The following is a 115,343-nucleotide window of genomic DNA, read 5'->3' on the forward strand; positions in this document are numbered from 1 at the left end:
GCAGCAACAATCCACTGTCCTGCGGTCATTCAAACAAATCAATCTTTACAGCAGGAAATAACCCCGTGGAATGGATTTATGGATAATTTGAATAACACTAATCATTTTGAACGGATCACCTTTTATTCTGGACATCCTAAAGACCATGCAAGCCTTGCACCGGATACTGAATCTTCTAAAATTAAAAAACTAACCTGGACATTTGGTGAGCAAGAAATTTGGATTGCTTGTGAGTACACCCAGACTCAAATTCAGTTGATACAAAAACTACCTGTAGGAACAAAATCGTGTACTGTAACTTATAATGCAAATTTTTCGAAAGTAGTTGCCATCCACTGTATTTAAGCTCAGAGTTATGAAAACTAAAATGAATTTAATAAGTAGGATCTAAAGGATAAGGATAAATGCCGATTTTTATAAACAAAGATAAATTGTAATATCATAATGATTATAGGGAGAATTTAATGTTTGAACATCTTTCCAATTACCAACGTGCCAATCCTGCACTCTGGCAAGGTAGAAAAGATACAATTAATGCGGAGCGGTTCTTTCAAAAAATTATTTTTCCTGTTAAACAAACTGATTTAATCACTAAAGAGAAAAAAACGGTTTTTCTTGGTTTCGCCAGTGATGCAGGTGTCCTTCGAAATATGGGCAGACCAGGAGCAAAATTAGGCCCGGATCAAATTAAAACTCAATTAGCAAAACTCCCTTGCTCTATTGATAAACCACTTTTCGATTTAGGAACTATTTTTTGTGAACAAGATGAACTGGAAATAGCACAAACTCAATTTGCTAATTTAATCAGTTTTTGCCATCAACAAGGGCATCAAACAATTGCCTTTGGAGGAGGACACGAAATTGCCTGGGCACATTATCAGGGTTTAGCGCCCCATTATTCTAAGTTAGGTATTATCAATTTTGACGCGCATTTTGATTTAAGACCCCATCAAAAAAATCAGCCTGGTACATCGGGGACCCCTTTTTCACAAATTGCAGCCTACTGTAAAGAAAATAATCAAGCTTTTAATTATTGCTGTATGGGTATTCAAAAAATGGGAAATACGCCCTCCCTTTTCGAACAAGCAGATGAACTTAATGTTAATTATTTAACAGCAGAAGAGTTATATGGGAACAGCTTAGCTTGGCACTTGGCTTTTCTTGATGATTTTATGCTCAATTTAGATCATATTTATCTGACAATTTGTTTGGATGTTTTAGCAGAGTCCTTTGCACCCGGCGTCAGTGCGCCTCAACCCTTGGGCCTTACCCCCTGGCAAATTTTACCACTCTTGAAATACATTATTCAAAGTGGCAAAGTAGTTAGTTTTGATGTTGCTGAACTATCACCGCCTTTGGATCAAGATCAAAAAACTGCTAGACTGGCGGCTCTTATTATCGCAGAATTGCTACATACTATTTAAGGAGTCAATTTCATGAAGAACACATTACTCTGGAGTACTCTATTTGCTCTGCTGGGTACTCAAGTACATGCAGATGTTACTCAGCCAGTGACACCAACGCCTCAAAGTCCAGGCGCAGTACAACAGACCCCTCCTACACCAACACCTCCGGGTCAAAATATACCTTCAATAAATCCAGCACAAGCCCCCACAGCACCGATTAATTGTGAGTATAAAATTCCTGCAGAAACTAAAACTATCGATCAATCCTTGGTTTTAAAATGGGCAGGGAAGGCAGTTACCCAAGCGTTTGATTTTGATCCAAATAATTTGGAGGCTCAACTGCAAAAATTGCAACCTTGCTTTACCGAGCAAGGCTGGACTGGATTTAACACTGCTTTGCAAAAATCAGGGAATTTAGAAGCCATTAAATCTCAAAAGCTGACTGTAAGCAGTCAAGTAGATGGGCCAGTTATTTTAACAGAAGCAAAAGACAATCAATGGAAAATTAATTTACCGATACAAGTTGTTTATCAGAATGAGAAAGAAAAAGTAACCCAATTACTCAGTGTTGACGTGACTATTGGTCGTAAAATGACTGGAGACTTGGGAATTACCCAGATGATTGCTGCTCCAAGAGGAACAGTGACTCAAAAACTACCGCCTGATTTTAATCCTAACCCTGCTACAGTAATGAATCCAAATACGGAAAATACTTCAACGCCAACGACCTCACCGGCCCCCACAACTGCACCAAATCAAGCTACACCGTCAACTCCAACGACAACAACCCAACCCACTACTGCAAATCCGGCGGCGACTCAGACCCCAGCTACCCCTGGACAGCCTACTTTGCCTGAAAATCGCTCCACACAACCATCACTACCACCTAATACTCCTTAATTTGGACTATTGTCTTTCCAGCGTTAGAATGGCAGCCTGGGTGAAGCGTACGCGGAACCCGGGAAGAATTTACTGAGGAGCTCGCCCCTTACTACGTTAGAGGTGACTTTTATTCTAACGAACATACGTACTTATCACCAAAGCTATAGTTGGTTTTTAGGGAGATGAATAAATTCATCTCTCCCTTATGCGGATACAGCAGGTTTATTGGCACCCACTTCATTAGGATATTCCAGTACAATAACTTTTGTGCCTATTTTGAAAAAGTTTTCACTTAACCATTTTGCAGCACTTGGGAAGATACGTACACAGCCATGGCTAGATGGATGTTCTGGAACATCGTAGGCTGCGTGAACGGTATATCCTTGATAAAAGTAGGTACAATAAGGCATTTTAGCGCCGCCATTTTTATCAACAGGATATTCCCCAGACTTACAATCGACTCCGCGACGGTTATAAACTTTAAATGTTCCGGTAACAGTTCTGCATGATTGATTTGGATTTTCTTCGCATACATCAATACCTGCGGATCCACCCCCAGTCAATAATCGATTCCCATCTTCATCATAAGCAGCCCATGCGGAAACTTTTGGATCAAAAATAAAGCGTCTCTCACCCGTTGCTTGAATCTTCTGCGGATAATAATCACGACCTCGTTTATCTTTTGTATAATGAACTGTTCGATGCACATAACCTGCATCATCAGTAATTAAAGTAGATGGATCATTCTCAACACAGGATGTTAACCCCCCGATACATAGTAACAAACCTGCCCAAAACAACTTATTCATTTAAATTTTATCTCCACTTAATTAAAACTTTTCTTGAAATTCTCATTTCCCTACACCTTGTTCCCTTCGAATAGTTACAAAAAAATACTGCAGAATCTAGAAATTAATCAATCCATTCTAGACCTGCAGTTAGAAATAAGTAGTGATATTTAACTCTTATTTCCATCTGATAGCTTTATACATTTAATTAAAACTTACGATTCTAATTTTCTGTATTTAATGCGTGATGGCCTATCTGCTGCATCACCCAACCTACGTCTTCTATCTGCTTCATAATCACTATAGTTGCCTTCAATAAAGGTAATTTGTGAGTCCCCTTCAAATGCCATCAAATGGGTACAAATTCTATCTAAGAACCATCGATCATGCGAAATCACGATGACGCAACCAGGAAAGTTGAGAATAGCCCCTTCCAACGCACGTAACGTTTCCACGTCCAAATCGTTACTCGGTTCGTCAAGTAGTAATACATTCCCACCACTTTTTAATAGTTTTGCTAAATGAACACGGTTGCGCTCTCCCCCAGAAAGTTGGGCCATTTTCTTTTGTTGATCGGTGCCTTTAAAGTTAAAACGACCTACATACGCACGGGAAGGCATTTGAAAACTACCTACTTGCATTATGTCATGACCATCAGAAATCTCTTGCCACACTGTTTTATTGGGATCTAATTCATCACGTAATTGATCTACATAGGCCAATTGTACGGTTTCTCCGATACGAATAGTTCCGCTATCTGGCTCTTCTTGACCTGTAATCATTTTCAAAAATGTAGACTTACCCGCTCCGTTAGGACCAATAATCCCTAAAATACCCCCTTTAGGAAGTTTAAAATCCAAATTGTCGATTAGGATTCGGTCGCCAAATGATTTGCTGATTTTTTCACCTTCAAGAACGAGGTCACCCAAGCGCTCCCCTGGCGGAATGTATATTTCGTTTGTCTCATTGCGTTTTTGGAATTCCTTCGAATTCATTTCTTCAAATCGGGCAAGACGAGCCTTATTTTTAGCATGACGTCCTTTAGGTGAGGTGCGTACCCACTCTAATTCTGCTTTCATTGCACGCATATGGGCATCTTCTTGCTTTTGTTCCATCTCTAGGCGAGCTTCTTTTTGCTCAAGCCAAGCAGAGTAATTGCCTTTATAGGGTATCCCCTCACCACGATCGAGTTCTAATATCCACTCTGCAGCATTATCCAAGAAATAACGATCGTGCGTAATCGCAACAACAGTACCCGGAAAACTTTCCAGGAAATGTTCTAACCAGGCTACAGATTCTGCATCTAAATGGTTGGTTGGTTCGTCAAGCAACAACATATCGGGGTTAGAAAGCAGCAAGCGGCATAATGCGACTCGGCGACGCTCACCTCCGGATAATTTACCGACCACTGCATTCCAATCGGGTAATCGAAGTGCATCAGCTGCAACATCTAATTTTCTATCCAAATCCCAACCGCCACCGGCTTCAATATCGTTTTGCAATTCACCTTGTTCAGCAAGCAGCGTATTCATTTCATCATCGCTCATTGGTTCTGCAAAACGCATACTAATTGCGTCAAAGCGTGCGAGTTTTTCTTTCATTTCCTTCACGCCCTCTTCCACAACTTCCCGTACCGTTTTATCCGGATCCAATTTAGGTTCTTGTTCAAGATAACCGATTTTAATTCCTGGTTGAGGTCTTGCCTCGCCCTCGAATTGAGTATCAACCCCCGCCATAATGCGTAATAAAGTTGATTTACCCGAACCATTCAATCCTAAAACGCCGATTTTAGCGCCAGGGAAAAAACTCAAGGAAATATCTTTTAAAATAAATCTTTGGTTTTCAACAATTTTACTGACACGATTCATGGTAAAAATATATTGTGACATAACTACTCCGTCTTCTTTAAACTGTCTTTATAGCCTGGGGGAGGCAATTAAAAAATTCATCGTCTTCTACCAATCAAGAATTACTTTGCCAGATTGGCCTGATGCCATAATTTGAAATGCATGTTGAAAATCATTCACTGGGTAACGATGCGTTATAACAGGTGAAATATCCAATCCACTTTGTAACATAGCAATCATTTTATACCAAGTTTCAAACATTTCACGTCCGTAAATACCCTTAATTACTAATCCTTTAAAAATAACTTGATTCCAATCAATAGCTGTTTCTTGGGGAGGAATACCTAACATGGCGACATGCCCACCATGGTTCATCGCTTTCATCATATCATTAAGCGCCATGGGATTACCTGACATTTCCAAGCCTACATCAAAACCCTCTAGCATTCCCAGCTCTGCAGTGACATCTGACAGTTTTTCATATTTAACATTTACTGCACGAGTTACACCCATTTTGCGGGCTAAATCCAAACGGTAATCATTCACATCCGTAATAACTACATGGCGAGCCCCTATATGTCTTACTATAGCTGCAGCCATAACTCCAATGGGTCCAGCACCGGTAATCAATACATCTTCTCCAACTACATCGAAAGCCAAAGCACAGTGAGTTGCATTACCAAAAGGATCAAGAATCGAAGCCTGTTCGTCGGTAATATTATCTGGAAGAACAATCACATTAGTGGCCGGGATAGAGAGATATTCCGCAAAACATCCAGGCCGATTGACACCTACACCTAAAGTGTTACGGCACAGATGACGTTTACCTGCACGACAATTTCGGCAAAAACCACAGGTTATATGACCTTCTCCAGAAACTCGTTGTCCAACATGAAGTCCTTGTACTTCCTGCCCTACTGCAACAATTTCACCAGCAAACTCATGGCCTACAGTCATCGGTACGGGGATGGTCGCTTGCGCCCATTCATCCCAGGAATAAATATGGATATCAGTACCACAAATCGCAGTTTTTTTAATCTTTATTAATACATCGTTGACGCCGTATTCAGGCATAGCAACATCTTCCATCCAAATTCCAGGTTCCTTTTTCGCCTTGACTAATGATTTCATAAAAGTACCTCAACAAAAGCTCTTCTTTAAGTTTGAGAAGAGCACTTTACTAAATAACAGAAAATTCCTTACCTACGGTTTCAAAAGCTTCGATTGCCTTATCCAAATGATGCAACTCATGTGCTGCAGACATTTGAGTACGAATTCGAGCCAACCCTTTAGGTACTACAGGATAAGAAAAACCCACCACATAGATACCTAAATCCAACAGACGATTTGCCATGCGTCCTGCCAAGCTTGCGTCACCTAACATAACGGGGATAATTGGATGCTCTCCCGGGATTAACTTAAATCCTAATTGGGTCATTCCTTCACGAAAATAACGGCTGTTTTGTTTTAATTTCTCAGCCCAGTGATTATTGGCCATTAAATTATCTAAAACGACACAAGAGGTATGCGCAATAACAGGAGCCAAAGTATTTGAGAATAAGTAAGGTCTAGAACGTTGGCGCAACCACTCAACTATCGTCTTGTTTGCTGAAGTATAGCCGCCAGAAGCACCGCCTAAGGCTTTACCCAAAGTACCCGTTATAATATCAATACGATCACTCACGCCAAAATGCTCTGGAGTTCCTCGACCTGTTTCACCCATAAAGCCTACTGCATGTGAGTCATCAACCATAACCATGGCATTATACTTGTCAGCTAATTCACAAATGGCTGGAAGATTTGCTAAAATTCCATCCATAGAGAAAACCCCGTCGGTAGCAATCAAACGAAATCGCGCACCTTGAGCAGCAATTAATTGTTCCTCTAATGCCTTCATGTCGTTATTTGCATATCGATACCGCGCAGCTTTACACAAACGGACCCCATCAATAATACTGGCGTGGTTTAAAGCATCACTAATAATCGCATCTTCTTCACCTAATAAGGTTTCAAAAAGCCCAGTATTCGCATCAAAACATGAAGAATATAATATGGTATCTTCCTTGCTTAAAAATTGACTAATTTTCTGTTCGAGCTGTTTGTGAGGAGTTTGGGTGCCACAAATAAAACGCACAGAAGCCATACCATACCCATACTGAGCCAGTGCTTTTTGTCCTTCAGCAATAAGTTGATGATCATTGGCTAAACCTAAATAATTATTAGCGCAAAGATTGATTACTTCTTTATGATTTACGGTGACAGCAGCTTGTTGCTGGCTGGAAATAACACGCTCCCCTTTATATAAGCCTTCGCTCTTAAGTGTCGCTATTTCAGTTTGCAAATAATCAGTAAATTGCTCAAGCACTGCATTCTCCCCTACGTTAGATTGTTTTTTTCTCCAGTCATTCATCTCGTGACTGATGTATCGGTAAATATAAATCGGTTAAGAAAACCATTAAAAATTGCAGATCATAACAAACTTTAAACAGAGTCACCACGAAATTTGGGATTCAGACATTATTTCTTAGCGCATGCGCTATTTTTTTGCTAAGATGTGTAACAGTTTTGAACGTGTATTGACAATTCACTGCTGCCATCTCGTTTCACAGCATATTTTGCGGAATTCTAAAATCACTAAAAATAGATCACCGCGAATAAATCGCGAAAGAGCAATCTTGGCAAATGATAGTCAATCTTAACCTAAAACAATCAACCCGGTAGAACAAATGAGTTATCAAAGCGCACGCATTAACATGGTCAAACAACAACTTCGAACTGGCGATGTTTTAAACGAATTCATACTTAATCTATATGATATAGTACTCAGACACGAATTCGTTCCCGAGCAATTTATCGATTTTGCTTATTCAGATATGCAAATACCTCTGAATCATAATCAATGCATGCTTACGCCTTTGGAAGAAGGAAAAATCCTCCAAGCCCTGGATTTGCAAGGCCATGAAACAGTTTTGGAGGTAGGAACCGGCAGTGGATTTTTTACTGCTTTACTCAGTAAGCTATGCAAAAAGGTAATTAGCGTAGATTATTTTGCCGATTTCACGAGCCATGCAGCACGTGTATTAAAAAAACACCACTGTAATAATGTCGAATTAATTACGGGTGATGCCAGCCAAGGGTGGTTAGAAAATGCTCCTTATGATGTGGTTGTGTTCACGGGAGCCAAAGAACAAATAAATGAGACTCAAAAATTACAGATACTTCCGGGCGGAAAATTATTTGTTATTGAAGGAACATCTCCTGCAATGCAAGGCCGATTGTACGAATTGGATCATAGTGAACATTGGCATGAAACACTGATTTTTGAAACAAACATTCCTTTGTTGATCGATAAATCTATGCATAAACAATTTGTATTTTAGGATTTGGTTTAAATGAAAAAATTGTTGATTTGCTATCTTATGGCTTTTGGTCTGTTGTCGCCAACATTTGCTTCAACGGACTTAATGGATATCTATCATCAAGCTCTTGAAAATGATCCTATATTTAAAAATGCCTATGAAACCTACATGGCTAATAGGGAAGCTGTGCCTCAAGCATGGGCGGCATTGCTTCCCCAGGCCGGTCTTACAGCACGAACATCGCGAAATTTCCTTCATGTTAATGATGGCTTCTTTACTGTCCAAGACGACTATTACAAATCTAGAACCTGGCAATTTTCCGCATCTCAGGCTATTTTCAATTACCAAGCTTGGGCAAAAGTAAAACAAGCAAGAGCCTCTGTTAAAGCAGCACAGGCCACTTTTAACGATGCAGCTCAGGATTTGATTCTTAGAACAGCAAAAGCCTATTTTGATATACTGTTTGCCCAAGATACCTTAAATTTTGCCGAGGCAAAAAAGCGTGCAAACATGCGCCAATATGAACAAGCCAAACAACGTTTTGAAGTAGGACTTGATCCAATTACCTCTGTATATGAAGCAAAGGCGGCTTATGATCAGTCAATTGCTACAGTGATTGCTTCCCGTAACAATCAAATCAATCAAAACGAAAATTTGAGGAAATTAACCAATCATGTTTACGAACTCATAGCGCCTCTACGCGATGGAAAAATTCCTCTTATTAAGCCAGAACCCAACGATGTAGATGAATGGATAGATACAGGGCTTAGGCAAAACTATAAATTACTGTCTGCTAAATGCAATCTTGAAGTAGCCCGTCAAAATATGAAGGCACTCTCTGCAGGAAACTGGCCTACCGTGGCGATCCAAGGCAACTCCACAGAAACAAACAATGAAGTAAACACTTCCAGCCCGTTTTTACCCGCAAATCAAAAGCAATCCAGCGTGGGTTTGGCATTAAACTTTCCTGCATTCCAAGGAGGACTTGTACTCTCGCAAACACGGCAAGCAAAACATAATTTTCGAGCCACCAGTGAACGAGTCGAACAAACTTATCGAGATGTGGTGGTAAACAGCCGGATTGCCTTTAATACCATTACTGATGGAATTAGCAAAGTAAAAGCGGACAGGCAAACTGTTATTTCCCAACAAAATTCATTGGAAAGTACAGAGGCACAATTTGAAGTAGGTACTCGCACCATGGTAGATGTGGTAAATGCCCAACAGCGCCTCTTTGAAGCGCAGAACCAGCTTGCTAATGATCAATACAGTTTAATTAATGCTGTTTTAACTCTAAAATATCTTGCCGGAACATTGAATGTAAATGATCTTGAGTTGATAAATTCATGGTTAGAAACAACTCGTATTAATGGATCAATTTCTACTGTAAGCAAGACCAAAATCACTAAATAACACTTTAATTCAGGTTTTTAATAATGTCCAATCCCTCTCAAGTTGAAAAAAAATTACTCCATTATACAGGTAAAGCAATTGCAGATTTTAATATGATCCAGCGTGGTGATCGCGTCATGGTCTGTTTATCTGGTGGCAAAGATTCTTTTACGCTCTTAACGATTTTAGATCAATTACGCCGGCGTTCTGGTAATAAATTTGAACTTTTCTCTTTTACTCTGGATCAGGCCCAACCAGGTTGGAATGATACTGCCGTGCGACAATGGCTTGCTGATCGTTCCATTCCGTATGAAATCCTAACTCGAGATACTTACAGTATCGTAAAAGAAAAAATTCCTGAAGGTAAAACCTATTGTTCCTTATGTTCACGATTACGTCGTGGGATTATCTATCGTTATGCCGAGGAACATGGCTTCAATAAAATTGCCCTTGGTCACCATCGTGATGATTTAGTTCGTACGTTAATAATGTCCATATTCTATAATGGGGATATCCGCTCAATGCCTCCTAAATTGCTTAGCGATAATAAAAAACATATCGTCATTCGCCCATTATGTTATGTGCAAGAGAAAGATATCATCACCTTCGCCCAGGAACAATCTTACCCAATTATCCCATGTACACTTTGTGGTTCTCAAGAAAATTTAATGCGGAAAAAAGTAACCCATTTAATTAATCAGCTTGCAGAAGAAAATCCCAAAGTTCCTAGTAATATCCTGCATGCGCTGCAAAGTATTAAACCCAGCCAGCTTATGGATCAAAACATGTGGAATTTTAGAAATCTTGAGAATGAATTAATTACCAACCAAACAATTAATACCGACGAAGTCTTTGGTACTGAAGAATTCGATCCAGTTGAAGTCTAAATTACTGACCCTGGGTGAAGAGCCCAGGATTACCTGCAAAACATCTTCCTAGTTTCACGCGACACCCCCGTTATAACTTTCTATTTATTGGTCTTATCCAAACCGAATTAAACAAACATAATGCTCAAATATAGATCAATAAGCTGGTATCAAACACAAATCTTAACAAAACCGTAACATTTTAATAACATTTTTGTTACAATGATGTTTTATTAGATGGCACTTTAGTCTAAAATCAGAAAATTCTACGTAACCCTTTTACTTTATTTCGTTAATAGAGGATTTTACCCCATGTTTACAAATTCAACGGTTGACTCCCGTATATTTCGAATTTATGCAAAGCGTTATTTTAAATTTGATTTTGTAGCAGCCATAGTCGTATTTCTAGTTGCCATACCTTTATGTCTGGGTATTGCCTTAGCTTCAGGCGCACCTCTTTTCTCAGGAATTTTAAGTGGGGTTATAGGCGGAGTGGTCGTAGGTTGTATAAGTGGCTCGCACGTTAGTGTCAGCGGGCCAGCAGCCGGTATGGCCGCGGTGGTAGTTGCTGCTCTTACCCAACTTGGGGATTTCAATACATTCTTAATTGCCCTTTTTCTCGCAGGTATCCTTCAAGTGGTTATAGGAAGCTTACGCGCTGGATTTGTTGCAGACTATGTCCCCTCAAATGTGGTGCAAGGCTTATTATGTGCTATTGGTATTTTATTAATAATCAAACAGCTACCGCTAGCATTTACTCTTTCTGCAGATTTCAATGAACTCAAAATGCATTTGTTAGAAACAGCAGAAGAGATCAAGTTGAGTCCTATTCTTGGGTTGTATCAACATATCAATACAGGGGCGATGTTGATTACAGTTCTTTCGCTCAGTACTTTAATTTATTTTGATCTAACCAAAAATAAAATACTAAAAGAAATACCTGCGCCAATACTCGTCGTTATTTTGGGAGTACTACTTAATGAATTTTTTCAATGGACCAACTCAAGTATGGTTCAAAATTCTCCACAATTAGTTAACATTCCGCATACAGGAAGTTTTGGTGAGCTAGTTAATAAATTGGAATACCCCAATTGGGCAGCTTTAACTAATCCCAAAGTCTATCTTTATGCTTTTATTATTGGCATTGTTGCTTCTCTTGAAAGCTTATTGAATCTTAAGGCCGGAGAGAAACTGGATAAAAAACGTCGTCATCCCTCTTCAAACCGAGAATTAGTTGCTCAAGGGGTTGGAAACATGACCGCAGGCTTAATTGGTGGAATTCCCGTTACCTCGGTAATCGTACGGACCTCTATTAATATTCAAGCGGGCTCGAAAAGCAAAATTTCAGCTATTTTACATGGTATTTTTATTTTCTTTGCAGTGATGTTAATCCCTGGTACTCTAAATAAGATTCCCTTATCTTCTTTAGCTGCCATTTTAATTTACACCGGGTATAAGCTAAATAAGCCTTCAATTTATCGCTCCATTTATGCTCAGGGAAGTGATCGATTTATTCCATTTCTCGCTACCGTGATCAGCATCATTGTGTTTAACCTTTTGACGGGTATTTTAATCGGATTAGCAGTAAGTTTATTTTATATATTGAAATCAAACAGCCAAGCACGAATTAATATTCTTAAAGAAATTCATCCCACCGGAGAAATTAATCGTTTAATGCTTCCGCAACAAATGACTTTCCTTAATAAGGCAGCTTTGGTTGCGGAACTTGATTCCATACCGAGAGAGTCTCAATTAATTATTGATGCGCGTTATACTCAGTATATTGATAAGGAAATTACGGAGCTTTTAAAAGAGTTTAAAGAAGAGCAAGCTCCCAATAAGAAAATTTCATTGAATCTTATTGGCTTTAAAGAACATTATAAGATTCATAATTATATTGAGTTTATCAATGTAACCACCTATGACGTACAATCGCACCTATCTCCTGCACAGGTATTAAATATCTTATATGAAGGAAATCAACGCTTCCTTAATGATAGCCGGATCCACCGTTCAAACCATTTGGACATTAAACTCACTGCTAAAGGGCAACATCCCATTGCCATTGTTCTTGGTTGTATTGATTCCCGGGTTCCTGTAGAAACCATTTTTGATGTGAGCTTCGGTGATATTTTTTGTGTCCGAGTTGCTGGCAATGTCGTCAATAATGACGTTTTGGCCAGTATTGAATATGCCTGTCATGTTGTGGGTGTTAAACTGATTATCGTTCTGGGCCATACTCGTTGTGGTGCAATTCAATCTGCTTGTGATGGGGTTGAAAAAGGCCATATCACTGAATTACTGAACAAAATAAAACCCGCTATCCAGGCTGAAAACGAAACTGATACGAATCGTCACAGTAAAAATAAAACGTTTGTAGATAATGTTACTGAGTTAAACGTAGCCCATACCATGCAAGAAATTTATGATCGCAGCTCTATTTTGCACGACATGATTGAACAAAATGATATAGCTATAGTGGGTGCGATTTATAATGTTCAAACAGGTAAAGTCCACTATAAAAATTATGAGTATGAACTAAGTCAACTTGGTGAAAAAAATTACGCCCACTTTGCAACTAAATTAAATACATTATTAGAAGAAGCTAAGATTAAGGAATAGCCTCTAAGTAAATCCAGCGAAGTAGGACCTGGGAGCTCTTTATTTAACCCTGGGTTCAACTTCGTTGGGCCATTATCTCACATCAATTCATCTGTTTTTGAACAGAAACCTTCTGTATAATGCATTGGAATTCAAGAACAATACTATTTTTCAGGAGCAGAAATGCGTGCGTCTCAATGGTTTTTAGCCACTCTCAAAGAAACTCCCAACGATGCTGAGATTGTTTCTCATCAATTAATGCTGAGAACTGGAATGATTCGTAAGCTGGGTTCAGGCCTTTATACCTGGATGCCTTTGGGTTTAAAAGTATTACGTAAAATAGAACAAATAGTACGAGAGGAAATGAACCGCATCAACTCCATGGAGTTACTCATGCCCGCAGTGCAACCTGCAGAGCTATGGCAAGAAACAGGACGTTGGGACACCTTTGGTGGCCAGCTTCTTACCATGAAAGACTCTAATGGTCGAGAATATTGCTATGGCCCAACCCACGAAGAAGTAATCACGGATATTATGCGTAATGAATTGCAATCCTATAAGCAATTACCCGCAAGTTTTTATCAGATCCAGACCAAATTCCGCGACGAAATCAGACCACGTTTTGGGGTGATGCGTGCACGAGAATTTATTATGAAAGATGCCTATTCGTTCCATTTAAATTTAGAAAGTCTTCAAATGACCTATCAAGATATGTATCAGGCTTATTGCCGTATCTTTGATCGCATGGGTCTTAAATATCGTGCCGTTGAAGCAGATACAGGTGCTATCGGTGGTTCTGCATCTCATGAATTTCAAGTATTAGCTGATTCGGGTGAAGACTTAATTTTCTATAGTGATCACGGAGATTATGCCGCAAATATTGAACAAGCAACCAGTCTCAAACCTAAAAAAGCAAATCCTACCACTCAAAAAATGATTCTGGTCGATACCCCAAAACAAAAAACCATAGCTGAAGTGTCAAACTTCCTGGGTGTAGCGAGTAGTCAAACTATTAAGACCCTGATTGTAAAGGGAAAAGATCATCCTATGGTTGCTTTAGTTTTAAGAGGTGATGACGAACTCAATGAAGTCAAAGCCATAAAAAATCCTTTGGTGCATTCTCCCTTGCAATTTATAGATGAGGAATCTATTTTAACTAACCTGAAGACACCCATTGGTTCACTGGGTCCGGTAAATTTACCGATTCCTGTTATCGTAGATTACCATGCACTGGCTATGGATTCATTTATTTGTGGTGCCAATCAAGCAGACAAGCATTACCAACATGCTGCATGGGATAGAGATGTGCATGAATATCATGTTTACGACTTACGTAATGTAAAAGAAGGCGATCCCAGTCCAGATGGGAAAGGGGTACTGCGCTCTTGCCGTGGCATTGAAGTTGGCCATGTCTTTCAGCTGGGCGACAAATATGCCAAAGCCATGAACGCTGCAGTCATTAATGAACAAGGTCAATTAGAAACTATGTTAATGGGCTGTTATGGTTTAGGTATCACTCGTGTAGTTGCAGCCGCAATCGAACAACATCATGATGAAAAAGGCATTCTGTGGCCTCAGAATATTGCCCCCTTCCAAGTAGTCATTATTCCTTTGAACGGAAATCGCTCCCCGTTAGTCCAAGAACAAGCAGACGCGTTATATGAACGTTTAAAAGAGTTAGACGTCGATGTATTAATTGACGATCGCAATGAAAGAGCTGGCGTATTGTTTGCGGATCACGATTTGATTGGTATTCCACATCGTATCATCGTAAGTGAACGGAATATGGAACAAAACTGTGTGGAATATAAAAACCGAGCTAATGGAGAAACACAACTACTAAGTTTGGATAATGCAATTGAGACAATCGTTCAACTGGCTTCAAATAAGTAGATTCATCTTAGTACCCTGGGTTTTGTCGAAAAGACGTAACCCAGGCCACTTCATTTCACCCAGGCCCCAAGTTTAGAGCGTATTTCGTTCATCTCCAGGGTTGCCTTCAGTATTCAGATAAGTCAATACCTCATTGTTTTTTAGTGCGTTTATTCCGATGGCAGTAATTTGATTAAATCCTACATCTAACGTGTAAAGCGTTGTCGTTTCAGATAAGGCTAAAGCCCCCTCATCTCCAATGTAATTATGACTCAAACTCAGATTTTGAAGTGGTATCGCTTTAGCTAAGTTTTTTGCCCCCTCATCTCCAATAAGATTATTATCAGCATATAAATTATTTAGAGAACTCATTGTTGCGAGAGCTGCAATACCCTCATCTCCAATTAAATTATTGTCGATATTAAGCAAAGTAAGGTGACTCAAATTTGATAAAGCTTGAGCCCCTGCATTGCCTATGCTACAACCCGCAATAGAAAGCCACTCAAGTGAACTGGCATGAGCTAAAAAATCCGCTCCTTCATTTTGTAACGGATTATTATCCAGAGTGAGATAAAGTAAATTAGGTTTTCTTGCTATAATCTCGACGCCGTCTTTATCAATATTATTGTTTTCTAAATCAATAAAGTTCAGGGAGAAATTTTTATCAAGAAACTCGATACCTTCATTCCCTAAGCGGTTATGGCTTATATATAAACTTTTTAATGTTTGATTCGCAAACAATGCTTTCGCACCTTCTGCCCCTATTTGACTTCTTTTGAGAGAAAGATGAATTAATGATTTATTTTTTGCTAATGATTTAGCTCCCGAAGAACCTATAGGATTACCATCCAGAGAAAGAAAGATCAATGAAGTATTATTTGCCAAAGCTTGCGCTCCATAGGGACCAATATGATTGTTCCCTAAAAGAAGGTATATCAAAGAAACATTCTTTGCTAATGCTTCAGCTCCTAGCGAACCAATACGGTTGCCGGTGAGAAAAAGATATCGAACATGAGTACTAGTAGAAAGTAATTCTGCCCCTTGGTAACCAATCTGATTGTCCGATAGACTTAAACGAGTGATTTCTGGGTGCTCATTGAGATAGGATAAAATGTGTGGAATATCACGATCGCGGAGACTGCACTGATCCAGGAATAAACCTCCCTCGCTAACACGTAGTTCTATATTTTCAATACATTCATTAGATGAGGAATCATAAATTTCTATTTTATCGTTCGCAAATAGGGGTGAAATCATTATACTCAATACAAGTATAAGACTTAAAGCTGCTGTTCTCATTATGAAATCTAGTCCTTTTGTTAAATCTGCTATCCTAATAGGAACATGGAGTTGTATCACGAAGAACAATAAAAACCAACAACCCTACTTATGAGATTTCGTAATTGCTAGCTCCAGGTGCAAGGACTCCATAAGTGTTCGTTTCTTCAGGGGTAATTCGAAAATTTTCAAAATCTCGGATGAAATTGGCGATATGATACGCTAACGAAAAATTAGCATGTTCCCCAAAAATATCATGATAAACCCCTTCCGGAGTTTCAGCTAATGCAGGGCAACACTTTTTGAGTAGAAGATCAGCATATTTTTTATTGATCTCTCCCCATTTCTTCAATATGACATTGGCATGAGTGAGTCGAGCCTCATTTGGGAAAATACTTAATTTATTGAAATGATATAAATTGCCCATTAGATAAAGAACAAAAACTCGGGTTTCCATATATTGCATTGGCATAGCATTCAATACCGAAGGAATGAGAAGTTTAAGCGCAAGGAATTTACTATCTTCTAAATTCCGGATTACAAATAGTAAATTCCAACTGTTGTACAAATACATCCATTCTTTCGATAGATAAAATTGACTGACTCGTTTCTGTAATAGATTTACTATTAAGTCCGGTAATAGACTATATTTTCCATCCTCTGTAATTGAACTTTTCTCAGGCAAAACTAAATTTCTAAAGAAATAACAGTGAGGAGGTCGAAGGTATTCTAACATGCGAATAAGCGTAGCTCCTACAAACGCATTGTCAGCCGGTTTTCCATCCTTGGTGTATTGTTCTTCCCAAGTTGCTTAATATATTTAAGCTCACATTTTTAACTGAATCATCCTGCATTTGGCCTAATGGAGGAGGACAAATCTTCGCATTCCACAATGCTAATCCATGTTGCCTAATAAACTCTTCTGATTTTTTAACAAGTTCTTCCTGGCTAAGCTCCTCATCTCCTAATGCACGAATAAATGCACCTTCTGTGATTACAGGATCAACAGAAACTAATTTTAGGCTTTTAAAAAGAGAACTATTATTCTTATTTGAACAAAAAAAGAAATTGTTGATAGGATTTCCAGGATAAAAAGTATTCCTTTGTTTTTTTGTAAAATTATATATATCTTCATTAAAAGTGAAGCTGTTTACCATAGTCACTGCAAATGCTTCAAATAAACATAATAAATTCAGTTGAACTTGCAGCTGCTCTGTCATTATTTTTAACTCATGATCGCTAATTAATTTTTCTCGCTCTATAAAAGCAAGTAATTCGCATATGGGCGGATTGTTTAGCAATCCCTCCTTCACAGAATCAATAAGTTGCTCTAAATTAATGGATTTTTCGGTGAGTTTATCCAAAAAACTCTTTAACCCCTGGTCGCGAAGTTCAAGTGAATTTAATCTAAAATCATGTAGTATTTTTTGATAATGGATGGATCAGATTGTTGCTTTAAATGGTTAATCACACGAACTAAAAATTGATTGGCTAAGAATTTTGACATAAAAATCTTCTTATTTTTAAGATAGATAGTATATGTTTATTAATTTAATTGAGGCAACTTTTGCATTTCATAGTCCTTTGAATTAATCAATTAGATTTGGATATCAGTTTAATTAAACCCCAAGAAAACAATTGCTGGTTCTACCTTTAATGCTCTTCATTGTTGGGAGGAACCACAATAGCAAAGGGTTCGCTTCTGCTACCATCGATAACTTTATCTAATAGCGTAACTCGTATTAAAACCTTCCTTGTTTTACTGTCATCAGAACATTTTGTCTCATTCGGCTCTCTTTTACAGTTTGAAACCTGGTGTACTGTATCGATAGGACTGTTATCGCTATCTATTACTTTTTGATGCTCCAAATCAATAAGCACTAACTCAAGGTGGCTTAGTTTCCATTCTTTTCCTTCGGGAGTATACCCAACGCGTCGTTCATGAACTAGGGTAACTTTTTGCCCTCTTTTTAAAGTAGTTTGATACTCCCATGTGGGCTGCTCTACGGTTAACTCACGTTCCACAATGTCATTTCTTTGTTGAAATGCTTTTTCCATGTTGAGATAACCCCATCCATAAGTTCGATTCCAGGCTGAACCCATGATTTTAGTATGTCCTGTATCCATGGTACCCGCATCAGTCCACGTATCTGCACTATTAATGAGTAAGGCTTTGATGGCCATGGGATTTTGAATCCCTGCATCTTGTAATAACAAAGCTGCCGCACCTACATGAGGAGCTGCTGAGCTTGTTCCCCCCATAAGACGATACCCATCTCTATAGTTCATCGCATTGGAATAGACGAAACCATATATTTTAGGATCGGGAGCGCAGGTCATCGTATCATGGCCCGGAGCAGTTAAATCAGGTTTACGTCTACCAAAGGGTGTAGGACCTCGACTGCTGGTATTCTTTATATGATGTTTGGTTCTATCTACGGTTTTCACCATCGTTTCATTTTCGGCAACAAGAGTATTCATATTGGCAATGGTAAGCGCATTATAATTATCGCCTGGGACTGTTAATGTGGAAGCAAAGGTAAATTGATGCGCGGGTTCTATGTATCCAGCATTTCCTGCCGATTTTACCCAAAGAATTTTCTGAGTATTTACTACATAATCTATGACTTTTGCAAGCCCACTCCACTCAGGACAAGCAGGGCAATTTAAATCAAGTCGACCATTCCCCATGCTGTAATTAATAATGGTGGGTTTCAACTCAGAACGATTCAACATCCAATCCAAAGTTTCCATGGTACGCATAATACTTGCAGGATCAGCGGTTTCCTCTCCTGCTAATCCAGAAACGATGGCTGAGGCCCCATAAGCAATTCCCTTATATTTCTCATGAGTACTGGCATAAATACAGGCTACGCCGGTTGCATGAGGTTCTTTTACACCATTAATCAAATTAGAATATCCAGAGCCTACATCTTGACGCACTACTAATCGTTTACTGGCTAAAGCAGGATGTAAAGGATCTACCCCGGTATCGATAATGCCTATAATACCTTTTTGACCCGTATAACCATGAGCCCACCAATTATTTACATTAGGGTAAAAGGATGATGGCGTTAGTTTTAAAACTTGCGCTGTAACATCTAACTCTGGCATAGCTGCTGGATGAGAAGAAATTTGTGCTGCTGCATTTAAACCCGCAATACGATAGACTAAGTTACGATCTCTAGGAATTTGTATCCCTACTGCAGGCATAAAGCCTAAATCTTTTATATTTACATTAGGAATTTTTTTTATTTCTTCAATAAAAGATTCTTTTTCAGAGAAATCATGTAAAAAAATCAGAAGTGACAAAGGAGCATGTGAAGAACTTCTGGAATGTTTCAAAGTTTGGAGGACATCGGCGTCAATAATAGCTCTTGCCGAAAGAATAGGACTTACACTGATTAAGATTATCGCAAGATAAGATCTTTTGAGTATCCGCCACATACACCATCCTCATTTTTGAGTTTCGATATAATAAATAAGTTTCCTTCTCAATGAGCAAATCATTGTTATCATCTCAATGATGAATAGAACGATTTTAAAGCAAGGAGTTAAAAGAAGAAAGCACTCTGTTAAAAAATATAATTTATACAAGAACATACTGCTCCTCAGTAATCGAGGAGCTTTCTTGAGTTGATTAGGACGAGACTCTTTTGGAGTTCGACGCTCGTTTTTCCATAAAAAATCGAGTGAGCAAAAAACCAATAATAACACCTATAAAATTTATCCAGTAAAACGGCCAGACAAAAATTCCCAGCCCTACAATATTGGGACCTGGACAAATTCCACTAATTCCCCAACCCACACCAAAAGCGATTGCACCAAGAATAAGTTGCCAGTCAACTTTTTCTTTGGTGGGTAATTCATAACGGGTATTTAATAAAGGTTTAGGAAGGCATTTACGTAATTGGAATAACAGAAAAGTTACCAATAAAGCAGTAACAAAAGTGAGGTATAAATTTATTTTAAAGGTAGCTGCACCAATTTTTAAGCCAGAAATAATAATGTCGGGACTATACATTCCCGTTAAAATTAACCCTAAACCAAATATCAATCCAGCAATTAATGAGATTATAGATTTCATATTAGCTCCTTAGTGCACTAACCAAGAGGTGATTATTGCCACAGGAAAAAAGATAGCCACCGCGATGATGGAGCGTTTACGTAATAGAGACAGTCCACAAAGCCCATGTCCACTGGTACAACCACTACCTAAATAGGTACCGCCGCCAACTAATACCCCTCCGAGGAATATGAGCCAATAATTGGTTTTAAAAATTGCTAGGGGATCGGACACAGTTATTAACAAATCAAAGAATAATCCACTTAAAAATAACCCCATAATAAATAAAAGATTATCGATATTGGGTCGATAAGTAGCAAAGTTCCAGGCATTAAAAAGTATTCCGCTGCAACCTAGAATTCTTCCTCGAACCAACAACATTACTCCGGCAGCTACTCCAAGAAGAATTCCTCCAAGAATAACATTCATTTCAACGATCATTAGGGTTGCTCCTTTTATAAAGAATCTTTTTTATGATACCTAAAAAATTCTTTTATTGCTTTAAATACAATAAACTACGATCGTTTTTTTTGTTTATGCAAAAATTCTATCTTAAATTGAATTCCTTTTATTCTAATGTTAAATTTTGTCACTCAATTATTAGAGATAAATATAATGACACGGACGTTTTTTACTTCATCATTCATGCTGTTTTGTTCCATTGCCTCTGCACAAGATCAAGTGATTGAGCATTTTTTTAAAGATGTAAATCCCTCAGTATTGTCTTCCAAGACGAAAAACAATATACAGGCCACCCATTTTCGCCTTGTTGAAATTGACCTCAGCCAACTTTACGCTGAGCTGGAGAACGCGCCACATCGAGATGAATTAAAATCAGGAGCTGGATTACAAATTGCCCTTCCTCTGCCTGATGAAACCACAAAGCTGTATCAGGTTGTTGAAAATAGCACCTTGCATCCAGAGCTCAGTGCAAAATTCCCCACAATCAAAACCTACGATGCTTATGGGATTACTGATCCAAGTGAATTTGTTAAGTTGGATCTAACACCCCAGGGGTTTCATGCAATGATTTTCAGACCAGGACTAAGTCCGGTTTTTATTGATCCCTTAAGAAAAGGAAACAATCAGTATTATATGGTTTATAGTAAAAAGGATTTTATAACTTCAAAGCGCTTAAAATGCGAGGTCCATAGTCAAAATCCATTTGCAACCTCACCTGTTCGTTCAAAACATTTTGCTCGTTTTAATCCTTGTCAACTCAAAAAGTACCGCTTGGCCATGGCTGCAACAGCAGAGTACACCCAATTTCAAGGTGGAACCATAAACGATGCATTGGGAGCAGAAGCAACCACAGTGAACAGAGTGAACGGCGTTTATGAAATTGACATGGCAATTACTATGCAAATTATTGCTAATAATAATCTCATTATTTATACCGATCCTAATGATCAACCCTATACACACGGTTCCCCCCAAAAAATGATTAGAGAAAATCAGAAGAATGTGAATCAAGTTATTGGTGCACCCAATTATGATATTGGTCATGTTGTAGATTCAGCAGGAAGCGGTCTCGCACAATTATCCAGTGTTTGTATTGATGCATATAAAGCAAGTGGAGTCACGGGACAAACCAAGCCTGTAGGAGATCCTTTTGATATTGACTATGTAGCTCACGAAATAGGCCATCAATTTGGAGCAAATCACGTACAAAATAACAGCTGCCAAAGAAATGGGCCTACAGCTGTAGAACCAGGAAGTGGCAGTACCATTATGGGTTATGCGGGAATTTGCCCCCCGAATGTTCAAAAAAATTCAGATGCGTATTTTAATGGGATTAGTCTTCAAGAAATGGGAGCTTTTGTTTCTAGTCCTTCACATACCTGTCCTGTTACTACAGAGATCCCTAGTGCACCGGAGATTTCTAGTGTTAATGGAGGGGTTATTATTCCTGCTCAAACACCTTTTGCTTTGACTGCATCCGCAACTAAAAGTAAGGGCAATGGAGTATTAACCTATACCTGGGAACAAATGAACAATGAAGTTTCTCCCCAACCTCCAACTAGTACAGCAACAGGAGGACCCAGCTTTAGAAGTTTTTCACCACAACCAAAAGGTACTCGTTTTTTCCCAAGTCTCACCGCACTCAGCAATGGAGGTCCGTTTACCTGGGAAGTTTTACCTTCAGTTTCACGTGTTATGAAGTTTAGAGTTTCAGTACGCGGGAATACACCAGGGGGATCTTGCAACGCATATACTGATACCACTGTAACCACCACAAGGAGTGCAGGTCCTTTTATCGTGACCTCCCCCACCGGTAAAGGTATTAGCTGGATAGGTTTATCCCCACAAACAATTACTTGGGATGTAGCAAATACTAATTTTTCTCCGGTTAATGCCAAGAATGTAAACGTTCTTTTATCTACTGATGGCGGTAAAACATTTCCCTATACTCTTTTGTCTAACATACCAAACGATGGGCACGAACAAATCTGCGCACCTAATTTAAATACCACTAAAGCCCGGATTATGGTGCAAGCAAGTAATGGAACCTTCTTTAATATGTCAAAAAATAATTTCTCAATCACCGCAGTTCCGACAAAAGCTCCGGTATTAACGGCAGCCGAGCGTGATCCTATGAACACCAGTACAGCATTTGTTTCATATGCTAATTGTATTTCCATATCCAATGATGTCTATACAGTGAATGGTTTACCTGGCGCCACGGTAAAGTTGGATATTAAGAACCATCGCTTCGTTATTGGAAACATTCGATCGGCCAAAAGGATTCCTCATGTCACGATTACTGCGACCAGTGAAAATCACGTAAGTCAAACTTCAAACCCAATTACTATTCCCAGTATTTTATAGAAAAGGCTTTAATATGAATAAACATTCCCTATCAACAATCCTCGCTTTTATCTTATCATGTAATGGATATACAGGCGTTTATTCTGGTCTAAATTTAGGTATTAATTCAGTTACAATAGATAAAAGCTTGAGCTATCCTCTTGAAGAAGTCACACCTACTTCTTCCAGTTTTAACAACGCATATACTAATTTTCATGGACAACTTACAGCAGGATATGAATTGCTCTTTAGCGCAAGATTTTCTACTGCGTTAGAAGCAGATGCAGATCTGTTCACAGGGAAGTCACGATATAGAATCAATGAATGGTTCTTTAATAATGATGTTCATGCTGAAGAACATTTAGAATATGGATTCTCCCTCTTTTTATTGCCTGCATACCAATATAATGAGTCAGCTCGTTTTTTCGTAGGACCTGGAATTTCAGGAAGTCGTTTTGCGGTGAGCATGAACAATACTGCAGGGAATGTGGGAGTTAGCGACAATTTTAAAAAATGGCTAATCGGTGGCGGTTTAAAAGCAGGAGCCATCACAAGGCTCAATAATAATCTGGATCTACTCTTAACGTATCAATTTATCCAGTACAGCAGTACGGAACGAACTCAGATTGAACCATTATCTGATGAGACACTGCAAGGACGCTATAAGCCTTATGTAAACACTGTATTAATCGGTCTGAGAGTCAATTTACCAGCAATAGTCCATACTAAATGATAGGTATTAATGGTGCAGGTTGAATCAACTCAACCTGCACGAGTTACCATAAACTTTAAGAATTAATTATTCAACAACACCCAAGCATCCCTCCAAGCCAAACCTACGCCAGGTTCATAATAAGCTGGGGCTTGCGCACACCATCCTGAATAAGGCCAAGGTTTACACTGATACCGCTTATGATCCGAACGCCCCATAACTACGGTACCTGCTTTGTAATTGTTAATGCCATCCGGATAGATGTAATCGACTTGGCCGTTAGGCTCAATAAAATCAAGGACCACATGATAATTTTGGGTTCCACTATCACTTAGATAAATTTTATTTGCCTGATCGGCCTCTAAAACGACTTGTCCCGTCTGAGGATCTAACCGACCAATGTGTACTAAATTTGAATTAGCATTAACTATTTGTCCCAGAGCCAATGGCCATTGAGTTGCCTTATTATTACTATCAGTGACCGTTAAGCTATTATTTTCGACTTCAACTTCATTCTTGAAGACACGTAATACCACTTGGGTATTTACCGCAATATCTGCTGAACCATAAAAATCTTGCAATTCAAACCAGGAAGTAGGTAGAGAAACATTATCTATAAATACATCACTACACGAGTAAAATGCTTCAGGGCTATCTGAACGCTGCCATATTACATACACTATTTTTTTACCACTCATATTAGTAGGTAATGGGCAATCCATTTTGTAACGTCCGTTAGCGAGAGTTACATTAGTTATCGTACAAAATGGGCTAGCCTCTAAATCAGACCACTTCAACGGCTCATTAAAGTTATAACTGTCTTTCGTGATATAAAATTTAAAATACTTTGTTTGATGAGGCGCACTCGCGAGATAAGTAAAGGTAAAATGACCATTAGAATCAGGTTTAATTGTAGTTGTAGTCCAATCCGCTCGAGGAAGATTAAACCCTTTAAAAAAATCTCTTCCACCTGCGCATAGTTGCCCATCAGCAATAAGATCTTGATGGCGATCATTAGCTGCCGCCTGATTGATTTCATTCCAATTATACAGTGGTTGAGCACCACCTAATTCGACAGCCGCGCGACACGCAGCAGATTTTGGATTCTCAGGATTTTCTTTATAGCATTGATAAGATCTTGAAATAGGTATTTCCATGGATCCATGAGCATGTAATCCATAACTTGCGCTAAATAGTAGAATACTACTTAATCTAATAAGTCCTTTCATTATTATTATCACCCTCCTTTGGAGTAAAAAAAATTTATATTTATTAAGTACAACCATTCAACTTATAATTAATGAGATTTATCGTCAAGCTCATTCAGCGACATTCAAGGTTGCTGTCTGAATGATTCAGCCCTAAAGCGGTAGATTAACTACAACAGACGCGAATTACATCGAGCCTATTGTCAATTATTGAATACAGCAACTCTAATGTTTGTTCATTGAAAAAGAAGAACTCATTGTTCTTCTTTGAGTCAGTATGTTTTCTAAGCATTTAAATTTAATAGAAAGATACAATGAGGTTTCATTAGGATTTATTATAAAAAACTGGTACTAAAAATATAAGCCTTCCACTTAAAGACAATCTTCAACATATTGAACTTCTTCATGGTTGCCACTATAGATTAAAGTGATTACCTTGCCATCAGATTCAAATCGAATACCCCGATTATCGGGTTTTTCAAAAAAAGTGAGATAATGACCTTGAGGATCATAATGATGGGGTTCTATGGATAATTTACCTTTATATAGCGCTTGGACATGAGATTCAGTATCTCCAATCTTTGCGCCTTTTGATGTCAAATACTTAGGAGAATTAATGTTAATACGCACAATTTTATTACCTGAAACCATGAAGGATACGTTCTTTACCCCATTCAAAGTGACATAAAAGCACCCTTCATTTTCAGCTTGATCGAGATTGGGTTTTGTAGCGTTGAATGTTTTCCCAGTACTACGTTCAACCTGTTTCAGGGTCATATTCATTTTAATAGGACCTAAACCATCCGGTGAAAGAGTCCATTGTGTACTATCCATTGCAAATAATGGATTCAATGAAGCCATCAATAAAATAAATGGTGCGATTCGTTTCATAGATTTATTCCCCTACCCCAATATTTACTCAATCAATCCAAGTGATGCTCTGAAAATTTAAATTGACATATTGAAGGCTAATTTGGTATGTTAATCCAATAATAGATAAAATTTAGTCAAACTGCTATCCATATGAATCATCGCGATACGAACAAAGGCAATAATTATAGTGCAGTGCTTACTGCAAAAGTATCGCCATGCCATGATTTCCTTCAGATAACAACCTCTTTAGTACACATTATTATTATTTTGCCCTCTTTACCCTAGAGCGGTTAGCTTTTTCTATTCCCAACCTCTCTAGGGAGGAAGTCTTGGGATACTAGAATAACTGTCTATACTGGAGGGTATCGTGACTCGCACCAATTTTTTTAAATTAAATAATACTTGTTTGCCCTTTTTGATGTGGTTTTTCCCCCTATCATTTTTTGCGCTTCAATTTATTTTGCGTCTGTGGCCAGGATTAATGATGCACGAAATAATGAAACAATTTTCAATAGATGCATCCAGTTTTGGGCTCTTAGCTGCATTTTATTATTATGGTTATGCGGGAATGCAAATTCCTATGGCGCTATTACTCGAAAAATTTGGCACCAAAACAGTAATTTTTATTTTTACAGTACTCTGTGGCCTCAGCGCCTTACTCTTTACCTCAACTGATAATTTCTATCTAGCCTTGTTGAGTAGATTTTTAATTGGGGCGAGTTCTGCTGTTGGCTTCTTAGGAGTGTCCAAAGTTATTTCGGAATGGTTCAGTAGTACTCAATACTCTCAAATGGTTGGATTTTCATTTAGTATTGGGCTGTTAGGGGCGGTATATGGAGGCAAGCCAGCAACCCAGCTCATTGAGACTTACGGTGGTCAACAGGTTGGTTTATTACTTGCACTCACTTGTATCAGTATAGGAATTTTGGTTTATTTAATCTTACGCACTCCAAAGAATATTAAAACAACAAAATCCAATGCGATAAGCCTATCTTATTTATCGGTTTTATTTAACTCAAGAATATTATGGACGCTTGCCCTGGCAAATTTGCTCATGGTAGGCGCACTGGAGGGTTTTGCAGATGTTTGGGGGGTAGCTTATCTTACTACAGACTATGGTTTTGCTAAATCTGATGCCGCCCTCCTCGTTTCATTTATCTTCGTAGGCATGCTGTTTGGTGGCCCCGTGTTGGCATTTTTGAGTAAAAAAATAGGAAATTATAAAGTTATAGGATTTTGTGGAATTGGATTGGCCTTAACTTTTTTAACACTTCTCACAGGAAATGTGAGTAATTGGTGGATACTTAGTATTTTATTTTTCACGGTTGGGATCTTGTGCTGTTATCAAGTAATTGTATTTGCAGCAGGCTCTACACTGGTTTCCCCAAAACATTTGGGAATAACTATAGCCTTTTTAAACTGTGTGAATATGTTTGGCGGCTCAATTTTTCATACAGTAATAGGCAAAATAATGAATTATTACTGGGAGGGAGGTATCACTGAAGATGGCCTAAGACAATACAGTATCCAATCTTATTATCATGCATTAGTGCTAATACCTTTGTGTGCGTTGATGGGAGCAGGATTAATCTATTTGATTCACAAAAAGGCCAAGAATCAAATAGGGGTCATGTCTATTGAAAAGACTATAACTTCTTAAAAGGCCACTAATTAATTGATTTCAGCTGCATTATAAACTCTTCAGCAATTTTATAATGCAGGCAATTATTTTGTACTTTTTCAATATAACCTAATTCTTCTAGTCTATTTAAAGCTGGAAGAACATCTGGAGACAACTCATAGCGGAATCTGGGTACAGAAGAATTCAATATTGCGTCCTTATCGACAACAAAAAATTCTTTTATATTTTTAAAATTTGGATTGGTCACATCATTTTTAATCACACTCATGAAATGAGAGTATTCATTAAAAAGTTTATCTAAATCCAATATTTTTTTTTGCTTTATATGTTCTGTTTTATTCTTATTCTGCACGAATTTTTGTACTTGCCACCCACCTAAAGCAGTAGTAAAACAACCGCTTAAAAAGCCAAATAAAAATGAAGTATTCATGTTTTTTAAAATAAGAGATTGATGATGCGAAGCATGATCATTAAACGATTAAAAAGTTGATTAATTATATATCAAAATAGGAATAAAAGTAACGATACTTTATTTTAAGATCTTGCATACTTGAGCCAGATCCCCGCTTGCTTTTTCAATTAGGCATTACTAAACTACCCCTATTTTGTTCTGTTTAAGACTTGTCTGCATGCTATATGACCACTATGCCAGAACTATTGCTTTACCTAACTCATCAAAAGAGGATAAATATGCTTCGAAAATTCTTCATTGTTTCTATTTTGGTTCTAGCTGGCGTATTGACTGCCTGTGGTCCTATCTATAATACCCAATACAGTTATGTTCCGCCAAAATCAGATATAGCAAAAATGTGCACTGCCCAGTGTATTCAAAGTAAAAATGATTGCCAACAAAGTTGCCGAGTAGACAATGAAAATTGCCGCCTAAGAGCTCAACAAAATGCGATGTTTGAATACAAACAATACAAAGAAGACCAAAAAAGAATGGGCTTACCGATTAGTAAATCTATAACTGATTTTGATCGAAGCAATAGCTGTACCAATTCGTGTCAATGTGAGTCTACGTATCGTGATTGTTATTCCGCCTGTGGCGGGGAAGTCAGAGAACATAAAGTATGTGTCGCGTTTTGTGACAAGCATTAGGCAAAGCTTATAATTCGTCCCGACGCTCCGATAAAGATAAAATTTTTTATATTTAGGGCAAAGTCCAGACAAACCAGCAATTTATTGATTCAGAATTGCTGGTTTTTTCATTTTAAAAGCTTTGGAAACCGATCTATTTGGCGTCCTTAGCCTATAACAAATAGGCCAATTATTTTACAATTTAATAAACCTTTGCCACACTTTAGTTGACCCATTGTAACGAGTAGAAATAATAATGAAGAAAATAATCCTTTATTTTTTAGCTTTCATTGGCACTTTGGCTATATTATTTTTTATCGCTCAATGGTTTAGCATAACGGGAACGACGATGTATGAGGGCGGTCCTGTACCCATGCCAGCGGCAGTCGGAAAGCAAGAGTATGCTGGTGGCTCTGTAGCAATGCAGAGCACAAGCCCATCTTCTGGAAGCCAACCATCAGATCAGGTTATGCGAGGTATGATTATTCGTAATGCGAATATTTCCTTGCAAGTTAATAACATTAACACCGCAATAGAAAAAATTTCTCAACTAGCAGAAAATTCAGGTGGCTATGTTGTAAGCTCCAATGTAACTCAGGATAACGATGCAACCAATAATACTAATGCAAATATTAGTATTAGAGTACCTGCCCAAGGCTTACATAAAGCCTTAACTGCATTAAAGTCCCTCGCAACCCGCGTTATGCAAGAATCAGTAACTGGTGAAGACATTACCCAACAATTTGTTGATTTACAAAGCCAACTGAGCAATTTACAAAAAGCCAAAGAACAGCTCTCCAAAATTATGACCAGCGCAACAAATACATCTGACGTTTTGAGTGTCTTTAAGCAATTAAGCGATACCCAAGGACAAATTGATGTCATCCAAGGACAAATTAAATATTTTAAGGAATCAGTAGCTTATTCATTAATCAATATTAACCTAAGCATGAACCCGATCGTTCAAACAGAGCAACAAAAACAATGGAAAATTACCGAAACATTTATTAACTCATATCATGCCCTCATTGATCAATTACGCAATTTTACTTATGGCTTGATCGCTTTCTTTGTGTATGTTTTACCCTTACTACTATTATGGATTTGTATCGTTTTGATTGTTTATTGGATAGGTAAAAAAATCTGGAATAATCTTAATAAGAGCTAATCCCGCGAACTAGGAAACTGTATTTATGAACAATCAGTCTACATGGATTGAACTATCATCTTACATACTGGAAAAACTGAAGAGAGTGTTTTGTGATCAAGGCATTTAAATCAAAACAGTTCCTTGCTTTCATAGTGGCAGGAGCAATTTCAGTTATGGTAAATTTCTGCAGCAGAATTCTCTATAACTATGAGTTCAGCTTTTCAATCTCTATTATCTTGGCTTATATTACCGGGATGATCACCTCGTTCATTCTGGGTAAATTATTTGTATTTAAGAACAGTCAGCAAACCTTTTTACGTTCGATTATGTTTTTTATCCTCGTCAATTTAGTTGGTATGGTTCAAGTTTGGCTGGTTAGTTTGTTTCTCGCCGAACATATTTTTCCTGAGTTGGGTATTAAATCATTTCCTCTAGAAACAGCACACGCAATTGGACTTATTTTCCCCACTTTTACAACGTATCTGGGACATAAATTTTTTACCTTTCGAGAACATATTTAATGCATTCTGTGCGTTTTAGCAAAAAAGTTTAAAAACTCAGTCAATCTTTTAACATCTTTTAAACCAATAGCATTATAAATACTTGCCCTGGCACCACCAACACTGCGATGACCTTCCAAATACAATAAGCCTGCCTTTTTTGCTGACGAGAAAAATTCCGCCTCCACACTGGGATTGGGAAGGAGAAAAGGAACATTCATTCGTGAACGACAATCAGTCGATACCGAATTATGATAGAAATTGCTTTCATCGATACATCTATAAAGTAATTTGGCTTTAGCCAAACTTCGTTTTTCCATCTCGACTACCCCGCCTTCTTGCTCTATCCAATCACATACAAGCGAGGCTATATACCAGGCAAAGGTGGTAGGTGTAGCTAAAAGTGAATGATTTTTATCCTGCATCGCATAATTAAATACAGCGGGTGTTTCAGGTAAAGCCCGATCTAACAAATCACGACGGACAATCACCAAACTCATACCCGAGATGCCAAAATTTTTTTGCGCACAAGCATAGATACACCCCAAACGATTAAAATCCACCGGCTTTGAAAAAATATTGGAACTCATATCACTGACCAATACCTTATCGCTTACCTGTGGGAAATCGGGGAATTCAACTCCACCGATTGTTTCATTATCAGTGAAATGCAAAAATGCGGCATCGGGTCGGAGATCCCATGTTTCCTGAGCAGGAATAGTTGTAAATTGCCGATCTTTACTACTGGCAGCTAAATGTACTTGTATGTATTTTTGTGCTTCTTTTATAGCCATACCCGACCAATAACCGGTTTCAATATAATTGGCACACTTAAAGCCTCGCGTTAAATTCATCGCAATCATTGCAAATTGAATTTGGGCACCACCTGGTAAAAATAGAACCGCAAAATCATTAGGTACGTGGAGCAAACGTCGAACTGAAGCCTCCAGCCTCTCCCCTAATTCCAAAAATTGGGGAGTACGATGACCAATCGATAGAATTGAAACCCCTGTATTGTTCCAATTAAATAGCTCTTTCTGAATAATATCCAATACCTGCACAGGTAGGGTTGCAGGTCCTGCGTTAAAATTGATTGGTGTATCCATATTGGGTTCCTTTATCATACACGGCGCTCCGCTAAGCCTTTTAGTTGAATCTTTTAATTATAGAAAATAATCGATTGATTTCTTGGTTTCCTACCTTCCCTAAAGATTTGAAGTGTTCGGTGAGTATTTAGAGAGACTGCAATAAGAATGGATTACTCGAAGGACAGTTTCTATTGGATTTTATAATTAGATAATCTTGATTATTTAAGGAAGTAAGCAGATTAGTATAGGGTTGTTGATTGCTGGTGCATACATTGACATTACTCACTCCCCCCAACAAAACCCGGCCGCTCCAACTTGAAGCCATAATGCAGTTAAAGGCGGCTGAAGATCCTACATAAAAACAGGTGGCAGTCTGGGAATTGGATGAATCGACGGATATAGTTACATTCGACAGATCTACCGTATTAGGAGGTGCATTACCTCCTGTACCCAGAGCAATCGTTCCTGATAGCGTTACAGCGTGCTCACTATTAATTAATGTCACATTATTATTTGAATCATAGGTAAGCACAATATTAGTGTTAGGAACTGTAACCGTATAAGTAGAGCCAGCTGGAACCGAAGGAGGATTGGGATTTGGATTTGCATTAGGAACCCCTGAGCCTATAGGAGGTAAGCTCGTACTTGTAAAAGTGGAATTAAACAATTGGCCACTGAGCGCCGGATCATTTTGACTAATATAACTAGCAGATACCAGAGACAAGTTTTCGCCGTTAGAATTGGTCCAGGTAACAATATGATCCACTTTTTTATATTTAGAATTATTGGTAATCGTCCAGGTACGATAAAAAGTAGAATCAAACTCAGTAGTTATATCGGAGCCCGTTGTAATGGCATTATACCCTGCAATAGTGGAGTAATTACGTAACTCTTCCATTTTTTGATTAAATAATTGAGTGGACAAATAATCTTGATTGGTATTGGCCTTAGCTTTAATAAGATGCACTTCAGTCTTGCTACCCGCTACCATCCCAAAAATTAATAGTGAGGTAACAACCATGGCTTCAACCAGTCCCAAGCCTTTCTGTTTGCAAGAGGTTGAGTTGAATTGATGAGCGTTCATCGTCTCTCTCCTCACCTATAAATCCTTAAAAATCTCGCCAAGATCCTGGAACTTTGACAAAAGCCCCCACTTTGTTCAATTGATTCAGGACTGCTGTGTTATAAGTAATATTCGGTGAACCAGTTGAAGTGATTGAACCTTCGACTACGGCTCCTCCGATTATATCCAATGTTCCCCCCCCACTATTATTCCAATCTCCCATTACATAAACCATACCGTAAATTGTTGTAGTACCATTAGACTGCAGAGGCCCGTTAACTACTAAGACAACCGGATTGGTAGGGGAACCTATCGTGGCATTACCTGAGAAGCCGGCTGAACTTGTTCCAGTTTGGTTAATCCAAATGGATTGACCCACCACTCCATTTAAAAGACCACTGTAATCGGTGTTACTACTATTAGTATAGGTAATATCTGCAGATTGTTGCGCTAAAGTTTTTGTTGTTCCAAAAAAATTACTAAAAAATTGATCGGAGCTCAAACTGCTTAAACTTGAATCGTGGTGCACCACATCAGCCTGAAGACTACCACTGTTAGAGCCAGAACTTGCATTTGAGGATGTGCTTGCCGAGCCGCCCAGAACCGTATCACCTCCACTCCAAATAGTTGTCCCTGTTGTTGTATTACTAATAGTCAAAGAACCACTCAAATTTACATTATCTTTTACAAGGAGTGGGACAGGTGTAGGTGTCGGTACAAAGGGATAAATCTGCATAATTTGAACTACAGTAGTTGAGGCTAAGTTATTATCTGCCGTTCCCTTCGAAGATACCGTAATGCGGTTGAAACTATTATATACTGGATTGCTATAAGTGACGGTATAATTTGTATTATTACTAAAAGCAACATTGGTTATTTGAGAGTTGGTATAGGTATCTATAAAACCATCATTGTTCGCATCAACACGAATGGCGGTTTTATTTGCTTCAAGATACGCTAACCCATATTCTAAACCCGCTTCAGCAGCCATGAATGATTGGGAGGTCCGATAAAAGTTATTTTCTATTTTTTGATCAAAATCCACTGTTTTACTGGTTAATAGTGCCGTGATTGCAATTCCCAGCAAAATCATCACCGATGTAGCAAGCAGGACATAGCCACGTTGAAAGTTCATAGCAATATACCCTCCTCCTATAATTCAGGGCTGAAATTTATCATTACGTACTCGTATTTCTTGGACAAATGTTCGGCTTACTGAAGTATCAGAAATCAAATTCCCTGTTAGCGTAACTGTAACATTTCGTATCGTAAGTGTGCTGACTCCATTACTTAATGTGATAACCGTAGGTGTCAGGGTAAATGATAAATTAGTCACTTGGATCTGATTAGGATCTGTCAAATTGATCCAGGTGCCATTAGTACAATCAAAAAATGAGTCTGTTGCTGCTCTAGCTTGTAAGACATTATTTGAAAGTCTAAATCCAAAGCGTTTATCATAACCGGCTGAATTTAATGAAGGCATAGTGCCATTTGAATCGATATCATAGGTGAATAAGATACAGCTGCTTACAGGGACAGTAATATCATTAGCAGAGGCAATAAAAGGATTCGTAATCGTTCCAGTCCCTATATCATTAGCAGCATTTGCAGAATAACCTGCACGACGGATTTCGATAACCATCATATTCATGGCAGAACGTAATTGTTGATCCAGTCGATTAATTGCTATGACACTGTAAAAAGAACGCATTAAGGAGATATAAATTACAATACTCCCCCCTAATAAGAATAAACCTATACCAATTCCAATTAGTATTTCGAGCAGGGTATAACCCTTGTGTTGTTTAATCGGTATTAAGGACATGTTTGGTATCCTGAAACAGTATTAGAACACACAGTTACCAACCCCATACTGTTAGCATTAATTCTGGCAGATTTATCTGACAAAGAAACGGTTATAGATCCTCCAGAAGTTATTGTTCCATGGAATCCGTCAAAAATAATGTAAGGGGCAGAACTTGTTCCTGAAAATCCAGTTATAGAAAGAGCAACCGGGTTACCTGAGTAATCACTACTTCGAACAATTGTTTGAATACTTTTAACCATACAACTATTTACTACGGTGCAATCACATGGAGCAGTATCACTAAGCCCATAACACCAAGTTGTTGGACTAAAACTAAGATAATAGGTATTTTTTGTAGTAAGAGCCTCTGATTGCGCAATTTTAATAAAATTATACAATTCCTCCGTTCCGGTCCTGACACGCTTCTGGTTCATAAAATTTGTGTAGGCAGGAAAAGCAATACTCGTAATAATGACGAGAATTATTACGGTAATTAATAACTCAAGGAAACTAAAGCCCATTACTTTATAGGTGCCAATCCTTTGAACGGTCATAAAAAGAAACTCCATTTACTTTATCATCCATGCAAAATGGGTAATATATATTATTAGTTTAGTCTAAGATTAAAGAGGGTAATTCAGGAGAGCCTTTAAAATGGATAATTTAAAGAATAAAATGGGATTTTCATTGATGGAGTTAGTAATTGCCCTCGCCATCATTGCTATTATTGTTATGATTAGTATGCCCAGTTACTTTAATTATGTGATGCGTTCTAGACGCACAGAAGGGATTAATACTCTAAACAGTATCCAACTTGAGGAAGAAAAATACCGTGGTCAAAACCCAACTTATGGTACCTTAGCAGACGTTTGGAACGCCGTAACTACTACAGAAAATAACTACTATTCATTATCAGCTACTAACAATACCGCAACGGGGTATACTCTTACTGCAACTGCCCAAGGTGCCCAAGCTAATGACACCCAGAATGGCGTTTCGTGTAGTACCTTAACCTTGACAGTTAATGGACTTAATACTACCAGAACTCCACAAGCTTGCTGGTCTCAATAAAAGGAAATGAGCCCTAGCCATCATTCAGCCTTGGGAAGGAGGGTTTATATCTTTTATACATGAATGATTTTATTTGAAATGCAATGAAAAACTGACATTTATTGGGACAAATCTCTCCATTACATGCAATTCATTTTCATGTCCTATACTTATTCAATAATAACACTCAACTGTGTGAGATATAAAAATGGAAAACACATGGAAAGATCAGTTGCATCAAAAATTAAAAAAACAGTTCGGTACGAAAAAAGGTAAAGAATTTGCTGAAAAATATCTTCCTGCATTACCAATGAGTTATTGTGAACAACACACAATTGAAGAAGCAGTAGAAGATCTCTCTCAAATTGATAATCTATCCCTACAAAACCCCTTGGCGATTGTGTTTTTTGAATCAGCACGCGGGGAACACCCGTTACACATTAAACTATATCGATACGGCGGCCCTATTCCCTTATCAGATATTTTACCCATGATTGAAAACATGGGATTACGCACTTATACCGAAAGACCCTATAAAATTGCTTTAGAACCCAATCAATTTATTTGGATTGGTGATTTTAATGTTTCTTATTCCTATCCTAATTTACTCACGCTGGATCAAGTTAAAAGCAATTTTAATGAAGCCTTAATCAAAATAAATGTCGGGCTTTGTGAAAACGATGGGTTTAACAGATTGGTGTTAGGGGCGGGATTATCCTGGCGTGAAATAATGATTATTCGTGCCTATGCCAAATACATGCAACAAATTGGATTTCGTTTTAGCCAACAATATATTGAAAAAACCATTGCTAACTATGCACCCATTGCCAACAAACTTATTGAACTTTTTTGTTTAAAGTTTAGTTTGAAACAAAACACTAAAAGTAAAAATAAACGCATTGAATTGGAGAAAGAAATTCGAGCGAATATTGATGCGATTACCAGCTTAGATGAAGATTATATCATTCGTTTTTTTTGGTCTTTAATCAAAGCAACACTTCGTACCAATTATTTTCAGTTAGGCGATGATGGAAATCCCAAAGATTATTTGTCATTTAAACTCAACTCCGCCAAAGTTCCTGATTTACCACCTGGGCAACCTATGTATGAAATATTTGTGTATTCTACACGATTTGAGGGTATACATTTGCGTAGCGCCAAGGTGGCTCGTGGTGGTATTCGCTGGTCTGATCGGCCCGAAGATTTTCGTACAGAAGTTCTGGGTTTGATGAAAGCTCAAAAAGTAAAAAACTCAGTAATAGTACCTTCTGGAGCCAAAGGAGGCTTTGTTTTAAAGAAAGCAGCTCACCTGCTTGATCGAGAGCAGATAAAACATGAGGTCATTGCCTGTTACCAATCATTTATCAGAGGTTTGCTTGATCTGACAGACAATTATGAAGAGGACCGTGTTGTTTCGCCCCGGAATACTATTTGCTATGATGACGCTGATCCTTATCTTGTTGTTGCAGCCGATAAAGGAACCGCCACATTTTCCGATATTGCAAATGGTATATCTAAAGAATACAAATTTTGGCTTGGAGACGCCTTCGCTTCTGGAGGATCTGCGGGCTATGATCATAAAAAAATGGGAATTACAGCGCGTGGAGCCTGGGAATCCATTAAAAGACATTTCCGTGAACTAGACATTAATATTGAAAAACAAGATTTTACGGTGGTTGGTATCGGCGACATGAGTGGAGACGTATTTGGTAATGGCCTAACCTATACCAATCATTCTCTTTTAATTGCAGCCTTTGATCATCGTCATATATTCCTTGATCCAAATCCTGATGGTCGTAAAACTTTTGAAGAACGTCAACGCTTATTTAATTTGCCTACCTCTTCATGGGAAGATTTCAATCCTCGATTAATTTCTAAAGGTGGGGGTATTTATCCGCGTTCAAGCAAATCGATTACCCTTACACCTGAAGTAAAAAAAGCACTCGATATTCAAGCAGACTCGCTACCCCCCAATGAACTGATTCGTGAAATATTAAAAGCCCCTGTAGATTTATTATTCAACGGCGGTATTGGTACCTATGTAAAAGCATCTACTGAATCGAATGCAGATGTAGGTGACAAAACCAATGAATTCTTACGTGTCAATGGTAATGATTTGCGCTGCAAAATTGTGGGAGAAGGGGGTAATCTCGGATTTACTCAACTTGGAAGAGTTGAATTTGCGCTTACAGGGGGACTGATCAATACCGATTCAATTGATAATTCCGCTGGAGTAAATTGCTCTGACCATGAGGTGAATATTAAGATTCTCCTCAATAAAGAAATGAATCAAGGCAAGCTTACCGAAAAGAAACGCAACCAGCTGCTTACCAAAATGACGGAACAAGTCGCCCAGCTGGTTTTACAAGATAATTACAACCAAGCATTGGTTCTAAGCTTTTCTGCAATAAACGCTCTCGCTTACAGTGGTTTATATCAAGCTTATATTAAGGAATTGGAGGGATTGGTACATTTAGATAGAACCGTCGAATTTCTTCCGGATGATAAACATCTCTTGGAACGTAAAGCTGCGGGTCAAGGTCTAACGCGCCCAGAGTTATCTATTATCATGGCCTATACAAAAATTTATATCACGAGTGAATTATTAAAATCCGACTTACCTGATGATCCTTATTTTGCAACCATTCTACAGACCGGATTCCCATCCATGTTGCTGAAATCGTACGCCAAATCCATGCAAACACATCGTTTGCGACGTGAAATTATTGCCACCCAGCTTAGTAATCAAATTGTGAATAGCATGGGTATTACCTTTATGTATCGTTTACAAATGGAAACTGGACAATCAGTTGCAGACATTGCCCGTGCTTATATTATTGCTTCAAAGGCATATGGAACCGAGCAATTACACCAATTAATTGATTCGCTTAATTACAAAGTCACAGTACAAACTCAGTACGAGTTGCTTCACCACGTCAGACAATTAATGAATTTGGCTACTCGATGGTTCTTGCACCATAAACGTTTAAGCGGTGGAATTACTAATAATATTACCCACTACAGTCAATCTATAGCCAAACTTGAAAAATCAATTCCTAATTTGATGGCTGGGGTTACAAAAGAATATTTAGAAAAAATTGTTATTCAATTTGTCGACATTGGTTTACCCGAAGAAGCTGCAAAAAAAATCGCTACTACCCGTGCTATGTATACCGTATTAAATGTAGTGGAAGTAGCGACACAAAATAAATTTGATCTAGGAAGAACTGCTGAAGTTTATTTCAAAGTAGGTAGCAAATTTAGTCTGGTCTGGTTCCGGGACCAAATTGGTAATGATTCTCGTGAAGGACATTGGAATAGCCTGGCACGTTTATCTCTACGTGATGAATTGGACAATTTGCAACGTCGGCTCAGCATTGTCATTCTGAAGAATAATCAAAAAGGGCTGAGTTCAGAAGAACTGATCACTTACTGGTTCTCAAAAAATCCCTTTATTCAGCAACGATGGGAAAGATTGCTGGAGATGTTACTCGGTAGCTCAAGCATTGATTACACGATTTTCTTTGTTGCACTACGCGAATTATCCACCTTAATTGCAGTAGAGTAATAAAAAATCCACCAATTGATGTATGAAGATAGGTACCATTAAAAAAGACTACCGTTCCCCCGAAAGAGGGAACGCATCTCTAAAGAGGCCCGCTTTCCACTGACGCGAAGCGAGTCCAGGAATCCTTCTTAAAAATATTCGAGTTTCCTCTTGCAATGAAAATTGATGCCATTGTATTTCTATCTCCGATAATGATATTTTGATTGGAAACAGTTTAATGTTAATGAGTTAGGAGATCTTTAATGGATGAAGAATACAGAAAACAAGCTAAGTTACAAATTGCACAAGCCAAATATCTTGAGACAGCATCTCTAACCAAAAAAGCAGTAATCCGAAGATACTTACAAGGAATCAATTTATTTCTACAAATTGTTAATAAAACAATAACAGATTTTGAAGATCTTTCTTCTGCTTACCATGATCTGGCGATCCTCCATTTTAATAGTGCTCAATATGAAAAATCAGCGCAATGTTATATGGATGCTATAAACCAAATACTGCAAACCCCTCTCCATGATAAAAGTTATAGGAAATTAACTGAGTTGTATATGGATTTAGCAGATGCATGTTATGAATCATTAAAGCAACCAGCAGGAGATGAGGCTATGGCGAATGCCATAAAAGCATTCGGCTGTATTAAAGATAAAACTTTTGAGGAACAAAAGATTGGTGATCCAGTTGTTAATTTCAAGCAATTCCATGGACATTATGAAAAGAAGCTCTCAACGGATTCATATATTGCTTCTTCCAAGTTTGCTAATCATGAACATTTACTCAGTGAAGGACAATTTGCAAAACAAGAGCAAGCACTTTTTGAACAGTTTGAAACCATCTCCATTCATGAAATTCAACAAATTGACCACAATATAGAAAATATGTTAAATCAGCTTTCTCTATCTGCTGATAAACATCCATTTACTCCTGTTTTAATCAATGAAACACCTAGCGATGGCGCATACCGTAATATGGCAATGCAACTTTTAGCACTGGCCAAAGCCCATATTCAAAATCAACGGCTAGGAGATACCATTGCAACATATAAGCAAGCACTTAAAACACTACAAGCGATAAAAGTACCGCAAAAAAGTGATCAGCAGATAATGCAACATTTGGAAGAACAAATACATCATCTATCGAAGAAACCTGATATTTCACAATCACAATTCCTTGCTGCATCCCCTTCTATATCGCAAGAGAGTCAGAACTCTATTTTCGTAAGTCAATCTGGGGCTAGTTTTTTTTATCAAGCGTTATATCCAGAAACAAAAGAAGAATATCCTGAGAGTTTTAGTAACGATGTTGAAATGGATGAAGGCAGTGGTAATGGAATGATCCTGTAAAAGAATATTATCTTAACGGTTATTTTTTCTTAAGCTTATGACCTATCGCTGAAGGGGCATAAGCTTCCTATCTTGCCCTTTTATGGTTCTTATTTGCACAATTCGCGTATATTTAATAATAGTTCTCTAAGTCAGTATTGGTACCATAAAAAAAGTCCAACAATCGATGGAGAACCGATGAAAATTACTTCCTTTGTAAATCAACTTAAAACTAAGAACTTTGATTTTGTAAAAAAAATAGATCCCCACGGTACACACGATGACTATTTAAAAGATCTAATAAGAAGGTATCAAGAGAGATATAACTCTAAGTTACTTCCTATTATCCAGCAATTTTCTCAGGATAATAGTTCCAAGACCGAAGTGATTATTGCAATTTATAATTTCATCAAACATAACCGCGGTGAATTAATCGAAATTTATAAATATGCCTCCCGCCAACTGTCTCTGGAAACCCCGGAAAAAGCACACTATCAAGCGATTAAAGATGATGTATTTAAGTTATTACAACAAGGTAGAAAATTCAATTATTGGGCAGAAAGCTTTATCGTGAAGGAAAGTTTTGAGTGTAAAGCTCATCTCCTTTCAAGAGATATTTCTGAACAAGAAAAATCAAAAGCTCGTCCGTATGCCGAAGATAACTTGGATGTGACTAGAGATGTACACGCGCTATTAAATCAGCAAGGGTTAGCATTACCAGATAGAGTGCAAAAAGAATTCTTAGACCCTCAACATCGTGCATGGGGAACTTTATATCCTACTACCAAAGCAGCCTTGGAACCCATTCATGATGCATGGGAAAAACAACAACCCAAATGCGAAGATTTAACTGTAGAAATTGAGTTTGATGAAACAAAAAAATCTCAAGCAGTGATTAAGAATTATTATTTTTCTTATGAAGAAGCACTATATTGTATGCTTACAACCAATAATCAAAACGAACTTTGTCTTAGTGGCACCACACAACCTTTTTCCTCTGGCACCCGATATATTTACTCTATGGATATAGAAGGAAATTTATTTGTACATCCTGATGATGAATATAAAGAGGGGAAACGGATTGGTCACCCGGCATTTACCCGTGGAAATGCTGTAGCCTGTGCAGGAGAAATTACGGTCAAAGATGGCAAGATAACTGAAATCACAAATGGAAGCGGCCACTATAGACCTGGGCCATTTTGTCTCTATAGAGCGGTGAAGGCCCTATATGATCGTAATGTTTTAGCGAGCAATTGCATTATTCAGGATCTTAGAGGCGATTTCTTTATAGAAAAAGAAGAAATTGATTCCTTTGATAATTCAACAAAGAAGAGAAAAACAAGTCGACTAACGTGGGAACAATATTCTGCTTGTTATTCCGAGAAGACAAAATCCTCTCCATCTATCCCTACAATGAATTTATCCGAAAAACCTAATCCTTTGCCAATAATCCAAGGATTAAGAGCAATACACCAGTATGTGCATGATTTGGGCAAAGCAACCTGTTTATTAAGTAAAACTAAAGGGAAGGACTATTATGAACGTCGCAATTCGTTTAAGAAGGTATTGGAAGCGTTATCTAGTGGAGATTACAAGTTAATTTTCGATTGCATTGATACTCAATGTATTAAATTTCAAAATACGTCGGTAAGAGATAATTATGTTACTTTGCTAATTGAACTAAAGACACACTTAGTAAACTCCAGAAGGTACTCTATCGATATTTTAGATAATCAATATCTTGCTCGTAAAATCCAAAGTTATTACACAATGTATCAACAACTCGACAAATGTACCGATGCTTCCCGTACTTATACGGAAAAACATTCGTTCTTCTCCAGCAATAATGAACTACGCGCAAACCAAGTGGAGGCTATAAATAGCTTCAAATTTCAAAGACAAGAAATTGACAAAGAATTTAGAAAGGAATTTGCAAAGCCAGATGAGGTTGCTCAAATGGAATCAACAAATAGCTATTATTTCTAAATTAATTATAGAACTCCCACACCATGTTTAATGGGAGTTCTTATTATTTTTTCTTTCTTAGTGTGTACCATGTACCTTAGTTTAATGCCTCTGCTTCCTGCACTAATGCATTCATTAACTCATTTACACTTACATCCCTGCATAATTGAGCAGATTGACCTGCCCACAAAGACATAAAATCAATATTGTTTTGTTCTTTTGCTTTTTTTCGCATCCCGCTCGTTAAGGTATTTTGAATGGGATAATCCAGGATATTTAGTGTTTTAGTATTCATACGCTCGATAAATTGATTGCGTATACCTCGTGCTAATTTACCTGAAAAAGCTCGTGTAAGTACAGTATTATCCTGCTGTTGTGATAGTAAAGCGTGTTTATACACCCCGGGAATACCGGACTCCAGGCAACTCAAAAAAGCAGTGCCCATTTGTATGCCTTCGGCACCCAAATCCAGTGCGGCCCTAATTCCTCTGCCATCCATAATTCCACCCGCAGCAATGATTGGAAGGTTAATTTCATCCACCAATTGCGGCACCAAGCTAAACAAACCGATCAATCCCTCCTCTGCTGGCCCTATAAAAGTTCCTCTATGTCCGCCCGCTTCACTTCCTTGAGCAACAATCGCATCGATGTCACATTCTGCAAGTTGGTGTCCTTCAGCTAAAGTGGTTGCTGTACCTATTAAAAGAGTGTGATTCCTTTTAAATTTGGCTATCCATTTCGAATCCAACACACCAAATGCATAACTAAAAATAGGAATTTTTTCTTCTATTAAGACATTTATCTGTTCCTCAAAGGATTGTGCATAAGGTTCGAAAACGGGTTCAATTTCTATATCTAATTCAAGACAAGAGTGTTTGATATCCATACACGATTTTCGAATTTGTTCGGTTGTGGCATAATGATGCTCGGGAATGAACAGATTCACTGCAAAGGGTTTATTCGTTAATTTTCGTATTTTTTTGAGTGCACTTTTTATTTCAGCAGGAGGCATATATCCCGCTCCTAATGAACCTAAACCACCTGCATTACATACCGCCGCGACGAGTTCCGGAGTAGTTGCACCTCCTGCCATAGGGGCCTGGATAATTGGAAATTTGATGCCCATTTTTTGAGTCAATTTTGTCGGCCACATCATGTGTTCATCCTTTTTAATTTTATTAATCATAAATTTAATGTTTAATGAACACTATAGTGCAGTTAAGCTGAACTATGCCAATTTACTTTTACAACTGTTATTCTAAAAGCTTAATTGCAGAGCAAGTACCTGAAAAAACCATTAAAAAACTAACGGTTGCTGGAAAATGTTCTGCGATTTTTTTAGAATGCTATTTTGCATTAAGGAAGATAGATTTTTTCGGCTCTCTTCAATTTTAATAAACGTCTGGTGCATCAAGTTAGGAGGACGCTATGAAAGCACAAGCAATATCATCTTTTGGTGACGCTTCAATCTTTGAAACGATTGAACTCCCCACTCCCCAAATTAAACCCGGCTATGTGCTCATTCGAGTTGTAGCAACTAGCGTAAATCCCGTCGATTGTAAAGTTCGCTCTGGTAAATACAGCCAAATTTCTCCTCCATTTCCTGCCATTTTGCATAGTGATGTAGCAGGTATTGTTGAACAAGTTGGTGACTACGTAACTGAGTTTGCTGTGGGCGATGAAGTTTATGGATGTGCGGGAGGATTCCTCAATGAACCAGGTGCTTTAGCAGAATTTATGCTTGCTGATGCCCAATTAATTGCGAAAAAACCTAAAACCTTGAGTATGGTTGAAGCCGCTGCATTACCTCTAGTGGCCATTACTGCCTGGGAAGCATTATTTGAAAAAGTTAAAATTAAACCGGGACAAAAAGTATTAATTCATGCTGGTACTGGAGGAGTTGGACATATTGCGATCCAGCTCGCCAAATGGGCTGGCGCGGAAGTATACACAACGGTATCCTCCCCAGATAAAGCAGATATAGCAAAATCGCTTGGAGCTAAAGAAACGATTAATTATCGGCTTGAATCCGTTCAAGATTATGTTAATCGACTAACTCACGGAAAGGGATTTGATATTGTATTTGATACAATCGGTGGAGAGAATCTCGATAAGTCATTAGCTGCGGTTGCCTTATATGGAAATGTAATTAGCATTCAAGCCGCTTCAAACCACGATCTCTCACCCTTACATAGTAAATCGGCAAGTCTACATGCAGTATTCATGCTATTGCCATTATTACGCAACATCGAACGTGAACGTCATGGCAAAATTCTAAAAGAGATCGCAACATTAGCGGATCAAGATTCTTTAAAGCCGCTTATTGATCCTCATCTTTTTTATTTCGAGAATATTGATAAAGCCCATGCATTACTCGAATCAGGTAAAGCCGTAGGAAAAATTGTAGTTCAAGCGTATTAACACCATAGGCCAGAATAGCGTAGCGAAAATCGGATTTATTATCCAGATTGGGCTGCGCTACACCGAGGCTATAACTCTCATTCCTGCTTTATAGACGGAAGCAAATTCTTATTAAGCTCACAGTAGAGAATGGTACTTGCTATCACTGCTGCAGGCATGATCAAGAAATTTAAGATAGGTATAAAACTGGCTATATTTATAGAAAAACCCAATCCAAGGGAACGCATTTTATTACGAGCAACGATTCTTCGCGCCTCTTTGAAGCTAATCAGATTATTATCCATGGCGAAATCCTGATATTGGATACTTAGTATCCAAGCATTAAATAAAAACCATAAGAGAGGATAAATCGGCTGGATAAAGGGTACAAAAAATAAAATAACTATAATCACAAATCGAGGCAAAAAATAGCCAAGAAACTCACCTTGACGCTTGATACTGCGAAGTACCACTTGATAAAATGATAAAGAAGGAATTGCACTCCCAAACAGTATTTTTTGTGTTTTCTCCGCTAATAATCCGTTTAAAGGAGCTGCGATTAGATTAAAAAATACAGTAAAAAGCGACAAAAACATTAAGAAAAAACTCAGGATAAAAATGATAAAAAATATGCTGCTAAGAAAACTTAACCAAGAAGGCAACTTATCAAGGTAATGATAAGCATAAGGCAATACATAGTGATGTATCAGATAAAACAATCCGGAAAACATTATAAAATTAATTGCTAAAGGTAATAGCACAAAACGTCTTAAGCCTGAGGTAGAAAGGGTTCGAACTCCTCGAAGCATATAACCCATGCCATAAAAAAAATCCCACATGTTTATCCTTAATCATAATCTCGTTGTCGTACAATGAATCCATAAAAATCACTTCTCGTATAGCTTAAATTATTTTGTCAAAAACATCATATCTTTTAATGGCTGTTTACATTTCGCGCGCTTAGGCTAAAATGGCCTTATTTTTGAGTATTGAAGCGCAACATACACAGGAAATAAACAAAAATCAGGATAGTTTGACCCAGTAAATGGAAACAAATCCTAATGATTTGATACAAAATAACAACAATTACTCATAAAAACATCATTAGAATTTAGATAGGGGCTTAATCATGCCAAAACTAATACCCACACTTGTTACTCTAGCAGCACAGAAAATCGAAAAAACGAATCCTCATCTTTTTTTTACTTTGTACAACAATAAAAAATTACCTCCTGACTTGGAAAGTCAATACATTACTCCTTTAGTCCAAAAGCTTGTTAGCCAACATAAGGATATTTATTTGGCTAATGTAAAAGAACGAGATGAAATGATTATGGAACGTTCTTCCAATATTAACGAGAATTGTTGTTATAGAAAATGCGCAATTCTTGCTGCGATGGCCCTTGGTGCTGGAGTTCATCTTGGTATTTATTATATTCTTCGCGCAAGCGAAGTACCTTATTCAACGAGTTTAACTTTTCTTACTACACTACCTGCCACGGTAATAGTTACAGGATGTTTCAGTCCTTGTGCCTCTATATTAGTATCAAAATTGATTGCACATTGCAGCATCCCTAATGTTCCTGATGAGGTAGTTGATTTAACTGAGGTAGTTACTCACATGGAATCACAACAACAACCGAAAATTAGCTTACGCTAAAAACGTACATAACTGATTTATTTTATAGTCTGAAACAAACTGCCATTCATTGAAAAAATTCCGTGTAAAAAGAAAATCTATTAAATTGAACTGCGTGGAGGTAGGAAAAAGCGTTTGCCGTTAGTTCTTTCCACTGTGTCATCTTTTGTAACAACGTTGTTACAATTTCACAACATTTTGTTATATCCCTGTTACATTCATTATTTAGACTCAGCAGCAGATAACAATTAAAGAGGGGAATAAAAATGATGATCAAAAAAATATTGCTGTGCGGGATGTTAGGCGCGGCTACTTTATTTTCCACTACATCCTTTGCTTTTTATCATACCCATGATTATTATCCACGATTTAAAAATTTTCGCCATCACCATCATCATTCAAGATGGAGAAATGCTCATCGCTGGACGCCGCCAAGAGATTATATTGTAGTGGAAAATGGTGCACCCTACCCTCAATACCATCAACACCATTGATTAAAAAACTCTTGACTAAAAATTGGGCCAATTGGCCCATTTACATAATTAAAAATTACTTACAGCCAACTCTTTTTATTCAGCCTCATAAGATCTGATAAACTTTCCGTTACTAAGAACCCTACGAATTATTTTGAGAATTCAATGAAACTGTACATACCCCTAGGTATCTTTCTCTTGATTACGACTCTTGCTATTTATGCTTTGTTAGCTGTGTATATTATAAACAATGCGGAAAAAGATGAGAGAAAACGTGCCGATATTATATTAGTTCTTGGAGCAAAAGCCTATCGCAATAATTCCTATAACCTTTGCCTTGTGGCTCGCGTAAAACATGCAATTGATTTATATAAGGCTAACTATGCTCCAAAACTACTTTTCTCAGGCGGTACGGATGTGGAAGATGGCATAAATGAAGCACAAACCATGAAAAAAATTGCTATATCTTTGGGCGTACCCGAAAAAGACATTCTGCTTGAATCCGAATCAACTTCCACATTCCAAAATCTTCTTTATTCTAAAAAATTATTGCAAGCGAACCAATTTAAATCCATTATTTTAGTCACTGAACCTTTTCATGCCCCACGAGCCATTCTAGTAGCTCAAAAACTGGGCCTCACCGTATTCAGTTCTCCTGCAATAACAAGTGCCTGCTGGATAAAGAACAAATACAGCTCACGTTACTTTCTCAAAGAACCCTTTGCCATAATTTTTTATAAAATGAAAAATAGGTTATGAGCCTATTTATCTAAGAATTTAGTGTGGTAATTGAACTTTATATTCAGAACTGAAGTTTCCTTAGGTACTTAGAATGAAAGGGCTACCCTAAGGTAACCCTTTATGCTTGGATTATTTTGATTATTTACTTTTAGTACAAGTCTCTGATCCAAGTTGATTGTCTGATTGCAAAACCCAATTAGATTGCAATGAACCATCGGGTTTGATTTCTATCATTTGAATACCAATTGTGTCCGGTTTCCTTGGATCCCAAAATGAAGAGGCAACCACATTTGTTTGATTTGGATGCATAACACCGGTACCGTAAAGAACAGGATCTCCGTTACTATTATCCCATTCTAACGTATAAGTATCCCCTGTTTTGGATACGGTAAGAGGATAAGTTGCAGTATTATTTGCCGCATCAACACGTTGACATTGATAATCTCCTAAAAAAGAAGATGTTCCGGTCTTACTTGTTGAAGTGTCACTCGTAGCAGGAGTAGTTGTCGGAGTACTTGAGTTACTTGGTGTACTCGAACTGCTAGGAGTACTCGAAGGAGTCGTGCTCGTGCTCTCTGTATCTGCATAGGCTGTTAAAGTGGGTAGGGATAATGCAGTAACTAAATAAATACTTTTCATTACAGTTTTCATAATAAATTCCTTTTCTCACCTTTATGCGAATATTCACTATTGGGTTGATTTAGTACAGGTTTCAGTACCACCTTTATCCTTATTGCTTTCTGCAAAAACACCATCCAAAGTGCCATCAGGTTTCACTGTAAAAATTTGGATTGTTGTTACAGAGGGGGACTTTGGTTGCCAAAATATGTAGCCAATCGCATTATTGACGTTTTTATTAAATATGCCTTTACCAATGTAATATGGGAATACGCTTCCAGTAGGAATACCGGAGATTTTATAAACATCACCATTTTTCTTGAATACTACAGTTTCAGTACCATCATTGGGAGTTGTAAAAGGATCGTGGTACGAACATTTATAGGATCCAGAAATATCAGGTGTATCTGCAGAGTAGATACTGGGTGACACTGCTAAAATACCTAACATGGTTGCTAGGGACAGTTTGTTGATGACACGCATAAGAACTCCTTTTCTTAATAACTTAAAAATGATTTTAAGATACCAAAGCTAATAATAAATATATGTTACGCAAAATGGAAAAGCAAATTTCAAATGGAATAAATTTTATATAAAACAATCGTTTTCACTCGATGTTGTAGTTAGTTCGATAGATAAGAAGTATAATCTTCCAACTCTAAACTTTGCTTCTCATCAAGAAAATTGACTATTTTTTTCAAACGTCCTTGATTAATGGCTAAGGTTTCAAAAAAATCAAACCTAACCGGTTTGCCAAGAACAACTAACTTTTTTTTCTCCGCAGCTTGACATTTTGTGTCTCCGGAAAGCGACCATAAAGAATGTTTGTCACGCAAATCCTTTTCGCGATGCTTTTTATATTGTTCCAAGCAAAATAAGTAGGTTGCTGAATAAACAATTTTTGCTTCTGGGTTTGTTAGGATTCGGGCTTGTCTATTCACTTCGGAAACAAAACTTAAGCTTGCGGCAAGAGATTTATCTTTTTGAGTTTTAAAATCTGTCTCTAATAAATGAAATGTTTTCTCTATTAAACTATTTTCGGTATCCTTTTGCTCCAATCTGGTTTGCTGAATAAAGGGGTAAAGCCAACGACTTTGGTTCGTAGCACTTAGAAACTCGACACGTAAAGACGGAAGAAAATGAGCAACCCTTTGCAAAGCTTCAATGAGTTTAATTGAGCGAGTATCAATGTATTGATTATGTGTATTAAAAAATTGGGTGCATTCAACTGTATTTTGAGTTAACCAATTAAAAATTGCCAACTCAGAACGTCGTTCTTCATCTGTAGTATGGGAACGAAAATAAATCAAGGAAGGCAATAAAGAACATTGTTCAAAAGTGCAATATCTATGAATTAGATAAAAAATAGTTCTTAATAAAAACATCACATCTTTTATATTTGCAATTACTTGAGGCTTTTCTGAAGATATCCTTGCGTTTAACCGTTCGAGAGGATAATTATTTTCAGTGACCTCCTTATACCCTAACATTCGACTAGCAGAAATAAGTAAAGGCATGAGTTCGGTTACCCTTAAGCGATTTTCAGCTAAATCATCAAAATGATTGTATAACTTTTCATACAGTATAGGATGAAGGAAATCCGCCTCTAACAAATTCGCTTTAGCCAATGACTTTTGGAATAAAAGCCAAGGCCTGACGTGCGTACCCGTGGCCCATTGGTCATAAGCGACATTTCTAATAACCCATAGCCAAAATTGATTGATGAGTTCTTTAACAAGAAGCATCACATTCGAATCAACCTCTTTTTGATCCTCGAGTAAGGCAAGCATCTCAGTTTGTCTTGAGACCAACTCTACGATTTCTTTGGGAAATTCTAATAATTCAATACTACTTTTAAGTTCACCCATTCGTAGTTTTAACTCACTGACTTTCATTCTTTTACTCCATGTCTGATTGAGGTGATTAAGGGAATACGAAGAACACTTAACAGGTAAAACAAACAAAATTTGACTGACAATTGTTTCAAATTATTGACATTTTATCTAAATATATAACAAAAAATTTATTTTAAATCTATAGCATTATAACGGTTTAATAGTACCGAATTTTTCTCAATTATTTGCAGAGAATCTCAAAAAAATTCACCTGGATTTGAAGAGGAGTCAATTTACATAGAAACTTGACCAGCTACTAATTGGATCTCTGACTTTGTTGCTGCAGAAATTCGATCACCTGGCAATACAATACCTACTAAATTTAGAGGATCCACAGACGAAATAATTTGGGGTTCCCCATCAAGTTCCTCTTTTCGCATAGCACGTAAGGAATCAACCGCATAAGGTAATGCAAATTGTTCGCCTAAAAATCCGTCAACAAAACGGCCTCCGCGTACCTCACCACGTAATTCAAGACGTCGCAAAAAAATCAATAAATCTCGCCAGCGAGGAATATTTTTCTCACGGACGAGCAAATCACGGAATATCACACCGTAGCGTTTCAAAAGCATCCAGCATGCAGCTTCCACACGCTTTTCATAATCCGCTTGTGCGTGAACATGCAACAAAGACCAACGTCCTGTACTCAGTGGAAATAGTGGTCTGCTACGATGTCTCCTGCTGTTTTTACGTTTGGTACTCAGCAAAGTACGTACATTATCAAAGCTATCGGCGGTGACCATTCCCGCTGCAACCAACTCCCATAACCCATTTTCTACTTCCACTTTTAAATTTCCCGTGCCACGCACAATATCGGCATAAAATGAGGCACCATATTTTTGTAAGAATTGATAAATATTACGTGCAGGATGACTCAAACTATCTACTTCTTCGATATTATCCACAAGTTCATGAGGTGGAATCCAATCGGCTTCTTCGCGGACAAAAAATGTAATCGGTGCATTTCGAGTTGGTGTTAAGCGCCTTGATTTTTTTGTTTCTTCTTCATTAACCACTATGGAAGGATGAGGAGACATTCGTCCCCATCCCACCAGACCACTCATACAGAGCTTATCCAGCATCAATAGATCGTAATTGTGCACCCGTGCAGGAAAGATCTCTGATTCCCAGGCATTTGCAGCAAGTTCAAAACCTTGTAGTTGTTTGATAACCTCTAATAATCCAACCTCGCCACGCATTTGATTTCCTTTTGTCACATGTTGCCATTTCAACAACCAGGACATAAATTGTGCCCGTGTAACGGGTTTGATCTGTTTGCGCAAGGATTCTGTAGTGTAACGGTGAATACGTGCGAGTAAACGACGCTCACACCATTCGACTTCTCCAACATGCTCTGCACGAAAATTCCCCCGTAATAGATATCCGCTGGCTTCCAATTTGAGTAAAGCATGTTCAACATCCAAAGAAGAAAGCTGCAAAAAGTCACTAAGAATTTTTGGGGTTATGGGACCTGTATGTAAAAGCCAACCGCGTAGAGTATTTAAAATGCCCTCATCTTGTGAGCTGGGTTTATGCTCAATATCAGCAATTTCGTTAGCAAATGTTGCTTGTGGGAAAATGCCAAGAAAAGTTTTCTTTTTTTCCGTTGGCACGTAATAGTTTTTACCGGCAACTGAAGCTAAAGCAGCCCTTCCCTGGTGCTGTAACTCAATAAAATAATGTTTCCATGCGGGCAAAGTAGATTGGTACTCAGACAATTGAATGGTTTCAGGAAACAGAATTACCGCTTGTAAGATATCATGTAATTCATCTGCAGAGCGAATATCTGGCCACGCTTGTTCTTGTACCTCAGAAATGGCTTTAGGATCGAGTTTACCCACCTCCTCCAAAAGTGATTCGGGAAGTACTCGGCGCATTTCGACTGCGCGCGAACGTCGTTCTTCTAAAGGAGCATCATCTAAAAATGCGTAGGGATTAGCATTTAAAATTTCATGGGAAAATACCGAAGGAACGGGGGTATCCACTGCAAGACAAGCGATATTCTTGGACTCAATAGCATGGATCACCTCAGCAAATCCATCAATATCTAAAGCTTCCGTTAAAATATCTTTCATGGTCTCTTCAATCAGTGGATGCTCAGGTAAAATAACATCAAGTCCACCCAAATTATCCTGACAGGCCGCAGCATCGGGAAAAACAGCGGCCAATAAATCATCTGCTAACATACGTTGGATGTTTGGAGGAATTTTTTTACCCCCCCGAAAACGTAATAGTGCTAAAGAACGGGAAGCCACTGCGCGAAATCGCATGCCCAATAATGGGGATTGTAAAACTGCTTGAGTCACAACTTCTTTTAACGTGTTGGTATGCAAGAAATGAAACACATCAGATAAAGGAAAACTATGTTGTTCTGCCAAAGAAATATTTAACCCATTATCGGTTGCCGCTGCCTGTAATTCAAAATTAAAGGATCGACAAAATTTCTTGCGTAGAGCTAATCCCCAAGCTTTATTGATACGCGCACCAAAAGGTGCATGAATTATTAGTTGCATTCCCCCACTTTCATCAAAAAAACGCTCTGCAATTACTGTTTTTTGGGTTGGAACGGCTCCCAAAATTTGTCGACCTAAACGAATATATTCAAGCAACTGTTCCGCAGCGGAATTATCCAGTCCACAATGATTGATTAACCATTCAATCGCAGATTTAATTTCAGGATAATTTTTTATATCAACAATTTGCGGACTTTTTTCTGGCAATAGTTCATTGATTTTTTCGCGCATCTGCGAAACTTGTAGTGATAATTCAATACTCCGTGCAGGTGCTTCCCCCAACCAAAAAGGTACGCTTGGCGGCGCTCCATGTGCATCTTCCACAAGTACGCGCCCATTTTCGATACGAAGTACTCTCCACGAGTTAGTCCCTAATAAAAAAATATCCCCACGGTTACTTTCTACCGCAAAATCTTCATCTAAAGTGCCCACCATTGCGTTGTCAGGCATCGCAATAACCGTAAATAATCCATTGTCAGGAATAGCACCCCCACTAGTAATCGCAGCAAGTCGACTTCCTCGTCGTGCTTTAATCATATGATTGACTTGATCTCTGTGGATATAAGCACCATAACGTCCTCGAGAACCCGCGATTCCTTCGGATAACATCGTAAGAATTTCTTCAAACTTTTCCCATGTTAAATGATGATAAGGGTAGGCGTTTTTAAAATAGTTAAAGAGCGATTTTTCTTCCCAATCCTGAGTAGCACAAGCGGCCACAATTTGTTGCGCCAAGATATCGAGTGGCTCTTTTGGAATGATTAGCTGATCCAAATCTCCTTGTCGTATTGCGTAGACCAGTGCAGCACATTCTAATAATTCATCGCGGGTGGTGGCAAAAACACGTCCTTTAGAAATCGCAGCATGCCAGTGCCCTGCCCTTCCAATGCGTTGTAATGCGGTGGCAATTGCACGCGGGGAACCTATTTGGCAAACCAGATCAATACTTCCAATATCGATACCCAGTTCTAAAGAAGCAGTAGCAACTAATACTTGGAGCGATCCATTTTTTAATTTTGTTTCTGCTTCGAGTCTTAATTTTCGCGATAAACTACCATGATGAGCTAAAACCTTATGCTCACCTAAACGTTGTTCTAAATGATGAGCAACCCGTTCTGCCAATTTTCGCGTATTGACAAATACCAAAGTAGAACGATGTTTTCGGGCATAGGCAGCAATTTTTTCATAAATCTCATCCCACATTTCATTGGAAGCAACGGCAGCTAATTCGATGTCTGGTACCACAACGTGCAAATCCAGCTGACGTGCATGCCCTATGTTGACTAATTTTACTTTAGTTTTCTTAGCACCCGTTAAAAAATGGGCCACTTTTTCCAAAGGTTTTTGTGTTGCTGATAATCCAATACGAATAAAGGGTTTTAAGGTGAGTGCTTCCAAACGTTCAAGAGATAAAGTTAAGTGTGTACCTCGTTTGTTGTTGGCCAAAGCATGTATTTCATCAACAATCACCGTATGGATACTTGCCAAATTAATACGACTTTTCTCGGCGGTTAATAAAATATAAAACGATTCTGGGGTAGTAATAAGAATATGCGGTGGCTGCTTAAGCATTTTTTGTCGTTCACTGCTAGGGGTGTCCCCAGTTCTCACGGCCACACGGATTTCCTGAATAGGCATTCCTCTTCCCTTGGCTAATTCAGTAATTTCTTCTAGGGGTATAAGTAAGTTTTTTTGTACATCGTTACTGAGTGCTTTAAGAGGGGAAACATACAAGACTTCAGTCATATCCTGTAAATTTCCGGATACCGCCTTACGCACTAAACTATCCAAGCATGCTAAAAATGCAGCCAGAGTTTTTCCCGAGCCCGTCGGCGATGAAATGAGGGTATCATTACCCGCCAAAATAAAAGGCCATCCTTGCTCCTGGGGTTCGGTAGGTTGTCCTACTTTCTGGATAAACCAATCCTGAACAAGCGGATGGGCCCAAGCAAGGCTCTGATAGTTTGGTGAATTCATGAGATTAATAGTAAATGAGCAAATTCAATACATAGTATAGGCGATATTACTCGAGTATAGGATCTCCTCCGCCCTTACTTTTTAAGTATTTATCTCTATTACTCAGCATCAATAAGAATTTGCTCAACTTCCTTATTTTTAAATACTACATGTTGATGTAAACCCGTAGCAATTATCGCTGGGGCTAATTCCTTCATGGTTTTAATTGCTTCGTTTTTTTGTATTTCGGTACTGTATTGGTGTTCAAGAACCTTTGCATTTGCTAAAAAAGCAGCAACCGTACCTTTTCTTACAAGGGTGCCGTTGATGGATATGTTATCTACTCCATCGGGTATAATATCTTCTGGGCTAATTGAACCATTATTTGTCATGTATTTCCCCTTATACTAACTCGTCTTTAATACCCTTTCACAAAACTTTTTTTTAACATTAAACTTAATCTATTTATTAAATCACGAACTCACTTTAGCACCAATTAAAACTTAATATTTCTTATTATTTCAAGGTAAAAAATGATTATTATTGTTTGTGGTACTTCATCCTCAGGAAAGTCAACTCTTTGCCAAGAATTACAAAGCAGACTTGATGAGGGTTGGCTCAGTTTTAGTACGGATGGATATTTGGGTATGCTGGGCGATAGATTTGATGGATTACATCCAGATAATCCCCAAGTATGTGTTCCTAATGATATTTGTTATGCACAAAAACATACTGATGGAACTTATGAAATCGTGCCGGGAGCATTGTGTTCAAAACTCTATTTAACGATACCCAATGTTTTGAAGCTCCTCGGTGAGGAAGGCTTCAATATTATTGTTGACTCCTTTATTACCACTATAGACGAATTTAATGCCTACAAAAAAACGTTAGAACCCTTTGGAATTTTATTTGTTTATCTTTATGCCTCAGAAACAGTAATTGCACAAAGAGAGGACGCTCGAGGTGATCGGTTAAAAGGCTCGGCGCTTCATTGGTTAAAGCGATTCAACTTCCAGAAGTATTGTGAATTATGTATTGACACGGAAGAGCTTAATATTCAGCAGATGTGCGATGAAATTATTCGACTTAAGAATAGCAAATTTCCAATGTAGCCTGAATGCAGGTGCAGTGAAGCCTTCGGCACCCAACTACGTCAAAGGAATCCAGGCTGGGCAGCGTATTAGGATGGGTGAGTACCCAGCATGCCTTGCTCGCGCAATATAAGGGGTGCCTAATCCGCCTCTACCTAAGATTATATCTCGATTTTTATTTTAAGCGGATTAAAATTGAACCAAAGAGATCTAATTTTGCACTTCACTATTAATTTGTGATCTAGTTGTGCTAAGATGCCGCTTGCCTTCTCTACCATTTAGAGAAAGCTTGAATTTTATAATGAGAGCGAGGTTGATAATATGGCATTTTTGAAGTTCTTTAAAAATAAAGCGGCAGATCTTGGGGGGTTGGTTACAGATAAACCTCAAATTTATACTTCAGTTAGAAAGTTAATTAATCAGTTAGATGTGGAAATTGATGCAAACAAAAAAAAACCACTTCCTAGCGATGTTTTCAATGCGTTACGACAATTGAGAGCTCAGCTCGAATCAACAATGACTAAGTTTGACGAAGATTATGATAATGGGATACGACTGCTTAATTATAAATATCGTGTCAAAGAATTTGCCAATGAGTGTCGTTCTGCTATTTATAGTTGGGAACCTACCTTGATGGCACATACAGGGGTTGGGAATAAGCTCAAAGCATTTATTAACGCCGTTCTGGAGCATTATTTTGGCGAACCCTATTTTACAGTAGAGAAAAACGATCTTGGCTTGAAAAGAGATATGAATGAAGCATATACCACTACAAAACAAGCACTCACCAACGTAGCGATTGAAGGTCCTGAAGATCTTCCATGTGGTTTCATACTAAGCTAATACGGATTTTATATATAACCTGGGACTCACATTCCAGGTTATATTTCAAGCAGCTTACTCAATAACATTAAATTCAGTTTCCACAAAATAAATTCTTCATATTAAATTATCCTCCTGCAATAAGTGCTATTATTGGTATAATAATTAGAAATTCAAAAGGAAGTGTATTATGCGCCGGGGCGTATCTACTAAGCTCACTCATTTATTAGGATTGAATCAATGAGTCGCATGCTTCTTTTTACCTGTGGATTAATTATCATCTGGATAGTGGGTTATTTCCTAGTGATAGGAAGTCATGTTTTGATTCCATTCGTGATCGCCGTTTTCATTTGGTATCTTCTTAATACCATAAGTAATATCATTCAACGAATACCCAAGGTCCCCAGTTGGCTCAGTATGATTTTTGCCTTTGCCATACTTGGAATATCTCTTTTAATTTTTATAAATATCATTACTAATAATGTCACTAGTGTCATCGCGGCATCTAATCGCTATCAAGAAAACTTATTAACAATTTTTAACAATATTGATCAAAAATTTCATATCCAAATATTAGCGAGTATGAACAGCATGATCAAAAGTCTAAATTTCCAAACGATTTTCACCAGTGTATATGGAGTATTCACAACACTTGCAAGCTCTACTGTACTCATTTTATTGTATGTTGCCTTTTTATTTGTGGAACAACATTTTTTTCTAAAAAAAATCGATTCGCTGTTCCCCTCTTTGGAAAGTCGTCTCATAGTGAACAACATCATCAGCCATATTGTGAATAACACTCAGACCTATCTGGGGATCAAATCCATTTTGAGTATTATTACGGCACTTTCCAGCTGGATAATTATGAAATGGGTTAAATTGGATTTTGCAGAGTTTTGGGCACTTCTCATCTTTTTTCTTAATTTTATTCCCAATATTGGAGCCATTATTGCGATTGCTTTTCCTGCTTCTCTGGCTCTGGTTCAGTTTGCCAGTTGGATTCCTTTTGCTGAAATCACTCTGGGTTTAGGAACCATCCAATTTATTGTTGGAAATTTGATTGAACCCCGTTTTTTAAGTAATTCATTAAATTTAAGTCCATTGGTTATCTTAATTGCATTAGCAGTTTGGGGCGCAATATGGGGAATATTAGGAATGTTTCTCTCCGTACCCATCACCGTTATGATGATGATAATCTTTGCTCACTTTGAAAAAACCAGACCTATAGCCATTCTTTTATCTCAAGACGGAAATATCTTCAAAACTTATGAACTATTGCCAATAAATAACTCTCCTGAGCAAGATTGGATTAAGTATTAGAGCTGACAAGATAACTTATTCTATACTTTTAATAATCTTGAATTCAAAGGACCTAAAATGGATTTTATTAAAAAGACCATCGAACTGGCTAATGAGAATGTAAAACAAGGTGGGAGACCCTTTGCTTGTTTAATTGCAGAAAACGGTAAAATCATTGCGGAAGGAACAAATCTGGTAGCCCAAACGAACGACCCTACTGCCCATGCAGAAATTGTCGCAATAAGAAAAGCTACCGCGAAACTGCATACGGAACACCTTTTTAACTGTGAGTTTTATATTTTAGCCCATCCTTGTCCTATGTGTTTGGCCGCAATGTATTATTGCAGCCCTTTAAAAGTAACCTTTATTACATTAAGAGATGATTATAAAAAATATTATATTGATGATCGCAAATATTTTACATTAGAGAATTTTTATGATGAATTTGCCAAGCCTTGGCAAGAAAGAAATTTACCCATGTCCTACCATGCTCATCCTGATGCAATCAAAGTATATGAGCTTTGGCAGAAGCTCAATCAAAAGAGTGAAAGTAATATAAAAAACTCGTAGATCTGTGGCCAGGCATAGCGAAGCGGGGAGGATAAACTTCCTGTCCTCTTCGCTGCAGTCAGGCTACATAAGCCATGTTACTTTGTTTCCCAGAATGCAATATGAGCCCCTGTCGGATCTTTAATAATCGCAAAGAGTCCCATATCTCCAACATGGGTCACCCCTTTAATTTCTTGAGCTCCATTCTGTTTTGCTTTTGCTAAAGTATCAGCAACATTATTTACTAAAATATACGCCATCCAGTGAGGAGGAATTTCATTTTGTTGATTTGCAGGAATTTGCCATATACCTGCAAATTCTTTATCGTTGGCTTGAATTAGGGTATATGTCATTTCACCAGAATGTATTTCTTTGAATTGCCAGCCCAGTACTTTGCTATAAAACTCTTTCGCTTTGTTTACATCCGCAGTAGCTAATTCATTCCAACAAAATTGACCCATAGAATTTTGTGACATAATGATTTCCTTATTTTATTTGAGGTGCATGAATAATGGCTCATAATTGCAAAAGATGTTAAAAAATATGAGCTAAATAAAAACCTGTCTCAAGCTGCTGTCGCCGCTTTTGCTGCCTCATGTGTCTCCTTCTGGGTAACTTCTAAATTAGGAAGGATTTGTTGGCGGAATGCAAAAAGATTCACCTCCGCAGAGGTAGCAAACAATCCAGGTCGATAAGGTTTTTCTTTTTTATAATAGACCTCATAAAGCGGCGCAATAATTTTTTTATCTATCCACTCCATGAATTGATTGAGATATTTTCCAGAAGAAAGCGTGGGAAGATCTTCAATGAATTTCCCTTTGAGCCTCTCAATTAAAGCATCAGTGTTTTTTTGGTTATCGACGGCAATTGTTTGTATTTGTTCTTTTGAATTATCCAGATTGTCTAAACGCAGATCTTCTTGATTTGTTTTAATTTTTCTTTCTAATTGCTCAATTTGTGCAGAGTACTCTCTGAATGGAGTAAGTAAGCTTGACAATATATCATTTATTTTACTCTGTTCCGAACCTTCGGTACAATTTTCTCGTTTTATTTCTTTATCTATACTGTCTTGAATTTGATTAACAAAACTCTTTTTTTTCTGTACGAGTTCCCTTTGTTTTTGCAACAAATCCATTAATTTGCCAAACTCATCAATTTTCTTAAAAGGACTTTCTTTTTGCTGCAACTCTTTAAATAATTCGGTTGCATTCTCTATATTTTCGCTGCTCTGACAAGCCATCGTGAGTTGAGTATAGGTCTTATTATAATCTTGGACTTGTTTTTGGATCTCTGCATTGAGAAGATAAGTTTTCCCTTTATGGACCAATTCTCCTTTTTCATTGAGAGTAAGAAGAGAATACTTTGAGAAATCACGTATTAAAACACTAAAGTCTATTTGCTTTTTAATAAATTGATAAATAGCTGTTTTATCTTCTTTTAACTGATCAAAATCCCTTTTTATATGCTCTAAAGATTCCAGAGATATTACTTTTGAAGAGATTGATTCTGTAGAAAATGGATTCCTAAACTTTGAGGTTAATCTAGTATGAAGAATATTATAGTGTTCCACTTTCTGTTCAGTAAAGAGATCCAGAGTATAAGTATTTTCTTGATGTAAAAGAGTTCTCTTCTCTACAGAAAACTGTGTGTGGTTAGCAAACTGTTTTTTTATCTCTAAAAGTTCGAGCCTGTTTTGTTTTTGCTCTTTCAAGAAAGAAATAATAAGTTTTTGAGTATTTTTTAAAACAGCAAATTGTTCTTTTTTATCGTTAACTGAAATGGGATCTAATGAAAAGTCTTTATCATTCAGGGCACTTTTTAATTCTTTAAGAACACGATTATATTCTTCAACCAATTTTGCAGTTGTAACATCCAAAGTATAAAGTTCACCTTGATATTCTAATGCCGAATTTTGTACGCTAAGTTTAGGAAATAATTTTGAAAGTTGGATTTTTATATCTAAAAGCTCGCTCCTATTCTTTACTTGATCTGATTCATACGCAACAATATATTGCTCGATTGCAGTTTTGCTGGTCTTAAGAAGCTCTAATTCACGTTGAAAATCAACAGCCTCCGCGTAACTGGCCCATTTCTCACCCGTTTCAAAAGCATCAGTAATTTTTGCATGTGCCAAGATATAATTATCTATTTTTTCTCTAAGAGAATCAGAGAGAAGATATGATTTTTTTTTATAATTAAAAAAGGCGCCTTTAACCGTTAATTGGGGAAAATCGGTTTCAAATTGTTCTTTTAATTTTTTAAGATCGGTACTTGCATTCTTCACATTGCGGACAATAGTGCAGTTATCCGGGAAAAGGGCTAAATAACCTAAAGTATAACTTAACAATCTATATAGATGCCATTGTGCCAATGGATTATCTAATCCTTTATTGAAGTCATATTCAAGCACTTTTTGATAATTATCAAATCGTCGGTAAAAATCATGTGGGGCCTTTGTTAATGCTTCATAGAGATTAACTCTTTTTACACAAAACTCTAAATCTTTTGCAACTAAATCTTTGATAGTTTGCTGATGAGTTGCGATTATGCATTTGACTTGCTCAAAATCCTTCCGTTTTTCGCTTAATTGAGCAATTATATTTTGTCTCTCTATTATCATTGCCTCTCTGGTGGTCAGATCATCGTCCCATTCCATAGAGGAAGTGCATAGTTTTGGCTCATAATCAGCGGCGTTGAAACTAAAATTAACCAATTTTAATTGGGTCGCTAAATCAGCTTTTCCCCTTTGCGGATTAAAATAAGCTGCATCAATAATATTTTTTATAGAGGACCATCCATTATTGAGCGCCTTAAGCTCCTCCACCTGTTGGGCAATCTCCTTATCCAGTTTTGACAGTTCTACTTTGTCTTCAATTAGCTTACAAACCTGTTCAAATTCAAATTTTTTCTCATTAATCTCATATAATTGGTTAGCCATCGCCGAATATAAATCAGCATCAATTCGTCCACTTTGTAAATTTGCATAGATTTGGCTTGTTTTTTCACTGATTAATTCAATTTCAGAGAGAAGTTTATTCAACCGCTCCAAATCCAAAATGATCATATTTTTTAGCTGAGGATCCAAACCCTCTAATTTATATTGGATTTGAAAGCTACGTTGTTTTAATCTGGCATAGAGCTCGGCAACGGCGCTTTTATTTCTTGCAAAAAGTCCACCATGTATTTTGTAGTCTAGTTTAGGAAACAAATCCTTTTCAATAGCTGAAAGATCCGTTTCAACCTGGCCTATGTTTTCAATACCTGCTTTCATCAGTTTGTTATATTTCTCAAGTAAGAGAATACGCGCGCTCCTGGGCATTGACTCTTCTAGACGATGTTCTAGAGCTTCCATTTGTTCCTGTAAATGAGCAGTAATGGCATTAAGTTTATTAAATAAAGATTTGGCTTTTTCATTTATTTCTACACAGCGATAGATTTTTTCCTGCGGTTTAGCCAGTTCGGCCAATGCCTTTCCTTCCTCTATCAATAATTTTTCTCGTTCATACTCCACATCAGGTGCGTACTCTTCGATTTGAACTTTTCGGTGTCTTTTTCGGTGCCTTTTTGGCATTCGGCTAAGATTCTTTTCGTCATTTTTCATAATGAGAACTCTTTATTAATTGTACCCCACAGCAAGTGATTATAATTTATCCACATTAAGTAATTATTAACAATTTGTATATTTTTTATAAATTCTGGATTAATTTAAATATCGGCTAAGCAAAAGGTGTAGCTTGAAATGGGTAATAAGGAATTGAAGTAGTACAAACATCCTTAGCTCCAAAGGAATAAAATAATTTGCCTTTATTAATTGGTTTTACTCCGCTATGCGTCAATACTTATCAATAACGATCAGAACCTAGGTATTGTCATGATTAATTATAGGCAAACTCTGAAATTCCTTCTGATTGCTGGGAGTCGAGATCTAAAATACGATAAACATCCTGAGAGGTCTCCTCCTGGGGATGGAGTTGTTTTTGATAAGCATCCTTTAATCGATACCCTACATAAATAAGCGTTACTCCCAAAGCAATTGGCCAGGAAGCCACGGCCGCAGTAATAAGAAATGTAATTCCCCCCACATTGAATGCTAAGCTTTTCCAAAATTCATAGTAATTTTTGCTGCATTCATCATTGAGATTATTGAGGATTTGGCGGTGTTGCTCATCGTCTACTCGAGCTCCATTTGCTAATTCACGTCGTATTGCAATAGAGGTTTTTTGATATTTTTTATATTCTTCGGAGGTGTTATACAAAGCATTACCTAGCATACTGAATAATGCTAGCCCGGCTAAAGCAAGTGGACCGGTACATAGCATACTGATTGCGAAACAGGTGGCGAGTAGATTTGCTCCTAGTATATTAATTGCAAAATAGGCGCACTGGGTTTCCCATTCATCATTGACCACATCAATTTGGCGCTGGATGACTTTTCGTTCAAACAGGGTTGCATCCTTTAATTGGGCCTGCAATTCTCGCACGTGATCGTGATATTTACTGGCTTCAAAAAGCCACTGAGCTAAAAACAATAGCGTATCGAACGTCAGGAAGGCAACTGTGATTAGTGGAACAGCAGCATCCGCAATATGAAAAAAGTTATTATACGTTGTTAACAAACCTACTACAGCCCATACCAAGTCGCTCGCCATAATAAAACCACGCTTTTCCATTTCGTGTTCGAGTACTTTCTTTGTCGATAATTCCTCCTTGGTTGCAGCTTGAATGATATGCTTAAGTAGTAAGAGTAAATTAATCAGGAAACGCAACGTATAGAGTAAAATACCCAGATCCGTAATGGCTTTGCGTGAGTTATTTAAGAAATTAAGACCTTCGATAAAGCTGTATTGATTACCTAGAATTTTATTAATCTCTTGAATCAATTCGGATACAGAACTCTTTTGAAGATAAATAATTACATAATTTGCAAGACCACGGCTGTAAGAAAATTGAGAACGCCGGGTATTTAAGGTACCGACATTTTGACGTAGCTTGGAAATACGAATAAAAGAAGAAAGATAATCTAAAATGCTTGTTTGTATGCCTTCTGTTAGAAATTTAGGGAAACTATCAATTATTTTTTTCTTTTTTGGTACGCGGTCTATATTGTAAAAAGCCTCTATTCTCTGACGAAGTTGTTTTAACGTTCTTAAATCAGAATCTACAAAATCAACCTGATAATAGGAAATCAGCAAATCACATAAAAAATACAGATAATGGACGGTGGCACTCTCTTCTGACCAGGAGGACCTATTCGATATAATTACTTGATTTAACGTTAAAAACTCCTCCTTTAATTGAGCCAAGTGAAACCCGTCTTCTTTAAAGGAAAAATCACTTGGTTTTAATGAATTATTAAAAAAAGTATGCTTTATGAGACCAATTTTTGATTTTCCCATAAAAGAACTCTTTGAAATAAAGTGTGAAGAATTGCTCAATTGTACTATGGGTTATTGAAAACCGATTAAATCAATACTGTTAAGTTTCTGCAAAAAAATAGTTAAAATAAAAAAATGATCCAAATTCAAAATTTAAGGATAATTTAAGTACAAAGCCTCCCCCTCTTTTTTTTATAAAAACTAATTGATAAACTCACACCCCAAATAACCATAATCCCGAGATAAAGTTGACTGATGCAAGTAATTCCTCTGATTCCATTGAAAAGCATTCTTTAGAAAAAGAGAAAGTGGTTATTATTATTCCAACGCATAACGAAGCGTTGGTCATTCAATCAACAATAGAACAAGTATTTGCATCAGTAGAACAAATTGAGCAGTATGATATACATGTTTTAATTTTCGATAGCGCCTCTACAGATAACACCAAAAAAGTCGTTACTTTGCTACAGAATAATTACCCCAAATTACATTTACAAAATGAACCAACTAAATCTGGACTGGGCTCTGCTTATTTGCAAGCCATGAACTATGCATTAACTGTTTTGAATGCGGATATTGTTTTTGAGTTTGATGCGGATCTTTCCCATCAACCCAAGTATATTCACCCTATGTTAGAGATGTTGCAAACATGTGATTGTGTGCTAGGAAGTCGTTATGTTGAAGGCGGGAGTATTCCGAGTAATTGGGAATTACATCGCAAACTTTTTTCCGTTTTAGGTAATTATGTTGCTCGATCTGTACTCACACCAAAATATAAGGATTTTACTAGTGGTTTTCGTGCCACTCGCCGACAGCAACTTTTAAAAGTTCTGCCTGATCAATTTCTTACAAATCACTATGCATATAAAATGCAATTATTGTGGCTTTTACATAAAAACAAAGCAAAAATTCGTGAATATCCTATTGATTTTATTGATAGAAATAAAGGATACAGCAAGCTGCCTAAAAACAGCATTGCCGATTCCCTGCGAGTCGTTTTTTCTTTACGTTATCATGAAATTAAACGTTATTTAAAAATGTGTCTCGTAGGCTCTTTAGGTATTTTAGTACAGTTTATTAGCTACAATGTGTTGCGCGAATATTTTCAATTCTCACCTTTTGACGCCTCACAAATTGCAGTATGCGCCGCAATCATCAATAATTTCGTTTTAAATAGCAAAATCACCTTTAGCGTCAAAAAAAAATCAGCATGGCCATTAAAAATAAAGCGTTTATTACTTTTTGCTATTTATTCCATATTTATAATAAACTTACAAAGTTATTGGTTACGCTTAGGAGTGCTTTGTTTTGGCGCTGGACCCTTACGTGAAAATATAATAATGGGTATCGGCATCGGTTTAATTTCTCTTTTAAATTACTATACTTATTCTCGTCATATCTGGGCAGAACAATATGTTCCTAGTAATTAAAGATAATTATTGTCATCAGAATGAATCGACAAGAAACAGTATCAATGCCATTGGGAAAAGGATATCCATCAGGGAAAAGAGCAAATAATAGGATTATTTCGTGGGAATTTTTTAGCTCGCGACGCGTTTATCTGTTTGTAACTCTGTATTTTATCATTTTACTCCTGTTGGCACCTATTAATATATTATCGCTTGATACGTATTATTATTGGGATTGGAGTCGTCACCTGGCATTATCCTATTACGATGGCTCTCCCATGATTGCATATTTTATTAGGTTTGCCACTTCATTATTCGGAGATAACCTATTTGCCCTGAGCTTTATAGGCATCCTATGCATTGCATTAACGAGTTGGATTATTTATAAAAGTGCTCGCTTTTTTTTATCCTGCGAAGCAAGCTGTGTTGCAATGTTATCGTGGCTATTTTCCCCTCTGGTCACTTTGGATATTTTAAAACAAACGACCTATGATACGCCCCTTGTTTTATTTTGGTCATTAACCGTCTACTATACTATAAAATTTATTCAAACCAATAGAATAAAAGAGCTCTACTTAATTGGAATTAATGCAGGGCTGATGATGTTATCCAAATATAGTGGCATCGTTTTAATCCTTTCTCTGCTTATTTTTTTAATTTTTAGTACTTATCGCTCCATCTTTAAATCGAAGCATTTTTATTTTGCTACGCTTCTCAGCATTATTATTTTTAATCCTGTGATTGTCTGGAACTATCAAAATCATTGGCAATCATTTATCTATCAGTTAACGACCCATACACTTAAACCAGAAGTAAATCCTCTTTTTCATACAATAGAAACTTTTTTTACCCTATTCGTCCCTTCATTAAATATAATGTTGCTTCCTCCATTTTTAGTAAGAACTCAAAAGCTAGATGAAAAAAATGCATTAATTGTGAAATTATGCCGTATTATTTGTATTACTTTTCTGTGTTTTTACTTATACACCGCAAGCCAGGCTGGGATTCGGGAATTCTGGCTCACTCCTTATTTAATCAGTAGTGCGATTTTATTGGGATATTGGCTTACAACATTCCCTTATCGTAAATTTGCTATTCTATTACCTGCACTTTACGCAATAATTAGTTTGTTCGTGATTATAGATAACACCTCCAAATTTAATATTATCAAATCAAAAAAACTTATTTTTTATAATTTAATCCAAAAATTTAATGCGACACAGCCCCAATTACCGGATACGATTTTTACTTCAGGTTGGTTTGCAGCACGCATGCTCTTTTTTCTGCAAAACAAACCCATTATTTATACTTTGGGTTGTGACAGTCCTCAAAATCAATATGCTTTATGGAATGCAGACATCAATAAAAAAATTGCAAATAAAACACTGAAAGAAATAATATATATTGATCAGTATGATAGGAAGATTTGCTTAGCTCAACATTTTGATCAATGTCAAAAAGTACCAACTCATAAACTTCCTTTCAGGCATAAGGAATATGCGCTTAATGTATATAGATGCCGAAATTTTTAAAAATGCACTATGGAAGTATGGATTTATAGTGGGTTAATCTTTTTTTAACGTATTCATCGAATTATGATACCATCCCCGGTTATTAGAATTCTGATAAGGACTATCGATGCTTAAATTATTCTTATTTTTAATTACATTGGTTTCTTCAGTTTGTTTTGCAGATAATAAAGAAATTGCCATCACCATGGATGATTTACCCCTGGTAGCCTCAAGAATGGATACCCCAGGGAATCGTCAACGATCCACCGAACGGTTTACCCAAATTGTGCAAACATTCCAAAAATACAAAGTTCCAGTCACAGGTTTTGTGATTGCAGGAGCAATCGAAAAAGGACAATGGGATTTCTTAGAACAATTTCGTAAAGCAGGCTTTATGTTGGGTAATCATACTTACTCACATTATAATCTAAATCAGCTGAGCGCTGATAAATATATAGCTGATGTGTCTCGTGCCGATAAGATTCTTACGCCTATAATGACTGAACCTAAATATTTTCGCTATCCTTATCTCGCAGAAGGAAAAAATGATAAAAAACAAAAAGTATTAGATTACCTAAAAGAACATAATTACACCATTGCTCCTGTAACCATTGATAGTAAAGATTTTGACTTTAATGAAATGCTCTATAAAGTCCCCTATCGTTCTCGAGAAAAATACATTCAAAAAATAAAGCCACGATATCTAGCGTATATCTGGAAACAAACATTAAGAGCGGAAAAAAATGCTAAGGGTGAGAATGCCAAACAAATATTATTAATTCATGCAAACCTCCTTAATAGTTATTTATTAGGAGATATTTTGGAAATGTATCAAAAAAATGGATATAAGTTTATTAGTTTAGCTGAAGCTCTGAAAAATCCAGCACCCATCATTAATTTTTCTCCTTCTATGAAAAAAGATACTTTGGGAGAGCAACTGGAAATTGAACTACTGAATCTTCCAAAATCAAAAGAAAATTATGTGACGCCTTAGTAGATTTCTCACCTGGGTGCGGCGAAATGGAGTCCAGGTATTTCTAATGCAGATCCCGGGTTCCTTTTCGCTGCACCCAGGCAAAACAACAATGTGAATATGTAAATTAGTCAGGAGATTATATGTTAATAATTGCTATTGTTCTTTTTCTTCTTGCAATAGTGTGTGGTTTTTTTCTGTTTACAGCAATACTTCAAGACAGACCTATAAATAGAACGGTGAGGAATTTGCATGCAGTTTTTGCAACCTTAGGATTACTTATTATCATCGTTCACACGTTTGCATTTATGACTGGCAAAGCCACGCTTCTTGTCGCGAGCTTAATTCTTTTAATTCTTGCTGCATTAGGTGGGTTAAGCTTGGTTGCTCTTGCGAAGAAAGGAAAACAGATTCCAAAATTGGGAGTGCTGGTGCATCCAATAATGGGTCTTGCCGGATTTATTTGTTTGATATTCTATGTATTGCCTTAATCATTCCGGTTCGAATTTATATTTTAAACGCTCACGAACCGATTGAAGTACAATTTTTGACGCTTTATTGGGTGATCCCGAATCAAAAGGTGGTTCGGGATCATATTCCAAACCGAGCTGTAAACTTTGCGCTACGTGTTCATCCGTAAGTTTTGCAGCAAGAAATAAAGCCATATCGATACCCGCTGAAACCCCAGCTGCAGTAATGATTTTCCCATCTATTACGAATCGTTTATGCGTGGGTATAGCCCCCCAATTTTCTAATCGATTCATTACTGCCCAATGTGTTGTTGCTTTAACTCCAGATAAAATTCCTGCTGCACCTAGGATCAAACTTCCAGTACATACCGAGGTAGTCCATAAAGTATGCTCATGTATCATTTTGATCCATTTAAGAATCTCAGGACAATCACGTAATGCAGTGGCATTACCAGCACCAGGAATCAACACAATATCAGTCTCTGAGATATCCTTTAATGCATGCTCAGCAATTAATGTAAGTCCAGAACAAGTACGCACCGGCCCAGTATTTAGAGCAACCCGCTGCACAATCACTTCTGGCAAACGACTAAGTACCTCATAGGGACCAATGGCGTCCAGAGCGGTCATTCCTTCATAAAATAAAAAAGTAATGTGCAGTGGTTTAGACATACTTTATCCTTTTTTAACAAATTGAGATTTTAATTTCATGGCACCAATTCCATCAATTTTACAATCAATATCATGATCCCCCTCAACCAAGCGAATATTTTTTACCTTAGTGCCAACTTTTACTACTTGGGACGAGCCTTTAATTTTTAGATCTTTAATCACTGTAACCGTATCACCATCTTGCAGAACCTGACCATTTGCATCTTTAATTACTCGTTGATCGTCCTGGCTTTGTTCTTCGGATCCATCCTTTGCCCATTCATAGGAACATTCCGGACAAATTAATTGATTTCCATCTTCATACGTATATTCTGAATTACATTTAGGGCATTGAGGTAGAGAAGACATATTTTTTTCCATTCACAAAGAGAATAATAGTATAGCAAAAACTCGATCAGTCTCCCACAACAGTACTAAGCAGGTGACGTTCTTGCGCTTGATAACGATGCTCATACAGATAGATCCCTTGCCATGTACCTAAAGCTAATTTCCCATTTTGTATAGGTAGAGTTAAACTGGTTTGAGTTAATACAGTACGAATATGTGCAGGCATATCATCCTGACCTTCAATTACATGTTTAAAAAGTGGATCCCCGTCAGGAATTAAACGGACCAGGAACTGTTCCAAATCTTTGCGAACTTGAGGATCATAATTCTCACAAAGCATTAAAGAGGCACTTGTATGTTTAAGAAACAAATGACATAAGCCTTGTTGGATTGGGGTTTTTGACAGCAAAGTGGCTATATCAGCAGTAATATCCTGCGTTCCTCTTCCTGAAGTATGAAATGTGATCGCGAATTGTTCGATTTTCATAAGATTAATGATGATTAGTTATAGGTTCTTTTTACTATCGCAAAATTTACGTTACGATTCAAAGCAAATTATCAGGATCGACCATGGAACCAATAATAGACAGTACTTTGTGTCTGGATTTATCTCCTCGTAGCAACGTAACCTGCTTTATTGGTACTTTAAATAATTCGGCCATATACTTTAAAAGGGTTTTATTAGCGCGCCCCTCAATAGGTGGACTATTTAAGCGTATTTTAAGCGCCCCCTCATAAAGACCAACAATCTCTGTCTTTTTTGCACCGGGTTGAATATATAAACGAAGAGTTAAACATTCATCATCGCGTTGATACCACACTTATTCCTTTACCCTTGAAGTTTTTAATAACTCAAAATTAAAGGATTTATTCATGGGTTACAAGATAAATGGGCTTAAAGAAGATCAGATCCTGGGCTACAGCGATGCATTCACCCAGAGAGGATCCAATCAATTTTAGTTTGTAAGGCTAATAGCAGAAGCTATTTGTTCTACACTGTGATAAGTATTTCCAAGCAATAGGTTCTCACTCTCTAATCTACGTCGATTAACTTCCTCCATGTCCTTTTGAGCTTCTTGCATTTTGCGAGTATTAGCAAAGAACGAATCGACACTATTTGCAATGCTTGTTTCGTTTTTTCCAATTTGAGATTGGAACCATGATTTAACCTGAGGGGCCGGACATTCTTTAGTGATAAGACGCACAGGAAGTTTGCCATCACTTAATGGTTGAGCCAAGTTATCTCCTGCTTTTTGTAATCGTTCCAGTAAAGAAGAATCATCGCTTGCAATTGCATGGCGTATCGTTTCGTCACGAATGATTGTCAGCATTTTAGTGTATTTTTCAATTTTCTCTTTAGCTGCACTTTCCACGAGCTTCTTGGCTGTTACATAAGCTAAATTCTCACCATCAAAAATAATGTGTCGATCTTTTGCAAAAAGTTCTAAAATTTCTGGACGACCTGTGGATAAAATAACGCTCATAGTCGTTTTAGTGGCCTTAGAGTTTTCAAAGCTGAAATCAGGGTGTTGGGCAATAAACTCAATCAGATCTAACGGCGGTGTTAAGAGGAGGACGACTCGCATCAGAAGAGTTCTTCCATTCGTATTTACTGCATTGACTAAATCAGGATGATCATGAATCAATGTTTTAACTTTGTCATATTCTTTTTTAGTTACAGCTTGCCATAATGCTTCTTCATGTGGTGACATTTTCCTCTCCCTTTTATAAAAAATTGCACATATTATAGCAAAAAAGAGGCATGATGTGGTATAAAATTTCAATTATGATACAAAAATCATTACATCCCCAAACCACTTTGGGGGCTATTTTGAAACTGAAACATAGAGGCGAGATTATCTTTTACTTGATTTAAAGGTTCATAATCAATGCCTAAAACGTTACATGCCTCACAAATTTTTTGAATTTGAGATGGATATGCTTTTTCAAAGCCAATGGATTTTACATCTTCAATGAGCTGTTCGATTCTTTTTATTTTTTCTGCGATTTCTGGCTCAACTTCTTCGTTTAATTCATTTAAAACTGTGGATAATTCTTCAATCATTGATTCATAATTACGCTGTTTTTCTGTATCAAACTCAATGAGTTCAGTGCCATCCCTTATAGTATTCATAAAAAATCGATAGCGTTGAACGTGTAATGAATTTCGAGGCTCTTCACTGGGAGCAACTTCAGACTCATCTTTTTTAAGACTCGCAAGTTCAATAACTGATGTACTGGGTTTCGCATCGATATTTTGCTTTTCGGACAAAGGAACACTATGAGTTTTTTCATCAAGAATATCTTTCGACTGCCCATTCATAACCTCGACCGAAGAACTACTCGATTTTAAGTCCACATCTCGCTTTGTAGCCATAAAAGGAATGGAGGTTTCTTTATTAAATACTTTAGAATCCTGATGTTTTTCGGTCTTAAGCTCATCCGTAAACGAACTTGATTTAAGACCAAGGTCTTGCTCTTTGCTCGGAGGTTCGATTACCGGTGGGCTTGATTTTAAACTCACATTTTCTTCAAATGCTGGCTCAGTAGGTATAGGGAGAGAAGTTTTAGAATCCACATCAAGGGTTTCTTGAACTAGAGAAGAATTTATTGGAGCTAAGGTAAACATTTTTTTTATTAATTTTACATTAATATCAACACGTTGTTTTGCATCTTCTGCCAATATTGGTTCAACAATACTCACTAAATTTTCTAGTTCTTTATTACATTGGTTTAATAAAGCCTGAGTGGAATCATAATTCTTAACTGTTTTTAATTCTTCTTTATATTTTTCTAATTGCATTAAGCTCATATCCAGTTTGTTGATTTGCTCCTCATTCAATTCATCAACAGGACACTTTTTTAATTCATCTATGATTAAACTCAAGCTAACGTTTACATCCTCTAAAGCATGCTCCCGGGAAGTCTCGTAATGGACAGATAACTCCTCCATCGCCTGTTTCCATTCCCTTTGAATCGCTTCACTTTCTTTTTGAAAATTCAGGGTAATGGTTTGATGTTGCTCATAAATCTTTTGTAATTGAGGTGATTCATCGCGAACTTCTTCAAAAAATGAGTTCAAAGCATTTTGCGCTTCCTTAAATTTTTCTTCTTTGATCTGATGTTGTTTTTCAAGGATTTGTATTTCTATGAGGGGTTCTCCATCCATTGAAGTTGCCTCATGACATTGCGCATCCATTGCCTCTCTTAGTACAACTAATTTTTTATAAAGAGATACCGCTTTTTGTTTTGTTTCTTCGCTAATACTTTCATCTTGATCAATTACATCTAATGCCTCACGCATTAAATTTAAATGTTGATCATAAACCGCATCGATTCGTTTTATTTGTTTTGTGTGGTAGTTATGAGTAATCCGTCTCATTTCATCTTCATAATATCGATATAACTCCATATTAGTTAAACCATAAAGTGATTTTTCCCATTCAGAAGTGGGAGGAGGAAATGATTTAGACACCTCAGATTGTGACATTGATGCCTCTTTTTTTCGAGGAACAAAGACAAAATCCTGTTGATGTGCTGCAGCCTGAGCTTGTTCTTTTTCGATTTCCTCAAGTAATGCAATTTCCTTCGCCACTAAATCTTTATCTTCAAAAAGCGAGCGGATGATATCGAATCGCCCAGTTACCGTAAGAAAAAATAGTAAATTGTGCTCACACAAATGAATAAATTCACTTAAAACTTGTTCATTTTGACGAATTACATCGTTTTTATTCTGGATCGAATTGACCCTACGCAGCCATTCTAAATAAGAAATCAAAAGAGGATAGGTTGCTTCAGATAATTCACGTTGTTTTAAGATGGCATCACTGGGATTGCCCATAACCCGTTTTAAATGCTCGTCTGGTGATATATGAAGAATTCCCATCACTCATTACCCGTTAATTGCTCATATTTCACTAAAGTATAGTATTTTTTATTCTGTGCGATCTAATTATGACCAACTAAGTAAGGATTTTTCAATTGAATAACAGGATTTAATCGTGTAATAGTAAGCGAGTAAGTGTCAGTGGCGTACGTTTTTAGGGAGGTAATTCATTACGCAGTAGCTTAAAAATTTTGCATTGGTAATCTCAAGATCCCGAAAATAGGTTATTTCTTTTAAATAAAAATCAAACGTCTCCTGAATCGCTTCAAAATAACCTTTGATAACTACTGAATAACGCATTTTCTCGGTGTAATGCATTTCAAGTAATTTAGAATACAAAAAAGTGACTTCATAAGCACATTGTGCATGTGCCATTAACGCAATATCAAAACAATTCGCTTCAAGTAATTTAACTTTTAGCTTATTTATATGCGCAAGTATCTGAGAAATGTAGAAATTTATTTTTTCTATCTTTTCTTTGTAAACATCGCCTAGTACGTCAGGAATGGAATGAACCATATCTCGTAAGAAATTTAAATCTGCAATGTAATTTCCTAACACATTACTTTTCTTCATTTCTATAAATCTGGCTTGCCATTCCACTAAATGCATCACAATACGCTTATAGGCAATTAGGTCCTTTTCTTTCGCATGCTGTTCTGTAGGAAATGGGTTGCTGGTTTTTATATGCTCAATTTGACCCATCACCATAAAACATGCATTTTTTATATCTTCAAAAGTTAATGATTCAAAATCACTTGTTTCAATTTTTTCGCTTATACTATCAATAACTTTTACTACATCTTGAGATAACATTGCTATTCCAAAATTTCAACAGCACCTAAATTTGAGTATAGTTCAATATTTAAACAAATAGGGCATTTGGAGAAGTACTTATATTTAAATAAGCTTTAATTGGGAAGCGCGGTTACCCGCGCTACAACTTATTAAATAACTAGAGTTACTGATTCGAGTACTGTTTCATGATTATCAAGAGATAAAGGTGATAGAGGCACCTTAGATTTGGAAGGCACTTGGAGAGTCCCTTTCACTGCTTGTTTTGATTTAACCGCCATTAATTCTTTTTCAAATTCCACCAGCTGTGCCATATCTGTAATTCGCAGCGCATAAACCCTTTCTTTGCTCCCTTCCTCGACAATTTTCTCATTCAAAAATGCAACTTGTTGTTGCAACGATTCAGCTTGCTCTTCTAATTGTTGTCGTAATTGGTCAAGTTGCCCCGCTAAGGCATTCTGTTTTTTTTCAATATCCGGACGGAATGCATCCTTTAAATTTCTCATCGGTCTTTTTCTTAATTCCTTAAACTCTCGCCGCAAATCATCCATAGTTTCGGGTGTAAATACATAGCTCCACATGTAGGCAGAAATATTGCCCCATAAACTTTTAGGCTCTCTTCCTTCCATAATCCGTTCATGCAAGTCCCGGAATCCGATCTTTAACATTATATCTTGAATTTGTTCTATTTCTTCTTCTTCTAAATCAGGAAAATTAAATTTTTTAATCAATTCTCTGTCATGAAAATGTTTACGAACGGGTTCAGGGAAGGAATCTAAATTTTCAGGTATCTGCTCTGTTACCAATTCTTTTAAACTAAAAATTTCATTGACCTGATGCTGAAATTGCTCGGGAAACTTAGCCAAACTTGCCTTATTTCTTGATTCCCATTTAAGTAGAGGTACTTGTTCTTTTATCAATTGGTTTAAAGCGCTCAGTCTATCATTTGTTTCAATTAAACGTTCTTCCAAAGAATCTCGTTGCTCCTTTAAATGCTGAGTTGGTGAATTATAATGAGTAAAATGTCGCAGTAATGGATGTGAACCGGTGCCTTCAATCACTAAATCAAAATAATGAGTAGAGCCATTATCCCCTTCCTTGAGTTTAACATTGTCAACCTTAAAGCCATTTAGTCCATTAAGTTTTTCATGAAGGTTTTCAGCCTTACATCTTAGATACTTACTTGTATTCAGTAGTTCTTTATGTTCCTGACTTAACGATTCACAAAGATGTCGCACCTCTGCGCGTAATCGAGCTACAGGTCCCTGTAATTTAGAATTTTTCCTTGTGAGTTCGTTCATTTTATTCGAGAGAACATGATACATTTCATGAAAAGCAAATATCGAATTGCTTTCTGCTCGGACTGCATTTAATGAATCCTTAATTGCAACCCAATCCCTATTTTTCTGTAAACCTTTTTCCGTCTCTTCCAGGGCTTGGACCGCAGAATTCAATTTTCTTTTCGTTACTGCGCAAATCGATTCTTCTTTACAATCCTGTATGAAATCAGCATCTAATTTATTTCGTTTTGAACCAATAACTGTTAGTCCATCAAGAGTTTTCAAAGTTTCTTTAATTAGGGTACGTGTATTCTTGTGCCCTAAAGGAAATATCCATAAATTTTCAAGTTGCGATTCATGTTCTGCCAATACTTGGTACAAATTTCTGATTGCACTTTGTTGGGCACTAAGTTTTTCAGCTCCCTTTAATAAGTCGGTGTCTGCTAACCTATGTACCGCACTCAATATATCTTTAGCTGCGTCAGTAACAGCGGTACGTTCGAGCCAGTATCCTAAGCCCCGGTATTTTTCATTAGCCCAGGAAAGACTTGTTTGCAATTCATCAACAAGTTCTGCGAGTACTCCATCAATATACACTGCTTTTAATTCTTTCAGCTCGCTTGGTTCCTCAAGGCCCGTTTCTTGATATACACGCAACAACTCTTGAATTACAGGTTGCATGGCGTACTTTTCACTAAATCGTTCTTCAGGCAAGTCTTTAGTGGCATAATCCAATAAAAAAACAACGAGATTATCTAAATTTTTTACATTCATCACTTGCTGAACCAATATGGATCGTACAATGTTCTTTAAATGAGGATTATTTTCTATAATACCGCTAATATCTTTCGCTAATAATTTCACTTGGTTTTTAGCGAACGCTTCCCGGTAGCTTTCTACATCACCGTCGGTAAATCGTAACATCGCTCCGTTTATATCTAATCCGGACTCCACATAACGGCACGATTTTTTCTTCTTGGCAAACATTTCTTTCTTGCCTATGCGCGCAGCCAATCGATTAAATTTTAATTGCTCAGTTAAAGATACCTGATCCAGATACTGACAGCGCAATGCATTCACTGAACCTTCTGTTAAAAAGCCCTGCGCTTTTTCTTTGAGAAGCACACGATGCTGCTCCCAAATAGAACGTGCCGCAATTTCGTAGGTGGCTATTGAGTGCTCTAATGCGTTCGTATGTAACTTCTTATTTTCGGTACGACGTATATATGGATTAGGGTATTTTTTTCCTGGATCAGAGTTTTCTAAGCATTGATCCCAATGCTCACTCAAAGAACGAATCAAATCTTCTCGTTGGAGTACTAACTCGGCATCTAGTGTTCGCCATTCGGACTTTGGATAAACAAGATGTAAAAACTCTTTCCAGTCTTGGAATTGTTGCAGAACAACTTGTTGTATGTCGGTTACTTTTTGCTTGTAATGATTGGTCACTGCAATTTCTTCATTTTGTTGGCGTTGCAGTTCTGCCAAAGAAAGAAGTAGTTCTTTCCGTTCACTTTGGGTCCTATAGAACCCAGATTCAAGAACGAAGGCGTCTTGTTTTTCAGTAAGTACCACATAGGTAGCTGGCTTACCCTCGCCACCAACACAGCGAGTGATTCGTTTCGCTGCTCGTAAATCTAAAGAGGTATGAATCGCTAAAAATCCCTTTGGATGCGGAGTTATAAAATCAGCGCTTTGTGCCAGTGTAGCCATAGTAATCGTTATTGTATTTGGTTTTCCTGACTGCTCATTCATCCATTTTTTTCGTTCTGCCACTGATTCAGTACCAGTAAATGCTGCAATATGGCTTTTACGAAATTGGTTTTTTAGTTTTTCTTCAAGAAATTTTACTTCATTAACATCGTTCGCGAATAGGACGATAGGTTGCCCTGCTTGTGCTTGCTTAATCGCGGTTTTTACAGCACTTAGGTGAGCTGTTTTATTTGCAATAGATTTTGTAGTCAGTTCCTCACGTTTGTTTCTTACATGTGATGGAATGGTGCATGCGATATCTATATCGAATTTATTACATTGTTCCGCTAATCTCTCTTTTCGATTTAAAGTGTTCGAGAGACTTAAAATGCGTCCTTGTTTTTTATAGTGCTCAATGCATTCCCTGGTTGATACATAATCTACACAATGGAGCTCAGGTTCAATAACGAACTCCCAGTCCGGATATTTCTTTTGCAAACGTGCATGCAGAAATTGATGTGTCACAAAAGTTAAATCATTTTGAGAGGCTTTTTGATTTAAGGGAATAGCAACATGCCGTGCTGTTTTAGAAGGAGGAATAATAAAATCTTCCCCTTCAATGAAACGTTGTGCCTCTATAGCGGCATTAATCCATAGGCTAAATTTCTTATCCGGTAACGAGTTTAACTGTTTTTTATGCAAACCTGTAGGCGCATGCCTGTCTAGGAACTCTTTTAACTGGATTATATCTCGATCTTCGCTCCAGCCTTTTTCGAGAGTTTTAAATCGTTTTTGATTAATGAATTCATTAATTAAAGGATAAACCCAGGTATAAGAGCTGCTCTCATCCTCACCTTCGTACTTAAGAGCGAGATGAAACAAAGTCTTTTCGTCTAATTCTGAGAAATCAGAACCAAAAAGGATTAAATTACTCGATACAGGATGACCATCCTTATTACGTGTCATGTCTTCATTTTCGGTTTTGGCACGAGAGCGATATGAAGCCAGATCCCCTATAGTAGAATAATTTATTCCACCCACCTGATAAGTTCCTTTGGGGGAACTCACTTCCACACATCTAGAAGGGATCCCTAGGGAAACAAAAAAATCTTCATCCTGTTGATAACTCTGAATCATCAAATCACGGTTTGGGGCACAGACATCAACAGACCCACCATCGGCCTCAACCCATTGCATTACAGAAAACAATGCAGTGGCTATCCTGCTTTCATCGGTATTGAGTTCCATCAGCATATTGCTGTTCCGATTTTTTATTGCCATTAAAATAGCAATAAGCTGGGTGGTATCAACAAAAACTCCTGTAGCTCGAGAGTACTGTTCACGTAATACAGCAAGCAATCTCAATTGAGCTTTTAATTTCTCCTGAGCATCCAAAGGGGATGTTCTAAGTACAGAAATCAGAGTATCGGACAATTCACGTAAGTCTGAGCGACTTACTAGGGTCAAATCCTCGTAGACTGTTATTTGATAAGTTGATGGATCATTTCCTACAGCTAAAGTTAAAGGTTTTTCTCTTCCTATTGAATTAATATAAATTACTTGTTGTGCTAAATCATATTGCTCCTGATCACTTAACTCAGTTCCTTCAACAATATTTTTAATATTGGTAATCACTTTGGCAACGCGCGAAGTATCAAATTGTTCATTAAGAACTTGGTTGGTGTCTTTTAAAATAATATTAAATGCATTTTTTTGCGGTACCCGGGCAGATTTAGGATCCTTATCAAATGCCTCAACATAAGCACAAAGATCTTTAACATATCCATGTAATACATCGATAAATGATTCCAGCTCTGGATAAGGAGGATAATCGAATAATTGCGATAGTTCCGAAAGATTTAGTGAATTTAACTCAAGTCCTGATTGAACTTCCAACAAGCGATGAAGATTTGCATCCGGTGTCTGCTCACCCAATATAATTAATATTTTGGCCCAATTACTTAAATCAGAATCATCTGTACGTTCTAACGTACAGAGTAAATTATAATAACGTGTTAACTCATCTTTAGCGCACGTATTACATGATTTCATTAATAAAGTAAGTAAAGGGACCAGTGAGCCCACCTCGGCTTTCGACTGAATAACCGATACTGTTTTATTAATAACTTTTTTTAGTAAACCTTCATTAAGACTCGGACCTGCTTTCTTTATTCCATTGATTAACGCATTAAACAAATCTTCAGACTGCTGTTTATCTACACCTGCTAAACATTTCAATCCCATCAAGTTTATTAATGGGAATAAGGATTTCTGAGTTAAATTATGGCTGAATGAACCACGCAATAGAAGTTCGAATGCCTCTTCCCCAAGAATTTCGCGGTGTTTTGTTAGATAAGCAACCTCGCTTAAGGCATTTTGTAGCTGGCGTGTTGAGTATTCCGGTGTTTCTTTTAATATTTTGCATAAAATTGCTAAGGGAGATGACACTGCACCCGTTTTTTCTTGATTTAAAGCATCCAGTAAATTAGTGATCTGAGCCACTGTTTGCGAATTTTTTTCAAATACTGTGGACTTAATTAGATCGGTTAGTAAGGAAATAGAACGGTGAAATTCAATGTTGCTTCGGTTTTTAATACGAATTAAGGAATTAATTAATCCATTCACTGCCTTTAATTGTTCTTCCAATTTCAACAGTGCTTCGTCAGTAGGTAGTTCAGGGTCTAAATCGTCAATTTGCTTCAATAGAAAACTGTCAAACTCTTTATTTGATGTTTGTAATGTATTTATAGCGGTTCTTAAACTGGCTTGGCAACCGGCCTCTATTTTGGGTTTCAAAACTGACATGAAGGATTTCTGTATAAAAAATGCAGTACCCAAAACCTCATCCATTTGTTTTTTTTCTTCTGGAAATCCAGATAAAGTCCATAAAAACCACTTACTGCTTAATAAATTCTTTGCGTCTTGTTCTTCCTCAGCCAAAACCTCGAAAACTCTTTGAGCATTAACAGGACGTTGTCTCAAATACCACCGTACAACTTGATGAGAACCTATCCAGGATTCCAAATATCCGTCTAATTTTTCGGGAAAATTTTCAAACCTCTCTTGGAGTTGCCAATCATCATAAGTTTGTTCGAGTATGTTAAAAAGATTAATTACTGGTTCGCTAACATTATCCTTTCCTATTTTTACCTCAGGCAATTTAGAACAAACCATTGTTCGAAGTACCTTATTTTGCGCTTCAATTTGAGGTAAACCCTCTAATTTCTCTTCTTCCTTAATCACTGAATTTACAATTTCTATCAATTGGGCAACAGAAGGCAAGCGATAAGATGCTTCGATGTTGATATCGATGAGAATCTCTAATAGTTGTCCTCTAAGCTTGGCAGGCAAGAAGTGCATAGCTTCTGCTAAGGTCTTTATTTTTACTTCAAACTCACTATCGTCTTCGTCATGTTGTGACGCATTAGATACTTCATCGCTCAAAAAAGAGAGGAGTGTCACAAACGGAGATAATGACTCAGGTTGGTCATGAAAAAGCTCAGATAAAAAAGTATCTAATTTAGAAGGAGGAACTAAATGTTGAAGCAACGAAGAAAAAGGAAATTTCTGAATGGGTACTGTTTGAGTTTCTTCTATACCCAAACGCCGTTCGTAATTGCTGAAGATGGATGAAGCTGCTTTACCATATTTCATCCCGAGATTCAAAGCAAGAATACATGCTGTATTAAAATCACGCTGTGCTTGTTCTGATTGTGGGACGTTCGATTTTTGGGTGAGTATCAGGAAATCAATAAGCCTTACCAATTCCTCAGCAGTAGGCATTAACTCCCAACTGATATTCCCTAGAGCAGTTAAAAAAACAGAAAGGACCATTGATACCTGGTCTCTTTGCTTCTCAAAGTGATTGGCTATTGACGAAAATTTGTTAAGCAAACTTTTAAAGTGGGGATAAGGGTTTTCTGTTTGAGTACATGCCTTCTGCCCCGTTGTCATTAACGCAGCGATATTGAGTAATAATACTTTATTCTGGGCACTCCACTTTCGATCGTTACTAATTTCACGCTCAATCTTTTGATATACATCCAGACTAAATGCCCACTCCTGCGTGCCAATGAAACGATAGAATTGAGTTACAGCCTCTTCATAGGGAAGATCTTTTTGACTAAACCAAACGCTCAGATCTTTAGGCGATGTTGGGGTTGAATAATCAAGGTCTTCTTCACCGATATCGGCTATTAAATTCATCTGCCTTGATACTAGTTTATAATGGTTATAACGACTGGCATGATAGGCACCCTTCAGATCTAACCGATCTAAACAAGTCAATTGCTCTTCTGGATCACTACTGTTATTTATTATGAACAGTAGATGATTTAAGGCAGGCTTCATAAGATCAATGTTTTCTAATGTAGAGGAGAAAGGTAAGGTCAGTTCATTCTTCTCCAGCTCTTTCAGAAAATAATCATAGGCTTCAAATAAATCGTTAAATTCAGTACGAGCACCTGTTGCTTTATGTTTAGAAACTAAAGTAGTCCACCATATGTGCTGTTCAGGGCTTAATTCACTCAACTTTTTAAGATTTGCCAAGCCTTGGCGTGACATTAGGGCAAGATAGTCTTCGGGTTTATCAAGAAATAGCTTATTAAAGTCTTCCAACAATTCCTTATCGTGTAATTCCTTAAGATGGTGCAATAACAGGAAAACACCATCCGTTCCAGTATGAATAAACACTTGAGCTAGACCTTTATAATTAAGGTCAGATAAAGGTATTGTCTGGAGTAATCTTTCTATTTTCTTCAATTGGGGTGCATTAGTTCCTGTCACCTCAGACAAGAAGATAAGAAAAGCTTCTTGGAGTTGTTCGGGCGAACTACTCTCATTCAATAAATTATTGAACTCTTTCCTATAATGAGCCTTAGCTTCCAAATCTTTTTTCAAGAAACTGAATTGGCGGTAAGAACCAACAACAGTCCGTGGATTTTCTTGCGCAAAGTCAGGAACTTGCGCCAAAGGACCTTGTTCTGGGTGTTGATAAGGTTCATCATTATTTTTACGCTTACGTAGCGTCGCTTTTTGGTATTGATGGGCTTCATGTTGAACGGGAATTTGATATTGGAGCTGTAAACCCATACTGGGACTTTTTATACCCTCGATCCAATTTTTTTTCGCTTTTCGTATTTTATTGGTATGCGGATCAAAAAAATTTGCTGCGTTAGAGAGCTCCGCTACTTGTTGTTGGAACTCGAGAGAAAATCTTTGTCGTTTACTAAACAAATAAGCATTATCAAAAGCAAGTTGATATCGGGTCTCTGGAGGTTTAATTTCAAATTTGTAAAGTCTCGTACGTTCTGGTTTTGAAACGAAATCAACCCATTTATTGAATTCTTCTTGGTTAAATGCATCACACGTAACAGATAAAGTGACCTCGCCAGAAACCAACTTATCTTGCTCGTAGGTCTTTTCTAAATAGGCAGTAAAATTCTCGATATTATTAAAGCTATATTCGCCTACAGTGATTCTCATGAAACCATGTCCCCCAAATAATAAATACAAAGACTTTATTATCCAAATAGTGCGCAAATATATCACATTTTTAATGAATAAAATACGGAAAAAGAGAGTACTTACTTAGATGGATGATTAAAAAACATCCAAAACAGCATTCAAAAGCTGCTTGGTATAAGCTTCTTTAGGGGATTTAAAAAGTGATTCACAACTCCCAAACTCGACGCCCACTCCATTCTTCATAACCAACACTTCATCGGCGATATAGGAAACCACTCCCATATTATGCGTGATAAATAGATAGGATATGCCTGTTTCTTGCTGTAACTCTTTTAATAAATTAAGGATTTGGGCCTGCACAGAAACATCCAAAGCGCTGGTTGGTTCGTCACAAATTAAGAGTTCTGGTCCAGTAGCTAGAGCGCGAGCGATACAGATTCTTTGTCGTTGCCCTCCGGAAAATTGATGGGGATAACGATGTAAGCTGCTGCTTGGCAAATTCACCTGATTCAGTAGTTCTTTTTGTCTTGCACTGATTACTGACCGCTTCATCCCTTGGGCATGCATGCCTTCGGCGATTATTTCACCTACTGTCATGCGCGGGTTCATGGAAGAAAAAGGATCCTGAAAAATAATCTGTACTTTTTTTCGATATTCTCTTAATGAGCGCCCTTTTAATGCCCGCACATCCTGTTGTTTAAAGTGTATTTCGCCGCCACAAATGGGGAGTAATCGTAACAATGCACGACTTGCAGTGGTTTTTCCACATCCTGACTCCCCCACTAAAGCTAATGTTTTTCCTTGCAATAAACGAAATGAGAGACCATCAACTGCTTTAAATAAAACTCTATGACGACTGAATAGGCCTTTTTTCTGAATAAAACTTACGCATAAATCATTGACTGTTAGTATAGATTTTGTCTCTGTAGTTCCTGCATCCCAAATAATTTTGTTTTTTTGTAATGGCGGTAACTCTTCGAGGTCAGGATAGAGATGACATCGTACCAATCGGCCCTGTTGTTCTTGTAATTGCGGCTCCTCTCCCGGACAGCGTTCGAAAGCATAAATACAACGAGGATGAAAACGACAACCTGTAGGCATTTCATCTAAAGCAGGCACCAAGCCACGAATTACTGACAAACGTTCCTCGCGTTTTGCTAAAGAAGGTATAGAAGCCAGTAACTGTTGTACATAAGGATGTTGTTTCACTCGCGAAAAAAAATCTTCTACCGAGGATTGCGCTACCACTTGTCCTGCATACATCACACAGACGCGTGATGCCATGGCTTTCACTACTCCTAGATCATGAGTAATCAACAATAAACTCATTTCATGATTTTTTTGGATTTTTTTTAATAAAGCAAGAATTTGCGCTTGAATTGTAACGTCCAAAGCGGTGGTTGGTTCATCAGCAATTAAAATATCGGGTTTACAAGCCAATGCCATGGCAATAACAACACGCTGTTTCTGTCCACCGGATAATTGATGGGGGTATTGGTGAATTTTAATTTCTGGTTGAGGCATTTCCACTTCATAAAGCAAAGATAATAATGCATCTTGCAATTCTTGGTTCTTAAATGAGTTGCATTTTACTAAGGCCTCGGTTAACTGTTCTCCTATGGTCATTACTGGATTAAGTGCAGTCATTGGCTCTTGGAAAATCATAGCCATTTTGCGACCTCTTAATTGACGCATCATGTGTTCTGGTAAATCCAAAATGTCTTGCCCATCCACATGGATTACACTATCAACGCCATAAACACCGGATTTAGGCAACAAGCGCATTAACGCTAAAGAAGTGAGGGATTTGCCACACCCGGATTCACCCAATAAAACTAGGGTTTCACCAGGATATAAATTAAAGCTGACTTCATCCAAAGCAGGCACCGTTTGATGGTGTTGTTGAAAAGCTACAGATAGTTGATGAATTGCAGCACTGTTTTTTTGCATAGGTCTTCTATTTAGCCTGGCCTGGTCATAGCATCACCGCATTAGTTTGAGGATTCTTTGTCATTCGAAGGCAGAATTAATTCTTCGATTGGCATGATGTCTTGTTTAGAAATGGATTCCGCTTTAGCGGGAAAGACAGTTTTTCCTCAACTTAGTGGTAGTTAATCAAAGATACGCCCAGGCAATCCTCTTTACTCTCCCAGATTAAGACTCGCCAAATCCAGGCCTCCATAACAACTCTTGGTTTCTCCCGCTTGCAGAACAGGGGATCTTTATAATAGATTTACAAAGGAACTATTCGTCTTTCGCCTACTGTATCATAATATATGGTAAAATAAACCTAACTTTTATTTGAGAAATACCCATGTCAGAAAACTATACTGCCCAAGCAATTGAAGTCCTAAGTGGACTGGAACCTGTTCAACGACGCCCCGGCATGTATACCGATACGACGCGTCCAAACCACTTAGCTCAAGAAGTGATTGATAACAGTGTGGATGAAGTACTGGCTGGTTTTGCAACTCATATCCGAGTAACACTTCATGAAGATGGTTCTATTGAAGTGGAAGATGATGGGCGCGGCATGCCTGTGGATTTACATCCACAGTTAGGGTTAAGTGGTGTCGAAGTCATTATGACTCGATTACATGCCGGCGGTAAATTTTCTGATAAAAATTACAGTTTTTCAGGTGGATTACATGGAGTGGGTGTTTCCGTGGTAAATGCTCTTTCTGACCGTCTTGATGTGACCATAAAACGTAATGGAATTGTGTACCAAATGTCTTTTGCCAATGGCGATAAACTATGCGAGTTAAATGAAACAGGTCTCACTAAAAAAAGAGACACCGGTACAATTATCCGTTTTTGGCCAAACCCAAAGTATTTTGATACAACTCGTATCTCCGTAAAACACTTAACCCATGTGTTGCGTGCTAAAGCCGTACTCTGTACGGGTTTGTCTATGACTTTTATTAATAAGGCAACTAATGAAGAAATGCATTGGTGCTTTGAACAAGGTCTTATTGATTATTTAAATCAGTCATTGCCTGATGGAGATTATTTACCTGAAGAACCCTTCATAGGTGAATTCAAAAGTGATGAAGCAACGGTGGACTGGGCCTTGGTTTGGTCGAATGGCTCAATTAGTGGTTTTAGTGAAAGTTATGTAAATTTAATTCCAACCATTCAAGGTGGAACCCACGTTAATGGTCTACGCTCCGGATTATTTGATGCTATGGCAGAATTTTGTGAGCTAAGAAATTTACTTCCAAGAGGAATAAAGCTTACAGCAGATGACCTGTGGGAGCCCTGCCAGTATGTATTATCGGTTAAAATGAAAGAGCCACAATTTGCAGGTCAAACCAAAGAACGCCTAAGTTCCCGTCAAATTTCTGCTTTTGTTAGTAATGTCGTTAAAGACGCTTTTGCACTATGGCTCAATCAACATCGGAACCAAGGTGAAGCAATCGCCTCTTTGGCCATCGATCGCGCACAAAAACGTTTAAGACAAGCAAAACAAGTAGCACGTAAACGAGTGAGTCAGGGTCCCGCCCTCCCAGGTAAGTTAGCGGATTGTTTGCTTACTGATCTCAGCCAAGCTGAATTATTTTTAGTGGAAGGTGATTCCGCGGGCGGTTCAGCAAAACAAGCCCGAAATAAAGATTTCCAAGCAATTTTACCGTTACGCGGAAAAATTCTTAATTCATGGGAGGTTGATTCATCCCAAGTTTTAGCATCTCAGGAAATTCATGATATTTCTGTTGCTATAGGAGTGGATCCTGGCTCTTCTGATCTAAGCGGGCTTCGTTACGGTAAATTATGTATTCTCGCAGATGCAGATTCAGATGGAGCCCATATTGCTACTTTAATTTGCGCTTTATTTTTACGCCACTTTAAACCCTTAGTTCAAGCTGGGCATGTGTTCGTTGCGATGCCCCCACTTTATCGAATCGATGCAGGTAAAGATGTTTATTATGCACTGGATGATGAAGAAAAAACTCGGATTCTCAACCACCTGACACAAACATCTCGCGCCAAACCGAATGTCCAACGGTTTAAAGGTTTGGGTGAAATGAATCCCATCCAACTACGTGAAACGACGATGGATCCCAATACCCGACGCCTGGTTCAACTCACTATGGACGATGAGGAAGGGGCTGAAGCCATTATGGATATGATGTTAAATAAAAAAAGGGCAGGCGATAGAAAGGTCTGGTTAGAAACTAAAGGAAACTTAGCTGAAGTTTAATGTTTGTTGAATTTTAGCTTCATTTCCACCTATGGAACTGGGATTTCTGAACCTGCCTAATTTTTAATTCCTGGTTCCGCTACCATTTTAACAATGGGATAATATTAGAATAATCATCAGTCCATAAAAATTGTTCATCAGAGGTAAAAAACTGCCAATTCGTTTCTTTCACCATTTGGAAAGCCAAATGGTCATTCGCCGTCAGCAAAGCCCACTCCGAATCAAATTGATTCAATGCCAAAGTACCTTTATTATGGACATAAAGCACCCTCAGCTGTAAAAGCTTTCCTGCAGCATTAATTACCGGTAATAATTGCAAATGTCGATTACTTAAATGAATCAATATGCCACCGTCTTTTGTAATTTTCTGTTGGTATAACTTAAAGGCTTCAAGAGTCAATAAATGTATCGGGATTGCATCTGAATTAAAAGCATCGACAATCACTAAATTTTGGGAATGTGCAGGTAATTGCTCCAATGCTAATCGTCCGTCGTTTTTTATAATGGTTACACCTGAACAATCGCGTAAGTATGTAAATAATTTAGGATTTTTTGCAACATTAATGACTTGCTCATCAATTTCAATCACTTTGATCCTATCCTCTTTTCGAAATTGACAGAGCATTGTACCAATGCCTAAACCAATAATTGTAACTGTTAACGAGCTGTTTTGTTGTTGCATGGCAACCACGACGGGGTTAATTGCTCCATAATAAGTACTCATCCCCTTCGGTTTTTCTCCTAAAACTTGCAGTCCATGCACAGTAGACTGACTCACTAAGACATGTGTACCTTGTTTATCAATCACTTTTTTTATCCCATAAAAATTACGAGCCTGTATTAACATTGTTTCAGTTTGGGAAAAGGGTAAGAAAATAAATCCAAATAAAATCAATAACGATACAATCAAACTGCTTTTACTTTTTTGCCAGACAACGATAATAATTAATGCCAAAAGAGCACATATTTGAAAAGATGAAAAACCTCCAGGCCAATGGATACCAGAGAGGCAGTAATGAAGCAACAAAATAATCAGAACGGCTATAGGAACCCACCAACCATTTTTCTTGGGCAATTGTGGTAAAGCAAATAAGCTTAATAAGATTGCTAAAGGGTATTCATAAATTCCATTGAACCAATGTGGCGCCAAAATTCCATTAAATACTCCGGCTAAAACACCCCCCAGGGCCAAACAAAAATAAAATAATGTTAGCAATTGAGGCTTAGGCCTATCTAAAAATAACTGGCGATGACAAAGTAGGGACAAAATGAAAAAATTCAATAAATGAAAGAAAATACTTTGCCAAATATTTATTTGCCCCGCATTTAAAATAAATCCAATAATGGGAAAAATAAGGAAAAAAATACTATTTCGTACAATCCACGGGAACGAAATCAAAGGTTTATTCGTAAATGCAAGGACAAAAGTAAGTAGATATAGGGCCAAGGGGAGCACCCAAAACAAAGGAGTTGCGGCAATATCCGTAGTAATATATAGAGTGACGCCAAGCATTAAACTGCACGGAACAAAACTTAAAAAAATCCAATTCAACAAGCTTTTCCAAGGCCATAAGGTAAAGAAATTATTTTGTTTTTTTAGTGATTGATAACGATTAGCATAAAGAATAAAGAACAATAGAACCACATAAATTCCATAACCAATACTCCATAAATAAAATTGATTTTTTAATCCAATAAAACGCTCTATAGCCCAGGGATAAAGAATTAAAGATAGGAGACTTCCGAGGTTAGACGCAGCATATAGAAAATAGGGATCGGCCGCATTCCTTTCTTGGGTTTGACTGTAGGCAAATTGTAATAATGGAGCTGAAGCACCAATAATGAGTAAAGGTAACCCCAGTTGGGTTAACAAATTCGATAAAATACTCCATTCAGGAGCCTTATCAATAATCAAAGGCCGGAATACAAGAGGCAAAGCTATAAAACTCAAAAGAATAAGAAAACTATGGATCGCACGCCATATTATAGGTTTATTAAATAGCCCCAGAACAACAGCATATCCATAGGCGAACAGCAACAACATCTGAAAAAAAAGCATACAAATAGTCCAGACAGCCGGTGTTCCTCCATAAACAGGCAACAAAGATTTAGCGACCATGGGTTGAATACTAAATAACAGAATGGCACTTAAGAATAAGCTAATGGAGAATAAAAAACGCACCAAGCATCCTTGACTGAAGAACTCTCATAAAGAACATTGTAAGGTTACATAAATTGTTATTCAACTTATCCTGTTTTAGATATTGTTACCCTTAAAAGCGGGAAGGAAACAGATTTTGGGTAATAAATCATTTCCTTGCCGAAAATCAGGGGACATTTCCTGGTCTGGAAAAACCGAGCCCTACTTCGTTTCACTTAAGCCGCGATTTTTAATTACGGTTTATTCATTTCCTGAGAGATGATTCGCCAATACGTGTAAAATCCTTTTCACCAAAAATTGCTGATCCAAATTGATAATATTTAAATTCCAACAAATTATTGCTGGGATCTTTCAAGAAAAAAGATTGATGTTCAATTCGTGTACCTTTAAAACGTGTTTTCAATGGAATCTCAAAAGAAATCTGCTTTTTTTTAAGGTGTTCCACAAAGTCATCAAATTCATATCGCTCCAGAAAAATTAAACCAAAATGTCTTGGATAGATGCTATCTTGTGGAGGAAGAATAGTGTCAATTTTATGGGCTACAATTTGGTGGTTGCCAAACTCAAAAATCAATGCATGCTCCGATTCACGCCCTAATGAAAACCCTAATTGGTGATGATAAAACTGTTTCGCCAAGTCGAGGTCATGCACTGGAAACGCAAGATGAAATAAAGTGTTCATCATACTCCTTATAATGGGTATTCAAAAAAGAATAACAAAGCTAATTTATGCTTAAGAGATAAAATTTATATTAATTAACAGATAAGTGTGTAAAAATATTTACCCTATTTAATCCAATTTCAACATAAAATGCATTTGAACTCTATTTTTGATTACATAATTCACGTTGATGTATATTTAAATACCATAGTATCAACTTATGGATTTTGGACCTATTTGCTTTTATTTGCAGTGATTTTCTGTGAGACTGGACTTATAGTAACACCTTTTCTACCTGGAGATTCCTTGCTTTTTGCGGCGGGAAGTATTGCAGCCCAAGCCGGAAATCCATTGAATATAGCGATATTATTTTTCCTACTTTTCCTTGCTTCAGTTTTAGGAAACCAACTCAATTTTATGATTGGACGTTTACTAGGACCACGAATTTTTGCTGCGGATAAATCCTGGTTACTTAATAAAAAACACTTACAAGAAACTCATGAGTTTTATGAAAAACATGGAGGTAAAACTATCATTTTTGCCCGTTTCCTCCCCATCATACGTACTTTTGCACCTTTTGTAGCGGGCATAGGTTCGATGAGGGTTCTTCATTTCACCCTTTACAATTTAGTGAGTGGTTTTACATGGATCCTGAGCCTATTAAGCTTAGGTTATTTCCTAGGATCAATTCCCATCATAAAAGAAAATTTCTCGATAGTAATTTACAGTATTATTTTTATTTCTTTATTACCACCTATTCTCACTTTATTGAATCGAAAGCGAACTTAGGGCAAATAAAAAGTAACCTGGATCCGCATTCAGGTTACCATAATCAATTATATTGGTAACCTACATCAGGGATCAAAAACTCTTGGAATGCCGCCAACAGATTAGAATAATTTTTAGAAACCTCTTTTAGAGTGATCTTGTAGTTTAACAGATTAGTTAATAATTCATGTAAGAGCATAGTCCTAAATGAGTGAGGATGAGTTCTACCGTTTTTACTATCACTCAGATAATGAATGAGCATTGTTTTTGCTTGAGCAAGGGACATCTCAGAAAAAAACTCACCCCCAGCCTTAGAAAACTCATAATCAAACTTACAAAATTCACCATTAAATTTCCGAGCTCTTCTCCTCCCGGAACTTCCATGTCTATGAAACAATGAAAACACAATCCCATCACTGTAAGAACAATAGTCCAGCACCGATCTATTTACTATACGGACTAACTGAACCAATTCTTTTTGTTCCGCTTTTGAGGTTTTCAATTCTAAAGGTATTGCTTCGGGTTGACTAAACAGATTATGTTGAGCGGAAAACTGCTGGTATTTATTCGGTTTTTTGTTATGTTTTTTTACAACATTCATGCGCAGCGGCGGAGTTTTCTCTTGATCATCCGCTTTCTTTTTCTGCCAATCCTCTTCTAGACCCTCTAATGTTATGAAATCAGTTTCTCTCTCAGTTTGTTTTTTGGGATGAGCTCCCAAATCCAGAGCGTTTATTTTTTTGCTACTTAAACCGAACGAAGTGCTTCCTAAAGAATCCTTAGCTTGAGTTGAGGGCTTTGATGATTTAATCATTGTTACTTTTGTAGTCCAATGAGTATTATTCTGATTATTTAGCGTAAGTGTATGTCGATTGGGCATGTCTTGGTAGTCATATCGCTGCCTCCCATTTTCCAGAGTATGTAGATTCACTTCAAATGCATTCGCTAAATAATCCAGCTCCAAATGAGTTGCCCACACAAAATCCTCAGTGATGTTTTGTAATGCTTGAATTATAGGAGAATTCAATTTTGGTTCGGTTTCTGATGTTATCGTCTCTGGAGCGACCTCTTCACCATAAATCAATGAGATAAATAATGGTACCAATACTAAAGCTTCATGTTCCGCCAAAATGGTGGATTCATTAATTTTTGCTAACGCTTTTTTAATAGGGGTGGATGAAAGAAATTGGTTGAAACGTGGGTCTAAATGAGTCCCATGATACATTTCAGCAAATTTCCTATAAGTACTTATTGCTACCAATGCCCTATATTCATCATTTTTTTCTGCATGTATGCATGCCCAACGTAATTCCTTGATCTGTAAATTATAGGTAAGTAATCTTAACGCTCTTTGCAATACATCGAGTAATTTATTATCGGGCTTGTCCAAATCGAATTTAAATATGGCATTATAATAATCCCTTATAGAAGGATCTAATTTAACCCATTTTTCAAATGTTATTCCATTACCTTCTTGTTGAATAATGTTAATTAAGCCAATTGCGAAAGCATAATACCCACAATTACCTTTAGCAGGGTTATCGATTATCCGTTCTTGCAACTCTATAGTAAGGTTCTCCTCGGGACTGGGATTAGCCTTGGGTTGTTCCTTGCTAATTACAGTTTTACTCATAGACATTGATTTTTGCTCCCCCCGATTTCACATCTAGGAATACAAGATGTTCACATATTATGCTACGAGAGCGATCAACTCGCAATAGGAAGTATTCTGTTTTGGAAATAAGTAGGCTACTCTACAATCAGCAATTGCGAAAGCATGCCCTTTTGAATCCAACCCTTTAAATAAGAAGCGGCTTTCATACCCACTTCTTCAGGTGGGATCCATTGACATAACCCTTCACAAAGAGCACCGAAAGAAAGTCCTTTTGATAAACCATCCAAAGCCCAAGTCTCTTCTTGAGATAAACTATAGAATTGAATCTTATATTCTGGTGCACGCCAGATGACCCATGCTGTGCATTCTGAACTGTGCTGTAATTCAGGAAGATCCCTATCATGAACTAGAGACTGCCAAAGAGGAATTATATTCCATAAGTAATTGGTTTTTTGTAGGGATGGATGAAGTATAAATTGTAGATTTGCCCAGGCTTCAGGAGGGATAACAGCCATATCCTCAACCCGTACAATTTCTTCATCAGCCGCATCAAATGCCCAGTTCATTTTCCATTCAAAATCAGCAAGCTCTGCTAAATAGGGATATTGTGAGTAATTGTGTTTAATGAATTCAGATAATCCATCACCATACCAACGAATAGATCGATAAGGTGAAGGATGGGCATCTATATAATAAGTGGCTAGCGTATTAAATTCTTCAGTTCCTAAATAAGCATACAAAGCAGGGAAATTAATACTTAAACATTCAATAAGTCGAAGTCTGTACGCATCACGATAAATGTCTAACCGAGTATTTACCGAAACAGATTCAGTTTCCACAATAGAATCATGAATGTCTGCCTGACCTGACAAGAGAAATTTTTGAAATTGTTCTTCTAATTGTAAAAGTCCACTCATGCTGGCACCTCTTCGGGCACGATTGATTCAGCGATTCGCCTTGCATGATTGATTTCCGCAAGCAATTCTCCAAAAGGAGGCATGTTATCATCTCGTTCAATCATCGACGATATTGGCCCCAAGCGCTGTAATGTAGCAGCATAAAGATCCCATACGGGTTGAATTACTGGTGCATCATGCGTATCAATAATGTAATTACCATGATTTGAATGACCAGCTAAATGTATTTGAGCAACTCGTTCGGGAGGCATCGCACAAATGTAATCCATGGGGTTAAACTGATGATTCACAGAACTAACATAAATATTATTTACGTCTAATAATATATAACAATCTGCTTGTTTTACAATTTCCAGAATAAACTCCCACTCGTACATCTCAGATTGTTTGTAGGTAAGATAGCTGGAAACGTTTTCAATTAAAATGGACCGTCCTAGAAAATCTTGTACTTGTTGAATTCGCGATACAATATGGTTTACCGCTTCACGTGTATAGGGAATAGGCAACAAATCATGGGCATTAATTCCATTAACTCCTGTCCAGCATAGATGATCGGAAATCCATTCCGGTTCGATTCGGGTTGCAAGTTCCTTTAATTGTTTTAAATAGCATTTATCTAACGGATCCGCACTTCCTATGGAAAGAGAAACACCATGCATTACAACAGGATAGTGGGCGCGAATTTGGTCAAGATAATAAAGTGGTTTTCCACCAGGAACCATGTAATTTTCAGTGAGTATCTCAAACCAATCTAAATTAGGTTTTTGCTCCAAGATTACTTCATAATAGTCGGGTCGTAATCCAAGTCCAAACCCTAAGAAAGGCATTTTCTTAGGCACTGTATATTTAAGGCTATCCATAGGTAAAATCCGAGGGAAGAGGAAACCAGGCATGCATTGCACGCCTGAGTAATGCGAAACTCAATTGAAATTATTGAACAACAGTACCACCAGCTTTTTGGCAGTCTTCTTTAGTCATTTCAGCCATTCCCTTGCCTTTGCAAGCATTTTGGCCTTTACAAGCATTGTCTGCAGTTTTGCAAGCGCCTTGTCCTTTGCAAGTGTTTCCACCTTGGCATTTTACCATACCAGCAGAAGCATCATCAGCAGCAAAAGCAGGAGCAATAGCGAACATTGAAGCAGCCCCAATTGCTAAAGCAACGCCTGTTAATTGTAATTTGTTCATTTACTTAATTCCTTTTAGATTAGTTAAATAAGCTATAGGCAAAATATAATTTAGCCACTTGCATTTTAAGAACTTACATTAATTTTTGTCAAGTTCAGCATTGAAAAATAATGGTTTTCATTAAATTGCAAAGTTCAATGCAGCACAGGCTTTATCATAAATTTCAATCATGTCCTTCATATCAGTGCGCGTAAAAGGATGTAAATCAACAAACTCCCTGATTGCTGTTACCTGACGCATGATCGCAGCACGTTGCTTATCGCTGCGCAAGTGAGGAGCAATGCGGGTAAAATTTTGCAGCATTCGGATTAGAATTGCTGGATTTTTTCCACCTGACTCTCGAATCATATCAAAAGCTGCACCCACTAGACGAGAAAATGTTACAGGCATTTCAATGAGTCGAGTACGGCCTGCTCCATCTTGCCAGGATTCTCCAGTTTCAGGCAGATCAACTAAAACACTAATATTATTAGTAAGCCAATCCACACACGCAATCCCGGTAAAAGTATCATTAATTGCATCGCCCAATGCACGAATACCAATTTCAACAATTTGTGCCATAGCAAATTCAGGATCTTGTGATAATGTACGATTCGGACCGATGCGCAAAGTCTCATGGATGGTTTTTATTAAAATAGGACCTTTTTCATTTGGAATAATATCAGCTAAAGTTGTCTCCGTAATAATAAAATGACCTGGACGAACTTTTAAAATAATTACCGCATCTTCCCGGGTTGCCGCTTTGATTAACTTGCTGTAATTAATTGACTGCAAATAGCCTGGGTTACTCGCAAGAACCGAATAACTCTCATTCAAAGAGCGTTTACGTAATACCTCAGGGTGCTCCTCTGGCGCGATATTCGCACTTTCTTTGGTTCGCTCCTTCCGCAATGCGACATAATTAGTAATTACTCGAGTCAAATCTTCATCAACTTTAGCAATTAAATTTCCCGTTTGGATCTCTTTACGGATATTTTGGCTAAAGGTAATTAATGCTGCAAATGAGAGGATCATCATTAACACGGCAGTTAATGTAGTCAAGTGAGGTACAAATTCGTGCCCATCCTGATATCGCACTACAACCAAGGTAAATAAACTAAAAAGAAAAGTAGAGGAGAATAAGCCTATTGTTCCTTGTCCATTTTGCTCAATAATAAATCGACGTAGAAGACGTGGACCAAACTGAGTTGAAGCCATGGATAAAACCAGAAGTACGACAGAAAAAACAAGTCCTAGAACAGTACTCACTGCACCAATAATAGCAACAAGCATCACTCTGGCATCATCAACATCACCTATTGATAACCAGCTTGGGTATTTGATATACCCTTTATGAGATTGAACATCAAGAAAAATGGTCAGTGCAAATAAGGCACAAGCGAGCACACAGATGCCCAGAACTGCGATACGCAAATCCGTTCCAGATCTCGCATCGGCATCAAACTCACTGTAATTATGAGACACGATTCCTTTCTCCTGTTTTCCCTGATAAAAGAATTCTAAACTTGAATTAAAGATTATTATTTAAAGCCTCCATCCTTGCAATTAAAAACATGTCTATAATAAGAATAATTAAAGGACTATTAATAATAAAATATGAATCAACCTCTGTTCACACCCAAAGAAATTTTTGAATTTATTAAGCAATATGAACCTTTTAGTTTCCTGAGCGAAGCATGTCTTTCAAAACTTTCCCGAGTTTTGGAAATAGAATCTCGAACTGCTGATTCCCTTTTAATTCAAAAAGGGGAAAACACGAATGATCTTTACATTTTAATAAAAGGCCGTCTCTACTATCAGATCACGGATACAGAAGGTAATGTGACGTTCCAAGGCGAGTTACAGGAAGGAGCCATCATCGGGGAAATGGCTCTTTTATCTGATTTGCCCCGCTCGGCCAATGTTTATACATTACGCGACAGCATCATTTTAAAATTATCGAAGGAAAATTTTTTAAAACTATGTAGACGATATCCTGAGCTGCTCAATAAGATAACCCAATTTACCATAAAACGATTAACCAATTCGCTACAGGGAATTCACGCTGCCACCTCACGTAATAAATCCATAGCTTTAATCCCTATAAGACCAATAAAAGATCTAGAATTTCTATTGCAAGAAATGATTTTTCGTTTTTCTTACGGCGAAAAAATACTTTTATTAACCAGTAGTTGCTTAGAGAAAAGACAAGGTCTCTTGGATGACAATGGGAATATGAGTAATGAAGGAATTTTATTAATTAACCAACTTGAAAAGGAGTATTCTTTTATTTTTTATCTAGCTGACGAATCGATAACCAATTGGACTAAATTTTGTGTCCGTCAAGCTGATTCGCTCGCTTATTTAGCCCTTGCAGAAGAACATAATGCTGACTTATCCGAAGTAGAAGATTATGTATTAAATATGCAACATAATTTTATTAAACGGAATGTATTAGTGCTTCTGCATCAAACTGCAAATGCCCCCAAAAATACAAAAAGCTGGTTAGAAAAACGCGTCGTTAATGGTCATTTTCATGTCCGAAGCAATACAGATGAAGGAATTTCCCGCCTAATGCGAATTTTTACTGACAATACCATTTCCTTAGTCCTCAGTGGAGGTGGAGCGCGAGGACTTGCGCACATAGGTGTTTATCGCTTATTAGAAGAGCGAGGAATACCGGTGGACTACATCGCGGGAACAAGCATGGGAGCCATGCTCGCCGCTGTTTTAGCAAAGGGATATTCTTCTAGCGAGCTTTTAAAATTTGTTGAAGAATATTTAATCAAAGGAGCCAAGATCGATTTTACCTTCCCGTATATTGCCATTGCCACAGGCAGAAGAGCCACAGACAGCTTAAGAGAACTCTATGGCGAGGACAGTCAAATCGAAGATTTATGGCTTAACTACTTTTGTGTCTCAACAGACTTAATCAGCAAAAATTTATATATTCATGATAGAGGGCGATTGTGGGAATCGATTCGTTCGAGTATATCTCTACCCTTTATTTATCCGCCCGTATCATTTGATGACAAGTTGCTTATTGATGGCGGTGTATTAAATAATATACCCATCGATATCATGAGACAGTATTCACATAGTAGTAAGATTATTGCCTCCAATGTAAATAATAATAACTTCTTCAAATTAACTCCTATACCGTACTCACTTTCAGGCTGGAAGTTGCTTTACAATAAATTTATGGGAAAAGAGTCCATATTGCCTATTAATTTAGGTGAGTTGGTGTTGCGATTATTAACCATCAGCTCCCATCAAAATACTGCTAAAATGATGGCCATGGCAGATTATGGGATTACTTTAAAACTAGACCAATACGGTATTTTGGATTTTAAAAAATACAACGAAATTACTGAAGAAGGATATGAACAAGCAAAAGCCCAGCTTACGGCTCAAAATCTTGCAGAGCTATTAAACAGCAACTTTCAATCTCCTGCTAGTAATGCGATAGTTTAATCTGTGAATGCGGGCTATTTTTTTGTCTTACGTGCCATAACCTGATCAAAGATAGTTCTTTTTTCTGGAGACAAAGACTCTCTCCTTAAAGCCATCATTTCTTCAAGAGAACCTTGGATACAATCTGGAGTAAGACGATCGAGAATCAAAAAGCCATTTAAATGATCAATCTCATGCTGCAAAACTCGAGCATAAAATCCTTCTTCTATACTCTGATGAAACTGGCCTGATTCATCATAATAGCTCAGTATAATTTTCTCATAGCGCGGGACCTTTCCGGATTTACTAGAAACAGAATAACATCCTTCAAAATCGTGATGCATTACAGAATCTGACGCGGGCTCATAGCTTGGATTAATCATTATATGCATAGGATAAAATTTATTAACATTATCTCTTAATAAAGTTGCCTCTTCTGGAATGTATACCGCAATGATTCTTCTCGGAAAGTTAACTTGGGGAGCTGCTAAACCCACCCCACCTAGTTCATATAATTTACTTTTCATAGCAGCAATTAACTCTTTGTCTGCTTGACTTAATGGAAACAAAACCTCATGGGCCTTATTCTTTAGCACCTGACGGTATTCAGGTTGCTCCACAGTTACTATATCCATAGTCATACTCGTTGAATTCCCAATTAAGAAAAAAAATAGCATAATGCCTAAGCATACTCTGTACATCATAATTTAATTTAATTCATTTTCTTTCGTTAATCACAAAATAATTATTAGCTGTTGTTTTTTAGCGCAATCTTATCCCAAAAAAGAGAGTGATTCAAATTAGGAGTTCTTTAATTTTTGTAAATATTCAGCGTATTACCCAGCATAGGAGCTGTGCTAAAATTTCCTCTTTTTCAAGCCTTCTACTTTATGCTCACTACAAATTCGATACATTTGCGTCAATTAACTCAATATGATGAGACAAATTTCCTATTGACCATGAAAAAAAGTCGGGATTTCCACCACCCTTTTGTGATCGCCCCCCAAACTCATGAGGAATTCCAAGCCTACCTACACAAATTTCAGAATGAGGAGCACCGATGTTTTTTGGCATTAAACCAACAGGAACACATTATCGGTGTCTTCAACATTAATGAAATAATTCAAGGGGTATTTCAAAGTGCCTATATGGGATATTTTGCATCCGTAACTTATGCAGGCCAAGGGTTAATGAGTCAGGCATTAAAACTGGTTTTAAAAGAAATTTTCCTCGAACTAAAACTACACCGGATTGAAGCGAACATTCAACCAACAAATACTGCATCCATCCACTTAGCTACTCAAAATGGTTTTCTGAAAGAAGGGTTCTCGCCAAGATACTTAAAAATTAATGGCGTATGGTGTGATCATTTTCGTTTTGCTCTCACCTATGAAGATTGGCTAGCCAATCAATAGCGGTTACCAGACTCTTCCTAATAACTGTCGATAACCTGTAACGACTTGATCGGCAATTAAAAAATGATTTCGGTCATAAGTTGTAGTCAAACCAATTACCTGCATCCCAGCGGCTTTAGCTGCTTTTATTCCATGCAAGGTGTCTTCGATGACTAAACAACGTCCTGGGAGAACATTGAGACGTGTTGCTGCTAATAAATAGCCTTCAGGAGATGGCTTCCCGCTCTGTACATCCTCCGTTGTGACAATTGAATCAAAATAAGTCTGCAATTTACCCTGTCTTACTCTAGAAAGTACTGCCGCTATTTCACTACGGCTGGATCCACTACAAATGGCAATTTTATTTACTTTAGAAGCAACTTTAAAAATAAATTGCTCAAAGTCTACAATTAGGGGTAAAGAGTCGCGGGTATTAATAATATGGATGTAAAGCTCAGTTTTTTTCTGAATCAAACGTTTGATTTCTTCATTTGACCTATGAATACCCACATTGTGCAATAGCTTAGGGAACAATTCTTTATCTGCTAGGCCCAAATAATTTTCAACGTACTCAGAATAACTTATGCTTATTCCTAGTGGCTTAAGAACCTCACAACATGTTTCATAATGAAGAGGTTCACTGTCTAAAATAACCCCGTCAAAATCAAAGATAATTGCATCATACATGGTATCCAAAATTCACCTTCATTCAGCTAAGCCTTAGAGAACTGTAGCATCATTTTATCAGTACATAAATCTGATAAGAAAATTGGTATAAAACATAAGTGGTCCATATTAGAAGTTTTTTACTATTAAAGGTTTACTCTCCGGATGTTGTGTTTTTAAATCAGTACATACCTCCGTACTGGGTGAAGGGCAAGATTGTTCTTCCCAGTACTCGGGTGTTGAAACCGGCATCCCTAGACCGGCAATAGCCGTAGATACATCTGGATATATCTCTCCATCGGACAGAGCTTCCGATTGCTTTTGCAAAGAAGTACCGATTATACCTGTATATTTTCCTTTTATTTTTCCTGTTTCTTGATCAATGAACATCACATAGGGAGGAACAAAGAGTGACGATTTATTATTCTTATCTTCTATCTTATAAACCCGGCGTGTTTCACCATAATCAAAATCGGACCTAATACCTAAAACTGTTTGAAAAAAGGCTTTGAAATTTTTTCCATGTCCAAACAACCAACAATCTTGATGTGCTGCACGTTCAATAAAAATTTTAGTATCTTCTATTTTGTCCCCAGCATAATCCAAATCTTGATACACATCATCACGCTCCTCGAGAAGAATCTTATTGCCATGCTCCTGGATTTTTTCAACAGCAGTTTTTCTCCTTTTCTTGAGTAAGTCAAAGTCTTGATCACTAAAAATCCACAGTGAAAGTTTTAAAAGAATTTTTCTGATAGGAGTTGTCCAAAAAGACAGCTGATTATATAACTTCTGCATATCTGCTATAGAACGAACATCATAACCAGAGGGTGCATCACTGTTTTCCGCTAAAAAAGGAAGAACAGCAATCTTTGCATTTTTAATTTCTTTAGGAATAACCAATCCAGCGGTTTGTAGTGCTCGATTGAGTGGAGAAACACCAATTGAAAGGGGCAGCTCGTTTGGAAAATAAAATAATAAATTGCCCGTGGATTGACTCGTTCGTTCCATATTTCTCATTGCTTCTTCAGAAAGCGCTGCATTGGGATTTAAACCAAATTTCTTTTGCCCCCAACTTGTGCATTTTCCATGACGACTGAATAAGATGTGACTTGTAACTTGAATTCCTTTTATTTCAAAGAAGAGTTTGTCTGTTTCTTTAATTTGTTTTAATAGCTCACTAGATTGAGCATCTTGGCTTTTGTTTAATAGTTCTATAAGACGATTAATTTCTTTTATATATTTTTCTTGAATTGTTTTTAAAATCTCATCGCGTTGTTTTGGTTCTTTAATTTTATCCAGTTTTAACTGTTCAATTTTAATTAACTTTTCAAAGGTCATGCTTAATCTTATAAACAAACAAAATATTCATTTATTATACAATCGAATGATTTATATGATAAGCGAAATTTTAAATACCGTTAATCTCTTAAACGGGCTACTTATATTAATCGAGTGAGCTTATGAACTTGACAAAGCAGGAAGATGAACCAGAATTTAAGAACCATAAAGGGATTATTTAATATTATGGTTTATATGGAGAAGATTATGGCTACTTCAAAAAAATTTAAGGAAGAAAAGGCCCTAATGAGTGAAATTGATGCAATTTATAGGCGTCGCGCTGTACGTAATTATAAACCGCAAAAACTAGATCCAGCGCTCATTCACTCATTGCTTGATGCTGCTGTGCAAGCACCTACCGCTATGCATGAGGAGCCTTGGTCCTTTGTGATAATCCAAGATCAAGATATATTAAATCATTTATCAGACATCGTGAAATCCCTACTTTATACGGAAGCCCATAATTATTCTAAAATGCAGATGAAATATCTGCAAGATTTGGTTAATAATCCTGATTTCCATGCATTTTATAATGCAAATACACTCATTGTTATTTACAGTAAATACCATGGTCCTTTTGTAGCGGCAGATTGTTGGTTAGCAGCTGAAAACTTGATGCTGACAGCGTGTGCTCAAGGGTTGGGTACGTGTGTTATTGGTCTTGCTGTTTCAACACTCAATACTCCAGAGTGGAAAACAAAACTGAATCTCCCCGCTGATATTACAGCCATTGCGCCAATTATTGTAGGTATTCCGGCTGCTGAAACGCCTGAAGTGGCGCGTAAGTCACCAGAAATTCTAGTATGGAAATAAAGTAGATCAATTACCAAGAGCGCGCTACTACTGAATTATTTACCGAGCAATAGTTCAAGGTGGGACTTATGTAACTATCTAACTCGGTTTTCTGTTTAGAGTTTAAATAAAAAATTCCTGGCTCACCGCAAACGATGGCCAGAAAACAAGATCCTTCTAGAACATGTAGTTAGATTATAAAATAACTCCATAAATCATGAATTTATTTTATCTACCAACAGATCATGAGTGGCCTGTTGGTACGTGTTTAAAAAATTATCCTGAACGACTACAGCCATATCCTTAATCGCTTGGACCGTTTCTGTTTTTTTAAGAGTTCCGGTTTTAAATTGCCATTTAGCAGGTAACTTCAATTTTGTGCTCAATTGCGAAAGAGATTGTTCTGTTTGGGGCATTTTTTGAACACTATAAGACTGCATAACAAACACATGACCCTTAGGATCGATAAGTTCATAAACAGGTTTTCCAGCTTCGTAGATCCAGGTGGTTTTGCGCGCAACCTTTAGAGGCCGATAAGGGGCTTCTAATAATAAATCTTTTAAAGGAATATGGAGTATACCGGCTTCTCGCATCGTTAATCCGTTAAATGTTTTTACATGAGTGTTCACTAAATTGGAGTTTTGCATGCCATCTATCATCCAGTAACGAGGACCATTTAAATGCACATGGGTAGATCCCGTTTCTTTTTTTACACTTTCAGGAGTTATTTTGTCCCAAATTTTTTGTGGGCAATCATTAAGACCAATAGTATTGTATACCGCATAATCACTTATGCTTTTAGCAACAATAATTTCACAATAACGTTCCCCACGTAGATGAGATTTTTGAGCTGCCAGTGAGAACGTCGGAATCATAAATACGATCCAGAAAACACGGCTAAAAGAATGTGAAGAAACAATACGACGCATGGTTACCTCCTGTAGGGTCTATTGCAGATTTTTTAAAATAATACAGAAAAATTTGCTAAAATACAGCGGCAGAGGCAGTGATCGCAAAACTCAACCAAATTTGCGTTTTATTTCTTGACCCAATGCGATTGTGCCAGATGACAGAATATAACTGATCCGAATCCTACGAGTCCACCCAGAATAACATGCGTCAACCGTTCCGATGCGACACTCGCCGAATGAGTGACCAACATGACTGTGGTTGCAACAAAGAAACAACGAAAAGAATAAGCGATGACATAACGACGAAAGGCAACCAAAGTTAAGAAAATGCCACATATGGCAAGGGTTAAGGCTAATGGGGTGCTGGGGAGAATCAATCCGAATAAGATGCCTAATGGAACACCCAGTGATACCCCTATGATACGTTGACTCAATTTTTTTGGAGAGGTCGTTACATTACCAGTAACGACACTGGCAGTGCCCCAAATCATCCACTGCCCATTGTCCATTTGAAAATATTCAACCAAAAAGGTCGAAATACAAACAGCAATTGCCATAGCGATCATATTTTCAATATAAGGATTTTGCTCCCCGAAATCATTCAACCTTCCTAATCGCAATGGATGGTAATGAATCTCACGCTTTTTGTAGTATGTTCTCATTTCATCAAATTGAGCAAGCAATACGGTAGGTACTAATGCGAACAATAGATAAGGTAAAAATTGAGGAGCCCGATGTAACATTTCTGTAGGATTAGTTTCTGCAGCAAACTCTGTAGCAAGAATTATGGCAGGAATAAAAGTCCAGTTCCCTAAAGGACGCAATTTCTCCCCCTTTATTGTAACCAAGATCACTGTCGTAGCTGCGAGGGTACATGAGACGATATACAGTACAGGGATAGGTTGGGTTAAAAAAAGGAAATAAAACATTACAATGATGATAAACCCATGAAGTAACACTCCTAATGCAGTCAATTCAAGACGCTCTTCTACAATAAGGGTTGACATAGTTAATACTGAGGTTTGAAGCCAAATTGGGTTATGGTTATGCAGATAAATAACGGCAAAGGGCACCAATACGAGGATCCCTCTCAGCAAAGCTCCAATCTGAATTTCATCTTTGAGCACCTGTATCGTCTTAGAAATAACATGCATTAGAGACCTTTTAATTCATCTACTGTGACAATTTGCGCTATTTTTTCCAATAATTGAATGGAAAATAGATGTTCCTCCTGATTTGCAGCAGCACAAATATCTTCTACGATACACACATTGTAATCCCGGTCATGGGCATCGCGAGCGGTACTTTGCACTGCCCAGGAAGTACTTACCCCCCCTAGTATCACGCGTTCAATTTGATTTGCTCGTAGCACTGCTTCGAGGGCCGTTCCATAAAATGCGCTCACCCTAGGTTTTATCAGTACTAAACTAGTGCCAATCTGTAATTCAGGATGAAATTCTGTTCCTTTAGAACCAAGCTTTAGCGCATCCAATTCGTGAACCTTACCAAAAATTGGTGAATTCTTTGGTTGTTCCGCATAATGTGCACTAAAACCCACTTTCACCATGATGGATATCCATTTTTTTAATTCTGCAATTTCAAGAGCTTTATTTACTTTTTTAATTACATCACGCTCCTTAGCGTGCGCAGCTGAACGTGCAATCTTGCCTTGCGGATGCATAATATCCATAATATAGTCCAGACCTATAAATGCGGTACGCATCGTATTACCTCCTTTAAATACCCTTGTATATGACGGCGAGTCCTTCTTCGCTTGAATTGTCCATAAAAACTATGGGCGCATCTTATTAAATTCCTCATATTGACATTTACTCATTGATTCATATAAAAAATCAATTTTTTTCATATTGTTCTTCTTGCATAAATCAGACATAATTTCATGAATTATCAAAGAATAATGATTTATTATGCCAATTAAATATACAAAAAAAATCATCAGGATCTTCTCTAGCCAAAGTCAAAAAGCGAGTAAGCTGATGGTTCTGCAATTGCAGCACACTGCCCACATAATAGAACATAGCAACCTAGCAATTCTAAAAAGAGACTGATTTAGAAAGGACATTTTTTATGCAATGGAAGAGGATTCTGCATTTTTTCTTTAGTTTAGTAATTTTATTAATCGCATCGTCAGCCCTGGCCTACGATGAACCGGTTGTAAATTTGGGTTATACAAGTTTTTATGATGGAAGTCCTCCTTCTGGCCCTGGTTTCTACTTCCAAGATTATTTTCAATACTACACCTCCAATCGCTTTAACGACAACAAAGGCAACCGACTTCCCCTGCCCCGTACCGATCTTGATGTTGTTGCAAATATAACCCAGTTTATTTATGTAACCACAAAAAAAATTTTCGGAGCTAATTTAGGTTTTTCTACACTCTTACCTTGGGTAGTTTATGACCGTGTGGATGATGGATTGGGAAATACCGTACTAAAAGCAGAAAATGGCCCTGGGGATTTGTGGATTGGACCTGCACTGCAATTTGATCCCATTATGCGAAAAGATGGCAAAGGACCTTTATTTGTTTCGCGCCTCGAACTGGATATTGTCGCCCCGATTGGACGATACAGCAGCATTAATGCAATTAATGCCAGTAGCCGCTTTTGGTCTATAAATCCCTACTGGGCTTTTACCTTTTGGATGACTCCTAAATTATCTACTTCAGCTCGGTTTCATTATCTTTGGAATGATGTCAATCATAGTCCTAATGTTGCCTTTGGACCCAATGTGAATTCCATTCAAGCTGGACAGGCAATTTTTGCAGACATTGCTGTAGGATACGCCATAATAGATAAGTTTACTGTAGGCGTAAATGGGTACTTTTTTAACCAAATTACGGACACCTTGGTGAATGGGACCGCATTCCCAGGACGTAAGGAAAGTGTTTGGGCGATTGGTCCAGGGATGGTGTATAGCCTTAGCAAAAACCACTTTATCTTTTTAAATGTGTATTCTGAACAAGATGCGAGAAATCGTCCCCAAGGAACCAATGGAATCTTGCGTTTTGTGGCTCATATCTAATGCCATTTAAGTGAAGCCCAACAGAACCAGGGAATACAGCAAAAAGGGCAACCTAATATTAAAATGCTGGTTTAACTGAAACTCTGGTTTAAGTGGTATTTATTGATTTTGTGGGATTACTTAATATAATTCGTTGTATTCATTCGATTTCCAGGAAGAAATTACCTTGAAAATTGGTATTATCGGGGGTTCTATAGCAGGCTGCGCCCTGGCCTTATTATTAAAAGATCGATTCCAAGTTACGGTTTTTGAGCAAGTAGATAATTTACATTCACGGGGAGCAGGTATTACGATTTCTACCGAATTGCTGCACGTTTTGTTCGAAAAAAATCTTATTGATCAAGATACCTTATCTCATACATTCATTGCTCGCAATTTTTATTGCCAAACAGATAACGAACCAGTTTATGGTAAATTTTTATGGCAGCAGGGAATTTCTATGGCAACCCTGCACTGGGATACTTTATTTACCAATTTACGAAAAAGGATACCAGAACCAATATACCGTGCTGGCATTAAAGTCGTGGACGTGCAACTAAAGGATAAGGGGTTTGGGCAAATTACTCTAGAATCTGGCGAAACATTGCAATTTGATTTAATTGTTTTTGCAGATGGCATTCAATCGATAGGAAGACCCATGATTTCCAATTTGAAGCCAGAATATTCCGGTTATGTAGCTTGGCGTGGCACCCTAGAGTTTGAACAGATTAAAAATAAAACGCTTTTTAATGAACAGGTACTTTATTACTGTTTTAGTAAGGGACATTTATTAACTTATCCTGTATATCATCACCAAACGAATAAATTAAACTGGGTTTTTTACGAAAAAATAACTCTTGAAGATCTACACGACTTGGGTTCAACCTCCTTAATCGACTTCTCTGGTAAAGCCAAAAAACATCTTTATCAATTAGCACATGATAAATTACCTCAGGCTGTTGCACAAATCATTCTTGATACGCAATCTCCCTTTATGCAAAAAATTGTTGATGTCTGTGTTGATCGTCTTGTCACCCAGGGAGCACTGTTATTAGGTGATGCGAGCATTATATTACGCCCTCATGTTGGGAATGGTGCTTCTTTAGCCATTCAAGATGCATTAAGCCTTAGTGAGCATCTGAGGAAATGTGAGGATCTTCAGCAAGCAATTGTTGAATGGGAGAAAGATTCTCTTCCTAAACGAATTGCGATGTATGATTTATCAAAACGGATGGCTGATGCCTTAGTCTTACACCCCGTAAAATGGCAAGAAATGAATGAGTCAAAAATGTCCTCTTGGTGGGAACAAATCATTCTCGGAGAGAAATGGTATACATCTCCGGTGGAAAAGACTTAGGAATACTCCGTTAAGGTCCTTGGGGCATATTTCACCCAAAAACGAGAAGGGAAAATCTATAGTTCCCCTCCCGTGGAAAATTTCTAAAAATTCCCTTTACCGTTTTCGTAAGGCGAGGGAGGAATTAAACCTTATCAAATACAGCAGGATTACTCATATTCCATTCTTGCCACGTTCCTTGGTACCCCTTCAAACGCTGTTGAGCGAACTGATAAAAATGGGCTAAAAATAAAATTCTTTGCTCATAAAAAGGAGTAAGGTACGCCTCTGCTCGATTAACTTCAAACAAATTATAATAAGGGGGTATTGATGCATGTCGTGCAATAATTTCTTCAAAACTCACTTTATCTGCATTTTTCAACATATCGAACATCACAAAAAAGCTCGTTGTCCGTCCTTTTCCTCCTCTGCAATGGATATGAAACCATGTATCTTTAGGGGCATTTTGTATTATCGTTAAAAATGTATCAACCTCTTCATCAGATGGTGCACTGTGATCCGTAACATATAAGTGATGATATTCAAAACCTAATCTTGAAACTAATTCCGCTTCATTTTTTACCTTTTTTACCGAGATAGTTTTACCACCGGAAAAATCCTTAGAAGCAAACTGTTGTGAGGATAAAATCCCCCGTATCTTTTTCTGAGTTTGTAACGACTTCAACCAATTTTCTTGATCTGTGAGGCTTTGAGCATTTGTTTTGCCTCGATTGATCCAATCGTATTGACTGACTAATGTAATTGCTTTGCCATTAAGATAACCATGGCTCTCCTGCCGGAGATCCAACACCAATACAGGTTTACTCCTTGGATGTCCATGCCTAACAATATAATCAGAAATATCTTTCCATCCTTTTTCACTTGGCTCTTCACTTCCAGAAATGGTCAATTCGTTAACGCCTAAGATATTCCCTTGATAGGCCTTAGCAATCATAGAGGCATCACGTAACCATTTTAATGAAGAAGATGAAAATTCACTGTCTTGCACAATACAGGGATTATGGATACTCGCATCGCATATCCTCGTTTCTGTATTTGTTTTCGCAAAACTTAACCCCTGAGTTAACAATAAAGTATTAAAAAGAACGGTAATGCGCTTCAAATAGGTCATCCATAACCCCTTAATAAAGAAATAAACCATTCTATGTTAATTTTTTTTCCTACTGCAAGACTATTGGTTCAAAATTTACCAAATTTATTTGCAACTCACCTGCCGAGGTTTGTTCCACTCAGCAGGCTACTTTAAGTAAATAAATGAATTTATTATTTTTTCTCAATTTCCATCCATTTTTTATAGAGTCTTTTCCAAGCATCTTTTCTTTCTGGATTAACCCAATCATAGCCTATTAATTTCCAATCCTCATCCTCTGGGTTAAAGCCAAGATTATGAATATAGTCTGCATCACAAATAAAAAATTGATTTTTAAATGGCAATAAAAAGCCTCCTTGGGTGCGCTGATGCGCTTTAGCTTCTGTATACTGTGCAAACCATAAATTAAGAAAACCACCACGAATAAATGGCAATTGGCATTTTAAATCGGTCCAAGAATTAAAACCTTTTCCCATGGCGATAACCGCTAGTGCATGTTTACGTTGAATATCAGCTTGAATTATTTCCCCGAGAGAACAATTTCTAAATTCAGGTAAATTTTGAAAGCGTTTTGCGGCATTTTGAGCTGTTAAGAGATCTGTTGCGCGTAGTGATTTCAATAAAATAGACGCTTGAATCTTACATTCTACAACGCTAAATGATGGGTGTGGCTTATTCATGTGAATCCCCTTTGCTATGGCCAGACACCCACTACTCTAGCAACAAAAAGGTTAATGAATAATTAATAATCAATTACTAACCAGGGTGAGATCCTCTTTTGTGGGTATAGGCGCCCCATGAAGCCTATACCTATAGTACTTGATGAGTGGATATTTGTAAATATTTTATCCGTTTTGAGTTTTTATATCCGTTGTCAAAGTGAAGATACCGGATTATGGCTTTGCCCTCACCCAAGCCACACGGGGTATCTCTCGAATACTTGCTTGGAATCTGCGCTACAATAAGCATAAATAAAATGAATAACCGTCTGTGCAAAATGATCATTCCATAAATTCAGATGTCCTTTATCAGAAAGCTCAACCCACTCCTTGGGTTGATTGGCTTGATTAAACAAAGTTAATCCTTGATTGTAAGGTACCACTCTATCCAGTTTCCCATGCAACATTAAAATGGGGACATGAATGTTTTGAATTCGTGATAAAGAATCATACTTATCAATCATAGGCATCGGTAACCAGGAATAATGGTAGCGAGCCAGAGCAGTTAAAGAGGTATATGGGGATTGCAGGATTAAGGCGCAAACGGGAAACTCTGTCGCCATTTGTGTCGCCACCCCAGTTCCTAAGGATTCTCCGTAGAGAACGATATTTTTTTTCTTAAATCCTTGATGTTGCAAAAATTGCATTGCAGCTCGTGCATCTTTATATAATCCTGATTCGGTGGGTTTACCCGGATTTCCACCGTACCCTCGATACTCAAGTAATAACACGCCAAAACCTTGGGAGAGGAACTGACGAGCAAGAGGCATCCGATAACCGATATGTCCTGCATTCCCATGTAAATAGAGAATAATAGGTTTCTTATCCAATGGGGGTTTATACCAAGAACTTAAAGTCAATCCATCCGCAACTCGGATTTCAATGATTTGCATATCTTCTGCCTGAAAATCTTCAAGATTTGGTTTCTCAGAAGATGGGAAATAAATGAAATAACGTTGCCAGAAATACGCGACGGTAGCAATTAAAATAAAAAGAATCAGTCCTACCAACCATTGCTTTAGCATTATTGGATTCCATCCCTATTCATTGAGTTGATTGTAAAAAAGGATAATCTGTATAACCTTTTGTACTACCTCCGTATAAAGTTGAACGATCCAATTCATTCAATGGCGCATTTGTCCTAAATCGCATAACCAGGTCGGGATTTGCAATAAAATATCTTCCAAACGCAACGAGATCAGCATATCCACTAGTGAGGACTTCATGGGCCATCTCTAATGTATAACCATTATTTACCATCCAAGGACCGTTAAACTCTTTGCGTAATGCTTGGAAATCAAAACCATAATAATCGCGAGCCCCTTGGGTTTCTCCTTCAATAATGTGCACATAAGCTAATTCAAGTCGGCTCAGTTCTTGTACAAGCGGAAAAAATACCGTTGAAGGCGATGTATCGTTGACTCCATTAGCATGACTGACTGGAGCAAGACGGATTCCTGTTCGATTTGCGCCAATTTCAGCGACAATAGCATCGGTCACTTCAAGCGCAAAACGCAATCGATTGGCAATTGACCCCCCATATTGATCTGTTCGCTGATTTGTCCCATCACACAAAAATTGATGGATTAGATATCCATTAGCTGCATGAATTTCTACCCCATCAAATCCCGCTAAAATAGCATTCCTCGCAGCAGTTCGATAATCTTCAATTATACGGGGAATTTCACTAAGCTTTAATGCACGCGGCGCTCCTACTTCGACAAAGGTACCGTTTTCAATAAAAGTGCGCTGCCCTGTTGCCGCAATAGCAGAGGGTGCAACAGGAGCAATACCACCTGGCTGCAGAGAAGGATGCGAGATTCGTCCGACATGCCAGAGTTGCAAATAAATAGCCCCCCCTTTTGCATGAACAGCATCCGTTACTAATTTCCATCCCGCAATTTGTTCTGAGGAATAGATTCCGGGGGTCCATGCATACCCTTTTCCAGTCGGGGAAATTTGTGTGGCCTCTGCGATGATTAAGCCTGCATCTGCACGTTGCGCATAGTACTCTGCGTTAAGTTCTGAAGGAGTATCGATTCCATGGATCGAACGATTTCTCGTCAATGGAGCCATAACAATCCGATTTTTAAGAGTCAGACCTCTTAGATTGAACGGACTAAATAAAATTTCATGGTTCATGATTTTTTTGCCTCGTGCAGTTATTCATCAAAATAATTCATTTATTTGTTTTCGCTTATTAACCATTCTATCTATGTTTCATTCTAGATTATAGGTAAGATATCCCCATAGATGATCTCATTACCTTTTATAAGGATATAGAAATGTATAAAAATATAATAGTTGCGATTGATGATAGTGATACGTCAATGCAAGCCTTCGAGGAAGCAATTAAACTGAGTAAAGTGCATCAAGCAAAATTAAGAATTGTACACATTGCAAATGAATTTTATGCTCCTTATGTTGGAACTGGGGTGGATTATGAGAAGTTAGAAGCCTCATTCAAAGAATATGGTCAACAATTTTTAGATAAGATGAAAACCATCGCACGCAAAAAGCATGCCGAATGTGAAGCGCAACTGATTGAAATGAATCCATCCGAAGAAAAAGTTCCAGAAAAAATCATTGAAGCAGCAAAAGATTGGTCTGCTGATTTGATTGTCATAGGTACGCATGGTCGTCGTGGCTATCAGCATCTACTGCTTGGTAGCGTCGCAGAAGGTGTTATTCGCAATGCTCCCATCCCGATTCTTCTAATCCGAGGCAAGCAATCCTAATTGGTTAGCGGAAGGTTATTCTTCATTGGTATTCCCAGAATAGAAATGCGTTCGATTAAGGTCATTCCCACACCGTTGGCAATGACCTTATAATCACCCCAATAACTCGATAAATACTACAAAAGAAGTGAGGATACTACCTCGTGTATTCATAGCCGATTTTTAATTATGCATAGTATCCTCTCTTGCGTTTGTTATAATGCAGCCCAAGATCACTTATTGGATTTATTTAATGCAAAGACCGAATAATGAGTATCATGAGTTAGAGCGGCATTTTTTCTCACTGATTAGCTTAAATTGCCTGAATCATCCAACCATCACTGCTTTTGAAACCGGAGTTCTCGCAGCAGGACTTAATCCTGCGTTCGTAACCCAAACAGATAAGGAATTTTTAAACGATCTTGCACACTGCAGATCCCACTTCGCTCAAAAAAATTTACCTTGGGCTATTGTTATTTCAGAGCATACCCCCATCGACACGCAGCAAAAGAGTCAATTTCTACACGATTATGAATTAACTGACTGTGGTGTTGCCATGGAATTCAATCTGTTATCGAGTTTGTTACTCCCTTTGAATCATCAACTTGAATTTAGAGTACTCAATGACGATCTAAATACCTGGGGTATTCCACTCATCCATGGCTTTCAATCAACTCCAGAAATTAACCAGGTTTATACACAAAGACATGATTTAGCGTTGCAAAAATGTCCAGATCTGTATCACCTTTCTGGTTTTTTTGCAGGAGAAGTTGTCGTATCTATGACCTTAACAGTAAAAGAACACTTTGCCCGCATTGATGATTTAGCCACAATGCCCCACTTTCAAAAACGCGGCTTTGCTACTGCAATGATGACTTATGCCTTAAAAAAAGCATTGGATTTAAAAGTTCAAACCTGCTTTTTAGAAGCATCGAGTTCAGGACTTAATCTTTATAAACGTCTTGGTTTTGAACCACTTTTTATCAATCACTACTATGAGCTTAAGTAGTTGCTGCGAGGCCAAGTCGACCCCAAAATCCTGAATTTAAATTAAGAGTTGCGCCACGTCATCCCTAGAAAAGGATAATCATGTTGAAATATATATTAGTTTTTTTATATACCTTATTTTTTTCCAATGTTTCATTGGCCAATCTTGATTTAATTACTTGGAAAGGAATTTATTACAAAGCCGTCCCGAATCAAAAAGGGATTACAAAAAAATACTGTCGGGAGCACTGTCCAGGTACCTTCATTCACACCATAAAGGATGGAATTGTTCATCCTATTGTTACTGATAAAGGCATTAAACTAAAACAAATTTCCTTTAACATCGATAAAGTAGACGGTATTTATCTTCTCCACGGTAGTTTGATTGCATCGAGAACAACAGCAACAACATCTTGGCATGATCGAATTGATTATTTTTTATATAAACGCAGTGAATCAGGAATAACCCAGGGAGTTTGGTATAGCGATCAGTGTAAAGGATTTTATAAAGGACTTGCACTCAATGACAAAAATAAATAATTTGGTTTTGCGGAGTTCAAGAATTATTAAGGGGATTGTTGTCCTGATCTGGAAAAGATTCTTGCTCAATTTTATCTGCTTTTCTTTTTTTCTTATCGTCTAAAATGCGTAAAACGCCTAAGTCATTATTTGCTAGTGAGGGAGGCGTAGTTGTTTTTTTTCTCCACTCAAAAACATCAGTTTGTAAATCGGCTTTTAAAAGTGGAGAGATATCAAATTTTACAAAATTCTGAACTGCTTTTTTACGATGAAATTCAAAAGTTTCACGACAGGATGGATTCCTTAGATCCATCATAAGAAACTCTGAAGGCTCATTTTGCAAAATATCCAGTCGTTCGTCCTCCTTCTTTTCGAACCAATTTTTTAATCCATTATCATCAAATTCTGGCGGATAAAATGCAAATTTATTATAAACAGTAAGTGATTCTGCAGTAGGACTTACGGTCATATCTTTCTGGCCGCTATGTACGAAAAAATCCAAGGCATGGACCATCATTAAATTGGCTAGTCCTTTACGGCGATAAGGCTCATCTATAAATAAACTAAATAATTGAGGCATCATTTTAGAGTTTTTAGTTAACCTTAATTCAATAAAACCGATGACTTTCCCATGGTCTCGTAAAACCAGCATTAAATCACATCGCTGGTTAATTTTATTATCACTTTTATGTATAAATTTTCCTTGATTCTTAAATAACTGAATTGTTTCATCCTCTAACACTTCATTATTCTTAAAATAAATTTCTGCCATGGCATCGTCATGCTTAACATAATGTAAGAAGTCGGATAAATCATTTTCATTAGGATAATCAAGAACATAGTTCTCTTTTCTAGGAATAGAATTAATATTTTTATCCACTGAATCTTTAAACATAAAAAAATACTTAATGACCACTAATAGTTTAATTTTAATCCAACTATACATAAATTCAACATATAGATTTACTTTAAGCCACATCATTTATCCCTTTGGTATATACTGTATAAAACCAGCTCGTTTTTTCTACTAATAAAATAATCATCTTAATTGAGGGGGAGTGGTGGAAAATAAACAATGGCAGTTTTCGCTCTGGTATGTTCTGATAATTTTCTGGATTATCCTCTTATTCCAGAACTTTTTTTTTGCATCACATCCTGTAGATATAGGTTATAGTGATTTTATCAAACTTTTAAAAGCAGAAAAGTTAGACAATGTTGTACTTACCGAAGGCTACATTACCGCAAACCTAAAACCTGAAGGTTTAACAAATCTACTTCCAGAAGATAAGCTTAATGAAATAAAAGAATACGGGGGTAAAGACCCGCAAGTTACTACAGTTCGCATTAATGATCCGTCTCTTGTATCCACTCTTGAGGCAGCCAAAGTAAAATTTAAGGGAGAGGCTGAGAACAAATGGCTAACCCTGCTGCTCTCGTGGACTATTCCCGCATTACTTTTCTTTGCTTTGTGGAGTTTTTTATTAAGACGGATGGGTTCAGCAGCTGGAGGAGTTTTGGATGTTGGAAAAAGTAAAGCCAAAATCTACATGGAAAAAGAAACCCATGTATCATTTCAAGATGTTGCCGGAGTAGATGAAGCAAAAACCGAGCTTATGGAAGTAGTCGAATTTCTTAAGAATCCGGAGCATTATACGCGTATTGGTGCTCATATACCTAAAGGAGTTCTTTTAGTTGGACCTCCTGGAACAGGAAAAACCTTACTTGCACGAGCGGTGGCCGGTGAAGCAGGAGTTCCATTTTTTTCAATTAATGGCTCAGAGTTTGTAGAAATGTTTGTTGGGGTTGGAGCGGCTCGAGTACGCGATCTTTTTATCCATGCTCGTGAAACGGCCCCTGCGATTATTTTTATTGATGAACTTGATGCCCTAGGGAGGGCACGAGGTGCATATCCTATCGGCGGAGGACATGACGAGAAGGAACAGACCTTAAATCAGTTACTTTCAGAAATGGATGGCTTCGATCCGAGTGAAGGATTAATTTTAATCGCCGCAACGAATCGGCCCGAAATTCTGGATCCGGCATTATTACGTGCGGGACGTTTCGATCGCCATGTACTTGTCGACCGACCCGATAAAAAAGGGCGAATAGAAATTCTGAATGTTCATCTGAAAAAAATAATACGGGCCCCGGATGTTGATCCCGAAAAAATTGCAGCCTTAACCCCAGGATTTTCTGGTGCTGATTTAGCAAATCTAGTCAACGAGGCAGCACTGCTTGCCACGCGCCACAATGCAGACTCTGTAAATATGGATGATTTTACCAACGCTGTTGAACGAATTGTGGCTGGTTTGGAGAAAAAGAATCGCTTGCTCAACCCCGAAGAGCGTAAAGCAGTCGCATATCACGAAATGGGACACACATTGATAGCCCTCTCTTTACCAAATGTAGATCCAGTCCATAAAGTTTCCATTATTCCACGGGGTATAGGAAGTTTAGGTTATACCATTCAACGTCCTACAGAAGATCGTTATCTGATGACCGAAGAAGAATTGAAATGTAAAATGATGGTCTTGCTCGGAGGAAGGGCTGCAGAGTTTGTTGTATTTGGTCGATTTTCAACAGGTGCAGCAGATGATCTTGCCAAGGCAACAGATATTGCACGAAATATGGTCATGCGTTACGGTATGGACAAACAACTTGGACCTGTAACTTACCAGAAAGAAAACTCACCCTTTCTAGAGTCCCCTATGACCTATCACGAACGAGAATTTAGTGAAGAAACCGCATGTGATATTGATACAGCAGTCCGCAAAATTATCCAAACTGCATTTGACGATGCCGTAAAAGTTATAAAAAAACACATTAAAATTTTAGAAAAAGGGGCAACAT

The 115,343-nt window shown here is 37.5% G+C and carries 96 protein-coding genes (2 of these 96 running past the window's edge); 41 read left to right on the forward strand and 55 right to left on the reverse strand.

The genetic code is table 11. The features are described 5' to 3' along the window. The 3 genes from ACWTE2_RS27055 to ACWTE2_RS27065 form a co-directional block, all read left to right on the forward strand. On the forward strand, positions 1–345 hold the 3' portion of the coding sequence (locus tag ACWTE2_RS27055) for an STY0301 family protein (protein ID WP_454785199.1). The gene continues 63 nt to the left of window position 1, outside the view; 345 of the gene's 408 nt are visible here — the last part of the coding sequence; its start codon lies off the left edge, out of view; the stop codon is at positions 343–345. A 119-nt stretch (positions 346–464) separates the two neighbouring features. After that, positions 465–1,424 carry a formimidoylglutamase gene (hutG, locus tag ACWTE2_RS27060; RefSeq protein WP_454785200.1) on the forward strand — a complete coding sequence of 320 codons (960 nt, stop codon included), beginning with the start codon at positions 465–467 and terminating at the stop codon, positions 1,422–1,424. Positions 1,425–1,436: 12 nt separating this feature from the next. Continuing rightward, on the forward strand, positions 1,437–2,306 hold the full coding sequence (locus ACWTE2_RS27065) for a DotI/IcmL family type IV secretion protein (protein WP_454785201.1): 870 nt from the start codon (positions 1,437–1,439) through the stop codon (positions 2,304–2,306). A gap of 185 nt (positions 2,307–2,491) precedes the next feature. On the opposite strand, the gene ACWTE2_RS27070 is transcribed toward ACWTE2_RS27065, so the two are convergent. The 4 genes from ACWTE2_RS27070 to ACWTE2_RS27085 all read right to left on the reverse strand — a co-directional run bounded on the left by ACWTE2_RS27070 (position 2,492) and on the right by ACWTE2_RS27085 (position 7,288). After that, positions 2,492–3,097, reverse strand: coding sequence for a L,D-transpeptidase (locus ACWTE2_RS27070; protein WP_182392912.1), 606 nt, complete (start codon positions 3,095–3,097; stop codon positions 2,492–2,494). A gap of 194 nt (positions 3,098–3,291) precedes the next feature. Then, positions 3,292–4,965, reverse strand: a complete 1,674-nt coding sequence (gene ettA, locus ACWTE2_RS27075; protein WP_454785202.1) for an energy-dependent translational throttle protein EttA — start codon at positions 4,963–4,965, stop codon at positions 3,292–3,294. Positions 4,966–5,031: 66 nt separating this feature from the next. Next, positions 5,032–6,054 (reverse strand): L-threonine 3-dehydrogenase, encoded by a 1,023-nt coding sequence (gene tdh / locus ACWTE2_RS27080; protein ID WP_182392910.1) that lies wholly within the window; start codon positions 6,052–6,054, stop codon positions 5,032–5,034. A gap of 49 nt (positions 6,055–6,103) precedes the next feature. Continuing rightward, the gene (locus ACWTE2_RS27085; protein WP_182392909.1) at positions 6,104–7,288 is read right to left on the reverse strand and encodes a glycine C-acetyltransferase; all 1,185 of its coding nucleotides are present in this window, start codon (positions 7,286–7,288) and stop codon (positions 6,104–6,106) included. 361 nt (positions 7,289–7,649) lie between these two features. On the opposite strand from ACWTE2_RS27085, the gene ACWTE2_RS27090 reads away from it, so the two are divergent. The 5 genes from ACWTE2_RS27090 to ACWTE2_RS27110 all read left to right on the forward strand — a co-directional run bounded on the left by ACWTE2_RS27090 (position 7,650) and on the right by ACWTE2_RS27110 (position 15,034). Then, positions 7,650–8,303 (forward strand): protein-L-isoaspartate O-methyltransferase family protein, encoded by a 654-nt coding sequence (locus tag ACWTE2_RS27090; RefSeq protein ID WP_182392908.1) that lies wholly within the window; start codon positions 7,650–7,652, stop codon positions 8,301–8,303. Positions 8,304–8,315: 12 nt separating this feature from the next. Continuing rightward, complete coding sequence (locus ACWTE2_RS27095) at positions 8,316–9,695, forward strand: TolC family outer membrane protein (RefSeq protein WP_454785203.1); 1,380 nt, start codon at positions 8,316–8,318, stop codon at positions 9,693–9,695. Positions 9,696–9,718: 23 nt separating this feature from the next. Next, the gene (ttcA, locus tag ACWTE2_RS27100) at positions 9,719–10,561 is read left to right on the forward strand and encodes a tRNA 2-thiocytidine(32) synthetase TtcA (protein ID WP_454785204.1); all 843 of its coding nucleotides are present in this window, start codon (positions 9,719–9,721) and stop codon (positions 10,559–10,561) included. A 291-nt stretch (positions 10,562–10,852) separates the two neighbouring features. Next, positions 10,853–13,162, forward strand: a complete 2,310-nt coding sequence (locus tag ACWTE2_RS27105) for a bifunctional SulP family inorganic anion transporter/carbonic anhydrase (RefSeq protein WP_454785205.1) — start codon at positions 10,853–10,855, stop codon at positions 13,160–13,162. A gap of 162 nt (positions 13,163–13,324) precedes the next feature. Further along, a complete protein-coding gene (locus ACWTE2_RS27110; RefSeq protein WP_454785206.1) occupies positions 13,325–15,034 on the forward strand; it encodes a proline--tRNA ligase in 1,710 nt (569 codons plus the stop codon). A gap of 72 nt (positions 15,035–15,106) precedes the next feature. Here ACWTE2_RS27110 and ACWTE2_RS27115 read toward each other — a convergent pair whose 3' ends face one another. The 6 genes from ACWTE2_RS27115 to ACWTE2_RS27140 form a co-directional block, all read right to left on the reverse strand. Further along, entirely contained in the window at positions 15,107–16,312 is a 1,206-nt protein-coding gene (locus tag ACWTE2_RS27115; RefSeq protein WP_454785207.1) for a leucine-rich repeat domain-containing protein, read from the reverse strand. Between the two features lie 88 nt (positions 16,313–16,400). Continuing rightward, on the reverse strand, positions 16,401–17,027 hold the full coding sequence (locus ACWTE2_RS27120) for a hypothetical protein (protein ID WP_454785208.1): 627 nt from the start codon (positions 17,025–17,027) through the stop codon (positions 16,401–16,403). Between the two features lie 31 nt (positions 17,028–17,058). After that, positions 17,059–17,655, reverse strand: a complete 597-nt coding sequence (locus ACWTE2_RS27125; protein WP_454785209.1) for a hypothetical protein — start codon at positions 17,653–17,655, stop codon at positions 17,059–17,061. 289 nt (positions 17,656–17,944) lie between these two features. Beyond that, a complete protein-coding gene (locus tag ACWTE2_RS27130) occupies positions 17,945–19,738 on the reverse strand; it encodes a S8 family serine peptidase (RefSeq protein WP_454785210.1) in 1,794 nt (597 codons plus the stop codon). A 193-nt stretch (positions 19,739–19,931) separates the two neighbouring features. After that, entirely contained in the window at positions 19,932–20,378 is a 447-nt protein-coding gene (locus ACWTE2_RS27135) for a DUF6691 family protein (protein ID WP_454785211.1), read from the reverse strand. Between the two features lie 9 nt (positions 20,379–20,387). Continuing rightward, a complete protein-coding gene (locus ACWTE2_RS27140; RefSeq protein WP_454785212.1) occupies positions 20,388–20,798 on the reverse strand; it encodes a YeeE/YedE family protein in 411 nt (136 codons plus the stop codon). A gap of 174 nt (positions 20,799–20,972) precedes the next feature. On the opposite strand from ACWTE2_RS27140, the gene ACWTE2_RS27145 reads away from it, so the two are divergent. Beyond that, positions 20,973–23,186: a reprolysin-like metallopeptidase gene (locus ACWTE2_RS27145; RefSeq protein WP_454785213.1), complete on the forward strand. Its 2,214-nt coding sequence runs from the start codon at positions 20,973–20,975 to the stop codon at positions 23,184–23,186. A 13-nt stretch (positions 23,187–23,199) separates the two neighbouring features. Further along, on the forward strand, positions 23,200–23,898 hold the full coding sequence (locus tag ACWTE2_RS27150; RefSeq protein WP_454785214.1) for an outer membrane beta-barrel protein: 699 nt from the start codon (positions 23,200–23,202) through the stop codon (positions 23,896–23,898). A 62-nt stretch (positions 23,899–23,960) separates the two neighbouring features. On the opposite strand, the gene ACWTE2_RS27155 is transcribed toward ACWTE2_RS27150, so the two are convergent. Both ACWTE2_RS27155 and ACWTE2_RS27160 read right to left on the reverse strand, forming a co-directional pair. Then, positions 23,961–25,106: a lytic polysaccharide monooxygenase gene (locus ACWTE2_RS27155; protein ID WP_454785215.1), complete on the reverse strand. Its 1,146-nt coding sequence runs from the start codon at positions 25,104–25,106 to the stop codon at positions 23,961–23,963. 351 nt (positions 25,107–25,457) lie between these two features. After that, the gene (locus ACWTE2_RS27160) at positions 25,458–25,976 is read right to left on the reverse strand and encodes a hypothetical protein (protein ID WP_454785216.1); all 519 of its coding nucleotides are present in this window, start codon (positions 25,974–25,976) and stop codon (positions 25,458–25,460) included. Between the two features lie 349 nt (positions 25,977–26,325). Between ACWTE2_RS27160 and ACWTE2_RS27165 the strand changes: the two genes are divergently transcribed. After that, on the forward strand, positions 26,326–27,618 hold the full coding sequence (locus ACWTE2_RS27165) for an MFS transporter (RefSeq protein ID WP_454785217.1): 1,293 nt from the start codon (positions 26,326–26,328) through the stop codon (positions 27,616–27,618). Between the two features lie 7 nt (positions 27,619–27,625). On the opposite strand, the gene ACWTE2_RS27170 is transcribed toward ACWTE2_RS27165, so the two are convergent. Beyond that, positions 27,626–28,030, reverse strand: a complete 405-nt coding sequence (locus ACWTE2_RS27170; RefSeq protein WP_454785218.1) for a hypothetical protein — start codon at positions 28,028–28,030, stop codon at positions 27,626–27,628. A 260-nt stretch (positions 28,031–28,290) separates the two neighbouring features. Here ACWTE2_RS27170 and ACWTE2_RS27175 point away from each other — a divergent pair, with 260 nt between their 5' ends. The 3 genes from ACWTE2_RS27175 to ACWTE2_RS27185 all read left to right on the forward strand — a co-directional run bounded on the left by ACWTE2_RS27175 (position 28,291) and on the right by ACWTE2_RS27185 (position 30,351). Then, the gene (locus tag ACWTE2_RS27175; RefSeq protein ID WP_454785219.1) at positions 28,291–28,701 is read left to right on the forward strand and encodes a hypothetical protein; all 411 of its coding nucleotides are present in this window, start codon (positions 28,291–28,293) and stop codon (positions 28,699–28,701) included. A 235-nt stretch (positions 28,702–28,936) separates the two neighbouring features. Then, positions 28,937–29,848 (forward strand): DUF4349 domain-containing protein, encoded by a 912-nt coding sequence (locus ACWTE2_RS27180; protein ID WP_454785220.1) that lies wholly within the window; start codon positions 28,937–28,939, stop codon positions 29,846–29,848. Between the two features lie 92 nt (positions 29,849–29,940). Further along, positions 29,941–30,351, forward strand: a complete 411-nt coding sequence (locus ACWTE2_RS27185) for a GtrA family protein (RefSeq protein ID WP_182392892.1) — start codon at positions 29,941–29,943, stop codon at positions 30,349–30,351. On the opposite strand, the gene serC is transcribed toward ACWTE2_RS27185, so the two are convergent. From serC to ACWTE2_RS27210, 5 genes are all read right to left on the reverse strand, one after another. Next, positions 30,348–31,436, reverse strand: a complete 1,089-nt coding sequence (serC, locus tag ACWTE2_RS27190; RefSeq protein WP_454785221.1) for a 3-phosphoserine/phosphohydroxythreonine transaminase — start codon at positions 31,434–31,436, stop codon at positions 30,348–30,350. The genes ACWTE2_RS27185 and serC overlap by 4 nt on opposite strands. A gap of 127 nt (positions 31,437–31,563) precedes the next feature. Further along, on the reverse strand, positions 31,564–32,502 hold the full coding sequence (locus ACWTE2_RS27195; protein WP_454785222.1) for a type IV pilus modification PilV family protein: 939 nt from the start codon (positions 32,500–32,502) through the stop codon (positions 31,564–31,566). Positions 32,503–32,527: 25 nt separating this feature from the next. Then, the gene (locus ACWTE2_RS27200) at positions 32,528–33,616 is read right to left on the reverse strand and encodes a pilus assembly PilX family protein (RefSeq protein ID WP_454785223.1); all 1,089 of its coding nucleotides are present in this window, start codon (positions 33,614–33,616) and stop codon (positions 32,528–32,530) included. Between the two features lie 24 nt (positions 33,617–33,640). After that, positions 33,641–34,306, reverse strand: coding sequence for a hypothetical protein (locus tag ACWTE2_RS27205; protein WP_454785224.1), 666 nt, complete (start codon positions 34,304–34,306; stop codon positions 33,641–33,643). Further along, positions 34,297–34,842: a GspH/FimT family pseudopilin gene (locus ACWTE2_RS27210; RefSeq protein ID WP_454785225.1), complete on the reverse strand. Its 546-nt coding sequence runs from the start codon at positions 34,840–34,842 to the stop codon at positions 34,297–34,299. The genes ACWTE2_RS27205 and ACWTE2_RS27210 overlap by 10 nt, the downstream gene beginning before the upstream one ends. Positions 34,843–34,942: 100 nt before the next feature. On the opposite strand from ACWTE2_RS27210, the gene ACWTE2_RS27215 reads away from it, so the two are divergent. The 4 genes from ACWTE2_RS27215 to ACWTE2_RS27230 all read left to right on the forward strand — a co-directional run bounded on the left by ACWTE2_RS27215 (position 34,943) and on the right by ACWTE2_RS27230 (position 42,211). Beyond that, positions 34,943–35,359 carry a type IV pilin protein gene (locus tag ACWTE2_RS27215; RefSeq protein ID WP_454785226.1) on the forward strand — a complete coding sequence of 139 codons (417 nt, stop codon included), beginning with the start codon at positions 34,943–34,945 and terminating at the stop codon, positions 35,357–35,359. Positions 35,360–35,546: 187 nt separating this feature from the next. Beyond that, on the forward strand, positions 35,547–38,906 hold the full coding sequence (locus ACWTE2_RS27220; protein ID WP_454785227.1) for an NAD-glutamate dehydrogenase: 3,360 nt from the start codon (positions 35,547–35,549) through the stop codon (positions 38,904–38,906). Positions 38,907–39,148: 242 nt separating this feature from the next. Continuing rightward, positions 39,149–40,246: a hypothetical protein gene (locus ACWTE2_RS27225; RefSeq protein WP_454785228.1), complete on the forward strand. Its 1,098-nt coding sequence runs from the start codon at positions 39,149–39,151 to the stop codon at positions 40,244–40,246. Between the two features lie 177 nt (positions 40,247–40,423). Beyond that, entirely contained in the window at positions 40,424–42,211 is a 1,788-nt protein-coding gene (locus tag ACWTE2_RS27230) for a hypothetical protein (protein ID WP_454785229.1), read from the forward strand. 76 nt (positions 42,212–42,287) lie between these two features. Here ACWTE2_RS27230 and ACWTE2_RS27235 read toward each other — a convergent pair whose 3' ends face one another. Continuing rightward, positions 42,288–43,343, reverse strand: a complete 1,056-nt coding sequence (locus ACWTE2_RS27235) for an NAD(P)H-dependent flavin oxidoreductase (RefSeq protein ID WP_454785395.1) — start codon at positions 43,341–43,343, stop codon at positions 42,288–42,290. Positions 43,344–43,618: 275 nt separating this feature from the next. On the opposite strand from ACWTE2_RS27235, the gene ACWTE2_RS27240 reads away from it, so the two are divergent. After that, a complete protein-coding gene (locus tag ACWTE2_RS27240; protein ID WP_454785230.1) occupies positions 43,619–44,611 on the forward strand; it encodes a zinc-dependent alcohol dehydrogenase family protein in 993 nt (330 codons plus the stop codon). 77 nt (positions 44,612–44,688) lie between these two features. Here ACWTE2_RS27240 and cysZ read toward each other — a convergent pair whose 3' ends face one another. After that, a complete protein-coding gene (gene cysZ, locus ACWTE2_RS27245) occupies positions 44,689–45,429 on the reverse strand; it encodes a sulfate transporter CysZ (protein ID WP_182392883.1) in 741 nt (246 codons plus the stop codon). A 290-nt stretch (positions 45,430–45,719) separates the two neighbouring features. On the opposite strand from cysZ, the gene ACWTE2_RS27250 reads away from it, so the two are divergent. The 3 genes from ACWTE2_RS27250 (at position 45,720) to ACWTE2_RS27260 (ending at position 47,461) form a co-directional block, all read left to right on the forward strand. Then, a complete protein-coding gene (locus ACWTE2_RS27250) occupies positions 45,720–46,250 on the forward strand; it encodes a hypothetical protein (protein WP_454785231.1) in 531 nt (176 codons plus the stop codon). Positions 46,251–46,495: 245 nt separating this feature from the next. After that, a complete protein-coding gene (locus tag ACWTE2_RS27255; RefSeq protein WP_255464345.1) occupies positions 46,496–46,723 on the forward strand; it encodes a hypothetical protein in 228 nt (75 codons plus the stop codon). A gap of 144 nt (positions 46,724–46,867) precedes the next feature. Next, positions 46,868–47,461, forward strand: coding sequence for a YdcF family protein (locus ACWTE2_RS27260; RefSeq protein WP_454785232.1), 594 nt, complete (start codon positions 46,868–46,870; stop codon positions 47,459–47,461). 120 nt (positions 47,462–47,581) lie between these two features. Here the strand turns inward: ACWTE2_RS27260 and ACWTE2_RS27265 are convergent, their stop codons facing one another. The 5 genes from ACWTE2_RS27265 to ACWTE2_RS27285 all read right to left on the reverse strand — a co-directional run bounded on the left by ACWTE2_RS27265 (position 47,582) and on the right by ACWTE2_RS27285 (position 54,817). Beyond that, complete coding sequence (locus ACWTE2_RS27265; protein ID WP_182392880.1) at positions 47,582–48,094, reverse strand: hypothetical protein; 513 nt, start codon at positions 48,092–48,094, stop codon at positions 47,582–47,584. 36 nt (positions 48,095–48,130) lie between these two features. Beyond that, complete coding sequence (locus ACWTE2_RS27270; protein WP_182392879.1) at positions 48,131–48,544, reverse strand: hypothetical protein; 414 nt, start codon at positions 48,542–48,544, stop codon at positions 48,131–48,133. A gap of 140 nt (positions 48,545–48,684) precedes the next feature. Continuing rightward, complete coding sequence (locus tag ACWTE2_RS27275; protein ID WP_454785233.1) at positions 48,685–49,956, reverse strand: hypothetical protein; 1,272 nt, start codon at positions 49,954–49,956, stop codon at positions 48,685–48,687. A 233-nt stretch (positions 49,957–50,189) separates the two neighbouring features. After that, on the reverse strand, positions 50,190–54,446 hold the full coding sequence (locus ACWTE2_RS27280) for a DEAD/DEAH box helicase (RefSeq protein ID WP_454785234.1): 4,257 nt from the start codon (positions 54,444–54,446) through the stop codon (positions 50,190–50,192). A 98-nt stretch (positions 54,447–54,544) separates the two neighbouring features. After that, complete coding sequence (locus tag ACWTE2_RS27285) at positions 54,545–54,817, reverse strand: hypothetical protein (RefSeq protein WP_454785235.1); 273 nt, start codon at positions 54,815–54,817, stop codon at positions 54,545–54,547. A 141-nt stretch (positions 54,818–54,958) separates the two neighbouring features. On the opposite strand from ACWTE2_RS27285, the gene ACWTE2_RS27290 reads away from it, so the two are divergent. From ACWTE2_RS27290 to ACWTE2_RS27305, 4 genes are all read left to right on the forward strand, one after another. Beyond that, on the forward strand, positions 54,959–55,537 hold the full coding sequence (locus tag ACWTE2_RS27290; RefSeq protein ID WP_454785236.1) for a phosphotransferase-like protein: 579 nt from the start codon (positions 54,959–54,961) through the stop codon (positions 55,535–55,537). Between the two features lie 300 nt (positions 55,538–55,837). Next, positions 55,838–56,359 carry a hypothetical protein gene (locus ACWTE2_RS27295; RefSeq protein ID WP_454785237.1) on the forward strand — a complete coding sequence of 174 codons (522 nt, stop codon included), beginning with the start codon at positions 55,838–55,840 and terminating at the stop codon, positions 56,357–56,359. A 219-nt stretch (positions 56,360–56,578) separates the two neighbouring features. Further along, a complete protein-coding gene (locus ACWTE2_RS27300) occupies positions 56,579–57,658 on the forward strand; it encodes an AI-2E family transporter (protein WP_454785238.1) in 1,080 nt (359 codons plus the stop codon). 57 nt (positions 57,659–57,715) lie between these two features. After that, positions 57,716–58,207 carry a nucleoside deaminase gene (locus tag ACWTE2_RS27305; protein WP_454785239.1) on the forward strand — a complete coding sequence of 164 codons (492 nt, stop codon included), beginning with the start codon at positions 57,716–57,718 and terminating at the stop codon, positions 58,205–58,207. 77 nt (positions 58,208–58,284) lie between these two features. Here ACWTE2_RS27305 and ACWTE2_RS27310 read toward each other — a convergent pair whose 3' ends face one another. The 3 genes from ACWTE2_RS27310 to ACWTE2_RS27320 form a co-directional block, all read right to left on the reverse strand. Next, positions 58,285–58,662, reverse strand: a complete 378-nt coding sequence (locus ACWTE2_RS27310) for a VOC family protein (protein ID WP_454785240.1) — start codon at positions 58,660–58,662, stop codon at positions 58,285–58,287. Between the two features lie 89 nt (positions 58,663–58,751). Further along, positions 58,752–61,787 (reverse strand): coiled-coil domain-containing protein, encoded by a 3,036-nt coding sequence (locus ACWTE2_RS27315; protein WP_454785241.1) that lies wholly within the window; start codon positions 61,785–61,787, stop codon positions 58,752–58,754. A gap of 274 nt (positions 61,788–62,061) precedes the next feature. Next, positions 62,062–63,582: a hypothetical protein gene (locus ACWTE2_RS27320; RefSeq protein ID WP_454785242.1), complete on the reverse strand. Its 1,521-nt coding sequence runs from the start codon at positions 63,580–63,582 to the stop codon at positions 62,062–62,064. 227 nt (positions 63,583–63,809) lie between these two features. Here ACWTE2_RS27320 and ACWTE2_RS27325 point away from each other — a divergent pair, with 227 nt between their 5' ends. From ACWTE2_RS27325 to ACWTE2_RS27340, 4 genes are all read left to right on the forward strand, one after another. Further along, positions 63,810–64,991 carry a glycosyltransferase family 2 protein gene (locus ACWTE2_RS27325; RefSeq protein ID WP_454785243.1) on the forward strand — a complete coding sequence of 394 codons (1,182 nt, stop codon included), beginning with the start codon at positions 63,810–63,812 and terminating at the stop codon, positions 64,989–64,991. 20 nt (positions 64,992–65,011) lie between these two features. Beyond that, positions 65,012–66,502 (forward strand): glycosyltransferase family 39 protein, encoded by a 1,491-nt coding sequence (locus ACWTE2_RS27330; RefSeq protein WP_454785244.1) that lies wholly within the window; start codon positions 65,012–65,014, stop codon positions 66,500–66,502. Between the two features lie 106 nt (positions 66,503–66,608). Further along, positions 66,609–67,475 carry a polysaccharide deacetylase family protein gene (locus ACWTE2_RS27335; RefSeq protein WP_454785245.1) on the forward strand — a complete coding sequence of 289 codons (867 nt, stop codon included), beginning with the start codon at positions 66,609–66,611 and terminating at the stop codon, positions 67,473–67,475. A gap of 122 nt (positions 67,476–67,597) precedes the next feature. Further along, entirely contained in the window at positions 67,598–67,945 is a 348-nt protein-coding gene (locus ACWTE2_RS27340; protein WP_454785246.1) for a hypothetical protein, read from the forward strand. Here ACWTE2_RS27340 and ACWTE2_RS27345 read toward each other — a convergent pair whose 3' ends face one another. The 9 genes from ACWTE2_RS27345 to ACWTE2_RS27385 all read right to left on the reverse strand — a co-directional run bounded on the left by ACWTE2_RS27345 (position 67,946) and on the right by ACWTE2_RS27385 (position 83,992). Next, on the reverse strand, positions 67,946–68,596 hold the full coding sequence (locus ACWTE2_RS27345) for a DJ-1/PfpI family protein (protein ID WP_454785247.1): 651 nt from the start codon (positions 68,594–68,596) through the stop codon (positions 67,946–67,948). It abuts the gene before it with no gap. 3 nt (positions 68,597–68,599) lie between these two features. Then, on the reverse strand, positions 68,600–68,944 hold the full coding sequence (locus ACWTE2_RS27350) for a zinc ribbon domain-containing protein YjdM (protein WP_182392865.1): 345 nt from the start codon (positions 68,942–68,944) through the stop codon (positions 68,600–68,602). 46 nt (positions 68,945–68,990) lie between these two features. After that, positions 68,991–69,410 carry a secondary thiamine-phosphate synthase enzyme YjbQ gene (locus tag ACWTE2_RS27355; RefSeq protein WP_454785248.1) on the reverse strand — a complete coding sequence of 140 codons (420 nt, stop codon included), beginning with the start codon at positions 69,408–69,410 and terminating at the stop codon, positions 68,991–68,993. Positions 69,411–69,468: 58 nt separating this feature from the next. Further along, on the reverse strand, positions 69,469–69,744 hold the full coding sequence (locus ACWTE2_RS27360) for a DUF167 domain-containing protein (protein WP_182392863.1): 276 nt from the start codon (positions 69,742–69,744) through the stop codon (positions 69,469–69,471). Positions 69,745–69,879: 135 nt separating this feature from the next. Next, positions 69,880–70,635, reverse strand: a complete 756-nt coding sequence (locus ACWTE2_RS27365) for a hypothetical protein (protein ID WP_454785249.1) — start codon at positions 70,633–70,635, stop codon at positions 69,880–69,882. A gap of 89 nt (positions 70,636–70,724) precedes the next feature. Continuing rightward, positions 70,725–72,809 carry a hypothetical protein gene (locus ACWTE2_RS27370; RefSeq protein ID WP_454785396.1) on the reverse strand — a complete coding sequence of 695 codons (2,085 nt, stop codon included), beginning with the start codon at positions 72,807–72,809 and terminating at the stop codon, positions 70,725–70,727. Positions 72,810–72,947: 138 nt separating this feature from the next. Continuing rightward, positions 72,948–73,625 carry a hypothetical protein gene (locus tag ACWTE2_RS27375; RefSeq protein WP_454785250.1) on the reverse strand — a complete coding sequence of 226 codons (678 nt, stop codon included), beginning with the start codon at positions 73,623–73,625 and terminating at the stop codon, positions 72,948–72,950. 131 nt (positions 73,626–73,756) lie between these two features. Further along, the gene (locus ACWTE2_RS27380) at positions 73,757–82,060 is read right to left on the reverse strand and encodes a hypothetical protein (RefSeq protein WP_454785251.1); all 8,304 of its coding nucleotides are present in this window, start codon (positions 82,058–82,060) and stop codon (positions 73,757–73,759) included. Between the two features lie 117 nt (positions 82,061–82,177). Next, the gene (locus ACWTE2_RS27385) at positions 82,178–83,992 is read right to left on the reverse strand and encodes an ABC transporter ATP-binding protein (protein WP_454785252.1); all 1,815 of its coding nucleotides are present in this window, start codon (positions 83,990–83,992) and stop codon (positions 82,178–82,180) included. 364 nt (positions 83,993–84,356) lie between these two features. On the opposite strand from ACWTE2_RS27385, the gene parE reads away from it, so the two are divergent. Further along, the gene (gene parE, locus ACWTE2_RS27390) at positions 84,357–86,240 is read left to right on the forward strand and encodes a DNA topoisomerase IV subunit B (RefSeq protein WP_454785253.1); all 1,884 of its coding nucleotides are present in this window, start codon (positions 84,357–84,359) and stop codon (positions 86,238–86,240) included. Positions 86,241–86,319: 79 nt separating this feature from the next. On the opposite strand, the gene ACWTE2_RS27395 is transcribed toward parE, so the two are convergent. Then, the gene (locus ACWTE2_RS27395; protein ID WP_454785254.1) at positions 86,320–88,425 is read right to left on the reverse strand and encodes a spermidine synthase; all 2,106 of its coding nucleotides are present in this window, start codon (positions 88,423–88,425) and stop codon (positions 86,320–86,322) included. Positions 88,426–88,645: 220 nt separating this feature from the next. Continuing rightward, the gene (locus tag ACWTE2_RS27400) at positions 88,646–89,086 is read right to left on the reverse strand and encodes a VOC family protein (protein ID WP_483099547.1); all 441 of its coding nucleotides are present in this window, start codon (positions 89,084–89,086) and stop codon (positions 88,646–88,648) included. A 126-nt stretch (positions 89,087–89,212) separates the two neighbouring features. Between ACWTE2_RS27400 and ACWTE2_RS27405 the strand changes: the two genes are divergently transcribed. Next, positions 89,213–89,851: a DedA family protein gene (locus ACWTE2_RS27405; RefSeq protein ID WP_454785256.1), complete on the forward strand. Its 639-nt coding sequence runs from the start codon at positions 89,213–89,215 to the stop codon at positions 89,849–89,851. Positions 89,852–89,894: 43 nt separating this feature from the next. Here ACWTE2_RS27405 and ACWTE2_RS27410 read toward each other — a convergent pair whose 3' ends face one another. The 5 genes from ACWTE2_RS27410 to ACWTE2_RS27430 all read right to left on the reverse strand — a co-directional run bounded on the left by ACWTE2_RS27410 (position 89,895) and on the right by ACWTE2_RS27430 (position 95,011). Beyond that, positions 89,895–91,469 (reverse strand): hypothetical protein, encoded by a 1,575-nt coding sequence (locus ACWTE2_RS27410; RefSeq protein WP_454785257.1) that lies wholly within the window; start codon positions 91,467–91,469, stop codon positions 89,895–89,897. 110 nt (positions 91,470–91,579) lie between these two features. Continuing rightward, positions 91,580–92,362 (reverse strand): HvfC/BufC N-terminal domain-containing protein, encoded by a 783-nt coding sequence (locus ACWTE2_RS27415; RefSeq protein ID WP_454785258.1) that lies wholly within the window; start codon positions 92,360–92,362, stop codon positions 91,580–91,582. Beyond that, positions 92,359–93,222, reverse strand: a complete 864-nt coding sequence (gene bufB / locus ACWTE2_RS27420; RefSeq protein ID WP_454785259.1) for an MNIO family bufferin maturase — start codon at positions 93,220–93,222, stop codon at positions 92,359–92,361. Before bufB ends, ACWTE2_RS27415 begins: the two co-directional genes overlap by 4 nt. A gap of 70 nt (positions 93,223–93,292) precedes the next feature. After that, positions 93,293–93,547: a BufA2 family periplasmic bufferin-type metallophore gene (bufA2, locus tag ACWTE2_RS27425; protein WP_182392852.1), complete on the reverse strand. Its 255-nt coding sequence runs from the start codon at positions 93,545–93,547 to the stop codon at positions 93,293–93,295. A gap of 120 nt (positions 93,548–93,667) precedes the next feature. Continuing rightward, positions 93,668–95,011 carry a DUF2254 domain-containing protein gene (locus tag ACWTE2_RS27430; protein WP_454785260.1) on the reverse strand — a complete coding sequence of 448 codons (1,344 nt, stop codon included), beginning with the start codon at positions 95,009–95,011 and terminating at the stop codon, positions 93,668–93,670. A gap of 132 nt (positions 95,012–95,143) precedes the next feature. On the opposite strand from ACWTE2_RS27430, the gene ACWTE2_RS27435 reads away from it, so the two are divergent. Next, positions 95,144–97,000: a cyclic nucleotide-binding and patatin-like phospholipase domain-containing protein gene (locus ACWTE2_RS27435; protein WP_454785261.1), complete on the forward strand. Its 1,857-nt coding sequence runs from the start codon at positions 95,144–95,146 to the stop codon at positions 96,998–97,000. A gap of 14 nt (positions 97,001–97,014) precedes the next feature. Here the strand turns inward: ACWTE2_RS27435 and ACWTE2_RS27440 are convergent, their stop codons facing one another. Beyond that, positions 97,015–97,620, reverse strand: a complete 606-nt coding sequence (locus ACWTE2_RS27440) for a peptide deformylase (protein WP_454785262.1) — start codon at positions 97,618–97,620, stop codon at positions 97,015–97,017. Positions 97,621–97,833: 213 nt separating this feature from the next. Here ACWTE2_RS27440 and ACWTE2_RS27445 point away from each other — a divergent pair, with 213 nt between their 5' ends. Further along, complete coding sequence (locus ACWTE2_RS27445; protein WP_454785263.1) at positions 97,834–98,394, forward strand: GNAT family N-acetyltransferase; 561 nt, start codon at positions 97,834–97,836, stop codon at positions 98,392–98,394. A gap of 3 nt (positions 98,395–98,397) precedes the next feature. On the opposite strand, the gene ACWTE2_RS27450 is transcribed toward ACWTE2_RS27445, so the two are convergent. Both ACWTE2_RS27450 and ACWTE2_RS27455 read right to left on the reverse strand, forming a co-directional pair. Continuing rightward, positions 98,398–99,060 carry an HAD family hydrolase gene (locus ACWTE2_RS27450; RefSeq protein ID WP_454785397.1) on the reverse strand — a complete coding sequence of 221 codons (663 nt, stop codon included), beginning with the start codon at positions 99,058–99,060 and terminating at the stop codon, positions 98,398–98,400. Positions 99,061–99,168: 108 nt separating this feature from the next. Beyond that, positions 99,169–100,380 carry a histidine phosphatase family protein gene (locus tag ACWTE2_RS27455; RefSeq protein ID WP_454785264.1) on the reverse strand — a complete coding sequence of 404 codons (1,212 nt, stop codon included), beginning with the start codon at positions 100,378–100,380 and terminating at the stop codon, positions 99,169–99,171. Between the two features lie 207 nt (positions 100,381–100,587). On the opposite strand from ACWTE2_RS27455, the gene ACWTE2_RS27460 reads away from it, so the two are divergent. After that, entirely contained in the window at positions 100,588–101,193 is a 606-nt protein-coding gene (locus ACWTE2_RS27460) for a nitroreductase family protein (protein ID WP_454785265.1), read from the forward strand. 194 nt (positions 101,194–101,387) lie between these two features. Here the strand turns inward: ACWTE2_RS27460 and ACWTE2_RS27465 are convergent, their stop codons facing one another. The 3 genes from ACWTE2_RS27465 to ACWTE2_RS27475 form a co-directional block, all read right to left on the reverse strand. Continuing rightward, the gene (locus ACWTE2_RS27465; RefSeq protein WP_454785266.1) at positions 101,388–102,101 is read right to left on the reverse strand and encodes a hypothetical protein; all 714 of its coding nucleotides are present in this window, start codon (positions 102,099–102,101) and stop codon (positions 101,388–101,390) included. 107 nt (positions 102,102–102,208) lie between these two features. Continuing rightward, positions 102,209–103,237: an FUSC family protein gene (locus tag ACWTE2_RS27470; protein ID WP_454785267.1), complete on the reverse strand. Its 1,029-nt coding sequence runs from the start codon at positions 103,235–103,237 to the stop codon at positions 102,209–102,211. Continuing rightward, the gene (locus tag ACWTE2_RS27475) at positions 103,237–103,806 is read right to left on the reverse strand and encodes a cysteine hydrolase family protein (RefSeq protein ID WP_454785268.1); all 570 of its coding nucleotides are present in this window, start codon (positions 103,804–103,806) and stop codon (positions 103,237–103,239) included. The genes ACWTE2_RS27470 and ACWTE2_RS27475 overlap by 1 nt, the downstream gene beginning before the upstream one ends. Positions 103,807–104,171: 365 nt before the next feature. Between ACWTE2_RS27475 and ACWTE2_RS27480 the strand changes: the two genes are divergently transcribed. After that, positions 104,172–105,125 (forward strand): SphA family protein, encoded by a 954-nt coding sequence (locus ACWTE2_RS27480; RefSeq protein WP_454785269.1) that lies wholly within the window; start codon positions 104,172–104,174, stop codon positions 105,123–105,125. Positions 105,126–105,291: 166 nt separating this feature from the next. Then, on the forward strand, positions 105,292–106,461 hold the full coding sequence (locus ACWTE2_RS27485; RefSeq protein WP_454785270.1) for an FAD binding domain-containing protein: 1,170 nt from the start codon (positions 105,292–105,294) through the stop codon (positions 106,459–106,461). Positions 106,462–106,585: 124 nt separating this feature from the next. Here the strand turns inward: ACWTE2_RS27485 and ACWTE2_RS27490 are convergent, their stop codons facing one another. The 4 genes from ACWTE2_RS27490 to ACWTE2_RS27505 form a co-directional block, all read right to left on the reverse strand. After that, the gene (locus ACWTE2_RS27490; protein ID WP_454785271.1) at positions 106,586–107,572 is read right to left on the reverse strand and encodes a phosphatase domain-containing putative toxin; all 987 of its coding nucleotides are present in this window, start codon (positions 107,570–107,572) and stop codon (positions 106,586–106,588) included. Positions 107,573–107,724: 152 nt separating this feature from the next. Then, complete coding sequence (locus ACWTE2_RS27495) at positions 107,725–108,231, reverse strand: hypothetical protein (protein WP_454785272.1); 507 nt, start codon at positions 108,229–108,231, stop codon at positions 107,725–107,727. A gap of 227 nt (positions 108,232–108,458) precedes the next feature. Then, positions 108,459–109,295, reverse strand: a complete 837-nt coding sequence (locus ACWTE2_RS27500) for an alpha/beta hydrolase (protein WP_454785273.1) — start codon at positions 109,293–109,295, stop codon at positions 108,459–108,461. 19 nt (positions 109,296–109,314) lie between these two features. After that, positions 109,315–110,412 (reverse strand): alkene reductase, encoded by a 1,098-nt coding sequence (locus ACWTE2_RS27505; RefSeq protein ID WP_454785274.1) that lies wholly within the window; start codon positions 110,410–110,412, stop codon positions 109,315–109,317. A 143-nt stretch (positions 110,413–110,555) separates the two neighbouring features. On the opposite strand from ACWTE2_RS27505, the gene ACWTE2_RS27510 reads away from it, so the two are divergent. From ACWTE2_RS27510 to ACWTE2_RS27520, 3 genes are all read left to right on the forward strand, one after another. Further along, a complete protein-coding gene (locus tag ACWTE2_RS27510; RefSeq protein WP_182392837.1) occupies positions 110,556–111,008 on the forward strand; it encodes a universal stress protein in 453 nt (150 codons plus the stop codon). A 232-nt stretch (positions 111,009–111,240) separates the two neighbouring features. Continuing rightward, the gene (locus tag ACWTE2_RS27515; protein ID WP_454785275.1) at positions 111,241–111,996 is read left to right on the forward strand and encodes a GNAT family N-acetyltransferase; all 756 of its coding nucleotides are present in this window, start codon (positions 111,241–111,243) and stop codon (positions 111,994–111,996) included. Between the two features lie 80 nt (positions 111,997–112,076). Further along, positions 112,077–112,514: a hypothetical protein gene (locus tag ACWTE2_RS27520; protein WP_454785276.1), complete on the forward strand. Its 438-nt coding sequence runs from the start codon at positions 112,077–112,079 to the stop codon at positions 112,512–112,514. 16 nt (positions 112,515–112,530) lie between these two features. On the opposite strand, the gene ACWTE2_RS27525 is transcribed toward ACWTE2_RS27520, so the two are convergent. After that, complete coding sequence (locus tag ACWTE2_RS27525; protein ID WP_454785277.1) at positions 112,531–113,388, reverse strand: GNAT family N-acetyltransferase; 858 nt, start codon at positions 113,386–113,388, stop codon at positions 112,531–112,533. A gap of 166 nt (positions 113,389–113,554) precedes the next feature. Here ACWTE2_RS27525 and ftsH point away from each other — a divergent pair, with 166 nt between their 5' ends. Then, a protein-coding gene (gene ftsH / locus ACWTE2_RS27530) for an ATP-dependent zinc metalloprotease FtsH (RefSeq protein WP_454785278.1) crosses the window boundary here: on the forward strand, positions 113,555–115,343 show its 5' portion. Its footprint extends 59 nt past the window's final position; the window shows 1,789 of its 1,848 coding nt (coding positions 1–1,789); it begins with the start codon at positions 113,555–113,557; its stop codon lies beyond the right edge, outside the window.

It is taken from the genome of Legionella nigrisilvae (assembly GCF_977063395.2).

Excerpts from the sequence above, each read along its gene's own strand:
- ACWTE2_RS27195 (WP_454785222.1), bottom strand. The coding sequence starts at position 32,502 with ATGAACGCTCATCAATTCAACTCAACCTCTTGCAAACAGAAAGGCTTG.
- ACWTE2_RS27090 (WP_182392908.1), top strand. The coding sequence starts at position 7,650 with ATGAGTTATCAAAGCGCACGCATTAACATGGTCAAACAACAACTTCGA.
- ACWTE2_RS27300 (WP_454785238.1), top strand. The coding sequence starts at position 56,579 with ATGAGTCGCATGCTTCTTTTTACCTGTGGATTAATTATCATCTGGATA.
- ACWTE2_RS27250 (WP_454785231.1), top strand. The coding sequence starts at position 45,720 with ATGCCAAAACTAATACCCACACTTGTTACTCTAGCAGCACAGAAAATC.
- ACWTE2_RS27310 (WP_454785240.1), bottom strand. The coding sequence starts at position 58,662 with ATGTCACAAAATTCTATGGGTCAATTTTGTTGGAATGAATTAGCTACT.
- ACWTE2_RS27385 (WP_454785252.1), bottom strand. The coding sequence starts at position 83,992 with ATGCAAAAAAACAGTGCTGCAATTCATCAACTATCTGTAGCTTTTCAA.
- ACWTE2_RS27120 (WP_454785208.1), bottom strand. The coding sequence starts at position 17,027 with ATGTTAGAATACCTTCGACCTCCTCACTGTTATTTCTTTAGAAATTTA.
- ACWTE2_RS27135 (WP_454785211.1), bottom strand. The coding sequence starts at position 20,378 with ATGAAATCTATAATCTCATTAATTGCTGGATTGATATTTGGTTTAGGG.
- ACWTE2_RS27475 (WP_454785268.1), bottom strand. The coding sequence starts at position 103,806 with ATGCGTACCGCATTTATAGGTCTGGACTATATTATGGATATTATGCAT.
- bufB (WP_454785259.1), bottom strand. The coding sequence starts at position 93,222 with ATGGATAGCCTTAAATATACAGTGCCTAAGAAAATGCCTTTCTTAGGG.
- ACWTE2_RS27330 (WP_454785244.1), top strand. The coding sequence starts at position 65,012 with ATGAATCGACAAGAAACAGTATCAATGCCATTGGGAAAAGGATATCCA.
- ACWTE2_RS27440 (WP_454785262.1), bottom strand. The coding sequence starts at position 97,620 with ATGACTATGGATATAGTAACTGTGGAGCAACCTGAATACCGTCAGGTG.
- hutG (WP_454785200.1), top strand. The coding sequence starts at position 465 with ATGTTTGAACATCTTTCCAATTACCAACGTGCCAATCCTGCACTCTGG.
- ACWTE2_RS27270 (WP_182392879.1), bottom strand. The coding sequence starts at position 48,544 with ATGCGTGTCATCAACAAACTGTCCCTAGCAACCATGTTAGGTATTTTA.
- ACWTE2_RS27405 (WP_454785256.1), top strand. The coding sequence starts at position 89,213 with ATGCATTTGAACTCTATTTTTGATTACATAATTCACGTTGATGTATAT.
- ACWTE2_RS27095 (WP_454785203.1), top strand. The coding sequence starts at position 8,316 with ATGAAAAAATTGTTGATTTGCTATCTTATGGCTTTTGGTCTGTTGTCG.
- ACWTE2_RS27495 (WP_454785272.1), bottom strand. The coding sequence starts at position 108,231 with ATGAATAAGCCACACCCATCATTTAGCGTTGTAGAATGTAAGATTCAA.
- ACWTE2_RS27470 (WP_454785267.1), bottom strand. The coding sequence starts at position 103,237 with ATGCATGTTATTTCTAAGACGATACAGGTGCTCAAAGATGAAATTCAG.
- ACWTE2_RS27235 (WP_454785395.1), bottom strand. The coding sequence starts at position 43,343 with ATGTGGCCGACAAAATTGACTCAAAAAATGGGCATCAAATTTCCAATT.
- ACWTE2_RS27515 (WP_454785275.1), top strand. The coding sequence starts at position 111,241 with ATGCAAAGACCGAATAATGAGTATCATGAGTTAGAGCGGCATTTTTTC.
- ACWTE2_RS27260 (WP_454785232.1), top strand. The coding sequence starts at position 46,868 with ATGAAACTGTACATACCCCTAGGTATCTTTCTCTTGATTACGACTCTT.
- ACWTE2_RS27365 (WP_454785249.1), bottom strand. The coding sequence starts at position 70,635 with ATGTCACCACATGAAGAAGCATTATGGCAAGCTGTAACTAAAAAAGAA.
- ACWTE2_RS27335 (WP_454785245.1), top strand. The coding sequence starts at position 66,609 with ATGCTTAAATTATTCTTATTTTTAATTACATTGGTTTCTTCAGTTTGT.
- ACWTE2_RS27175 (WP_454785219.1), top strand. The coding sequence starts at position 28,291 with ATGCTTCGAAAATTCTTCATTGTTTCTATTTTGGTTCTAGCTGGCGTA.
- ACWTE2_RS27290 (WP_454785236.1), top strand. The coding sequence starts at position 54,959 with ATGATTATTATTGTTTGTGGTACTTCATCCTCAGGAAAGTCAACTCTT.
- ACWTE2_RS27110 (WP_454785206.1), top strand. The coding sequence starts at position 13,325 with ATGCGTGCGTCTCAATGGTTTTTAGCCACTCTCAAAGAAACTCCCAAC.
- ACWTE2_RS27145 (WP_454785213.1), top strand. The coding sequence starts at position 20,973 with ATGACACGGACGTTTTTTACTTCATCATTCATGCTGTTTTGTTCCATT.
- ACWTE2_RS27115 (WP_454785207.1), bottom strand. The coding sequence starts at position 16,312 with ATGAGAACAGCAGCTTTAAGTCTTATACTTGTATTGAGTATAATGATT.
- ACWTE2_RS27200 (WP_454785223.1), bottom strand. The coding sequence starts at position 33,616 with ATGAACTTTCAACGTGGCTATGTCCTGCTTGCTACATCGGTGATGATT.
- ACWTE2_RS27345 (WP_454785247.1), bottom strand. The coding sequence starts at position 68,596 with ATGTCTAAACCACTGCACATTACTTTTTTATTTTATGAAGGAATGACC.
- ACWTE2_RS27210 (WP_454785225.1), bottom strand. The coding sequence starts at position 34,842 with ATGACCGTTCAAAGGATTGGCACCTATAAAGTAATGGGCTTTAGTTTC.
- cysZ (WP_182392883.1), bottom strand. The coding sequence starts at position 45,429 with ATGTGGGATTTTTTTTATGGCATGGGTTATATGCTTCGAGGAGTTCGA.
- ACWTE2_RS27490 (WP_454785271.1), bottom strand. The coding sequence starts at position 107,572 with ATGACCTATTTGAAGCGCATTACCGTTCTTTTTAATACTTTATTGTTA.
- ACWTE2_RS27220 (WP_454785227.1), top strand. The coding sequence starts at position 35,547 with ATGGAAAACACATGGAAAGATCAGTTGCATCAAAAATTAAAAAAACAG.
- ACWTE2_RS27450 (WP_454785397.1), bottom strand. The coding sequence starts at position 99,060 with ATGTATGATGCAATTATCTTTGATTTTGACGGGGTTATTTTAGACAGT.
- ACWTE2_RS27240 (WP_454785230.1), top strand. The coding sequence starts at position 43,619 with ATGAAAGCACAAGCAATATCATCTTTTGGTGACGCTTCAATCTTTGAA.
- ACWTE2_RS27415 (WP_454785258.1), bottom strand. The coding sequence starts at position 92,362 with ATGAGTGGACTTTTACAATTAGAAGAACAATTTCAAAAATTTCTCTTG.
- ACWTE2_RS27525 (WP_454785277.1), bottom strand. The coding sequence starts at position 113,388 with ATGTTTAAAGATTCAGTGGATAAAAATATTAATTCTATTCCTAGAAAA.
- ACWTE2_RS27285 (WP_454785235.1), bottom strand. The coding sequence starts at position 54,817 with ATGACAAATAATGGTTCAATTAGCCCAGAAGATATTATACCCGATGGA.
- ACWTE2_RS27230 (WP_454785229.1), top strand. The coding sequence starts at position 40,424 with ATGAAAATTACTTCCTTTGTAAATCAACTTAAAACTAAGAACTTTGAT.
- ACWTE2_RS27070 (WP_182392912.1), bottom strand. The coding sequence starts at position 3,097 with ATGAATAAGTTGTTTTGGGCAGGTTTGTTACTATGTATCGGGGGGTTA.
- ACWTE2_RS27465 (WP_454785266.1), bottom strand. The coding sequence starts at position 102,101 with ATGCGTCGTATTGTTTCTTCACATTCTTTTAGCCGTGTTTTCTGGATC.
- ACWTE2_RS27205 (WP_454785224.1), bottom strand. The coding sequence starts at position 34,306 with ATGTCCTTAATACCGATTAAACAACACAAGGGTTATACCCTGCTCGAA.
- ACWTE2_RS27295 (WP_454785237.1), top strand. The coding sequence starts at position 55,838 with ATGGCATTTTTGAAGTTCTTTAAAAATAAAGCGGCAGATCTTGGGGGG.
- ACWTE2_RS27320 (WP_454785242.1), bottom strand. The coding sequence starts at position 63,582 with ATGGGAAAATCAAAAATTGGTCTCATAAAGCATACTTTTTTTAATAAT.
- ACWTE2_RS27510 (WP_182392837.1), top strand. The coding sequence starts at position 110,556 with ATGTATAAAAATATAATAGTTGCGATTGATGATAGTGATACGTCAATG.
- ACWTE2_RS27370 (WP_454785396.1), bottom strand. The coding sequence starts at position 72,809 with ATGGGAATTCTTCATATATCACCAGACGAGCATTTAAAACGGGTTATG.
- ACWTE2_RS27480 (WP_454785269.1), top strand. The coding sequence starts at position 104,172 with ATGCAATGGAAGAGGATTCTGCATTTTTTCTTTAGTTTAGTAATTTTA.
- ACWTE2_RS27455 (WP_454785264.1), bottom strand. The coding sequence starts at position 100,380 with ATGACCTTTGAAAAGTTAATTAAAATTGAACAGTTAAAACTGGATAAA.
- ACWTE2_RS27375 (WP_454785250.1), bottom strand. The coding sequence starts at position 73,625 with ATGTTATCTCAAGATGTAGTAAAAGTTATTGATAGTATAAGCGAAAAA.
- ACWTE2_RS27305 (WP_454785239.1), top strand. The coding sequence starts at position 57,716 with ATGGATTTTATTAAAAAGACCATCGAACTGGCTAATGAGAATGTAAAA.
- tdh (WP_182392910.1), bottom strand. The coding sequence starts at position 6,054 with ATGAAATCATTAGTCAAGGCGAAAAAGGAACCTGGAATTTGGATGGAA.
- ACWTE2_RS27155 (WP_454785215.1), bottom strand. The coding sequence starts at position 25,106 with ATGAAAGGACTTATTAGATTAAGTAGTATTCTACTATTTAGCGCAAGT.
- ACWTE2_RS27105 (WP_454785205.1), top strand. The coding sequence starts at position 10,853 with ATGTTTACAAATTCAACGGTTGACTCCCGTATATTTCGAATTTATGCA.
- ACWTE2_RS27400 (WP_483099547.1), bottom strand. The coding sequence starts at position 89,086 with ATGATGAACACTTTATTTCATCTTGCGTTTCCAGTGCATGACCTCGAC.
- ACWTE2_RS27410 (WP_454785257.1), bottom strand. The coding sequence starts at position 91,469 with ATGTCTATGAGTAAAACTGTAATTAGCAAGGAACAACCCAAGGCTAAT.
- ACWTE2_RS27280 (WP_454785234.1), bottom strand. The coding sequence starts at position 54,446 with ATGAATTCACCAAACTATCAGAGCCTTGCTTGGGCCCATCCGCTTGTT.
- ACWTE2_RS27355 (WP_454785248.1), bottom strand. The coding sequence starts at position 69,410 with ATGAAAATCGAACAATTCGCGATCACATTTCATACTTCAGGAAGAGGA.
- ACWTE2_RS27215 (WP_454785226.1), top strand. The coding sequence starts at position 34,943 with ATGGATAATTTAAAGAATAAAATGGGATTTTCATTGATGGAGTTAGTA.
- ACWTE2_RS27520 (WP_454785276.1), top strand. The coding sequence starts at position 112,077 with ATGTTGAAATATATATTAGTTTTTTTATATACCTTATTTTTTTCCAAT.
- ACWTE2_RS27160 (WP_454785216.1), bottom strand. The coding sequence starts at position 25,976 with ATGAAACGAATCGCACCATTTATTTTATTGATGGCTTCATTGAATCCA.
- ACWTE2_RS27150 (WP_454785214.1), top strand. The coding sequence starts at position 23,200 with ATGAATAAACATTCCCTATCAACAATCCTCGCTTTTATCTTATCATGT.
- parE (WP_454785253.1), top strand. The coding sequence starts at position 84,357 with ATGTCAGAAAACTATACTGCCCAAGCAATTGAAGTCCTAAGTGGACTG.
- ettA (WP_454785202.1), bottom strand. The coding sequence starts at position 4,965 with ATGTCACAATATATTTTTACCATGAATCGTGTCAGTAAAATTGTTGAA.
- ACWTE2_RS27225 (WP_454785228.1), top strand. The coding sequence starts at position 39,149 with ATGGATGAAGAATACAGAAAACAAGCTAAGTTACAAATTGCACAAGCC.
- ACWTE2_RS27255 (WP_255464345.1), top strand. The coding sequence starts at position 46,496 with ATGATGATCAAAAAAATATTGCTGTGCGGGATGTTAGGCGCGGCTACT.
- ACWTE2_RS27435 (WP_454785261.1), top strand. The coding sequence starts at position 95,144 with ATGAATCAACCTCTGTTCACACCCAAAGAAATTTTTGAATTTATTAAG.
- ACWTE2_RS27140 (WP_454785212.1), bottom strand. The coding sequence starts at position 20,798 with ATGATCGTTGAAATGAATGTTATTCTTGGAGGAATTCTTCTTGGAGTA.
- ACWTE2_RS27130 (WP_454785210.1), bottom strand. The coding sequence starts at position 19,738 with ATGTGGCGGATACTCAAAAGATCTTATCTTGCGATAATCTTAATCAGT.
- ACWTE2_RS27275 (WP_454785233.1), bottom strand. The coding sequence starts at position 49,956 with ATGAAAGTCAGTGAGTTAAAACTACGAATGGGTGAACTTAAAAGTAGT.
- ACWTE2_RS27500 (WP_454785273.1), bottom strand. The coding sequence starts at position 109,295 with ATGCTAAAGCAATGGTTGGTAGGACTGATTCTTTTTATTTTAATTGCT.
- ACWTE2_RS27315 (WP_454785241.1), bottom strand. The coding sequence starts at position 61,787 with ATGAAAAATGACGAAAAGAATCTTAGCCGAATGCCAAAAAGGCACCGA.
- ACWTE2_RS27350 (WP_182392865.1), bottom strand. The coding sequence starts at position 68,944 with ATGTCTTCTCTACCTCAATGCCCTAAATGTAATTCAGAATATACGTAT.
- ACWTE2_RS27265 (WP_182392880.1), bottom strand. The coding sequence starts at position 48,094 with ATGAAAACTGTAATGAAAAGTATTTATTTAGTTACTGCATTATCCCTA.
- ACWTE2_RS27505 (WP_454785274.1), bottom strand. The coding sequence starts at position 110,412 with ATGAACCATGAAATTTTATTTAGTCCGTTCAATCTAAGAGGTCTGACT.
- ACWTE2_RS27170 (WP_454785218.1), bottom strand. The coding sequence starts at position 28,030 with ATGAATACTTCATTTTTATTTGGCTTTTTAAGCGGTTGTTTTACTACT.
- ACWTE2_RS27340 (WP_454785246.1), top strand. The coding sequence starts at position 67,598 with ATGTTAATAATTGCTATTGTTCTTTTTCTTCTTGCAATAGTGTGTGGT.
- ACWTE2_RS27180 (WP_454785220.1), top strand. The coding sequence starts at position 28,937 with ATGAAGAAAATAATCCTTTATTTTTTAGCTTTCATTGGCACTTTGGCT.
- ACWTE2_RS27380 (WP_454785251.1), bottom strand. The coding sequence starts at position 82,060 with ATGAGAATCACTGTAGGCGAATATAGCTTTAATAATATCGAGAATTTT.
- ttcA (WP_454785204.1), top strand. The coding sequence starts at position 9,719 with ATGTCCAATCCCTCTCAAGTTGAAAAAAAATTACTCCATTATACAGGT.
- ACWTE2_RS27460 (WP_454785265.1), top strand. The coding sequence starts at position 100,588 with ATGGCTACTTCAAAAAAATTTAAGGAAGAAAAGGCCCTAATGAGTGAA.
- ACWTE2_RS27065 (WP_454785201.1), top strand. The coding sequence starts at position 1,437 with ATGAAGAACACATTACTCTGGAGTACTCTATTTGCTCTGCTGGGTACT.
- bufA2 (WP_182392852.1), bottom strand. The coding sequence starts at position 93,547 with ATGAACAAATTACAATTAACAGGCGTTGCTTTAGCAATTGGGGCTGCT.
- serC (WP_454785221.1), bottom strand. The coding sequence starts at position 31,436 with ATGGATACACCAATCAATTTTAACGCAGGACCTGCAACCCTACCTGTG.